At 67.3% G+C, this 110,926-nt stretch carries 109 protein-coding genes and 1 tRNA gene (2 of these 110 cut by a window edge); 62 read left to right on the top strand and 48 right to left on the bottom strand.

The features are described 5' to 3' along the window. A protein-coding gene (gene gltX, locus GGQ97_RS12915) for a glutamate--tRNA ligase (protein WP_209022857.1) crosses the window boundary here: on the bottom strand, positions 1-1,359 show its 5' portion. It extends 72 nt beyond the left edge of the window; the window shows 1,359 of its 1,431 coding nt (coding positions 1-1,359); it begins with the start codon at positions 1,357-1,359; its stop codon lies beyond the left edge, outside the window. Positions 1,360-1,538: 179 nt separating this feature from the next. Between gltX and GGQ97_RS12910 the strand changes: the two genes are divergently transcribed. Beyond that, positions 1,539-3,530, top strand: a complete 1,992-nt coding sequence (locus GGQ97_RS12910) for a ComEC/Rec2 family competence protein (protein WP_168070181.1) — start codon at positions 1,539-1,541, stop codon at positions 3,528-3,530. Here the strand turns inward: GGQ97_RS12910 and GGQ97_RS12905 are convergent. The 14 genes from GGQ97_RS12905 to GGQ97_RS12840 all read right to left on the bottom strand — a co-directional run bounded on the left by GGQ97_RS12905 (position 3,527) and on the right by GGQ97_RS12840 (position 16,332). Next, positions 3,527-3,871: a VOC family protein gene (locus tag GGQ97_RS12905; RefSeq protein ID WP_168070179.1), complete on the bottom strand. Its 345-nt coding sequence runs from the start codon at positions 3,869-3,871 to the stop codon at positions 3,527-3,529. The genes GGQ97_RS12910 and GGQ97_RS12905 overlap by 4 nt on opposite strands. Continuing rightward, positions 3,868-4,566: a cytochrome b/b6 domain-containing protein gene (locus tag GGQ97_RS12900; RefSeq protein WP_168070177.1), complete on the bottom strand. Its 699-nt coding sequence runs from the start codon at positions 4,564-4,566 to the stop codon at positions 3,868-3,870. The genes GGQ97_RS12905 and GGQ97_RS12900 overlap by 4 nt, the downstream gene beginning before the upstream one ends. Further along, positions 4,559-5,110 (bottom strand): c-type cytochrome, encoded by a 552-nt coding sequence (locus tag GGQ97_RS12895; RefSeq protein WP_168070175.1) that lies wholly within the window; start codon positions 5,108-5,110, stop codon positions 4,559-4,561. Before GGQ97_RS12895 ends, GGQ97_RS12900 begins: the two co-directional genes overlap by 8 nt. 54 nt (positions 5,111-5,164) lie before the next feature. Then, positions 5,165-5,620, bottom strand: a complete 456-nt coding sequence (locus GGQ97_RS12890) for a c-type cytochrome (RefSeq protein WP_168070173.1) — start codon at positions 5,618-5,620, stop codon at positions 5,165-5,167. Positions 5,621-5,654: 34 nt separating this feature from the next. After that, positions 5,655-6,557 (bottom strand): 3-hydroxyisobutyrate dehydrogenase, encoded by a 903-nt coding sequence (gene mmsB, locus GGQ97_RS12885; protein ID WP_168070171.1) that lies wholly within the window; start codon positions 6,555-6,557, stop codon positions 5,655-5,657. A gap of 11 nt (positions 6,558-6,568) precedes the next feature. Continuing rightward, positions 6,569-7,345 carry an enoyl-CoA hydratase gene (locus tag GGQ97_RS12880; RefSeq protein WP_168070169.1) on the bottom strand — a complete coding sequence of 259 codons (777 nt, stop codon included), beginning with the start codon at positions 7,343-7,345 and terminating at the stop codon, positions 6,569-6,571. Further along, positions 7,342-8,397 carry a 3-hydroxyisobutyryl-CoA hydrolase gene (locus GGQ97_RS12875; protein WP_168070167.1) on the bottom strand — a complete coding sequence of 352 codons (1,056 nt, stop codon included), beginning with the start codon at positions 8,395-8,397 and terminating at the stop codon, positions 7,342-7,344. The genes GGQ97_RS12880 and GGQ97_RS12875 overlap by 4 nt, the downstream gene beginning before the upstream one ends. Next, on the bottom strand, positions 8,394-9,536 hold the full coding sequence (locus tag GGQ97_RS12870) for an acyl-CoA dehydrogenase family protein (protein WP_168070165.1): 1,143 nt from the start codon (positions 9,534-9,536) through the stop codon (positions 8,394-8,396). The genes GGQ97_RS12875 and GGQ97_RS12870 overlap by 4 nt, the downstream gene beginning before the upstream one ends. A gap of 24 nt (positions 9,537-9,560) precedes the next feature. Continuing rightward, complete coding sequence (locus tag GGQ97_RS14200; protein ID WP_209022856.1) at positions 9,561-10,124, bottom strand: hypothetical protein; 564 nt, start codon at positions 10,122-10,124, stop codon at positions 9,561-9,563. After that, positions 10,114-10,500, bottom strand: a complete 387-nt coding sequence (locus GGQ97_RS12860; RefSeq protein WP_168071054.1) for a RidA family protein — start codon at positions 10,498-10,500, stop codon at positions 10,114-10,116. Before GGQ97_RS12860 ends, GGQ97_RS14200 begins: the two co-directional genes overlap by 11 nt. Further along, positions 10,497-11,723, bottom strand: coding sequence for a hypothetical protein (locus GGQ97_RS12855; RefSeq protein ID WP_168070163.1), 1,227 nt, complete (start codon positions 11,721-11,723; stop codon positions 10,497-10,499). The genes GGQ97_RS12860 and GGQ97_RS12855 overlap by 4 nt, the downstream gene beginning before the upstream one ends. A gap of 110 nt (positions 11,724-11,833) precedes the next feature. Then, on the bottom strand, positions 11,834-12,772 hold the full coding sequence (locus tag GGQ97_RS12850) for a polysaccharide deacetylase family protein (protein ID WP_168070161.1): 939 nt from the start codon (positions 12,770-12,772) through the stop codon (positions 11,834-11,836). Positions 12,773-12,777: 5 nt separating this feature from the next. Next, complete coding sequence (locus GGQ97_RS12845; RefSeq protein WP_168070159.1) at positions 12,778-14,280, bottom strand: CoA-acylating methylmalonate-semialdehyde dehydrogenase; 1,503 nt, start codon at positions 14,278-14,280, stop codon at positions 12,778-12,780. 78 nt (positions 14,281-14,358) lie between these two features. Next, positions 14,359-16,332 (bottom strand): M3 family metallopeptidase, encoded by a 1,974-nt coding sequence (locus tag GGQ97_RS12840; RefSeq protein WP_168070157.1) that lies wholly within the window; start codon positions 16,330-16,332, stop codon positions 14,359-14,361. Between the two features lie 91 nt (positions 16,333-16,423). Between GGQ97_RS12840 and GGQ97_RS12835 the strand changes: the two genes are divergently transcribed. The 6 genes from GGQ97_RS12835 to GGQ97_RS12810 all read left to right on the top strand — a co-directional run bounded on the left by GGQ97_RS12835 (position 16,424) and on the right by GGQ97_RS12810 (position 22,252). Further along, entirely contained in the window at positions 16,424-17,863 is a 1,440-nt protein-coding gene (locus tag GGQ97_RS12835) for a M28 family peptidase (RefSeq protein ID WP_168070155.1), read from the top strand. A 19-nt stretch (positions 17,864-17,882) separates the two neighbouring features. Beyond that, positions 17,883-18,812, top strand: a complete 930-nt coding sequence (locus tag GGQ97_RS12830) for a DMT family transporter (RefSeq protein ID WP_168070153.1) — start codon at positions 17,883-17,885, stop codon at positions 18,810-18,812. A gap of 8 nt (positions 18,813-18,820) precedes the next feature. Next, positions 18,821-21,052, top strand: coding sequence for a ribonuclease R (gene rnr, locus GGQ97_RS12825; protein WP_168070151.1), 2,232 nt, complete (start codon positions 18,821-18,823; stop codon positions 21,050-21,052). Between the two features lie 13 nt (positions 21,053-21,065). Beyond that, positions 21,066-21,620: an NADPH-dependent FMN reductase gene (locus tag GGQ97_RS12820; RefSeq protein WP_168070149.1), complete on the top strand. Its 555-nt coding sequence runs from the start codon at positions 21,066-21,068 to the stop codon at positions 21,618-21,620. Positions 21,621-21,689: 69 nt separating this feature from the next. After that, a complete protein-coding gene (locus GGQ97_RS12815; RefSeq protein WP_168070147.1) occupies positions 21,690-21,866 on the top strand; it encodes a YegP family protein in 177 nt (58 codons plus the stop codon). Between the two features lie 68 nt (positions 21,867-21,934). Further along, on the top strand, positions 21,935-22,252 hold the full coding sequence (locus GGQ97_RS12810; RefSeq protein WP_168070145.1) for a hypothetical protein: 318 nt from the start codon (positions 21,935-21,937) through the stop codon (positions 22,250-22,252). Positions 22,253-22,258: 6 nt separating this feature from the next. Here GGQ97_RS12810 and dcd read toward each other — a convergent pair whose 3' ends face one another. Beyond that, positions 22,259-22,813, bottom strand: coding sequence for a dCTP deaminase (gene dcd / locus GGQ97_RS12805; RefSeq protein WP_168070143.1), 555 nt, complete (start codon positions 22,811-22,813; stop codon positions 22,259-22,261). A 124-nt stretch (positions 22,814-22,937) separates the two neighbouring features. Between dcd and GGQ97_RS12800 the strand changes: the two genes are divergently transcribed. Next, complete coding sequence (locus tag GGQ97_RS12800) at positions 22,938-24,428, top strand: replicative DNA helicase (RefSeq protein WP_168070142.1); 1,491 nt, start codon at positions 22,938-22,940, stop codon at positions 24,426-24,428. 63 nt (positions 24,429-24,491) lie between these two features. Here the strand turns inward: GGQ97_RS12800 and astD are convergent, their stop codons facing one another. After that, on the bottom strand, positions 24,492-25,916 hold the full coding sequence (astD, locus tag GGQ97_RS12795) for a succinylglutamate-semialdehyde dehydrogenase (RefSeq protein WP_168070140.1): 1,425 nt from the start codon (positions 25,914-25,916) through the stop codon (positions 24,492-24,494). Next, positions 25,913-27,304, bottom strand: a complete 1,392-nt coding sequence (locus GGQ97_RS12790) for a protein adenylyltransferase SelO family protein (protein ID WP_168070138.1) — start codon at positions 27,302-27,304, stop codon at positions 25,913-25,915. The genes astD and GGQ97_RS12790 overlap by 4 nt, the downstream gene beginning before the upstream one ends. Before the next feature lie 41 nt (positions 27,305-27,345). Between GGQ97_RS12790 and GGQ97_RS12785 the strand changes: the two genes are divergently transcribed. Beyond that, the gene (locus GGQ97_RS12785; RefSeq protein WP_168070137.1) at positions 27,346-28,209 is read left to right on the top strand and encodes an alpha/beta fold hydrolase; all 864 of its coding nucleotides are present in this window, start codon (positions 27,346-27,348) and stop codon (positions 28,207-28,209) included. A 29-nt stretch (positions 28,210-28,238) separates the two neighbouring features. After that, positions 28,239-28,736, top strand: a complete 498-nt coding sequence (locus GGQ97_RS12780; RefSeq protein ID WP_168070135.1) for a hypothetical protein — start codon at positions 28,239-28,241, stop codon at positions 28,734-28,736. A gap of 37 nt (positions 28,737-28,773) precedes the next feature. Here the strand turns inward: GGQ97_RS12780 and GGQ97_RS12775 are convergent, their stop codons facing one another. Beyond that, positions 28,774-28,962, bottom strand: a complete 189-nt coding sequence (locus tag GGQ97_RS12775) for a hypothetical protein (protein WP_168070133.1) — start codon at positions 28,960-28,962, stop codon at positions 28,774-28,776. Between the two features lie 145 nt (positions 28,963-29,107). Here GGQ97_RS12775 and GGQ97_RS12770 point away from each other — a divergent pair, with 145 nt between their 5' ends. Beyond that, positions 29,108-29,980, top strand: a complete 873-nt coding sequence (locus tag GGQ97_RS12770) for a class I SAM-dependent methyltransferase (RefSeq protein WP_168070132.1) — start codon at positions 29,108-29,110, stop codon at positions 29,978-29,980. Between the two features lie 197 nt (positions 29,981-30,177). After that, the gene (locus GGQ97_RS12765; protein ID WP_168070130.1) at positions 30,178-30,843 is read left to right on the top strand and encodes a hypothetical protein; all 666 of its coding nucleotides are present in this window, start codon (positions 30,178-30,180) and stop codon (positions 30,841-30,843) included. 11 nt (positions 30,844-30,854) lie between these two features. Here the strand turns inward: GGQ97_RS12765 and GGQ97_RS12760 are convergent, their stop codons facing one another. From GGQ97_RS12760 to GGQ97_RS12730, 7 genes are all read right to left on the bottom strand, one after another. Beyond that, entirely contained in the window at positions 30,855-31,496 is a 642-nt protein-coding gene (locus GGQ97_RS12760; RefSeq protein ID WP_168070129.1) for an SCO family protein, read from the bottom strand. Beyond that, positions 31,486-31,938, bottom strand: coding sequence for a copper chaperone PCu(A)C (locus GGQ97_RS12755; RefSeq protein WP_168070127.1), 453 nt, complete (start codon positions 31,936-31,938; stop codon positions 31,486-31,488). Before GGQ97_RS12755 ends, GGQ97_RS12760 begins: the two co-directional genes overlap by 11 nt. 188 nt (positions 31,939-32,126) lie before the next feature. Then, positions 32,127-33,302, bottom strand: a complete 1,176-nt coding sequence (locus GGQ97_RS12750) for an acetyl-CoA C-acetyltransferase (protein WP_168070125.1) — start codon at positions 33,300-33,302, stop codon at positions 32,127-32,129. A 57-nt stretch (positions 33,303-33,359) separates the two neighbouring features. After that, positions 33,360-33,938, bottom strand: a complete 579-nt coding sequence (locus tag GGQ97_RS12745; RefSeq protein WP_168071053.1) for a NifU family protein — start codon at positions 33,936-33,938, stop codon at positions 33,360-33,362. 54 nt (positions 33,939-33,992) lie between these two features. Continuing rightward, positions 33,993-35,510 (bottom strand): flavin-containing monooxygenase, encoded by a 1,518-nt coding sequence (locus tag GGQ97_RS12740; RefSeq protein WP_168070124.1) that lies wholly within the window; start codon positions 35,508-35,510, stop codon positions 33,993-33,995. 63 nt (positions 35,511-35,573) lie between these two features. Then, positions 35,574-35,888 carry an OmpA family protein gene (locus GGQ97_RS12735; protein ID WP_168070122.1) on the bottom strand — a complete coding sequence of 105 codons (315 nt, stop codon included), beginning with the start codon at positions 35,886-35,888 and terminating at the stop codon, positions 35,574-35,576. A 117-nt stretch (positions 35,889-36,005) separates the two neighbouring features. After that, positions 36,006-36,158: a hypothetical protein gene (locus GGQ97_RS12730; protein WP_168070120.1), complete on the bottom strand. Its 153-nt coding sequence runs from the start codon at positions 36,156-36,158 to the stop codon at positions 36,006-36,008. Between the two features lie 212 nt (positions 36,159-36,370). On the opposite strand from GGQ97_RS12730, the gene GGQ97_RS12725 reads away from it, so the two are divergent. The 8 genes from GGQ97_RS12725 to GGQ97_RS12690 all read left to right on the top strand — a co-directional run bounded on the left by GGQ97_RS12725 (position 36,371) and on the right by GGQ97_RS12690 (position 44,773). After that, entirely contained in the window at positions 36,371-36,616 is a 246-nt protein-coding gene (locus tag GGQ97_RS12725; protein ID WP_168067058.1) for a hypothetical protein, read from the top strand. Positions 36,617-36,654: 38 nt separating this feature from the next. Beyond that, positions 36,655-36,978: a hypothetical protein gene (locus GGQ97_RS12720; RefSeq protein ID WP_168070118.1), complete on the top strand. Its 324-nt coding sequence runs from the start codon at positions 36,655-36,657 to the stop codon at positions 36,976-36,978. A gap of 441 nt (positions 36,979-37,419) precedes the next feature. Then, entirely contained in the window at positions 37,420-37,908 is a 489-nt protein-coding gene (gene smpB / locus GGQ97_RS12715; RefSeq protein WP_168070116.1) for an SsrA-binding protein SmpB, read from the top strand. Further along, entirely contained in the window at positions 37,901-38,473 is a 573-nt protein-coding gene (locus GGQ97_RS12710; protein WP_168070108.1) for a DUF2062 domain-containing protein, read from the top strand. The genes smpB and GGQ97_RS12710 overlap by 8 nt, the downstream gene beginning before the upstream one ends. 21 nt (positions 38,474-38,494) lie before the next feature. Beyond that, on the top strand, positions 38,495-40,567 hold the full coding sequence (locus GGQ97_RS12705) for a M13 family metallopeptidase (protein ID WP_168070106.1): 2,073 nt from the start codon (positions 38,495-38,497) through the stop codon (positions 40,565-40,567). Positions 40,568-40,571: 4 nt separating this feature from the next. Next, complete coding sequence (locus tag GGQ97_RS12700; protein WP_168070104.1) at positions 40,572-42,950, top strand: hybrid sensor histidine kinase/response regulator; 2,379 nt, start codon at positions 40,572-40,574, stop codon at positions 42,948-42,950. Positions 42,951-42,991: 41 nt separating this feature from the next. Further along, positions 42,992-43,345: a response regulator gene (locus tag GGQ97_RS12695; protein WP_168070094.1), complete on the top strand. Its 354-nt coding sequence runs from the start codon at positions 42,992-42,994 to the stop codon at positions 43,343-43,345. 96 nt (positions 43,346-43,441) lie between these two features. Then, positions 43,442-44,773, top strand: coding sequence for a L,D-transpeptidase family protein (locus tag GGQ97_RS12690; RefSeq protein ID WP_168070092.1), 1,332 nt, complete (start codon positions 43,442-43,444; stop codon positions 44,771-44,773). A 206-nt stretch (positions 44,774-44,979) separates the two neighbouring features. Here GGQ97_RS12690 and GGQ97_RS14590 read toward each other — a convergent pair whose 3' ends face one another. After that, a complete protein-coding gene (locus GGQ97_RS14590; RefSeq protein ID WP_168070090.1) occupies positions 44,980-45,804 on the bottom strand; it encodes an outer membrane protein in 825 nt (274 codons plus the stop codon). A gap of 338 nt (positions 45,805-46,142) precedes the next feature. Here GGQ97_RS14590 and GGQ97_RS12680 point away from each other — a divergent pair, with 338 nt between their 5' ends. Beyond that, a complete protein-coding gene (locus tag GGQ97_RS12680) occupies positions 46,143-46,754 on the top strand; it encodes a LuxR C-terminal-related transcriptional regulator (RefSeq protein WP_342448535.1) in 612 nt (203 codons plus the stop codon). 185 nt (positions 46,755-46,939) lie between these two features. Here GGQ97_RS12680 and GGQ97_RS12675 read toward each other — a convergent pair whose 3' ends face one another. From GGQ97_RS12675 to GGQ97_RS12665, 3 genes are read right to left on the bottom strand one after another with little or no spacing between them, the layout of a single operon-like run. Next, positions 46,940-48,124, bottom strand: a complete 1,185-nt coding sequence (locus GGQ97_RS12675) for a CCA tRNA nucleotidyltransferase (protein ID WP_425338724.1) — start codon at positions 48,122-48,124, stop codon at positions 46,940-46,942. Next, positions 48,121-48,702, bottom strand: coding sequence for a CoA pyrophosphatase (locus tag GGQ97_RS12670; RefSeq protein ID WP_168070086.1), 582 nt, complete (start codon positions 48,700-48,702; stop codon positions 48,121-48,123). Before GGQ97_RS12670 ends, GGQ97_RS12675 begins: the two co-directional genes overlap by 4 nt. After that, the gene (locus tag GGQ97_RS12665; protein WP_168070084.1) at positions 48,699-49,247 is read right to left on the bottom strand and encodes a DUF1285 domain-containing protein; all 549 of its coding nucleotides are present in this window, start codon (positions 49,245-49,247) and stop codon (positions 48,699-48,701) included. The genes GGQ97_RS12670 and GGQ97_RS12665 overlap by 4 nt, the downstream gene beginning before the upstream one ends. A gap of 59 nt (positions 49,248-49,306) precedes the next feature. On the opposite strand from GGQ97_RS12665, the gene GGQ97_RS12660 reads away from it, so the two are divergent. From GGQ97_RS12660 to GGQ97_RS12625, 8 genes are all read left to right on the top strand, one after another. Continuing rightward, a complete protein-coding gene (locus GGQ97_RS12660) occupies positions 49,307-50,035 on the top strand; it encodes an SDR family oxidoreductase (RefSeq protein WP_168070082.1) in 729 nt (242 codons plus the stop codon). Then, a complete protein-coding gene (locus GGQ97_RS12655; protein ID WP_168070080.1) occupies positions 50,032-50,460 on the top strand; it encodes a dihydroneopterin aldolase in 429 nt (142 codons plus the stop codon). The genes GGQ97_RS12660 and GGQ97_RS12655 overlap by 4 nt, the downstream gene beginning before the upstream one ends. 182 nt (positions 50,461-50,642) lie before the next feature. Continuing rightward, a complete protein-coding gene (locus tag GGQ97_RS12650) occupies positions 50,643-51,323 on the top strand; it encodes an energy transducer TonB (protein ID WP_168070078.1) in 681 nt (226 codons plus the stop codon). A gap of 65 nt (positions 51,324-51,388) precedes the next feature. After that, complete coding sequence (locus tag GGQ97_RS12645; RefSeq protein WP_168071050.1) at positions 51,389-52,237, top strand: MotA/TolQ/ExbB proton channel family protein; 849 nt, start codon at positions 51,389-51,391, stop codon at positions 52,235-52,237. Between the two features lie 97 nt (positions 52,238-52,334). Further along, positions 52,335-52,823, top strand: coding sequence for an ExbD/TolR family protein (locus tag GGQ97_RS12640; protein ID WP_168070077.1), 489 nt, complete (start codon positions 52,335-52,337; stop codon positions 52,821-52,823). Between the two features lie 23 nt (positions 52,824-52,846). Continuing rightward, positions 52,847-53,272 (top strand): ExbD/TolR family protein, encoded by a 426-nt coding sequence (locus tag GGQ97_RS12635; protein WP_168071048.1) that lies wholly within the window; start codon positions 52,847-52,849, stop codon positions 53,270-53,272. Between the two features lie 134 nt (positions 53,273-53,406). Then, positions 53,407-53,931, top strand: a complete 525-nt coding sequence (locus tag GGQ97_RS12630) for a superoxide dismutase family protein (RefSeq protein ID WP_168070075.1) — start codon at positions 53,407-53,409, stop codon at positions 53,929-53,931. Between the two features lie 123 nt (positions 53,932-54,054). Further along, a complete protein-coding gene (locus GGQ97_RS12625; protein WP_168070073.1) occupies positions 54,055-54,378 on the top strand; it encodes a hypothetical protein in 324 nt (107 codons plus the stop codon). An 85-nt stretch (positions 54,379-54,463) separates the two neighbouring features. On the opposite strand, the gene GGQ97_RS12620 is transcribed toward GGQ97_RS12625, so the two are convergent. The 3 genes from GGQ97_RS12620 to GGQ97_RS12610 form a co-directional block, all read right to left on the bottom strand. After that, a complete protein-coding gene (locus tag GGQ97_RS12620) occupies positions 54,464-54,949 on the bottom strand; it encodes an RNA pyrophosphohydrolase (protein ID WP_168070071.1) in 486 nt (161 codons plus the stop codon). A 98-nt stretch (positions 54,950-55,047) separates the two neighbouring features. Continuing rightward, positions 55,048-55,605, bottom strand: coding sequence for a hypothetical protein (locus GGQ97_RS14195; RefSeq protein WP_209022855.1), 558 nt, complete (start codon positions 55,603-55,605; stop codon positions 55,048-55,050). A gap of 50 nt (positions 55,606-55,655) precedes the next feature. Continuing rightward, positions 55,656-56,603 carry an alpha/beta hydrolase gene (locus GGQ97_RS12610; RefSeq protein WP_245197955.1) on the bottom strand — a complete coding sequence of 316 codons (948 nt, stop codon included), beginning with the start codon at positions 56,601-56,603 and terminating at the stop codon, positions 55,656-55,658. Between the two features lie 157 nt (positions 56,604-56,760). Here GGQ97_RS12610 and GGQ97_RS12605 point away from each other — a divergent pair, with 157 nt between their 5' ends. From GGQ97_RS12605 to GGQ97_RS12595, 3 genes are all read left to right on the top strand, one after another. Further along, entirely contained in the window at positions 56,761-57,504 is a 744-nt protein-coding gene (locus tag GGQ97_RS12605; protein ID WP_168070069.1) for a DUF2726 domain-containing protein, read from the top strand. Positions 57,505-57,671: 167 nt separating this feature from the next. After that, positions 57,672-58,475, top strand: a complete 804-nt coding sequence (locus tag GGQ97_RS12600) for a class I SAM-dependent methyltransferase (RefSeq protein ID WP_168070067.1) — start codon at positions 57,672-57,674, stop codon at positions 58,473-58,475. Continuing rightward, positions 58,468-59,223 carry an alpha-ketoglutarate-dependent dioxygenase AlkB gene (locus tag GGQ97_RS12595; RefSeq protein WP_209022854.1) on the top strand — a complete coding sequence of 252 codons (756 nt, stop codon included), beginning with the start codon at positions 58,468-58,470 and terminating at the stop codon, positions 59,221-59,223. The genes GGQ97_RS12600 and GGQ97_RS12595 overlap by 8 nt, the downstream gene beginning before the upstream one ends. A 61-nt stretch (positions 59,224-59,284) precedes the next feature. Here the strand turns inward: GGQ97_RS12595 and uvrA are convergent, their stop codons facing one another. The 6 genes from uvrA to GGQ97_RS12565 form a co-directional block, all read right to left on the bottom strand. Further along, positions 59,285-62,326, bottom strand: a complete 3,042-nt coding sequence (gene uvrA / locus GGQ97_RS12590; protein ID WP_168070065.1) for an excinuclease ABC subunit UvrA — start codon at positions 62,324-62,326, stop codon at positions 59,285-59,287. Positions 62,327-62,442: 116 nt separating this feature from the next. Continuing rightward, the gene (locus GGQ97_RS12585) at positions 62,443-64,446 is read right to left on the bottom strand and encodes a toll/interleukin-1 receptor domain-containing protein (protein ID WP_168070063.1); all 2,004 of its coding nucleotides are present in this window, start codon (positions 64,444-64,446) and stop codon (positions 62,443-62,445) included. A gap of 141 nt (positions 64,447-64,587) precedes the next feature. Further along, a complete protein-coding gene (locus GGQ97_RS12580) occupies positions 64,588-65,133 on the bottom strand; it encodes a PRC-barrel domain-containing protein (protein ID WP_168070062.1) in 546 nt (181 codons plus the stop codon). Between the two features lie 199 nt (positions 65,134-65,332). Then, the gene (lexA, locus tag GGQ97_RS12575; protein ID WP_168070060.1) at positions 65,333-65,989 is read right to left on the bottom strand and encodes a transcriptional repressor LexA; all 657 of its coding nucleotides are present in this window, start codon (positions 65,987-65,989) and stop codon (positions 65,333-65,335) included. A 59-nt stretch (positions 65,990-66,048) separates the two neighbouring features. After that, the gene (locus tag GGQ97_RS12570; protein ID WP_168070058.1) at positions 66,049-66,633 is read right to left on the bottom strand and encodes an anthranilate synthase component II; all 585 of its coding nucleotides are present in this window, start codon (positions 66,631-66,633) and stop codon (positions 66,049-66,051) included. A gap of 34 nt (positions 66,634-66,667) precedes the next feature. Continuing rightward, entirely contained in the window at positions 66,668-68,614 is a 1,947-nt protein-coding gene (locus tag GGQ97_RS12565; protein ID WP_168070056.1) for a peptidylprolyl isomerase, read from the bottom strand. Positions 68,615-68,731: 117 nt separating this feature from the next. Here GGQ97_RS12565 and tpiA point away from each other — a divergent pair, with 117 nt between their 5' ends. The 3 genes from tpiA to GGQ97_RS12550 all read left to right on the top strand — a co-directional run bounded on the left by tpiA (position 68,732) and on the right by GGQ97_RS12550 (position 71,641). Beyond that, positions 68,732-69,475, top strand: a complete 744-nt coding sequence (tpiA, locus tag GGQ97_RS12560; protein ID WP_209022853.1) for a triose-phosphate isomerase — start codon at positions 68,732-68,734, stop codon at positions 69,473-69,475. Positions 69,476-69,546: 71 nt separating this feature from the next. Continuing rightward, positions 69,547-69,912, top strand: a complete 366-nt coding sequence (gene secG, locus GGQ97_RS12555; RefSeq protein WP_168070054.1) for a preprotein translocase subunit SecG — start codon at positions 69,547-69,549, stop codon at positions 69,910-69,912. 97 nt (positions 69,913-70,009) lie between these two features. Next, on the top strand, positions 70,010-71,641 hold the full coding sequence (locus GGQ97_RS12550) for a CTP synthase (protein ID WP_168070052.1): 1,632 nt from the start codon (positions 70,010-70,012) through the stop codon (positions 71,639-71,641). Here GGQ97_RS12550 and GGQ97_RS12545 read toward each other — a convergent pair. Further along, entirely contained in the window at positions 71,638-72,024 is a 387-nt protein-coding gene (locus tag GGQ97_RS12545) for a MerR family transcriptional regulator (RefSeq protein WP_342448534.1), read from the bottom strand. The genes GGQ97_RS12550 and GGQ97_RS12545 overlap by 4 nt on opposite strands. Positions 72,025-72,064: 40 nt before the next feature. Between GGQ97_RS12545 and GGQ97_RS12540 the strand changes: the two genes are divergently transcribed. The 5 genes from GGQ97_RS12540 to trxB all read left to right on the top strand — a co-directional run bounded on the left by GGQ97_RS12540 (position 72,065) and on the right by trxB (position 75,924). After that, positions 72,065-72,817: a MauE/DoxX family redox-associated membrane protein gene (locus tag GGQ97_RS12540; protein ID WP_245197954.1), complete on the top strand. Its 753-nt coding sequence runs from the start codon at positions 72,065-72,067 to the stop codon at positions 72,815-72,817. Positions 72,818-72,821: 4 nt separating this feature from the next. Further along, positions 72,822-73,163: a hypothetical protein gene (locus tag GGQ97_RS12535; protein WP_168070050.1), complete on the top strand. Its 342-nt coding sequence runs from the start codon at positions 72,822-72,824 to the stop codon at positions 73,161-73,163. A gap of 94 nt (positions 73,164-73,257) precedes the next feature. Further along, positions 73,258-74,679, top strand: coding sequence for a hypothetical protein (locus GGQ97_RS12530; RefSeq protein WP_168070048.1), 1,422 nt, complete (start codon positions 73,258-73,260; stop codon positions 74,677-74,679). 40 nt (positions 74,680-74,719) lie between these two features. Continuing rightward, positions 74,720-74,944, top strand: coding sequence for a hypothetical protein (locus GGQ97_RS12525; protein WP_168070046.1), 225 nt, complete (start codon positions 74,720-74,722; stop codon positions 74,942-74,944). Between the two features lie 11 nt (positions 74,945-74,955). Continuing rightward, on the top strand, positions 74,956-75,924 hold the full coding sequence (trxB, locus tag GGQ97_RS12520) for a thioredoxin-disulfide reductase (protein WP_168070045.1): 969 nt from the start codon (positions 74,956-74,958) through the stop codon (positions 75,922-75,924). A 17-nt stretch (positions 75,925-75,941) separates the two neighbouring features. Here the strand turns inward: trxB and GGQ97_RS12515 are convergent, their stop codons facing one another. After that, a complete protein-coding gene (locus GGQ97_RS12515) occupies positions 75,942-76,217 on the bottom strand; it encodes an acyl carrier protein (protein ID WP_168070043.1) in 276 nt (91 codons plus the stop codon). Between the two features lie 64 nt (positions 76,218-76,281). Here GGQ97_RS12515 and GGQ97_RS12510 point away from each other — a divergent pair, with 64 nt between their 5' ends. Continuing rightward, positions 76,282-77,742, top strand: coding sequence for an AMP-binding protein (locus GGQ97_RS12510; protein ID WP_168070041.1), 1,461 nt, complete (start codon positions 76,282-76,284; stop codon positions 77,740-77,742). Next, positions 77,739-78,968, top strand: a complete 1,230-nt coding sequence (locus GGQ97_RS12505) for a pyridoxal-dependent decarboxylase, exosortase A system-associated (RefSeq protein WP_168070039.1) — start codon at positions 77,739-77,741, stop codon at positions 78,966-78,968. Before GGQ97_RS12510 ends, GGQ97_RS12505 begins: the two co-directional genes overlap by 4 nt. Here GGQ97_RS12505 and GGQ97_RS12500 read toward each other — a convergent pair. Next, positions 78,965-79,846, bottom strand: a complete 882-nt coding sequence (locus GGQ97_RS12500; RefSeq protein WP_168070038.1) for an alpha/beta fold hydrolase — start codon at positions 79,844-79,846, stop codon at positions 78,965-78,967. The two genes, GGQ97_RS12505 and GGQ97_RS12500, sit on opposite strands and share 4 nt — an antisense overlap. A gap of 91 nt (positions 79,847-79,937) precedes the next feature. On the opposite strand from GGQ97_RS12500, the gene radA reads away from it, so the two are divergent. The 5 genes from radA to GGQ97_RS12475 are packed head-to-tail and all read left to right on the top strand — an operon-like array spanning position 79,938 to position 85,345. Further along, entirely contained in the window at positions 79,938-81,299 is a 1,362-nt protein-coding gene (radA, locus tag GGQ97_RS12495) for a DNA repair protein RadA (protein WP_168070036.1), read from the top strand. Positions 81,300-81,346: 47 nt separating this feature from the next. Then, the gene (locus GGQ97_RS12490) at positions 81,347-81,859 is read left to right on the top strand and encodes a CvpA family protein (protein WP_168070034.1); all 513 of its coding nucleotides are present in this window, start codon (positions 81,347-81,349) and stop codon (positions 81,857-81,859) included. After that, positions 81,856-83,178, top strand: a complete 1,323-nt coding sequence (gene cysS / locus GGQ97_RS12485; protein ID WP_168070033.1) for a cysteine--tRNA ligase — start codon at positions 81,856-81,858, stop codon at positions 83,176-83,178. The genes GGQ97_RS12490 and cysS overlap by 4 nt, the downstream gene beginning before the upstream one ends. Then, the gene (locus tag GGQ97_RS12480) at positions 83,175-83,609 is read left to right on the top strand and encodes an iron-sulfur cluster assembly scaffold protein (RefSeq protein ID WP_168070031.1); all 435 of its coding nucleotides are present in this window, start codon (positions 83,175-83,177) and stop codon (positions 83,607-83,609) included. Before cysS ends, GGQ97_RS12480 begins: the two co-directional genes overlap by 4 nt. After that, entirely contained in the window at positions 83,606-85,345 is a 1,740-nt protein-coding gene (locus GGQ97_RS12475; RefSeq protein WP_168070029.1) for a monovalent cation:proton antiporter-2 (CPA2) family protein, read from the top strand. Before GGQ97_RS12480 ends, GGQ97_RS12475 begins: the two co-directional genes overlap by 4 nt. Before the next feature lie 9 nt (positions 85,346-85,354). Here GGQ97_RS12475 and aroB read toward each other — a convergent pair whose 3' ends face one another. Beyond that, positions 85,355-86,425 carry a 3-dehydroquinate synthase gene (aroB, locus tag GGQ97_RS12470; RefSeq protein WP_168070028.1) on the bottom strand — a complete coding sequence of 357 codons (1,071 nt, stop codon included), beginning with the start codon at positions 86,423-86,425 and terminating at the stop codon, positions 85,355-85,357. Then, a complete protein-coding gene (locus GGQ97_RS12465; RefSeq protein WP_168070026.1) occupies positions 86,422-86,982 on the bottom strand; it encodes a shikimate kinase in 561 nt (186 codons plus the stop codon). Before GGQ97_RS12465 ends, aroB begins: the two co-directional genes overlap by 4 nt. A gap of 49 nt (positions 86,983-87,031) precedes the next feature. Here GGQ97_RS12465 and GGQ97_RS12460 point away from each other — a divergent pair, with 49 nt between their 5' ends. The 5 genes from GGQ97_RS12460 (at position 87,032) to GGQ97_RS12440 (ending at position 90,956) form a co-directional block, all read left to right on the top strand. Next, on the top strand, positions 87,032-87,187 hold the full coding sequence (locus tag GGQ97_RS12460; RefSeq protein ID WP_168070025.1) for a hypothetical protein: 156 nt from the start codon (positions 87,032-87,034) through the stop codon (positions 87,185-87,187). Beyond that, complete coding sequence (locus tag GGQ97_RS12455; RefSeq protein ID WP_168070023.1) at positions 87,171-88,991, top strand: hypothetical protein; 1,821 nt, start codon at positions 87,171-87,173, stop codon at positions 88,989-88,991. Before GGQ97_RS12460 ends, GGQ97_RS12455 begins: the two co-directional genes overlap by 17 nt. Further along, positions 88,988-89,878 (top strand): tyrosine recombinase, encoded by an 891-nt coding sequence (locus tag GGQ97_RS12450; protein WP_168070022.1) that lies wholly within the window; start codon positions 88,988-88,990, stop codon positions 89,876-89,878. The genes GGQ97_RS12455 and GGQ97_RS12450 overlap by 4 nt, the downstream gene beginning before the upstream one ends. A 12-nt stretch (positions 89,879-89,890) precedes the next feature. Further along, positions 89,891-90,832 carry an acetyl-CoA carboxylase carboxyltransferase subunit alpha gene (locus tag GGQ97_RS12445; protein ID WP_168070020.1) on the top strand — a complete coding sequence of 314 codons (942 nt, stop codon included), beginning with the start codon at positions 89,891-89,893 and terminating at the stop codon, positions 90,830-90,832. A 49-nt stretch (positions 90,833-90,881) separates the two neighbouring features. Next, a tRNA-Val gene (locus GGQ97_RS12440) sits at positions 90,882-90,956 on the top strand. A gap of 80 nt (positions 90,957-91,036) precedes the next feature. Here GGQ97_RS12440 and GGQ97_RS12435 read toward each other — a convergent pair. Then, positions 91,037-92,374, bottom strand: coding sequence for an MFS transporter (locus GGQ97_RS12435; protein ID WP_168070018.1), 1,338 nt, complete (start codon positions 92,372-92,374; stop codon positions 91,037-91,039). A gap of 164 nt (positions 92,375-92,538) precedes the next feature. Between GGQ97_RS12435 and GGQ97_RS12430 the strand changes: the two genes are divergently transcribed. The 8 genes from GGQ97_RS12430 to GGQ97_RS12395 all read left to right on the top strand — a co-directional run bounded on the left by GGQ97_RS12430 (position 92,539) and on the right by GGQ97_RS12395 (position 102,632). Further along, a complete protein-coding gene (locus tag GGQ97_RS12430; protein WP_168070017.1) occupies positions 92,539-93,279 on the top strand; it encodes an alpha/beta fold hydrolase in 741 nt (246 codons plus the stop codon). Then, complete coding sequence (desA, locus tag GGQ97_RS12425) at positions 93,279-94,676, top strand: syringate O-demethylase (protein WP_168070015.1); 1,398 nt, start codon at positions 93,279-93,281, stop codon at positions 94,674-94,676. Before GGQ97_RS12430 ends, desA begins: the two co-directional genes overlap by 1 nt. Positions 94,677-94,690: 14 nt before the next feature. Further along, the gene (locus GGQ97_RS12420; RefSeq protein WP_168070013.1) at positions 94,691-96,112 is read left to right on the top strand and encodes an aldehyde dehydrogenase family protein; all 1,422 of its coding nucleotides are present in this window, start codon (positions 94,691-94,693) and stop codon (positions 96,110-96,112) included. Next, positions 96,112-97,242, top strand: coding sequence for a cobalamin-independent methionine synthase II family protein (locus tag GGQ97_RS12415; RefSeq protein WP_168070011.1), 1,131 nt, complete (start codon positions 96,112-96,114; stop codon positions 97,240-97,242). Before GGQ97_RS12420 ends, GGQ97_RS12415 begins: the two co-directional genes overlap by 1 nt. Beyond that, entirely contained in the window at positions 97,239-98,900 is a 1,662-nt protein-coding gene (mdlC, locus tag GGQ97_RS12410; RefSeq protein ID WP_168070009.1) for a benzoylformate decarboxylase, read from the top strand. Before GGQ97_RS12415 ends, mdlC begins: the two co-directional genes overlap by 4 nt. After that, positions 98,897-101,359, top strand: a complete 2,463-nt coding sequence (locus GGQ97_RS12405; protein ID WP_168070008.1) for a TonB-dependent receptor — start codon at positions 98,897-98,899, stop codon at positions 101,357-101,359. The genes mdlC and GGQ97_RS12405 overlap by 4 nt, the downstream gene beginning before the upstream one ends. An 88-nt stretch (positions 101,360-101,447) precedes the next feature. Continuing rightward, positions 101,448-101,852 carry a nuclear transport factor 2 family protein gene (locus GGQ97_RS12400; RefSeq protein ID WP_168070006.1) on the top strand — a complete coding sequence of 135 codons (405 nt, stop codon included), beginning with the start codon at positions 101,448-101,450 and terminating at the stop codon, positions 101,850-101,852. A 36-nt stretch (positions 101,853-101,888) separates the two neighbouring features. Beyond that, positions 101,889-102,632 (top strand): IclR family transcriptional regulator, encoded by a 744-nt coding sequence (locus tag GGQ97_RS12395; RefSeq protein WP_168070005.1) that lies wholly within the window; start codon positions 101,889-101,891, stop codon positions 102,630-102,632. 14 nt (positions 102,633-102,646) lie between these two features. Here the strand turns inward: GGQ97_RS12395 and GGQ97_RS12390 are convergent, their stop codons facing one another. Then, the gene (locus tag GGQ97_RS12390) at positions 102,647-104,590 is read right to left on the bottom strand and encodes a S9 family peptidase (protein WP_168070003.1); all 1,944 of its coding nucleotides are present in this window, start codon (positions 104,588-104,590) and stop codon (positions 102,647-102,649) included. Positions 104,591-104,687: 97 nt separating this feature from the next. On the opposite strand from GGQ97_RS12390, the gene GGQ97_RS12385 reads away from it, so the two are divergent. Continuing rightward, positions 104,688-105,551: an alpha/beta hydrolase gene (locus tag GGQ97_RS12385; RefSeq protein WP_168070001.1), complete on the top strand. Its 864-nt coding sequence runs from the start codon at positions 104,688-104,690 to the stop codon at positions 105,549-105,551. A gap of 7 nt (positions 105,552-105,558) precedes the next feature. Here GGQ97_RS12385 and GGQ97_RS12380 read toward each other — a convergent pair whose 3' ends face one another. Together GGQ97_RS12380 and GGQ97_RS12375 are read right to left on the bottom strand one after the other, a co-directional pair. Next, positions 105,559-106,701: a DUF1501 domain-containing protein gene (locus GGQ97_RS12380; RefSeq protein ID WP_168069999.1), complete on the bottom strand. Its 1,143-nt coding sequence runs from the start codon at positions 106,699-106,701 to the stop codon at positions 105,559-105,561. A 2-nt stretch (positions 106,702-106,703) separates the two neighbouring features. Next, a complete protein-coding gene (locus tag GGQ97_RS12375) occupies positions 106,704-108,191 on the bottom strand; it encodes a DUF1800 domain-containing protein (protein WP_168069997.1) in 1,488 nt (495 codons plus the stop codon). A 216-nt stretch (positions 108,192-108,407) separates the two neighbouring features. Here GGQ97_RS12375 and GGQ97_RS12370 point away from each other — a divergent pair, with 216 nt between their 5' ends. Beyond that, positions 108,408-110,926: the 5' portion of a TonB-dependent receptor domain-containing protein gene (locus GGQ97_RS12370; protein ID WP_168069995.1), read on the top strand. It continues 676 nt past the right edge of the window; 2,519 of the gene's 3,195 nt are visible here — the first part of the coding sequence; its start codon is at positions 108,408-108,410; the stop codon falls past the right edge of the window.

Below are 110,926 nucleotides of genomic sequence, written 5' to 3'. Positions count from 1 at the left end.
GTCCTGCCCGAGCAATACCAGCACGTCGAAGATGCCGGGACTGGTCGCCCGCCCGGTCAGTGCCGCCCGCAGCGGCTGGGCAAGCTTGCCCAATTTCAAGCCCTCGGCCTCGGCCAGCGCCTTGACCGCGCTTTCGGTGCCGTCGTGGGTCCACTCGCTCACGCCCGACAGCGTTTCGTGGACCCGGCCGAGCAAGGCCCGCGCGTCCCCGTCGAGCAGCGCCGCGGCCTTGTCGTCGAGGCTGAGCGGCCGCGCCACGAACAGGAAGTCGGCGTTCGCGCTGAGCTCGTTCAGATCCCTGGCCCGCGCCTTGAGCTCCGGCATCGCCTGTTCTAGCAGCGCCAGTTGCTCGGCCTCGAGCCCGCCGCGCCGGGCCGCGACCAACACCGCTAGGCGGCTGTCCTCGGCATGGCGGATGTAATGTCCGTTGAGGTTTTCCAGCTTTTTGGTGTCGAACCTGCTCGGCGATTTGCCGACATGGTCGATGTCGAACCACTCCACCGCCTGCTCGCGGCTGATGATCTCGTCGTCGCCGTGGCCCCAGCCGAGCCGCAGCAGGTAGTTGGACAGCGCCTCGGGCAGGATTCCCATTTCGTCGCGATAGGCGTCTACCCCGAGCGCGCCGTGGCGCTTGGAGAGCTTGGCGCCGTCGGCCCCGTGGATCAGCGGGATGTGGCCATAGGTCGGTTCGGGCCAGCCCATCGCGCGCACGATCACCAGCTGGCGGAAGGCATTGTTGAGATGGTCGTCGCCGCGGATGACGTGGGTCACGCCCATGTCATGGTCGTCGACCACCACCGCCAGCATGTAGGTCGGGGTGCCGTCGGAACGCAGCAGGACGAAATCGTCGAGTTCGGCATTCTGGACCACGACCCGGCCCTGCACCATGTCCTCGATCACCGTCTCGCCCTCGCGCGGGGCCTTGAGGCGGACCACGAACGGCGCGTCGGGTGAGGGCGCGTCGGAGCGGTCGCGCCATTCGCTGGTGATCCGGAACGGCTTCTTCTGCGCCTGCGCTTCCTCGCGGCGGCGGGCAAGCTCCTCCTGCGTCAGGTAGCAGCGATAGGCCGCACCGCGCTCGATCAACTGCAACGCCACTTCCGCGTGCCGCGCCTCATATTGCGACTGGAAATGCGGCTCGCCGTCCCCGCTGATGCCGAGCCAGGACAGCCCGTCGAGGATCGCCTCGATCGCTTCGGGGGTGGACCGCGCCCGGTCGGTATCCTCGATCCGAAGCAGGTACTTGCCGCCGTGATGGCGCGCGAACAGCCAGTTGAACAAGGCCGTCCGTGCCCCACCGATGTGGAGAAAGCCGGTCGGGCTTGGCGCAAAGCGCGTGACGATGGTGCTTGCGCTCAAGCGCGCTTTCCTCTTTCCTCGGTTTCGCCGGATCGCATGCCTTCACAAGGGAGGCAGCAATGGACGTGGCCGCTTCCCCGGATAACATACCGGTCCCAGTGCACTGGCAAGCCAGAGCGTTCTTCGCAAGTGCGGAAAACCGCCTTGAGGCCGAACGTTCCCAGCTTGCGCCGTGGGCGGTGGTCGCACTGGGGGGCGGAATTGCCGCCTGGCTGGTGCTTGCCGACCCGCTGGCATGGGCGGCGATGCTGCTTTGCTGCGCCGGGCTGGTCGCCGCCGGACTGGTCGTGCAGGGCCGGACCGGGCAGGTGATCGCCACCGCCGGCGGCTGCCTGGCGCTCGGCTGCGCGCTCATCTGGTGGCGCAGCGGCGAGGTCGCCTCGCCGCGGCTCGACCGCCCGGTGATCGCCGCCGTCCAGGGCAAGGTCCTCAAGGCCGAGCGGCTGGTCGCCCGGGGCAACCTTCGCCTGACGCTTGCACCGACCGATCGCGCCCTTCCGCCGCGCATTCGTGTTTCGCTTCCCTTGGCCGACGCCGAAGCGCTCGGTCCCGCGCTCGGCGTCGGCGCGGAGGTCGGCCTGCGGGCGCGGCTCGCCCCGCCGATGCCGATGGCGCTGCCCGGAACCCACGATTTCGCCCGCGATGCCTGGTTCATGGGACTTGGCGCCACCGGCAAGGCGCTGGGCAAGGTCACGGTGCTGCAGCCCGCGCAGGAAACCGGCCTGGATCGCATCCGCCGCGACCTCGATACCCATATCCGAAGCCAGCTGGGGCCCGGTGCCGGCGGGATCGCGACCGCGCTGGTCACCGGCGACCAGGGTTCCGTGCTGGAAGCCGACGCGGAAGCCATGCGGCGGTCGGGACTTGCCCACCTGCTGTCGGTGAGCGGCCTCCATATCGCCGCGGCGGTCGGCTTCTTTTACCTACTCGTGCTCCGCTCGCTGGCGCTAGTGCCGACCCTGGCGCTGCGCTGGAACCTGGTCGCGATCGGCTTTGCGGCGGGCGCCCTCGCCGGGGTCGCCTATACCGTGCTGACCGGATTGCAGGTGCCGACGGTGCGCAGCTGCATCGCGGCCTTGCTGGTCCTCGCCGGAATCCTGCTCGGGCGCGAAGCGATGAGCATCCGCTTGCTCGCGACCGGGGCGCTGCTGGTCCTGCTGATCCGCCCGGAAGCGATCGCCGGGGCCAGCTTCCAGCTCAGTTTCGCCGCCGTCCTGACGCTGGTCACGCTCTACGGTTCGGCCCGCTTCAAGAAACGGTTCGAACGGCGCGAGGAGGGCCGGGCGGCCGCGATGTTGCGCAGCCTCGGCGCGATGACCGCCACCAGCCTCGCGATCGAGATCGCCCTGACGCCTTTCGCCCTTTACCATTTCCACCGCGCCGGCCTCTACGGCGTGGCGGCCAACCTCGTCGCCATTCCGCTCACCACCTTTGTCATCATGCCGCTGGAAGCGAGCGCGCTGCTGCTCGACAGCGTCGGCCTCGGCGCGCCGCTGTGGGCGCTGACGGGCTGGTCGATCAGCCTCCTGCTCGGTGTCGCGCACACAGTGGCCGATACCCCGGGAGCGAGCGCCATCCTGCCTGCCATGCCGCGAACGGCTTTCGCGCTGATCATCGGCGGCGGCCTCTGGTTCTGCCTGTGGCAGGCGAGTTGGCGGCGATGGGGGCTCGCCCCGATCGCGGTCGGAATCCTCCTGACCCTTGCCGAACCCCTCCCCGACGTACTCGTCACCGGCGACGGCAAGCATCTGGCGGTGATCGACGAGACCGGTACCCCCTGGCTGCTGCGCGACCGGGCAGGGGACTTCGTGCGCGACCTGATGGCGGAGAATGCCGGGTTCGACGGCGACCCGCCGCCGCTCGCCGCTTACGCGAGGGCGCGATGCAGCGCCGACAGCTGTATCGCCGACCTCGGCAGCACCGGGCGGACCCTTCTGGCCCTGCGCTCGACCCAGCGGATCGACTGGCGGGAGCTCACTCGTGCCTGCGCCGCGGCCGACATCGTGGTCGCCGACCGCCGCCTGCCGCGCGCCTGCCGCGCGCGCTGGCTGACGCTCGACGCGCCGCGCCTGCGGCAGACCGGGGGCCTCGCCATCGATGCAGGGAAGGGCAGGGCGGCCAGCGTCGCCGATCGGCTGAAGCGCCTGCCCTGGGCCGGTAGCAGTTCCTAGGCGGTGACCCAGACCGCGATCTCGTTGCCGCCCGGATCGATGAAGTGGAAGCGTCGCCCGCCCGGGAAGGAGAAGATCGGCTTGGCGATATGGCCGCCGGCCTTCGTGACCGCGTCGAACGCCGCGTCGAGATCGTCGACCCGGACCACCGGCAGCGGCGCCGACAGCGCCTCCTCCCGGTCGCCCTGCAGGCCGACGCTGACCGCCCCCAGTTCGGCCGCGCTATAATCGGGGCCGTAGGCGGCAAAGCTCCAGCCGAACGCCTTCTGATAGAAGGCGCGGGTCAGTTCGTGCGCGCTTGCGCTTGGCAGTTCGACATAATCGATCCGGGCACCGCTCATAGTCCAGGCACTCCGTTCGCTATCCACCAGGTCACCGCTGCGGCGATCGCCAGGCTGACGACCAACCGGCCCGCGCCGGCCCTGACCAGGCCTTGGGTGCCCGCGGGATAATCCTTGCTGTCCCCCGTCACCATCGCACTGACGAGATGCCTGCCTTTCCACCGATAGTAGACGATGGCCGCCACGTGCAGGGCGATGAAGGCGAGCAGGATGTTGAACAGGATCTCGTGAACCTCGTGCGCCCATTCGGCGGTATCGAAGCTTACCAGCCGGTTGAGCGGCCCGGTGACGATGCCATCCTCGTCGGACAACGGCAGGCCGAAGGCGACCTGCAGCACGAGCAGGGCGAGCAGCGCGACCACGCTGAGCGCGCCGAGCGGGGTATGCCCGACCCGCGACCAGCCGGCCGGATCACGAAGGTAGGCGGCAACCCTCGACGGGCCCGCCACGAACGATCCGAAACGCGCCGTCGAGCTTCCGAGGACACCCCACAGAAGCCGGAACAGCAACAGGAACAGGATCGTGAGGCCGCTCCTGATATGCCATTCGATCTCGCCATTCTCCGCCGACCACCAGGAAAAGGCGACCAGCAGCGCGATAGTCCAGTGGACCAGGCGGATCGGAAGGTCCCAGACCGGCACCGACGAACGCGGCGCGGCTTGATCCTCCGGGACGCTTGCCGCAGCCTCAGTCATCCTTGGTGCGGAAGCGGTCGTGGCAGGCCGCGCAGGTCTTGCCGAGGTTGGCGTGGGCTTCCTTGATCGCCCCGAAATCACCGCCGCCGGTGGCCGCCTGGAACACCTTGGCGGCTTCGTTAAAGCGGGTCATGCCCTTGTCGAACTCGGCCTTCTGCTGCCAGATCTCGGCCTTGGCTTGTGTCTTCCCGACGTCGGGGCCGGTGCCGAGCGGGAACCAGCCGATCGCCTGCGGGGCGAGGCTCGCGATCGTATCGGCCGAGTTGCGGACCGCGTTCAAATCCTGCTTGTCGATCGCCTGCTTGGCCGCGCGCATCGCCTTGCCGATCTTCTCATAGCCGTCGTGCCGCTCCTTCATCTTGGCCAGCGCGGCCTCGCGCTCGAGCGGGGTATCGGCCGCGGCCATCGCCGTGTTGGTGACCGTTGCGGTGGCTTCGGCGCCGCTGGCGTTGGCGTCGTTCAGCACGGCGTTCGCCTCGTCGCCGCCGCGATTGCAGGCGGACAGTGACAGCAGGGCGGCGGAAATCAGCAGGATCGAACGCATCGGCAACTCCTTGGCTGTTTCAAAGAACCCGGTTCGAGCGATCTGGCTCCGGGCTTAATGCTCTTCGCGATATTGATCGTGACAGGCACCGCAGGTTTGTCCGAGCTTGCCGTGCGCGGCCTTGATCGCGGCAAGGTCGCCGCTCGCCGCCGCCGACTGGAACAGCCTGGCCGCGCTGCCGAGATTCTTCATCTTGGCGTCGAAATCGGCGCGCTGCTGCCAGACCAGCGCCTTGGCATGGGTCTTTCCGGCCTCGGGCCCGCTTCCCACAGGAAACCAGTTCGGCGCGCGGGCGGCGAGGGCGGCGATCTGGTTGGCGGAAGCGCGGGTTGCCGCCACGTCCCCCTTGCCGATCGACTGCTTGGCCGCGCGCATCGCCTTGCCCAGCTGCTCGTAACCGGCGTGCCGCTGCGCGATCATCCTGACGCCCGCCTCACGCGACAGCGGCGCCGCGATGGCGGCCGTCCCCAGGACTGCGGCTGCAACGGACGACAAGATCAGGATGCGCATCGGCAATGTGCTCCGGCTGACAGGACAGCGCAGCCTAGTTCGCTTCGGCAGGCGGCGTCCAGCTGTCGTCGATCATCTTGATCAACGCCGAGAAGTCCTTGGGCCCGCCGCCGCGCTCGACGAAGCGCTGGTAAAGCTCGGCCGCCTCGCCGCCCATCGGCGTGTAGGCGCCCGCGGCCTGCGCCGCTTCCATCGCGAGCAGCAAGTCCTTCAGCATCAGCTGCGCCGCGAACCCGCCGTCATAGCCGCGATCGGCCGGGGTCTCCGGACCGACGCCCGGCACCGGGCAATAGGAGGTCATCGACCAGCTCTGACCGCTCGCCTTGCTGGAGATGTCGAAGAATACCTGCGGGTCGAGGCCGAGCTTCTGCGCCAGCACGAACGCTTCGCAGGTGCCGGCCATGGTCACGCCCAGCAGCATGTTGTTGACGATCTTGGCGGCCTGGCCCGAGCCCGAGCCGCCGGCATGGATCACCGCCTTGCCCATCTGCTCGAGGATCGGCCGCGCGCGCTCGAACCCGGCATCCGTCCCGCCGACCATGAAGGTCAGCGTCCCGCCCTCGGCCGCGGCGATCCCGCCAGAGACGGGCGCATCGACCATTTCATAGCCGGCGGCGCGGGCTTCCTCCTCGACCGTGCGGGCGGTGGCGACGTCGATCGTCGAACAGTCGAGCAGGATCGCGCTGGTCGGCGCCTTGCCGAATACCGCCGAGCGATAGACCTCGGCCACATGCTTGCCGGCAGGAAGCATGGTCACCACCGCCTCGGCGCCCTCGACCGCCGCCGCCGCATCGGCGACCCGGGTCGCGCCCCGCTCTTCGGCCTTGGCCAGTGCCGCCTCGCTGAGGTCGAAGGCGCGAACCTCATGCCCCGCCTTGGCTAGGTTGGCGGCCATCCCGCCGCCCATGTTGCCGAGCCCGATGAACGCGATCCGCATGCTTGACGCTCCTACTTGCCGGTCCACTTGCCCGGGCGCTTCTCGACAAATGCGGCCATGCCTTCCTTCTGGTCCTGCGTCCCGAACAGGCCGTGGAACAGCCGCCGCTCGAACTTCACGCCCTGAGCAAGCGGAAGCTCGAAGGCGGCGTTGACCATTTCCTTGGCGGCGATCGCGGCGAGCGGCGGCATGGCGGCGATCTCGGCAGCGGTCTTGAGCGCTTCCTCCACCAGGCTCGCGGCGGGCACCACGCGGGCGACGAGTCCGGCCTTTTCGGCCTCCTCGGCGCCCATCATCCGGCCGGTCAGGCACATCTCCATCGCCTTGGCCTTGCCCACCGCAGCCGCCAGCCGCTGCGAGCCGCCCATGCCCGGGGTCACGCCGAGCTTGATCTCCGGCTGGCCGAATTTCGCATTATCGCCGGCGATGATGAAGTCGGCCATCATCGCGACTTCGCACCCGCCGCCCAGCGCAAAGCCACTGACCGCCGCGATCCACGGCTTGCGGGTGTCGGTGACCCGCTCCCACCCGGCGAAGAAGTTGGCCGAATACATGTCAGCAAAGCCTTGCGCCTGCATTTCCTTGATGTCGGCCCCGGCGGCGAACGCCTTTTCGCTTCCCGTCAGCACCAGGCAATGCTGGCTGTCGTCGGCATCGTAGGCGGCAAAGGCATCGATCAGTTCGGCCAGCACCTGGCTGTTCAGCGCGTTCAGCGCCTGCGGGCGGTTGAGGCGGACCAGCGTGACGGCGTCGTGCCGCTCGACGAGCAGGGTGGTGTAATCGGTCATGCGATCTCCGGGAACGGCGTCCAGGCTTCCTCGGGCGGAAGCTCGGCGAACAGTTGATCGACGGTTTCGTCCAGCACCGCCTCGGGCACCGCCGGCTTCCAGTCGGGCTTGTTGTCCTTGTCGATCAGCAGCGCGCGGACGCCTTCGACGAAATCGTGGGTGTGCACGACCCGGCAGGCAAGCACATATTCGGCGCGCATCTCATCCTCGAAACTCGCCCGCCCGGCGCCCTCCTTGAGCAGCCGAAGCGAGACCTTGCACGACAACGGGCTCTTGCTGCGCAGCGTCGCCAGCTCGGAGCGCGCCCAGTCGCTGTCCTCGGCTTCCAAGCCAGCGATCACTTCCTCCAGCGTGTCGGGCGCGAACAGGCGCGCGATGTCGGCCATGTTCTGCTCGATCCGCGCGGTTGGCGGGACGCCCGCGAAATTGCCCGCGGCGCCAGCGGCGCGGGCCGGCGCTGCAGCCAGCCGCTCGACCAGGTCGGGCAGGGCCGACTGCGGCACGTAATGAGTGGCAAGGCCGAGATAGCGGCATTCGGCCCCGTCCAGCCGCGCGCCGGTCAGGGCCATGAACTGGCCGACCCGGCTTTCCAGCCGCGACAGATACCAGCCGCCGCCGACGTCCGGGAACAGGCCGATCCCGGTTTCGGGCATGGCAAGCCGAGTGTTCTCGGTCGCGATCCGGACCTGGCAGGGAAGGGCGATGCCGACGCCGCCGCCCATGGTGATCCCGTCCATCAGCGCAATGGTCGGCTTGGGATAGGTGAACAGCAGGTGGTTGAGGCGATATTCGGCGTGGAAGAAGGCGGCGGCCTCGCTCCCGTCGCCCGCACCCGACCTGGCCAGCGCGACCACGTCGCCCCCGGCACAGAAGCCGCGGCCTTCGGCATGGTCGATCAGCACCGCCTGGATCGCGGGATCGTCGCGCCATTCGAGCAGCGCGTCGCTCATCGCCTCGCACATGGCGCGGGTCAGCGCATGGATCGCGCGCGGCCGGTTGAGCCGGATCCGGCCCAGCGCGCCTTGGGTCGTGATCAGGACATCGCTGGTCACTGGCGCAGCATCTCTCGCGCGGTGATCATGCGCATGACCTGGTTGGTCCCTTCGAGGATCGAATGGACCCGAAGGTCGCGCCAGAAGCGCTCGATCGGATAATCCATCAGGTAGCCGTAGCCGCCGTGAAGCTGCAGCGCGCGATCGGCGATGGTCGACCCGGTGTCGGTCGCAAGCCGCTTGGCCATGGCCGCGAAGCGGGTCTTGTCGGGCGCATTGTCGGTGACCTTGGCCGCCGCGAGATAGAGCAGCGCACGGGCGGCCTCCAGCTCGGTTGCCATGTCGGCCAGCATGAACTGGGTGTTCTGGAAGTCGGCGATGGCGGTGCCGAACTGCTTGCGCTCCTTGGTGTAGGCAACCGCCTCGTCAAGGCAGCGCTGACCCCCGCCCAGGCTGCAGGCGCCGATATTGAGCCGTCCGCCGTCGAGGCCCATCATCGCGATGCGGAAGCCTTCGCCCTCGCCGCCGACGCGGTTCTCGACCGGCACCCGGACCTCGTCGAAATTGACCTGCGCGGTGGGCTGGCTGTGCCATCCGAGCTTGCGCTCCTGCGCGCCGAAGCTGACGCCGGGCATGTCCTTTTCGATGACCAGCGCGGTGATCCCCTTGGGACCGTCCTCGCCGGTGCGGACCATGGTGACGTAGATCTCGTTCTCGCCGCCGCCCGAGATGAACGCCTTGGAGCCGCTGACGACATAATGGTCGCCGTCCCGCACCGCGCGGGTCTTGAGCGCCGCCGCGTCCGATCCGCTCGACGGCTCGGTCAGGCAGTAGGAGCCCAAGCGCTCCATCCCGATCATGCTCGGCAGATACTTGTCCTTGACGCCCGCGCTTCCGAAGCGGTCGATCATCCACGCCGCCATGTTGTGGATCGAGATGAACGCGCTGGTCGACGGGCAGCCATAGCTCATCGCTTCGAAGATCAGCGCCGATTCGAGCCGCCCGAGCCCGATCCCGCCGCTCTCCTCCGACACGTAAATCGCGCCGAAACCGAGCTCCGCCGCCTTCTGCACGGTGGCGCGGGGGAAGTGATGCTTCTCGTCCCACTCGGCGGCATTGGGCGTGATTTCGGCGGCAGTGAATTGCCGCGCCAGATCCTGGATCTGGCGCTGGTCGTCGGTGAGGTCGAACTGGGACATGCCGCGCGCGTTAGCGCAGGCGCATCAGGCCGGGCAAGCGGTGTAGGTGAGGTCGACCGGTCCTTCGTCGCCTCCCTTCTCGGTCCGTCGCAACTTGGCCCCGTTGCGCTCGAACGTGACGACCCGCTCCCAGGTCATGCCTTCGCCCGAGAAACCGTAATTGGCGGTGAAGCGGTTGGCCGGGGTCCAGCTGTCGATCCGGTCGAGCGTGCCGCGGCTTTCGTAGAAGGTGAGGCGGCTGTCATTGACCACCATCAGCCCCTTGGCGGCGCTTGCGAACTCCGGCTTGCAATCGTTGGCGGTCAGACCCCAACGGCCGTGGAACCGGGCCGGAATGGAGGTCGGCTTCGCGGCCGGCGCGGCCTCGTTCGCTGCAGAATTGGCGGCTGGTGCGACGCCTTCGTCGATATCGTCGGGGATCGGGCCTTTCTCCGCGCCCTTGGCGACGGGATTGCCGACCCGGCCGGTCGGACCGTCGCCGACCCCGCCTTGCTGGGCGATGACTTCGCCGGTGTCGGCTTTGTCCGCAGCGGGGGTGCAGGCGAGGAGGGGAAGGGCGGCGAGAAGGGGGATGAGGCTAGACTTCATCCCCGACCAACGCCTCGGCTTCGATTTCGACCAACCATTCGGCACGAAGAAGTGCGCTCACGACGACCATGGTCGCCGCGGGCCGCACCCCACCGAAGATTTCGCCATGCACCTGGCCCACCGCATCGGCATCGGCCGGGTCGACGATATACATGCGAGTGCGCACCACATCCGCCGCCGAGCCGCCGAGGTCCTCGACCGCCTTCAGGATGATCGCGAAGCAGCGACGCGCCTGCGCCGCCGCATCACCCGGGGTCGAGCTGCCGTCCGGCTCCACCGGCGCGGTGCCGGAGACGAGTATCCGCTCGCCCACCCGCACCGCCCGGGAAAAGCCGTAGGCCGCCTCGTAGGGCGAGCTGCCTTCCGTCCGCCTCAGCGGCCGCCCTCGGCGCCTTCGGCCTCGACTGCGGCAACGTCCGCGGCGCCCGGCCAGTCGTAGCGGTCCATCGTCACCGACGCGCAGCTGTAGGAAGCGCGATTGCGGATCGAGGCTTCGGTCAGCTTGCCGGCAAGCTCGGGGCGGAGCTTCGCCAGCTCGCCCTGCGCCTGCGCCATGTTGCGGGTCAGCACCATGGTCGAGGTCTTGCTGCCGTCGGCCAGCTGCGCGCCCATCACCGGGGTGGCGTCGGCGAGATAGACATATTCGCCCGCCTTCACGCTGAAGGTCGGGGCGCCGAAGCAATAGCTGCTGGCGGCCGGCGTGTTGGTGCCGACGGTCCAGCCGCCCAGCACGTAATCGCCCGCGGTGACCGGGATCACGCGCAGCTCGTAGCCCGCGCGGCGGTCACCTGCGATGATCGGCACGACGTAGGTCGTGAGGTCGCCCTTCTTCTTCCAGTCGCGCGGCTGGTAGTGGAGGTCGCCCTTGGCGGCGTCGTAGCGGTAGAGCTCGATCCGGCCGAAGCGATCCTTGGCGGCGGGGTTGTTGCGGTTGAACGCGACCACCACCGCGCCCTGGCCCTCGGCAAGCACCGGCATCACGGCCTTGGCCGGGTCCTTGTGCAGCCACAATGTCGCGGGTGAAGCGAGGCCTGCTCCGACCGCGAGCGCCGGATCCTCGAGCGGTGTGAACTTGTCCTTCCGCTCGATCTCGCCGCTGACTTGCGCCGCGCCGACGATGGAGTTGAAATAAGCTTCCTTGGCCTCGTCGGTCATCGCCGCGATCGCCTGCGCCTTGTCCTGCGGCAGCTTCACCATTTGCCAGCCGCGGATCAGCAGGCAGCGCTTGCGATTCTCGCGCCGCGCCGCGCCTTCGGCAATGGCCGCGGCAATGGCGGCGCCAATCCCCCCGCCGATCCCGGCCGCGAGCGGCGAGATGGACGGGTTGTACATCATCGGATTGTAATAGCTGCTCGATCCGCGCGGCAGCTGGCTGCCGCGCGCGATCAGGCGGCATTCCTGCCAGTCGGCATCATATTGCGCGCGCGTCGCGCCCGGCTTGTTGTAGAAGCGATTGTCCTTGAGGTCGCGCGCCGCATCCTTGGCGATCTCCTCGGCGCTGTCGCCGTTCTCGACCTTGGGCTGCGCCGCTGCCGGCGCCGCCTGCAATGCGAAGAACACAGCCACCAGCGCGGCCGACGAACGCAGAAAAACAGTCATCAATCAAACCCCCTTTGGCCGCGTGACGCGCGGCACCCCAGGCGGATGGAGCAAAATCCGGGTTTGACTGTCAACGACAGGATAGCGCCGAAACGATTGTGGAAGCGCGATTATTTCGGCGTGTCGCCTTCGTGCAGCACCCGGGCGCGGAACAGTGGATCGGCGACCTTGGGAGCGACCCGGTCATACCAGCGCGGAGCGGGCAGGCCCTGCTCCCACGCCAGAGCCTCGGTCAGCGTGCCCTGCGTCGACGGGACGTCCGGCTGGCTGGACCCAAGCGGGTCCGCATAAGCCTCGTCGGCGGTGACGATCGTCCAGCCCGCCTCGCGCAGCCCCTTGACCAGATCGGCGATGTACAAGGCGGCAAGGTCGGTTTCGTGCAGCAGAAGAACCTGCGCCGGGGCCCGGCGCAGCACCTTGCGGGCAAGGGCGTCGCTATATTCCGCCGCGCCGACCATCGTCTCGACGTAGAGGGCGCGCAGCGCCTCGCGGTCGACGCGCTTGCCCGCCTTCACCGCGTCGGTCGTCAGTGCTTCCATGTTCCAGTCGGCGCCGTCGGCGGTGACATAGCCGTTGCGCAGCCCTCGCTGGGCGAGCGCCGCACGGACCGCATCGCGCTTGGCTTTGTCGGCGCGGCCTTCGTTAAGGTACGGAAAGCGGAACCACGGGCGGTGGCCGGGCCGCCGCTTTAGCCACTCTTCGGCCTTGTCAATATTGGCGATGTAATCGGTCGCCGGGACGTCGGTCAGCGCCGGATGGCTCCAGCTGTGATTGGCGATGACATGCCCGGCCCGGACATAGGCGGCGATCCTTTGTTCGCCGCCTACCCCGTCATTCTTCCCGAAGTTACCCGGATTCACGAAGAAAGCGGCCTGACGCACCTTCGCCCTGCGGAGACCGGCGATCAGCCGCTTTGCCCGTTCGTCCGGAGTGAAAAACGCCCCGCGCTGCCGGGGCGCGTCGTCGAAGGTGAGGGCGATGCGCTTGTCCGCCGCTGCTGCCGGCGCACCGGTGAGGAGCAGCGCCAGCAGCAGGGGGATCAGGCGCATCCGCCTCACCCCATGGTCGGGATGATGAAGGCGTTGCCGCCGTCGCCGACCCCGCCGTCGGGCCAGCGCGCGGTCACGGTCTTGACCTTGGTCCAGAACTTGACGCCTTCCATCCCGTGCTGGTTGGTGTCGCCGAAGCCAGACCGCTTCCAGCCGCCGAAGGTGTGATAGGCGACCGGCACCGGGATCGGCACGTTGATCCCGACCATTCCGACATTCACCCGTGCCGCGAATTCCCGCGCGGCATGGCCGTTGCGGGTGAAGATGGCGACGCCGTTGCCATATTGATGCTCGCTCGGCAGGCGCACCGCTTCGTTGAAGTCGGCAGCGCGCACGATCTGCAGCACCGGCCCGAAGATTTCTTCCTGATACGAGCGGAAGTGCGGCTTCACATGGTCGAACAGGGTTGGCCCGACGAAATAGCCCTTCTCCGAGCCCTGCAGGCTGAAGCCGCGGCCATCGACCACCAGTTCGCCGCCCTCGTCGGCGCAGGTCTGGATCCACTCCTCGACCCGGTTCTTGTGCGCTTCGTTGACCACCGGGCCGTAATGGGCGTCGGGATCGGTCGACACACCGACCCGCAGCGCCTCGATCGCGGGGATCAGCTTGGCGCGCAGCGCGTCGGCAGTCTTCTCGCCGACCGGCACCACCACCGGCAGCGCCATGCAGCGCTCGCCGGCCGAGCCGAACGCCGCGCCGGTCAGGTCGCTGACCACCTGGTCGAGATCGGCGTCGGGCATGACGATGCCGTGATTCTTGGCCCCGCCGAACGCCTGGACCCGCTTCCCGTTGGCGGTGCCACGCGAGTAGATGTACTGCGCGATGTCGCTCGACCCGACGAAGCTGATCGCCTTGACGTCGGGGTGGTCGAGGACCGCGTCGACCATCTCCTTGTCGCCATGAACGACGTTGAGGATACCATCGGGCAACCCGGCCTCGGTCATCAGTTCGGCGAGGCGCACCGGCACGGTCGGATCGCGCTCGGAGGGCTTGAGGATAAACGCATTGCCGCAGGCGATGGCGACGCCGAACATCCACATCGGGATCATCGCCGGGAAGTTGAACGGGGTGATCCCGACGCAGATGCCAAGCGGCTGGCGCATCGAGTAGACGTCGATCCCCGGCCCCGCGCCCTGCGTATACTCACCCTTCAGCGCGTGCGGGATGCCGCAGGCGAACTCGATCACCTCCAGCCCGCGCTGGATGTCGCCCTTGGCGTCAGCGATCACCTTGCCATGCTCGCTCGAGAGGATTCCGGCGAGCTCGTCCATGTTCTTCTCGACCAGCGCCTTGAAGTTGAACATCACCCGGGCGCGGCGCTGCGGATTGGTCGCGGCCCAGCCGGGGAGCGCGGCGTTGGCGGCGTCGACTGCCTTCTGCAGATCGGTCGCCGAACCGAGGCGGACGGTCGCCTGCACGTCGCCCGCGGACGGGTTGAACACCTCGCCCGAACGGTCCCCGGCCGCAACCGAGGTGCCACCGATGAAATGATCGATCTGACGAAGCATGAGACGCGTCCTGACTAGGGAAGGGGGGTGCCGCTCCCCCTAGCCCCGGTCAGCGCCGCTTGCCAATGCCGGCAAGGCTCAGCGCGCGGCTTTGGCCATCTCTGCCTTATAGGCATTGGTGCTGATCGGCCGCCCGAGGAAATCCTGCACCAGCTCGGCCGCGGGCTTGGTCCCGCCCGGCGCCAACACTAGCCGCCGGTAATCGGAAGCGGTCTTCGGGTTTCGCAGACCTTCTTTGGCGAAGCGGGTGAACAAGTCGTCGGCGATCACCTTGGACCAGCGATAGGTGTAATAGCTCGCGCCATACCCGGCGAGGTGCGGAAAGCTGGCCTGACCCTGCGACCAGCTCGGCTGCGGAATCATGCTGTAGGTGTCGACATATTTGCGATAGGCCGCGCCCAGGTCGGCCGGTGCCGCGCCCTGGTAGAAGCGCAACGCCGCCTCGCTGTAGCCAAGCTGGCCCATGTCTCCCATGCCCATGTTGAAATGACGCGCGCGGTTCATCTGCGCGACCAGTTCCTGCGGGATCGGCTGGCCCGCGTCATTGGTCGCGAACCGCTTCAGCGTGTCGTAATCATAGACCCACTCTTCCAGCATCTGGCTGGGCGCCTCACCGAAATCGGCCTCGGTCGCGATCCCGCTTTGCCCGGCCCAGCGCTGGTTCTGCCCGCCGAAGATGCCGTGCAGCAAGTGACCATATTCGTGCAGGAACGTCTCCACGTCGCCATGCTCCATCAGCCCGTCGGGAGCATTCATCACCAGCGCGATCACCGGCACCTGGCCGGCCATGCCTTGGCGGATCGGCACCACATTGGCATGCTCGTACTTGCCGGGCCGCGGGTGCATGTCGAGGTAGAAGCGGCCGATCAGCTTGCCGCCTTCAAACATCTCATAGGCTTCGGCCTTGGGGTGCCACAGCGCGGTCTGCCACGGCTTGATGTCGACCCCGAAGAGGTCCTCGCTCAGCTGCAGGATCCCGTCGCGCACTTTGGGGTAACTGAAATATTTGCGCGCTTCCTGCCGGTCGAAGCCATAGCTCTGCTTCTGCACGATCGGGGTCAGGTAGCTATTGTCCCACGGGGCGATGGTGGTCGCGCCCGGTTCCGTCTGCCGGAGCACCGCCAGCTTCTTGCCATAATCGCTTTGCGCCGCCGGGCGCGCCGCCGCCGCCATCTCGGCCAGCAGCGCCTCGACCTTGGCCGGCGTGTTGAGCATCCGCGGCTCGAAATCGACGGTCGCGAAATCGGGTCTTCCGATCAGCCTGGCGAAGGCCTGCCGGGCGTTGATCAGGTCGCGCAGCACCGCGTCGTTGGCGGGATAGCCGACCTGCGCATACTCCCGCAGGAACCGCTCGCGCAGCGCGCTGCTCTTGGCATAGGTCATTACCGGCACGAAGTCGGCGCTGTCGGTGCGCAGCGTGATCTTGCCGTCGGCACCCGGCTTGCGCGCCGCGATGAAGTCGGCCGGAAGCCCGTCCAGTTCGGCCGCGGTGACCGTGATCGACCGCTGGTTCTTGGGAATGTTCGCCTGGAAGCTGGTGGTCAGTTCCGAAATGCGGTCGGCCAGCTTGCGCGCCTCGACCCTTTTGTCGGCATCCAGCGCCACGCCCGACAGTTCGAAGGCCTGCAAGGTGCGCTGAAGATAAAAGGCGCTCGGCTTGTCGGCAGGAGCCGGCAGCGCCTTCAGCTTCTCGTAGATCGGGCGTGACAGGGTGACGGCATTGAACTCGGTGCCGACCTTGACCTCGCAATCCTGCGCCGCGCTGCGCGCCGCCTCGTCGACCAGCACTTCGCGATACAGGCCCGCTTCGCCATTGGCGCCGATCAGCACGTTGAGCAGATCGTCGAACTGCTGCAGCGCCGTCGCGCTCGACCCGGGTGCTTCCAGCTTCGTGCGAAGCGCGGCGCTGCGACCGAGCATCTCGTTGCAGCGGGCGGTCACGGCCGCCGCAGTCGGCGCACCTGACAGGATCGGCGGCAGGGTCTGCGCGCCCACCGAACTCGCCACGCCCAGCATCGCACCTGCCGCCAGCAATCGACCCGCTGAATTCATGTTACTGCCCCCAGTAATGAAAGAAGGCAGCCTAGACCGGCCATCGCGAAACACCTAGTCCCTCTGCGACTGCATGATCCGGGAGTATTCGATGCTGAAGCCGCTGGCGCTGACCCTTTCCGCCGCCCTCCTGTCGAGCACCACGACTGCGGCGACTCCCGAACAGCAGATGATGGCGGCGGCGAACAAGGTCAGTGAAGCGCGGCTTCGTGCAGATGTCGCGAAACTGGTCGGCTTCGGCACCCGTCACACCCTCTCCAGCCAGACCGACCCCAGGCGCGGGATCGGCGCTTCGGTGCGCTGGGCCGAGGCGGAGTTGAAGGCGCTCGGCCTCCAGACGCTCCAGACCTGCGACACCGTTACCGGCCGCCGCGTGCCGCAGCCCACCCGGGTCTGCAACGCCGTCGGTATCCAGCGCGGGACCGAGCGTCCCAACGACGTCGTCATCATTACCGGCCACATCGACAGCCGCGTCACCGACGTGATGGACTTCACCAGCGACGCGCCGGGCGCCAACGACGACGGCTCGGGCACCGTCGCCGTGCTCGAAGCGGCACGTGCGCTGCGCGGCGGCAAGTTCGGCGGGACGATCGTCTACGGCGTGCTGTCGGGCGAGGAGCAGGGCCTGCTCGGCGGCAAGATATTGTCCGACTATGCCAAGGCGCAGGGTTGGAACGTCGTCGCCAATCTCAACAACGATATCATCGGCAACAGCTGCGGCTCCGATCGCGTCTGCGACGTCAGGACCGTGCGGGTCTTTTCCGAAGGGCCGCGCTGGCAGGGCCGCGAAGCGCTTGCCGCCTCCCAGCGCAGCCTCGGCGGGGAGAATGACAGCCCCAGCCGCAACATCAGTCGCTTCCTAGACCGGCTGGCCGAACGCCTGCCGCAGATCGGTCTCGACGTCCGCCAGGTGTGGCGCAACGACCGTTTCGGCCGCGGCGGCGATCACACCGAGTTCCTCAATGCCGGTTTCCCGGCCGTCCGCTTCTCGGTCGCGGTCGAGGATTACGATCATCAGCACCAGGACCTGCGCACCGAAAACGGCAGGAAATTCGGCGACACCATCGACGAGATGGACTTTCCCTATCTCGCCAAGGTCACCCGCCTGAACGTCGCGGCGCTGGTCGCCATCGCCAACGCCCCGCCGCCGCCAGCACCGGTCGCGCAGGGTGCGGTCAGCACCGACACCACGGTCAACTGGGCGCCGCTCGCTGGCGTCCCTGCCTACAAGGTGCACTGGCGCCGGACGGACGAGAACAACTGGACCAAGTCGTCGACCGCGGTTTCGGACGTGGTGGTCACGAACGAAGCCCCGCCGGCCGGTGCCTCGGCCAATCCCAACCGCCCGTCCAACACGGCGACCATGGGCCGGGTCGAGGGCGCGCAGAAGCAATCGGTGCTGAAGGGAATCCGCGTCGACGACTGGGTGTTCGGCGTGTCCTCGGTCAGCAAGGATGGCTGGGAAAGCCCCGTCGCCAGCGCGGTCCCGGGCGGCGCGTTCAAGCCCTACGTCGCGCCGGAGACCAAGTGATCGCACCGTCGCCGGGGGCATGACTGCCGAGGAAACCGACCGTCCGGCCACCCAGCGCCCGCTTGCCGGCATCCTGTTGCGGCTGCTGACGGCGCTGCTGCTGGCGCTGATGTTCGCGGGGGTGAAGCTGGCCGGCAACCGCGGCGTCAACGTCGTCGAGAGCCTGTTCTACCGGCAGATCGGCTCGGTCGTCTGCGCCACCGGCCTGGTGCTTGCCGGGCCCGGGCTCGCCTCGCTCCGAACGAAGAGGGTCGGTGCGCATATCGGCCGCATGGCACTTGGCCTGTCCTCGATGGCCATGAACTTCCTCGCCATCCTGCTCCTTCCCTTGGCCGACGCCACCGCCATCGGCTTCACCGTGCCGATCTTCGCGACCATCCTCGCCGCCCTTGTCCTTGGCGAAGCGACTGGGCGCTGGCGGTGGGCCGCGGTGGTCGCGGGCTTTGTCGGTGTCCTGCTGATCATCCATCCCGGCGAAGGCGGCGTACCGCTCAGCGGCGCCGCGGTGGCGCTGGTTGGCGCCGGGATGACCGCCGCCGTCACCATCGTCATCCGCCGCCTCGGCGCGACCGAACGGGCATCGACCACCGTCTTCTGGTTCGCTGCCAGCAGCCTGGTACCGCTCGGTCTGCTGATGCTCCGCTTCGGACAGGCGCACGACGGCACCACCTTCGCCATCCTCGCCGGCATGGCACTTGCTGGTGGTCTTGCTCAGCTGACCCTTACGGCCAGCCTCCGCCTGGCCCCGGTCGCGCTGGTCATGCCGATGGATTACAGCTCCCTGCTCTGGGCGACCCTGCTGGGCGTCTGGCTGTTCGCCGAACTGCCCACCTCCTCGGTCTGGATCGGCGCCCCGGTGATTATCGCCAGCGGACTGGTGATCGTCTGGCGGGAACATCATCTTGCCCGGCGCGCTGCCCTTTCGGCGCAGGCCGCCACTTCCGCCTAAGGACCCGAATGCCCCGCAAACCCGCCCACACCGGCCTCCCTACCCCCAGGCAGATCCTCGACTTCATCGAGAAGTCGGGACAGCCAGCGGGCAAGCGGGAGATTGCCCGCGCCTTTGGCCTCCACGGTCATGACAAGATCGCGCTCAAGGCCCTGCTCAAGGACATGGCCGACGAAGGGCTGATCGACAGCGCGCCCGGCCGCGCCTTCCACAAGGCGGGCGGCGTGCCCCGGGTCACCGTGCTGCGCATCGTCGCGGTCGAGGAGCAGGCGGTCGCGGTACCCGACAATTGGCAGGGGGAAGGGCCGCCGCCCAAGCTGCGCGTCATTGAGAAAGGCCGCCGCTCGGCGCTCGCGCTCAACGACCGCATCCTCGCCCGCACCGAGGAGCGCGGGAACGGGCATGTCGCTCACCTGATGAAGAAGCTACAGCGCTCGGCCGATCTCATCCTCGGCGTCGTCCACGAGGACGAGGCGGGCGCCAAGTGGCTGAAGCCGGTCGACAAGCGCGAACGCCGCCAGCTCCCGCTCTCTGACCTCGGCGAGGCGCAGACCGGCGACCTGGTGCTGGCCGAGCCCTCCGGCCGCCCGCCCCGCATCTCGGCCAAGGTCGACGCCGTGCTCGGCGACCCCTTCGCCCCGCGCAGCTTCAGCCTGATCGCCATCCACAAGCACGGGCTTCCCCACGAATTCCCCGAGGAGACGGTCGAGGAAGCGCGCGAGGTCTCGACCCTACCGCTCGGCTTGGACCGCGAGGACCTGCGCCACCTGCCGATCGTCGCGATCGACCCCGCCGACGCGCGCGACCATGACGACGCCATCTGGGCCAGCCCCCGCGAGGACGGCGGGTGGGACGCCATCGTCGCCATCGCCGACGTCAGCTTCTACGTCCGCCCCGGCTCCGCCCTCGACCGCGAAGCCCGCCGCCGCGGCAACAGCGTCTATTTCCCCGACCGTGTCGTGCCGATGCTCCCGCACGAACTGTCGTCCGACATCTGCTCCCTGAAGGAAGGGCAGGACCGCGCCGCGCTTGCCTGCCACCTCCACGTCGGACCCGACGGCAGCCTCAAGGCGCACCGCTTCACCCGCGCTGTGATCCGAGTCGCCGCCAACATCGCCTACGAAGACGCCCAGCGCGCCATCGACGGGGAGGGCGGGGTCGAGCCCGAACTGCTCGACACCGCGCTCCGTCCGCTGTGGGACTGCTGGGCCGCGCTCTACGCCGCCCGCCAGAAGCGCGAGCCGCTCGAGCTCGACCTGCCCGAACGGCAGGTTGTGCTCGACGAGAAGGGCCGCATCATGTCGGTCGCCCCGCGCGAGCGGCTCGACGCGCACAAGCTGGTCGAGGACTATATGATTGCCGCCAACGTCGCCGCCGCCAAGGCGCTGGAGGCGAAGAAGGCACCGGTCATGTACCGCGTCCACGAAGCCCCCGGCCGCGAGAAGCTGACCGCGCTCAAGGATTATCTCGCCACCTTCGACATGGAATTCGCGCTCGGCCAGGTGATCCGCCCCGCCACCTTCAACCGCATCCTCGAACGGGTCGGCGACGGCGAATCCAAGCCCGAGATCACCGAGCAGATCCTGCGCACCCAGACCCAGGCCCGCTATTCGCCCGATCCGCTCGGCCACTTCGGCCTGGCGCTGCCGTCCTACGCCCACTTCACCTCGCCGATCCGCCGCTACGCCGACCTCCTCGTCCACCGCGCTTTGGTAAGCCACTACAGGCTGGGCGAGGGCGGCCTGCCCGCCGACGACGCCGTTCGCTTCACCGAGATCGGCGAGCTCATCTCCATGCTCGAACGCCGCGCGATGGAGGCCGAGCGCGACACCATCGACCGCTATGTCGCGGCCTATCTCGCCGATCACGTCGGGCAATTGCTCAACTGCCGCATCTCGGGCGTCCAGCCGTTCGGCTTCTTCGCCACGGTCGACGGCCTTGGCGGCGACGGCCTGATCCTCGCCGCCGACCTTGGCCGCGAATATTTCCGGTACGACGAAGCCGCCCGGCAGCTGGTCGGCGACGAAACCGGTGAGACCTATCGCATCGGCCAGCGCCTCCAGCTGCGCCTGACCGAAGCCAATCCGGTCAGCGGCGCGCTTCGCTTCGAGCTTCCCGAGGGCAGTTACGGCCGCCCCGCCGGCGGACCCAGGGAACAACGGCGTGACCGCGTCTTTAAGCCTGCTGGCGGTCGCCGAGGCCGCCCGGCAAACATCCGCCATCAATCCCGCAAGCGCTAGGAACAGCCCACCCATGCCCAAGACCATCGCCGTCCTCCGCGGCAGCCCGCGTGCCGACAGCCTGACCAAGAAGCTTGCCCGGGGCATCGAACTGGCGGTCGGCGACCGGCTGACGTTCAAGGACATCGAGATCCACGACCTGCCGCTCTACAATCCCGATCTCGAGAAGGATGCGGCCCACCCCGCCTGGGACGCCTTCCGCGCCGCGGTTAAGGGTTGCGACGGCCTGCTGTTCGTCAGCCCCGAATGGAACCGCTCGGTCCCCGGCGGCCTCAAGAACGCCATCGACATCGGCTCGCGGCCCTACGGCCAGGGCGTGTTCCAGAAGAAACCCGCCGCGGTCGTCACCCAGTCGACCGGCGGCACCGGCGGCTTCGGCTGCAACCACCACCTGCGCCAGAGCATGGTCCACCTCGACGCCATCGTCCTCGGACAGCCCGAAATGTACGTCGGCAATCTGTCGGCCGACAAGTTCGGCGAGGACGGCAGGGTCAGCGACTCAGGGCTGAAGAAGCTGATCGACGGCTTCGCCGACACCTTTGTCGCCTGGGTCGACAAGCAGGGCTGATCGCCCCTGCCGGCCGTTTCGAAAGCCCTTGATCCATGTTAGCGTCGTCGAAGCTGACGGGAGGTTTCAATGGCTCACAAGTTCGTGATCAAGAAGTCGTCGAACGGCGAATATGTCGCCAGCTTCGAATATAATGGCGAAAAGATTTTCTGGACCGAGACCTACAAGAGCAAATCCTCGGCCCAGAGTGCGATCGACTCGATCAAGAAGAACGGTCCCATGGCCGAGGTTCACGACGCCACCTGACGGGTCGAGCTATTGCGCGGCACTTCGCCAGGCGCCACTCTGCGGGCGCACGACGGGGAGTGGGCAGAATGGCGACGGCGGCAGCGGCGTTGGCGGCACGGGCGCGCCGGGAAATCCAGCACGCCTTCTTCTCGGCCGATGCCGTCCGTCCCGACCGGGCCATCGCCTTCGCGCCCGACAATGGCTTCGAACGGCGCCAGTTCGAGCGGCTGCGGAGCGCAGGCGCGGTGCACGAGGAACAGCCGGGCCGCTACTGGCTCGACCTGCCGGCCTATGACCGGATGCTGCGCCGACATCTTGAGCGTGTGCGTATTTTCTTCGCCATCCTTTTCGCAGCGGGTTTCCTGCTTGTGCTTGCGGGTACCCTCATCCGCCTCACGGCATAGGCGAAATCACAGTCGCGGCAGGGTGACACCCTTCTGCCCCTGATACTTGCCCGCGCGGTCGGCATAGCTGACCTCGCACGGCTCATTGCCCTTCAGGAACAGGAATTGGCACGCCCCCTCGTTGGCGTAGATCTTGGCGGGCAGGGGCGTGGTGTTGCTGAATTCCAGCGTGACATGCCCCTCCCAGCCGGGCTCGAGCGGGGTGACGTTCACGATGATCCCGCACCGCGCATAGGTCGACTTGCCGAGGCAGATCACCAGCACGTCGCGCGGCACCCGGAAATATTCCACCGTCCGCGCCAGCGCGAAGCTGTTGGGCGGGATGATGCAGACATCCGTCTTGCGGTCGACGAAGCTGTTGGCGGCGAAATCCTTGGGGTCGACCACCGCCGAATCGACGTTGGTGAAGATCTTGAACTCGTCCGCCACGCGGGCGTCGTAGCCATAGCTCGACAGGCCGTAGCTGATGCAGCCGTCGCGGCGCTGGGCCTCCACGAACGGCTCGATCATGCCTTGGGTCTGCGCCTGTTCGCGGATCCAGCGGTCGGAAAGGATGCTCATGCAAGCGGGCTTAGCCGTGCGCCCAACGGTTCGTCGATTCCCGCCGCGCGGAAATCCGCGATGCCCACGCTATCCTCGTTATCCACAGCTTGGCGGCCCGTGCGAAAAGCGTAGAGGAACGGTCATGGCCGAAATCCTCCTTCACCCGGGCGCCGGACCTGCCGAGACCCCGGTCCAGCAGCTCCCCCACAACGTCGAGGCCGAAGCGGCGCTGCTAGGCGCGCTGCTGATGGACAACCGGCTGGTCGAGGACGTCCAGTTGAAGCTGCGTGCCGATCATTTCTTCGAGCCGCTCCATGGCCGCATCTACGACGCGATCCTCCGCCTCACCGACCGCAACATGATCGCCAACCCGGTCACGCTGAAACCCTTGTTCGAAGCGGACGAGGCGATGCGGCAGGTCGGCGGGCCGTCCTATCTTGCCCAGCTGACCGGTTCTGGCGCGGCGCTGATCGCGGCGCGCGACTTTGCGGCCCAGATCTACGACCTCGCGCTGCTGCGCAGCCTGGTCGCGGTCGGCCGCGACCTCGTCACCGGGGCGCTCGACACCAGCGAGGACGTCAAGCCGCTCGAGCAGATCGAGCGGGCCGAAACCGAACTCTACAAGGTCGCCGAGCAGGGCGGGGGCGAGGGCAAGGTTAAGACCTTCGCCGACGCCTCCAAAGAAGCGCTGCTGATCGCGGAGGCGGCGCTCAATTCGGGCGGCGCGCTGTCGGGCATCACGACCGGCTTCACCGACGTCAACGCGCGGATGGGCGGCATGCACCGCTCCGACCTCATCATCCTCGCCGGGCGTCCAGGCATGGGCAAGACCTCGCTCGCCACCAATATCGCGTTCAACGCCGCCCGGCGGATGCTGCAGGACAATGCCGACGGCATCACGTCCGAGCGCTCGGCCGGCGCATCGGTCGCCTTCTTCAGCCTCGAAATGTCGGCCGACCAGCTCGCTACCCGCATCCTTGCCGAGCAGAGCAACATCTCCGGCCAGAATATCCGCACCGGGCAGATGAACCTCAACGAGTTCCGGGAATTCGCGCGGGTCGCGGCGGAATTGAACAGCCTTCCGCTCTACATCGACGACACCCCCGGCCTGACCATCGCCGCGCTGCGCGCCCGTGCCCGCCGGCTCAAGCGCCAGAAGAACATCGGCCTGGTGATCGTCGACTACCTCCAGCTCCTGTCGGGTGGCGGCAAGGGCGGCGATTCCAACCGCGTGCAGGAAATTTCGGAGATCAGCCGCGGCCTCAAGAGCCTCGCCAAGGAACTCCACGTCCCCGTGGTCGCCCTGTCCCAGCTCAGCCGTGCGGTCGAACAGCGCGAGGACAAGCGTCCGCAGCTCTCCGACCTTCGCGAATCCGGCTCGATCGAGCAGGACGCCGACATGGTCTGGTTCATCTATCGCGGCGACTATTATCTGATGGCCAAGCAGCCGCCCGACGACCATCCCGACCTGCCTTCATGGCAGGAGGAAATGGCCAAGATCTACGGCACGGCCGAGTTGATCATCGCCAAGCAGCGCCACGGCGCGACCGGCAAGGTGAAGCTCAAGTTCGACGCCCGGATCACCAAATTCTCCGATCTGGTGGAAGAAGGCCACGCGCCCGAATTCCACTAAGCCGCCGCCCGGGGGTGGGCCGCGGGCCGGAAGCGCGTTCCTGCGCTCCGGCCCGCGATGGCCTCAGTCTTCCAGCATGTTGGGGTCGCGCAGGCCTTCGTTGATGGCGGCGCGGGCAATCTCGGCTTCGCTGCTGGTGACGGGATAAGCGCAATAATCGGCCGCATAGGCCGCGCTCGGCCGATGATTGCCGCTGAGGCCGACGCCGCCGAAGGGCGCGTTGGAGGGCGCGCCGTTGGTCGGCTTGTTCCAGTTGATGACCCCGGCCCGGACCTCGCTCCAGAAGCGGTCGAACTGCTGAGGCGATCCGCCGACCAGGCTGGCGGCAAGGCCGAAGCGGGTGTTGTTGGCCTCGGCGATGGCGGCGTCGAAATCGGGCACCCGGACCAGCTGCAGCGCGGGGCCGAACATCTCCTCGTCGGGCCGTCCGGCCACGTCGGTCACGTCGATCAGGGCCGGGGTCAGGAACGGCTGCCTTTCCTGCGGCCGGTCAAGCCGGCGGATCACCCGCCCGCCCTTGATCATCAGGTCGAGGAACTGCGCCTGGACATGATCGGCCGCGGCATTGTCGATCACCGGCCCCATGAAGGGCTGGGGCTGGGCGAACGGCTCACCGACGATCAGCCGGTCCATCAGCTTCAGCATCGCCTTGACCAGGTCGTCGCCGGCCTTGCCCTCGCGCACAATCAGGCGCCGCGCGGCGGTGCAGCGCTGCCCTGCCGACAGATAGGCCGATTGCACCGCGATGGTTGCCGCAGCGGCGGTGTCGCTGGCATCCCACACCACCAGCGGGTTGTTGCCGCCCAGCTCCAGCGCCAGGATCTTGTGGGGCATGTCGGCGAATTGCCGGTGAAGTGCCTGCCCGGCCCGGGCCGAGCCGGTGAACAGCAGTCCGTCGATGCCCTCCTCGCCGGCCAGGGCGCGGCCCTCATCCGGTCCGCCGATCAACAACCGGACCGCGCCTTCCGGCACGCCTGCCTCGTGGTAGAGCTGGACCAGCATCTCGCCCACCGCCGGGGTCTTTTCCGACGGCTTGAACACCACCGTGTTCCCGGCCAGCAGCGCCGGCACGATATGCCCGTTGGGCAAGTGCGCGGGGAAATTATAGGGTCCGAGCACCGCAAGCACCCCGTGCGGTTTGTGCCGCACCGCGATCTTCGACCCCAGCGCCGCTTCCTGCCGCGTGGTACCTGTGCGCTCCATGTAGGCGCTGATCGAAATCTCGACCTTGTTCACGACCGCCCCCACCTCGGTCTTCGCTTCCCACAGGGGCTTGCCCGTTTCGAGCGCGATCAGCCGGGCGAACTCGGCCTCGCGCGCCCGCACCGCATTGGCGAAGCGGCGCAGCGTTTCGGCGCGATAGGTGACCGGCTGCGCGGCCCAGGCAGGGAACGCGTCGCGCGCCGCCGCCACTTCGGCCGCCGCATCGCCGATCTCACCGGACCACAGGGAGTCGCCGGTCGCCGGCGCAAGGGAAATCAATGTCATGCGAGTGGCGAAGAAGCCGAGCCCGCCGCCCCCGTCAAGGCCTCGCCCATCCGCCGTATGGCCGCCACCTTGGCCTCGAACGGCGCCCAGTCGTCGTCGCTGGCAATCGAAGCCCAGATCGCCTCCACCTCGTCGATCAACAGCGAGCAAGGCTCCGGGTCCGACCAGTAGGGATGCGCCCGCGCGCCGCGCCGCTCGCCGATCGCCTCCGCCAAAGCTTGGAACGCCGGGTCGGCATAGGCCTCGCCCCCCGGCCGCTCGCCGCCAAACCAGTCGAAGAAGAAGCGGTCGATGCCAATTGCGCCGGTCCCGAGCGCGGCCACCGCCGTTCGCGCCACCACCCGGTCCTCCTCGGCCCCGGCCGGGGCCAGTCCCAGCCGCCCCACCATTCCCGCCGCCAGCGCCGCGTGGAATTGTCCGGCGAAGCCCTCGAGGATTGCCTGCAGCCCGTCGTGCCCGTCGGTCATCAGCGCAAGGCATCCAGCAAGCTGCGCCAGGTTCCACTGGATCGCCTCCGGCTGCCGGCCGAACGCGTACAGCCCGGCATGATCGAAGTAGGCGGCGGTGAAGGCCGGGTCCCAGCTCGGCGCGAACCGCCACGGCCCGTAATCGAAGCTCTCGCCGGTGATGTTGATGTTGTCGGTGTTAAGCACCCCATGGACGAACCCCGCCACCATGTAGCTCGCCGCCAGCGCCGCGGTCCGCTCCGTCACCAGCGCGAACAGCCGCTCGGCCCCGCCATCGGCCGCCTCGCCATACAGATGCTCGAGGCAATAGCGCACCAGCCGCTCAAGCCCCGCGACATCCTCGCCGAACGCCAGCCGCTGGAAGGTGCCGATGCGGATGTGCCCGTGGCTCAGCCGCGTCAGCACCGCCGAGCGGGTCGGGGAGGGCTCGTCGTTGCGCTCCAGCTCCTCGCCCGTCTCGAACAGCGCGAAGCTGCGGCTGGTGTTCACCCCCAGCGCCTGCAGCATCTCGGTGGCCAGCACCTCGCGCACCCCTCCTTTCAGCGTCAGCCGGCCGTCGCCGAACCGGCTCCACGGCGTCTGCCCCGACCCCTTGGTGCCAAGATCCATCAGCCGCCCGGCCCCGTCGCGGAGCTGCGCGAACAGAAATCCGCGCCCGTCGCCGAGCTCAGGATTATACGATCGGAACTGGTGCCCGTGGTAGCGCAGCGCCAGCGGCGCCTCGAGATTTCCAGGCAGCGGCTCGAACCGGCAGAAGTGCCGCGCCCAGTCGGTCCCCTCCAATCCGACCTCCGCCGCCGCGCGCGTGTTCACGAACCGCGCCGTGCACGCCGGGAAATTCGCTGCGCGCACCGGGTCGTAAAACGTCTCGCCAAGCTCCAGGATGCGCGGATCGGGTCGGTAGGGTTGCACAGGCGTCATCTTGTCCGGATAGAGGCAGGCGATCAGAAAGGGAGCAGCGAGTGGCTCGGTACGAGGACCGGAACTACAACAGCACGGACGGCCTTCGGCTCCATTACCGCGATTATGCGGGGGGAGATCCCGACCAGCCCCCGATCCTGTGCCTTCCGGGCCTGACCCGCAATGCCCGCGATTTCGAGCCGCTGGCCGACCGCTTCGCCGGCGAATGGCGCGTCCTCGCGCTCGACTTCCGCGGTCGCGGCGGAAGCGCGGCCGACCCCGACCCCTCGCGCTACATGCCCGCCACCTATGCCCGCGACGTGATCAAGCTGCTCGACCAGCTCGGGATCGCCGACGCGGTGTTCATCGGCACCTCGCTCGGCGGCCTCGTCACCATGCTGATTGCGGCGATGGAGAATGAGCGCCTCGCCGGCGCCCTTCTCAACGACATCGGGCCGGAAGTCGACCCGAAGGGCATCGAGCGCATTCGCACCTATGTCGGAAAGCCCGTGACCTGGACCAGCTTCGCCGACGCCGCCACGGCGATGATGGCACGGATGGGCGACGTCTACCCGCGCTGGGGCGTGGCCGAATGGGAACGCTTCGCCCGCCGCTGCTGCCGCGAGGAAGGGCCGCAGGTCGTCTACGACTATGACATGCGCATCGCCGAACCCTTTGCCGAGGCCAATGACGCGACCCAGCCCAACCTGTGGCCGTGGCTCGACCATCTCAAGGGCCGCCCGGTGACCATCCTGCGCGGCGCCACCAGCGACCTGTTCTCCGCCGCCACCGCCGAGCGCATGGTCCGCGAGCTGGGCGACGACGCCGAGCTCGTCACGATCGAGGAGGTCGGCCACGCCCCCAGCTTCGACGAACCCGAAAGCATCGCCGCCGTCGAACGCCTGCTGGCGCGGGTCACGGATTAGACCCAAGCTCGGGTGTACCGGAGATGTCGATGACGATGCTGGCGCTGACCCTCATGCTGGCGACTCCGGCCTACACCGTGCCGCCCGGTCTCGCCGGCGTGGCTGGCCTGCAAGGCTGCTGGCGGGTCAGCGGACAGGTGCAGGGCAAGGACTCTCCTTCGATCGCGCGGGGCCAATGGCATCTGGGCCAGCGCTATTTCACGCTCAACCTGCGCGCCCTCGGGTCGGACCCGTATGAAGCGGCGATCACCTATGGCGCGGGCGAGAAGCCCAATGCGATTGGATCGGTCTTCCTGGACACCTTCGGCGGCCTGTACGAACCCTCGCTTGGCCTCGGCGAATTGGAAGCGGGCGGCTTCGTCCAGCGCTACCGCTTCACCGACGCGACCTATCTCAATCGCTTCAGCCGCGTCGGCACCGGCTGGCGCTGGACGATCACCGAACAGACCAGGGACAAGCCCTCGTCCGTCTTCGCGGATTACCACCTGCGCCCGACACCCTGCCGGGGCCTGCGGTTCGACTACTGACGGCGCAGCGGCGAAGGACCGCGCTGCGACGCCGATCCTACCGCACCGCGAGCCACGCGTCGCTGCAGACCAGAATGAGCTCCCGTCTCGCCGCCGGCGTCTTGAGATACTCCTCGACGGCTGCCCGCTCGTCGTCGCCCAGCAGCCGCACGATGGCCGCCACGCTGCGGCATCGGCCCGACCGGGCGAGTTCGAACGCGCGTTCAATGGAAGCGGGCCTTGTCATGAGCGAGCCCTACCGCAGCGCGACGCCTGATGCGAATGTCTGCTCTTGTGCCATTGCGGACATTCGGGTTGATCCGCATCTGCCTTTCCCGGGCGAATTACCCTGCTGGGCAAGGGCGCCATGTCGCGAGGGGAGCGTTTATCGAATGAGTAGGCAGACGGTAAGTCAGCAAACGCTCGAGGCAGCTTGCGACTTTAGCTCCGGAATATCAGGATTGCGCGCGCCGCGGCCGGGTTTTTGGGAATTCAGCAATGGCGACGGCATCTCCTACCCTCCTGGCGGCCACACCAGTCTGGCTCACGTTGAAGAAGCCTCGTATTGGTTCAAACACCGAAACGCGATCATCTCGTCCGTCGTTCAGCAATTTCCACCAGAAGGGATAATCATCGATATTGGTGGAGGAAACGGATATGTTTCCCTCGGCCTCCGCGAGGCTGGCTTCCAAAGTGTTGTCATCGAACCCGGAAGGGCCGGTGCGGAATGCGCCTACGGGCGAGGGTTGCCCGTCCTCATGGCTCCATTCCAGGATCTTGAAATACCTTCAGCATCCGTTGGGGCCGCCGGCCTTTTCGACGTTCTGGAACACATAGAAGACGATGCCGCTGCGCTCGGCCATCTGCGTGCGTCCCTCAAACCCGCAGGGAGAATCTATCTAACGGTGCCCGCATTCAAATGGTTGTGGTCAACAGAAGATGATTACGCGGGCCATTTCCGGCGGTACACTCTGGCCTCTCTGAGCAAGCTGGTTTCGTCCGCAGGCTTTCAGGTTGAGTTCGGGACCTACTTCTTCTCCTCGCTAGTGGCGCCGATATTTGCGCTCCGTTCAATCCCAAGCTGGCTAAGGCTTACGAATGCTGGCAGCCCGTCTTCGGTGGATGCCGATCATAGATTACCATCGGGAACGATTGGCAAAGGATTCTCACGCTCGTTTGCGTGGGAAGCTGATCGAATCTCTGGCCGACGCTCCGTGCCTTTCGGATCAAGCTGTCTCTTGGTTGCCCGTCGTGCGCCAGACTAAGCATTTCAACAAGCTAGGGTATGATGTCCCGACGTAAGCTCTGAAGAGAGCCTATTCTGACCAAGGCAGACATTCCGCTTTCCACCCATTGCAGACATTCGCCGCCAGTAACCTGCAATCAATCCAATCCCGCACATCAATTGCCAACGCGACACACCGAGCATAGCCTCCCGCAACATTCAGTTCGGAGAGTAACCATGCGTATCCATCTTCTTGCCGCGACTGCTCTTGCCGTCGCCATCCCCGCATCGGCCCAGCAACGGCAGGACGATTTGCTGAAGAGCATGGGGATCACGATCGTCGAGCCGATGTCGGCCGAGCAACTCGCCCGGACAAGGCAGGCAGTCGCCGCGGAGATCGCGCGGGCCGGTGCGAGCGGGCTGTTCGAGGACGCCAGCGACGTGAATGGGGGCAAGGCCCGACACCTTCCCTCGGGCCTGAGCTGCCCGCTCGGCAAGAAGGGGCAGCGGATCCTGTATGCGACCGCCACTGCGGCGGCGTGCGAGACCAGCGGCAACGGAAGCCTGTTCCGCGCGTCGGTCGAACGCGCCCCGGCCGACGCGACCCTCGACTGGGCCGAGCAATATGCGCAGGCTGCTGCCGTGAAAGAGCCTGGCTACAAGCCGTGGACCGGCATGCTCCTGACCGCCAGGCCGAAGCGGGGGAGCGACGCCATCGAACACCGCACCCTTCAATTCTCCAGCAAGGCGAGCGGGCGCGCACGCAACGTCCGGGTTCAGACCGGACTGGTGCGTGGCTGGCTGCTGACCGAGCGGAGTGACAGTGCGGCCAATGCCCAGCCCAACCTGATGGCCGATATGCTCAGCGCGACGACCTTCGGCCTCGCCATGCGCACCAGATAGCGCGCGAAGGCCTAGGCGACGATCCGCTTCAGCTTGTCGAGGGCGGGGGCGTCGGCCTCCTCCTGCGCGATGGTCGACACGAACTTGCCGTCGCGCCCGAATAGCAGCACCTGGCTGCCATGGTCGACGGTGTAGCCGCCGGGCGCCGCCTTGTCGGGCACCCGCGCCTGGTAGATGGCGTGGCTCTTGGCCACCGCTGCCACCTGTTCCTCACTTCCGGTCAGGCCGATGATCGGGGTTCCGAACAGCTCGACATAGTCCCCAACGACCTTCGGCGTATCGCGCTTGGGGTCGACCGACACGAACACGATGTCGAACGCCTGGTCACCCTTGCCCAGCTGTCCGCGCAGCTTGGCCAGCTTGCCCAGTGTATTGGGGCACACATCGGGGCAATTGGTGAAGCCGAAGAACATCGCATAGGGGCGCCCGGCAAGCGCCTGCGCGCTGTTGAAGGGCTTCCCGTCGCTGCCGGTCAAGGTGAACGGCGCGCCGATGGTGAAGCCGGGCATGCCGGGGTCGGCCCGGCTGGTGACCGTCGGCCCTTCCGGCCGCACCAGCAACAGCCAAGCGAAGGCGACGGCGGCAAGGCCTACCAGCGACCACAGGACGAGGCGCAGCACCTTCAGCTTCGACGCTGGCGCCTCAGTGGCCATGGTGCGCCCCCGCGGCGGCCGGACCCTGCGCTCCCGGCGGCAGGATCGGCAGGCTCGCCCGTACCAGCCCGGCCTTTTCGAACCGAAGCACGATCGGCAGCCTGGCCCCGGGCTTGAGCGGCGTCTTCAGCCCCGACAGCATGATGTGCAGCCCACTCGGCTTCATCGCGATGCTTCCACCGGCGGCCACCGGCACCGCGCCCGCCGCCCGCATCCGCATCACGCCGCCGCTATTCTGGCTGTCGTGGATCGACACTTGCCCGGCCGCCGGGCTGCTCGCACCCAGCAAGCGATCGGCGGCGCCGCCATTGTGCACGCTGACATAAGCCGCGCTGCTGCTCACTCCGGCGCGGGCCCAGCCGCTGACGTGAAGGGCAGGGGCCTGGGCGCTCGCGGGCGCCGCGACGGCCACGGCCGCCGCAAGAAGGGAAAGGCTTTTCATGGGCAGGCATCTAGGGTCGCCCGAAGGGGCTTGCAATGTAGGACAAGGCACGGTCCTATGAACCCATATGGTTCAAGCCTGCTCCTTGCCGCCGATCTCTCTGCAGGGCGGGGCAGCTCGACCGGGCGAAGCGACCCCCCCCCATGTGACCTTGGTGACCTTTGTGACCTTCGAAGCGGCCCGCCCGGTCAGAGCGCTTCGATGATGGTGACGTTGGCAATGCCGCCGCCTTCGCACATCGTTTGGAGGCCATAGCCGCCGCCCTTCTTGCGTAGGGCGTGGACCAGGGTCGTCATCAACTTGGTCCCGCTTGCGCCCAGCGGATGGCCGAGGCTGATCGCCCCGCCATTGACGTTGAGCCTCTCCGGATCGCCGCCGATCTCGCGCAGCCACGCCAACGGGACGGGCGCGAAGGCTTCGTTGACCTCGTAGAGATCAATGTCCTCGATCTTCCGGCCCGACCGCTCCAGCGCGCGGCGGGTGGCTGGGATCGGTTCGATCAGCATGATCACCGGGTCGCCGGCGGTGACAGTCAGATGGTCGATCCGGGCAAGGGGAGTGAGGCCATGCTCCTTCAGCGCCCGCTCGCTGACCACCATGACGCCGGACGCGCCGTCGCAGATCTGGCTGGCATTGCCGGCGGTGATGACCCCGTCGGGCTTCAGAGTCTTGAGCGCGCCGAGGCCCTCCATCGACGCATCGGCGCGAATGCCCTCGTCACGGACGTGCTGCGTTTCCTTGCCGTCGGCGTCGACGATCGTCAGCGGCACGATCTCCTCGTCGAAATCGCCCCGCCCGGTCGCCGCCGCCCCGCGCCGATGGCTTTCCAGCGCAAAGGCGTCCAGCTCCTTGCGACTCATCTGAAAGTTGCGGGCGATCATCTCGGCCCCGGTGAACTGGCTGAACTCGGTCACGCCGTAGCGGTCCTTGATCGACTGCGGCCACGGACCGATGCCAATCCCCGCCTGCATCGGCAGCATCACCGCAAGCCCCATCGGAACCCGCGTCATGCTCTCGACGCCGGCAGCGATCACCACGTCCTGCGTCCCGCTCATCACCGCCTGGGCGGCGAAGTGGATCGATTGCTGCGAGGAGCCGCACTGGCGGTCGATCGACACCGCCGGCACACTGTCCGGCAGGCTTGAGGCCATCACCATGTTGCGGCCGATGTGGAAGCTCTGTTCGCCGACCTGGCCGACGCAACCGGCAATCACGTCCTCGATCACCGCCGGGTCGATCCCGGCGCGCTCGACCAGCGCGTCGAGCACCTTGGCGCCGAGGTCGGCCGGGTGCCAGTCCTTGAGCGCTCCGCCCTTCTTGCCCCCGGCAGTGCGAGCGGCGGCGACGATATAGGCTGAGGGCATGGACAAGCTCCGGACAGGGAGCCCCTTCCTAGCCACGAAGCGGCAGGAGGTGGAAGCCTAGACCGCTTCCACCGTCTCCACTTCAGGCACGTAATGGCGGATCAGGTTCTCGACCCCGCGCTTCAACGTCACCGCCGAGCTCGGGCAACCGGCGCAGGCGCCCTGCATCGCCAGGAACAGGGTGCCGCTCTTATAGCCGCGATAAACGATGTCGCCCCCATCCTGGGCCACCGCCGGACGGACTCGCGTCTCCAGCAGTTCCTTGATCTGCGCCACGATCTCGGCGTCGGCCGGATCCTCGTCGTAGCTTGCATCCTCGTCGGCGGCGACCTGGATCCCGCCAGCGCTCCCCATCCGGAACAGCGGCGCGCCCGACACGAAATGATCGAGCAGGATCTGAACCACGTCGATTTCGAGCCCGGCCCAGTCGACGTCCGGCGCAGCGGTGACGGACACGAAATCGCGCCCGAAGAAAACGCCCTCCACGTCGCCGGTCGCGAACAGGGCCTCGGCAAGCGGGCTCGCTTCCGCGCTGGCGGCGTCAGGGAAATCGCGGCTGCCCGCTTCCATGACGTCGGTTCCCGGCAGGAACTTGCGGGTCGAAGGGTTGGGCGTGAGTTCGGTGGTGATCAGCATGGCGCCCATGTGGCGCGATTGCCTCCCACCTTCAACCTTCGCCCGAATCGAGGATCAGGTCGCGCCGGCCGAAAGGGTGGGTAAAGGCGGCTGCCGCTCTGCCCGCTCGGAAAAGCGCATCACGCCATCGTCGATCCGGCCGAACCTCAACGCCAGGACGTCGCGCGCGTAATTCTGGTGAAGCTTCCACGGCCCGCGATCACCCTGGACCGGAAGCATCGCTTCGGCGCGCCGCAAGTAGCCCGAGGTGAAGTCGAGAAATCGCACCGCCTGCACCCGCGGATCGGGTTCTGGCACGGCGATCGACTGCCCTTTCGCGGCCAGGCGATTCAGCAGCCGGCACAGGTAGCGGGAAGACAGGTCGGCCTTCAGCGTCCACGACGCATTGGTGTAGCCGAAGCTGTAGCTGAGGTTCGGTATCCCGCCGAACATCATGCCCTTGTAGGTCATCGCGCCGCCCAGCTTGCGCTGCTCGCCGTCGATGCTGAAGGCCGCATCGGCGAGCAGCCTGACCTTGAGGCCGGTGGCCGCCACGATCACGTCGGCCTCGAGGACCTGTCCGCTTTTCAGGAGAACGCCGTCAGTCGTGAGGCGATCGACCTCATCGGTGACCACCGACACCTTGCCCTCGCGGATGCCCTTGAACAGGTCTGAATCAGGCACCAGGCACAGCCGCTGGTCCCATGGATCGTACAACGGATTGAAGTGGGTATCGATGGCGTAGTCGGCCGGTAGTTCCCGGGTCAGGCCCTTGCGAAGAAGTCTTCGGGTGAGGGCCGGCCGCCTCCTCGCAAGCTGATAGAAAGCCTGCTGCAGGAGGACGTTGCGGGTGCGGACAAGGGCGTGGCCGAGGCGGTCGCCAAGCAAGCGGCGAATCCGCCCGGCTGCTTTGTCCACCGAGGGATGGCTGACCATGTAGGTCGGCGAGCGCTGCAGCATGGCGACGTGCTCAGCGCCTTGCCTGGCCAATTCGGGGACGATGGTCACGGCGGTGGCGCCGCTGCCTATCACCACCACCTTGCGACCCGCCAGGTCGAGCCCTTCCGGCCAGAACTGGGCGTGGAAGAAGGCGCCCGTAAAACCGGCCGCCCCCGCGAAGGCGGGACAGTGCGCCTCGTCATAATCGTAATAACCGGTGCCCATGTGCAGCCAGCGGCAGGTCAGGGTCCGAAGTCCATCGGTCGTTTCGAGCGATACCGTCCAGCGCGCCGCCCGGCTGTCGAAATCGGCGGAAACCAGCTTGTGGCCGAACCGGATCTTGTCCCGGATGCCATATTTGTCCGCGACCCGGTTGACGTAGGCGAGGATCGTCGCACCGTCGGCGATCGCCTTGGCCTCGGTCCACGGCTCGAAGCTGTAGCCGAGCGTGTACATGTCGCTGTCGGAGCGCAGTCCGGGATAGCGAAACAGGTCCCAGGTCCCGCCGATCGCACCGCGCGCCTCGACGATCGCATAGCGATGTTGCGGGCAATAGGTCTGCAGATGCCAGGCGGTGCCGATGCCGGACAGCCCCGCGCCGACAACCAAGACGTCGACATCGGTCTCGCAATCACTAGGCGGCGGCGTGGTCATGTGCCTGCTTTGCCCGACACCGGGCCACAGGCAAGCGGCATGTCGCGCTTGTTTCCGGGCGATCTACTCGGGCCGGATATCCACCCGGCGGTTCTGGATCTCGCGGACGCCGTCGGCAGTGGGGATGAACGGCGCCTCTTCGCCCTCGCTCACGACCGTCAGGGCCGAGCGCTGCACCCCGCGGGCGACCAGGGCGTCGGCGACGACCTGCGCGCGCTGAAGCGCGAAGCGGCGATTGACGGCGGGGCTGCCGGGGCGATCGCTATGGCCGGTGATGCGCAGCCTGGAACCGCTCGATGCGGCCGTTGCGGCCTGGTCGAGGACGGGCTCCCATTCACGCCTGATCTCGTGACCGCCACTGTCAAAGAAAATCATCATCGGTGCCGGCACAGCCGCACTCTGGAACGATGCGGCGGTAGCGAGGAGGAGCGTCAACATGGAGTGGACTATGTCAGACCAGCGCGGCTCTTGCCAAGCTGGCCGGATGGAGCGGCCTCAGGCGGCAGCGGCGACGCACTCGGCGGCACGCACCGCAAATTGCTGGGCCAGTTGCGCATGCCATTCGCGCGCGGCGAGGGTGATGGCACGGCTCGCCGCCATCCGTTCCTCGGCCGCCCGGCGGGCATAATAGCGCTGATTAGACTCCATTCTTCCGGCTCCACGACGAAGGACAGGCGGCGCTGTTTCCCAAAAACTGCGCTCCATTGGTGTAGAATCAGTTAATATCCACAGCCGTCCCGCCACGGCACAGGACGTTGCAGATGGGTGACAGGACCGGCCCAAAAGCAGATCGTCGCTGAAACCGAACGACTCGCCGCTCGTTACAGACCTGAACTTAACTTTTGGAGCGAGGGACAGCCATGCTGACTTCGAACATTTCGACGACGCGGAATTTCAATCCCTCGATGCGCGGCTACCATGCCGTCTACCGGGAGAATGCCGTCAATCACTGCCCCGGCTGCGGGCGGACCCACTGGCTGATCGGGCGCATGCTGGCCGAATGCGGATTCTGCGGAACCGCACTGCCCCTGTCGGAAAGCTATTCGCGCAGCGCCGCGGCGCCGCTGTTCCGCCATGGGACGGGAATGCTCAGCCGGGCGGCCTGACCGCTCGCGGCAACCGCCGTTTTCTGCTATAAGGAAGCATGGTCGGAGCCCTGCTTCTGATTGTTGCCACCCTTGGGTCCCCCGGCCCGTTCGTGCTGGTGAACGGGACCGGCGCTTCCATCGAAGAACTTGCGATCCGCCCCGCCAATGGCAGCGCCCCGTGGCGTTCGGTTGGCGGGGTTGCCTTGCCTGCAAGGTCGCGCGTTTCCGTGCCGTCTCCGGGCGGCGACCTGTGCGCCTTCGATCTGCGCGCCCGCCTTGCGGGGTCCGAGATCACCTGGACGTCGGTCAATCTCTGCGATGTGCGGATCGTAACCTTGAACCGTCGAGCGGACGGAACGCTCTGGGTCGATTACGACTGAGCGGGCGGAGCCTCCGCATCGGCGCGGAGGCGAGGGCAGGGGCGCCCGGCGATGTGACGACCTTGTCCTCGCGGCGGGTCGCGTCCAGCAGCTTCGCGCCGGCGACGAAGACCACCCCGCAGCACACTACGAAGAACGTCCATCCGAGCGCCCCAGGGTAGAGGGCGAGATAATATTTGCCGCGCTCGGCCGCGCCCAGGGCAATCGCCCAGGTCACGGCCCACGCTTCCCAGCGCGTCCTGATGACGAACAAGCGACCAGCCCGTCGCGCCCAGTTCTTGGGATCCATAGCCATTGGTTAAGCAACGGCCGTGCCAATGGCCGTGTTCCGCGCTTTTCTCATTAAGGCTGATGGTTATCTGTCAATTAACCCGACTCTTTTGCGGCTGGGTGGCTTCCGCCCGGGGAGTGCAGCGCCTAAGTGCGGTCGGGAAAGCCCCCATGCCCAAATTTGCCCCTCCCTCACCAGAATTCGACAAGCAGAAGGTCGTGGCCGACAACCGCCGCGTCCGCTTCGATTATTTCGTGGAGGAAAGGTTCGAGGCCGGGATCGCGCTGCAGGGCACCGAGGTGAAGGCGCTGCGCAATGGCGAAGGGTCGATCGCGGAAAGCTATGCCACGGTCGAGGGCGAGGAAGTGGTGCTGATCAACAGCCACATCCCCGAATATAAGAACGGCAGTTGGATGAACCACGAGCCGCGCCGCAAGCGCCGGCTGCTGCTCAAGAAGCGCGAGATCGGTCGGCTGATGGGCGCGATCAACCGCCAGGGCCTGACCCTCGTGCCGCTCAGCATCTACTTCAACGGCAAGGGCAAGGCGAAGGTCGAACTGGCGCTGGCCCGCGGCAAGAAGGTTCACGACAAGCGCGAGACGATCAAGGAACGCGACTGGAAGCGTGAGCAGCAGCGGCTGATGAAGTCGAATGGCTGACCGGCCCGGCTTCTTCCGCCGCCTCGCCGACAAGGCCACGCCGAGCCGCGAGGAAGTGCTGGAAAGTCGCTGGCTGAAGCCGTTCGGCACGCGTGTCCGCCAGTCCGATCTGTGGCGTTTCACCCGCCGCTCGGTGCCCCGCGGGGTCGCGGCCGGCCTGTTCATCGGGATCTTCCTGATGGTCCCCGGGCTGCAGATCGTCGGCGCGGCGCTGCTGTGTATTCCGCTTCGCGGCAACATCCCGGTCGCAGCGGCGATGACCTTCCTGTCCAACCCCGCGACGACGCCCTTTTTCCTGATCGCGGCGCTGGCGCTCGGCAACAAGCTCGGCTTCCACGCCGACCTTTCCGCCTTCAACCGCCTTTACGACAGTGGCGCCGGGGCCTCCGAATGGACCGCCTGGCTGCTGTCGGATGCCGCCCCGGCGATGGTCACCGGTCTGTTCTTCATCGCCGTGGCCTGTGCGTTCGTAGGATGGGGAGTGTCGATCGTCGTCTGGCGCTGGTGGGTCGGGGCCAAGTGGCGCAGGCGCGTGCGGCGAGATCTGTTTCGACATACCCACTGATCGAGAAAGCCAAGGACCTCCATGAAGCGACTTCTTCTTGCCCTTGCCGCCACCACTGCGCTTGCCGGCTGCGCGACCACCCCGGCCCCGGTCGACACCGCTGCCGTCGAGCCTGCGCCCGCCGCGCCTGCCGCCGCCACCCCCGCCCAGCCGAAGCCCGAGCTCGGAACCTACGGGTTCGACGCCAAGGGCATGGACACCACCGTCCTCCCCGGCGACAATTTCTATTCCTTTGCGAATGGCACCTGGGCCAAGAACACGCCGATCCCGGCGGACAAGTCCAACTACGGCATGTTCGGCGCGCTCGATGACCTTTCCAAGGAGCGCACCAAGACCCTGATCGAGGAAGCCGCCAAGGATTCGAACAGCCGGATCGGAACTGTCTACGGCAGCTTCATGGACCAGGCCGCGATCGAGGCGAAGGGCCTTGCGCCGATCAAGCCGTGGCTGGACCAGGTCAAGGGACTGTCCAATCGCTCGGCGCTGCCCAGCCTGTATGCCGAGGCCGCCAAGAACGGGGTCGGAACGCCGTTCGCCGCCTATGTCGGCCAGGACGACAAGAACCCGGATTCCTACATCCTCTCGCTCTACCAGAGCGGGCTCGGAATGCCCGACCGCGATTATTACCTGTCGAACGACGCCAAGATTGCCGAAGTCCGCGCCAAATATCTCCAGCACCTCACCAACGTCCTGACGCTGGCCGGTGAGGCCAACGCCGCCACCCGCGCCAAGGCGGTGCTCGCGCACGAAACCGCAATCGCCCGCGTGCACTGGACCCGCGTCGACAGCCGCGACGCGACCAAGACCTATAACAAGCTGACCCTGGCGCAGCTTCGGACCCGTGCCCCCGGCTTCGATTTCGGCCGCATGTTCGGCGAGATCGGCGCTGGTGCGAGCAAGGACCTGCTCGTCGCCCAGCCGTCGGCGATCACCGGCATGGCCCGGATCGTCAGTCGCGCCCCGCTTGGCGTCCTCAAGGACCAGCTGCTCGTCCGTTCGCTCAATGCCTATGCCGCGGTCTTGCCGAGCGCGTTCGACAAGGAGCAGTTCGCTTTCTACGGCACCGCGCTTGGCGGCACGCCGGAACAGGAAGCCCGCTGGAAGCGCGGCGTCGATTTCACCGTCGGCACGCTCCAGGACGACGTCAGCAAGCTGTATGTCGCCCGCTACTTCCCGCCGGAAACCAAGGCCGCGGCGGACGCGCTCGTCAAGAACGTGGTCGAGGCGATGGGCCGCCGGATCGACAACCTCGCCTGGATGGCCCCGGAGACCAAGCAGCGCGCCCGCCTCAAGCTCGCCAATTTCAAGACCAAGATTGGTTATCCCGATCAGTGGCGCGACATGAGCGGGCTCGAGGTCGCGCCGGGCGACGCCTTCGGCAATGCGCTGCGTTCGAACCGCTTCGACGTCGCCTACAACATGAACAAGCTCGGCAAGCCGATCTACCGTTGGGAATGGGGCATGACCCCGATGACGGTGAACGCCTATGCCAATTTCTCGATGAGCGAGATCGTGTTCCCGGCGGCGATCCTGCAGCCGCCCTTCTTCGATCCCAACGCCGACCCGGCAGTCAATTACGGCGGTATCGGCGCGGTGATCGGCCACGAAATCAGCCACCACTTCGATGACCAGGGCTCGAAATATGACGAGAACGGCCGTCTTGCCGACTGGTGGACCCCGGCCGACGTCGCCGCCTTCAAGGCGGCGACCGACAAGCTGGTCGCGCAGTACGACGCTTACGAGGTCTTCCCGGGCGCCAAGGTCAACGGCCGCTTCACGCTGGGCGAGAACATCGGCGATCTGGCCGGCGTGACCGTCGCCTACGACGCTTACCAGCACAGCCTGAATGGCCAGCCGGCGCCGGCCATCGACGGCACCACCGGCGACCAGCGTTTCTATCTCGGCTGGGCGCAGGTCTGGCGGCGCAACTATCGCGAGGCCAATCTTCGCAACCGTCTGCTGACCGATCCGCACAGCCCTTCGGAACAGCGCGTATTCGTGGTCCGCAATTTCGACAGCTGGTACAACGCCTACAACGTACAGGCGGGCCAAAAGCTTTATCTGGCGCCGGAGCAGCGCGTCCGCGTATGGTAGGCTGATGCTCCACGCCAGGCTCGCCGCGATCGATGCTGAACCCGTATCGCGCGGCGAGCCCTGGCTGGTGCCGTTGATCCTTGCCGCGTTGCTCGGCGGCCTTGCCTTGCTGGCGCTGGCGTTTGCCGAGCTGTTGGTGGCCGTAGCGCTTGGGGCTGCTGCGGTTGCTGCCGCCCTGCTTGGATGGGTACGGCGCCGGCCGGCCGACCTGTCCCAAGCAGCCCTGGCGATTGCGCCCGATTTTGCGCTGGTAGCGGCTGGGCTGAACCTTTGCCCCGATCCAGTGGCGTTGACCGATAGCGACGGCGCCCTGCTCAGCCTCAACCGGGCGTACCGTGATCGCTTTCCCGATCTCCCGGCGCCCGCTCACCTTGGGTCCGGCGACGAGGGGCTGGCGGCCCTGTCGGACGCGCGGCTCCATGCCCTGCGCGACGGCGAGAGCATGGCGGTCGACCTGTCTGGCGACAGCGGACCGCTAACCGTCTCCGTCGAGAGGGTGGGACAGGGCCGCGATCTCCTGCTGTGGCGCTTCCCACCCTCGCCACGCTCGCCGCTCGACGTCCTCGTGGCGCGGCTCACCAGCGCGGAAGGGGAGGTGCTGGGCGAGGCCGGCGTGCTTGCCGCAGCGGTCGATGCCGATGGGCAGGTCATCGCCGCCAACCCGTTGTTCTGTCGCCGGGCACAAGCCGCCGCGGGCCCCGGCGTCCGGATGGACAGCCTGCTCGAAGGGGCTGGCGAGGGACGGGTACGGCTTGCTGCCGAGGGCGCAAGCGGTCCGATGCTTCGCCTGCTTCACATTCCGGTCGAACCCGGGTCCGGTGAGCCCGCCGGACTGGCGCTATTGTTCGCGACCGGGGAAACGCCCGGCCTGGCCGAACCGGCAAGCCTCCAGGCGCTGCTCGACCTCCTTCCGCTCGGCCTTGCGCTGGTCGACCGCGATGGCCGGTTCCTGACCAGCAACAAGGCATTCCGCCGGGCCGCTTCGCTCGACGAGGACAAGGCGCTGCCGGCTTTTCCGAGCGACCTGGTGGTGAAGGAAGACAAGGCCGCAGTGGCCGACGCCGTGCGCCGCAACAGCCGCGGCCCGGCGATGTCGGGCGATCTTGCCGTGCGCCTGCCGCACCAGCCGGGCGAGCCGGTCGCGCTGACCATCGCGGGGCTGCGCAATCTCGGCGAGGCGAGCGTCCTCCTCCTGCTCAAGGACAATAGCGAGGAAGCCAAGCTGAAGCGGCAGGTCGCGCAGGCGACCAAGATGCAGGCAGTGGGCCAGCTCGCCGGCGGCGTAGCGCACGACTTCAACAACATCCTAACCGCCATCATCGGCCACTGCGACCTCATGCTGATGCGGCACACGCCGGGCGACAGCGATTACGACGACATCCAGCAGATCAAGTCGAACTCCAACCGCGCAGCGGGCCTCACCCGCCAGCTGCTCGCCTTTTCGCGCCAGCAGACCCTGCGTCCGCAAGTGCTGCAATTGCCCGATGTGGTCAGCGAGGTCAGCCACCTGCTCAAACGCCTGCTGGGCGAGACGGTGGTGCTGCAGGTCAAGCACGGGCGCGAATTGGGAGCGGTGAGGGCCGATCCCGGGCAGCTCGAGCAGGTGATCGTCAACCTCGCGGTCAACGCGCGCGACGCTATGCTGGGGTCCGGCGGCGGCAAGCTGATCATCCAGACCTATGCGGTACGCGCCGACCAGGTCGCCGAGCTCGGGTCCGACATCCTGCCGATCGCGGATTACACCGCGCTCAGCATCTCGGATACCGGCTGCGGCATTCCGCCGTCCGTGCTGGGCAAGATTTTCGAGCCTTTCTTCACCACCAAGGAAGTGGGCAAGGGGACCGGGCTCGGGCTGTCGACCGTCTACGGCATCGTCAAGCAGTCAGGCGGATTCATCTTCGCCGACAGCAAGGTAGGCGAGGGCACCAGCTTCGTCATCTACCTGCCGGTGCACCAGGAAGAGCGCACCGTGGCGGTCCGCGCCGCCGCCCCCGCACCCAAGGTGGAGGAGACGTGGGGAACCGGCGTGGTGTTGCTGGTTGAGGACGAGGCGATGGTCCGCACCGTGGCTGAGCGCGCGCTGACCCGCCAGGGCTATACGGTGCTGACGGCCGCCAACGGCGAGGAAGCGCTCGAGATCGTCGGGCGCGGAGAGGTGATCGACCTGCTCATCACCGACGTCGTCATGCCGATCATGGACGGGCCCACCATGGTCCGCGAAGCACGCCTGACCCGGCCCGAGTTGCCGATCCTTTTCATGTCGGGTTACGCCGAGGAACAGCTGCGCCGCTCGATCGACTTCGACAACGTCGCCTTCCTGCCTAAGCCCTTCTCCGTACAGCAACTTTCCGAAGCCGCCCGGCGGATCCTGGCCGCCCGCTGAAAAGTATTGCCTTACCATTTCGGACCTGCAAAGGCCGGTGCGTGGGTACTGCACACTCCATTCTCGTCGTCGAAGACGAGCCGCTGATCGCCATGATGCTCGAGGACTTCCTCGAGACGCTGGGCCATCGCATTCATGCCAGTTGCGACAATCTCGCCGATGCCATGAAGGCGTGTGAGGAGGGGGGCTTTGATGTCGCCATTCTCGACGTCAACCTGAAGGGCGAGCTGGTCTGGCCGGTTGCCGAAGCGCTGAGCGATCGCGGCGTCCCCTTCGTGATCGCCAGCGGCGGTCATGTCGAGCCGCCGCCCGCGAGCTTTGCCGAAGCGCCCCTGCTCGAGAAGCCTTACACCATCGATCGGATCGGCCCGGTCCTCGAACAGGCTGCCGGTTGAACCGTTAATTCGTTCGATCCGTGCGACTGGTTCACTTGCCCGACAGTCCTGCACCGGTAAAAGGCTGAGGAAACCATCGGTTAACGGGGATCCTCGGTGAACAAGCTCCTGCTTTCAACAACTGTTCTCGCGCTCCTGGCGGTGCCGGGTGTCGCTGACGCCCGCAAAAAGCCTAAGGCCGCGCCCGCCGCTGCTCCGGTGGTGCGGGTCGCGCCGACCGATCCGGTCGAACTCTACTACTTCCAGCATGGCGAGGCGCCGATCTGGCTTCGCAACGATGCGACCCGTTCCGCGGTCGGCCAGCTGTCGTCAGTCCTGCGCCGCTCGAGCATCGACGGCTTTGCGGCTGGTCCGGCCCTTGCAGCCGACGTCGACGCGGCCCTAGCCTCGGCCGCGCCCGGCAATGCCGAAGCGACCCGCCAGGCCGAGGTGCGGATCAGCAAGGCGTGGGTCGCCTACATGCAGTATCTGCGCACCCCGCCCAAGGGCCTGGTCTACGGCTACGAGCTGCTCAAGCCGCAGAGCCGGCCGGACCAGATCCTGCTGACAACCGCTGCCTCTCCCGACCTGCGCGCCGCGATCATCCGCCTGTCGGACGTCAATCCGGTCTATCGCTCGCTGCGTGACGCTGCGCTGGCAAGCGGCGTGACCAGTGCTGACCCGCAATTGCTGTCCAACCTGGAGCGGGCACGCGCGCTTCCCGCCGGGGGCCGTTTCGCCTTGGTGGATGCCGGCAATGCGACCCTCACCATGTACGAGAACGGGCAGGCCGTGGACCGGATGAAGGTCATCGTCGGCACCGGCGAGACGCAGACGCCGATGATCGCCAGCATCATCCATTATGCGGTGCTCAATCCCTATTGGGAGGTGCCGCCGAGCCTGACCAAGAAGATCATCGCGCCGGGCGTGCTGAAGGGCGGCGACGCCTATCTCAAGCGCAATGGCTATGAGGTGATGAGCAACTGGACCAACGATGCGACGGTGGTTCCCGCGGGCGACGTGAAGTGGGCGGCGCTGGCGAAGGATCCGGGCCTGGTGCGGGTCCGGCAGCGGCCGGGGCCGCTGAACAGCCTTGCGGGGATGAAGGTCCCGTTCCCGAGCGGGCAGGACATCTTCCTTCACGACACGCTGGACAAGGCGAAGTTCCTGAAGACCGACCGCCACCTGTCGAACGGCTGCGTGCGGCTGGAGGATGCGCAGCGCTTCTACCGTTGGCTGCACGGCAATAGCCCCGCGCCGACCACCAAGGAGGCTGACGTGCTCGTCAAGCTTCCCCAGGGCGTTCCGATCTACCTGACCTACCTGACTCAGGAACAGGGCGCTGACGGGCGCCTGGCGTCGCGTGGCGACCCTTATGGATGGGATGGGCGTCCTGACCGGCAGCTTGCGGCGGCGACCTACACCAGCCCGACCCGCGGGGCGCCCTGACGCACCCCTGACCGTGACGGCCGGAAATTAGCAAGGGACGGAGTGCCGGACAGGCGCTCCGTCCTTTTGCTTTGCCTGCGCCCATTATCCGGCGCTGATCGAGCGCTGCAGGCACAAAAAAACGGGGCGGAGCCGAAGCTCCACCCCGTTTCTTTGTTCTGCCTTGCTGCAGGAAGCAGGCTCCCGGAGGAGCCTGCCCCTTTCGCTTAGCCGCGAACCGGCTCGACCGGCGGCGGCGGCGGCGGCGGCGGCGGCACCGGGCACGCGTCGGTCGCCAGGATCACCGAACCGTCCGGGCAAGTCTGCGTCGGCGGAGGCGGCGGGGGAGGCGGCGGCGGCGGCGGCGGCGGCGGCGGCGGCGGCGGGGCCACCCCACCGAGGTTGAACGCCAGGCTGGCCATCAGCGAGTGCGAGCGCAGGCGCGACTTGGCGTCGCCCGTAACGGCCGCAACCGGAGCAAAGGTCAGCGTGTCATCGAGATCGTGGTTGAAGAAACGATACTTCAGACCGAAATCGATGTTGTCGCTTACCGGATAGCGAACGCCGGCAAGAACCTGCCAAGCGAAACCGCTGTCGCTGATGCGACGGTTGCTGAGAGTGGCAGTCGACAGGTTGACGCGGGTGCGGGCATAGCCAGCACCGCCGCCAACGAAGCCCTGCCAGCCATCGTCCGCACCGAAGTCAAGGAGCAGGTTGCCCATGACAGACAGCGAGGTCGTACGGCCACCGGCGTCAACGATCGCGCCGTTGATGATGTATTCGTCGTGCTTGGCGCGCTTGTAGGCCACTTCGGCTTCGGCGCGGAGGGCACCGAAGTCATAGCCGGCATTCACGCCGACGTCGTAACCGTACTTGTGATCGCCGATGGCGTAGTCGTCAAATGCGATGCCAGCGCTGTTGGTGACATCGATTGACACGTCTTCGACGAGCAATGCTCCAAGATCGACGCCGACGTAGCCCGCACCATCGCGGGCCATCGCCGGCGAGGTGATGGCAGCCGCTGCGACGGCCGCCAGGAGGTATTTGCGCATGCTTTCCCCTTCTCGCTCGAGAGTTAGTGTTGATGGCGCCCCGAACCTGTAGAGCAGCCGATTAGTTTCGGTCAAGCGAAAGCTGAAAACCCATCTCCCAAGAACTGTGACATCTGTGCAACGGTAACTCGGAGGGGTGGAGGGGCAATATCGCCCGCAAAATACGGATGTGAAACGAAATTTCCTGTTCGTAAACAATCTCGTCGGGTCGTTGGCCCGGGACAAATCATTCGCGGCAGGTTTCGCGGTCGGGGGTGCGTTGCGCTCCATTTTGCAAAGCCCTCGCGTCCTTCCGCGAGGAAGTGTAGTGGTCGTGACGCGGGGAATGCGGAGGAGCAGTGCTGGCTTCGGTGGATGAAGAGCGTCTGGTCGAAACGGTGGGATTCAGTCCCATCGCGACCGTGTTGAGCAACCCGCGCAAGGCGGACAATCCTCTCGAGGTCGCCAATCAGGCCTTCTGCGAGCTCACCGGCTATGCGGAAGGCGAAATCCTCGGCCGTAATTGCCGCTTCCTGTCGGGCGCCGCGACGGAACCCTGGCTGACGGAACGGATCCGCGAAGGCGTCCGCAACCGCAAGTCGGTCCTGGTCGATATCCTCAACTACAAGAAGGACGGCACGCCATTCCGCAATGCGGTGCTGGTGACGCCGCTATTCGACGCCAACGGCGAACTCGCCTGGTTCCTCGGCAGCCAGGTGGAGCTTGGCATGGAGAGCACCGCGGTGTTCAGCGGCCGCCGCGAGCGGGCGATCCTGGCGGTGAACACCCTCCCGCCGCGCCAGCGTCAGGTGCTGGAACTGATCGCCAAGGGCCTGCTCAACAAGCAGATCGCCTGGGAACTCAAAATCAGCGAGAAGACGGTGAAGATGCACCGTGCGCTGCTGATGGAGCGGCTGGGCGTGCCGACCAGCGCCGACCTCATCCGCCTGGCTGTCGAAGCCGGGCTCTAGCAGCCGGCTCCGGCATGGCCCTTGGCCTAGCTAGCGGGCAGGCCCCCGCATGATGCAATGATCGAGGCGTTCCAGGGATCGCGCATTCCCCTTGGGTGACGCTGGAACGGTTCGGGTCGTGCTTGATGGGCGCTCGACGCGAGGTGCCGGCTTGCAGCCCTCCTGTGGCCGGCACCTTTGCCTTGTCAGCCCGCCGATCGACCAAGCGCGTGCTGGACCAGCTGGTCGAGCCGGTCGGCGTCGGGGAAGCCCTCGTTCACCCACTGATCCTCGATAGTCTTCAAGGTGCGCGCGACCGCTGGGCCGGGCGTCAGCCCGCGCGCGATCAGCTGGCCGCCGCCGACCGGCAGGCGCGGCGGCGACCAGCCCTCCAGCGCCGCTGCTGCATCCACCGCGCCGCCGAGCAGCAGCCGGTCCTGCGCTTCGGCAACGCCGATCCGGTAGGCGAGTGCGCGAGGGTGCTCTCCGGCATAGGGGACCGCGGCGGACGCCAAGCGTTTGCGGGCCTTGTTGCTGAGCTTGAGCCGGGCCGCGACTTTCTCGGCAACGAGAGGGTCCTGCGGCAGCAATGCGGCGAAGCGTCGCAGCGGGTCGGGTGCGAGCTTTGCCGTCCGTTCAGCGCCGACCAGCGGTGCCAGCCGCTCGCTTCCGTCGCCGCCGATCTCGGGCAGGACCGGTGCGAGGAGGCCGTGACCGAGCATCAATGCGACGGTCGCGACCGGGTCGGGCAGCGCCAGCAACTTCAGCCACTCGTCGGCGATCCGTTCGCGTGACAGCGCCATGAGGTCGTTGGCCCGGGCCGCGCAGGCGGCAAGTCCGTCCGCGTCGACCTGGCTTCCGAACCGGGCCGTGAAGCGGAAGAAGCGCAGGATGCGGAGGTGATCCTCGGCGATGCGCTGGAGCGGCTCGCCGATAAACCTGACGCGGTGGGCCGCAAGGTCGGGCAGCCCGCCGAAATAATCATGCACCTCACCGGTGGCCGGGTCGAAGTAAAGCGCGTTGATGGTGAAGTCGCGGCGCGCCGCGTCCTCGCGCCAGTCGTCGGTGAAGCCCACCGTCGCGTGGCGCCCGTCGGTGGCGAGGTCCGCGCGCAGGGTCGTGATCTCGAGCGTTTCGCCGGCGCTGACCGCGGTGACGGTGCCATGGGCGATGCCGGTCGGGATGGTTTTGATCCCGGCGGCGCCGCACCGCCGCATCACCTCATAGGGGCTGAGCATCGTCGCGACATCGACGTCGGACACGGCGATCCCGAGCAGGCCGTCGCGCACCGCTCCACCGACCAGCCGGGCCTGCCCTTCGCCAAGTGCGGTGAAGGCCGCCGCGATCCCGGGCCTGGCGACGAGGGCGCGGAGTTCGTGCACGTTGTTCACGCGTCCAGCCGCCGGCGAAGGTTCACGAGCATCGCCGCGGTGGCGCCCCAGATCCGGCGGCCCTCCCATGCAATTTCGTAATAATGGCGCTGAACGCCCTGATATTCGGCTGACATGCGGCGCTGATTGGCGGGGTCGAGAAGAAAGGCAAGCGGTGCCTCGAACATGTCAGCGACCTCCTGTTCGTGCGGGAGCAACGGGAGGTCCGCATCGACCTCGCCCAGGACGGGAACGACGTGATAGCCGGTGATGGTGCGATAAGGGTCCGCCGTGCCCCACAGGGTGACGGCCGAGCGCGGAAGGCCGATTTCCTCCTCCGCCTCGCGCAAGGCGGCCGCGGCGAGGTCGGCGTCCTCCGCATCGACCCTTCCGCCGGGAAAGGCGATCTGGCCGGCATGGGTGCGCATATGTTCGCGCCGGACGGTCAGCAGGACGCCGGGTTCGGGGCGCCGGGTGATCGCCACCAGCACCGCCGCCGGAACCGCATCCCCGCTTGCGCCTTCGAGCAGGTCGCCAGGGAGAAGCGTGGACGGGGCGGGCAGGGCGAGTGCAGCGCGGAGCCGTTCGGCGAGGGTCACGAGAGCGGGAAAGGGAACCGGGCCCCGGCGCTCCACAGGCCGGGCGGATCGGAGGCCAGTGCAAGCTCGGCGAGCTCATACCAGACCGGGCGTTCGAAGCTGGCTTCGATCCCGCCGCGAACGGTCACCAGGGGTAGGCCGTCGACAAATCGCAGGCCATGGTCGGGCCCGAGGATCAGCGCGGTTCCGTCGCTCACCTGAAAGGCGATGCGCCGTCCCTCGCCCTCGCCCTCATGGGTCATGGCGGTGATCCGCAGCGCGGCAAGCTCGACCGCGATGTCGAGCTTCTCGACCGGGGTCACGAGTACGTGCCGGCCATCGGACTCGCGGCGCAGGACCGAGGCGAACAAGCGCACCAGCGCGTCCCGTTCGATCCGCTTGCCGTCGTGGAACCAGCGGCCCTCGCGGTCGATGCGCATCCCGCTGTCGCCGCAATGCGAGGGGTTCCAGCGCTCGACCGGCGGACCGCCACGCGCAGCCGCGGCCGCTGCGATCTCGTCGAGGCTGCGCCCGGCAAGCTCAAGCGGTGGGCGGGTTTCCGGCATCGGCACCGCAGATAGGCCAGCTGTTTGTTTAGGCAAGGGCAGCCGCTAGGACGGCAGGCATGAGCAACGTCGCGATCATCACCGGGGCAGGCAGGCGGGTAGGCCGGATCCTTGCCGAAGGGCTGCTGGCCGAAGGCTGGCAAGTCGTCACGCACGTCCGCAATGCGGAAGACGAGGTCCCGGTGGGAGCGATCCGCGTCGCCGCCGACCTTGCGCAGGGCAAAGCGGCGGCGGAGGCGGTGCTCGCGGCCTGTCCGGCGCCGCCGACTTTGCTGGTTAACAATGCGGCGCGCTTCGCCGCCGACAGCTTTGCCGATTTTTCCCCGGAGGAACTGGGCGCCCATATGGCGGTCAACGTGGCCGCCCCGGCGCTGCTGACGGCCGGTTTTGCCGCGGCGGGCGGGGAAGGGGACCGGCTGGTGGTCAACATCCTCGATGCCAAGCTGGCCGCGCCGAATCCCGATTTCCTGAGCTACACCCTGTCCAAGGCCGCGCTTGCGGCGCTGACCACGCTGAGCGCGCAGGCGCTTGGCGCCGACGGTATCCGGGTCAACGCCATCGCCCCGGCGCTGATGCTGCTGTCGGAAGGGCAGAGCGCGGCCAATTTCGAGGCGACCCACCGGTTCAATCCGCTGAATCGCGGAGTGGAGCCGGCCGACGTCCTGCGCGCCCTCCGATTCCTGGTGGACTCGCCCACGCTCACCGGCGAGACGCTGACCCTCGATGGCGGGCAGCGTTTCTGGCGCTTGCCCCGCGACGTGCAATTCCTGGAGCCGAATAGCCGATGACCGACGTGATCCCGTTCTCCCCGCGCCTCGAGGGCATGGTGCCGCCCCATCTCGCGGTGCGGTCCGCCAAGATCCATCTCGACGGCCTGGCGGTGATGACCGACATCGGTTTTCACGACTTCGAGGTCGGAACGCCGCAGCGGTTGCTGATTTCGGTCGAGGTCTGGCTCGACGAGGTGGCGGCACCCGACGGGGATCTCGCCGTCAACGCGTGGAATTACGATCACCTGCGGCTCGAGGTCGAGCGAATCGCCTCGTCGCGCCGATTCAACCTTCAGGAGACGCTGGTCCGCGAAATCTACGACTGGATCGCTGCGCGGGCTGGAGTGAGTGCGTTGAGGGTGGGAACGAGCAAGCCCGACGTCTATCCGAACGCGCGAGGAGTTGGCGTTGAGATTGCCAGCTTTTCTGGTTCAGCACCGTAACGAGACTTGAGTTAGGTTGAGGAGGCGGAACAATATGATTGCACCGCCATTGAGGCCACATTAAGGAAGCGCGCCGACCGCCGATGATATGTTGATACGTCGGCCCACCAGATCGGGACCGCTTGCCTCTTAGGCGGCTCCGGACCTGGAGGAAGGTCACCCCTGAGGAGAATTGCGGCAGGATGTCTTACGCCAATCGCAGGCAGATGAGCGGGAACAGGACGGTTTCGATCGTCTTTGTGGCCTTGCTGCATGTGCTGCTCGGATATGCGATCATCACCGGCCTCGCGTACAATGTCGTGAAAAAGGCCGCTGAAGATTTGAAGACCTTCGACGTTGAGGAGGAGCCACCACCCCCGCCCGAAGAGCCGCCGCCCCCGCCCGAGCAGCAGGTTGAAGCGCCACCCCCGCCGGTGGTCTCGCCGCCGCCGCTGGTGCGCACCAACACGCCGCCGCCGCCGGTCAGCACGGTGAACGTGGCACCGCCGCCGGTCATCACGCCGACGGCTCCGGTGGCTCCGCCGGCACCGCCTGCTCCGCCGCCCCCGCCGCCACCCGCGGTGAAGGTGCAGCCGGCCAAGGCGCGTGCAAACCTCGCTTCCTACATCACGGATGACGATTATCCGCAGGACGCGATTCGTAACGAGCAGCAGGGCACCACCGGCTTCCGCCTGGACGTCGGACCGGACGGCCGGGTCACCGGTTGCACGGTGACCAGTTCGTCGGGGTCGAGCTCGCTCGACAACACGACCTGCCGACTGCTTCGCAGCCGTGCCCGGTTCACCCCGGCATCGGACAGCAGCGGGGCCAAGACCTCGGACTCCGTCACGGGACGGATTCGGTGGCAGTTGCCCGCAGATTGATCGACCTCGACCTTTAAGCCAACGGTTTCCACTTAAGGATACGCACTATGACTTTCGTCTCTCTGATGGCCGCCGCCGCAGCCGCTCCGGCAGGTGACAACCCCTACGGCCTGATGCAGGCGCTGAACGAGGGTGGTCTGATCTCCTGGGCCACCTTCGTGATCCTGGTCGCGATGTCGATCGGCACGTTCTACATCCTGTTCACCAAGTTCTTCGAACAGCAGAAGATCATCAGCCAGGGCAACAAGGTCCGTTCCAGCTTCTGGAACTCGCCCAACCTGCGCGAAGCCTCGAGCAAGCTCGACGCCAAGAGCGCCTATCGTGCGATCGTCGACGACACGCTCGTCGCCCAGGAGCAGCACGGCAAGCTGACCAACCCGGTCGACCAGCACGACTGGATGGCCAACAGCCTCGCCCGCTCGCAGGGCGGCATCGGCGCCCGTCTCGGTGAAGGCCTCGCCTTCCTCGCGACCGTCGGTTCGACCGCGCCGTTCATCGGTCTGTTCGGTACCGTCGTCGGCATCTACCGCGCGCTGATCAAGATCGGCGCGTCGGGCCAGGCCTCGATCAGCACCGTCGCCGGCCCGGTCGGTGAAGCGCTCATCATGACCGCGCTCGGCCTCGTCGTCGCCGTTCCGGCCGTGCTTGCCTACAACTGGCTGATCCGCCGCAACAAGTCGATCATGGAAGACCTCGCGGCCTTCACCAACGACCTGCACGGCTACGTCATGTCGGAAGGTAAGGTTAAGCCGGCGATCGTCGCTGCCGGGACCACCGCTCCGGTCGCCAAGGGCGCCCAGACCCGTTCGGCCGCTGCTCCGACCCCGGCCGGCACCCAGCCGCTGACCACCGGCCAGACCTCGACCGGCCAGCAGGCCGGCGGCACTGGCACCACCACGGTGGACCGCCGCTAAGCGAAGGTTCATGGGGGCCGGGCATTCTCTCGAGTGCCTGGCCTCCACCTTCGGTAAGCGTGCCAACCTGTTACACTGAAAAGGGAAGTATCATCCCATGGCAATGAGTGTCGGCAAGGAAGACGGCGAAGACGTCCCGATGTCCGACATCAACACCACGCCCCTCGTGGACGTGATGCTGGTGCTCCTGATCATCTTCCTCATCGCGGTTCCGGTCGTGGTGGAAACCGTTCCCATCGCGCTTCCGGCGACTGCCTACGAAGCACGTGAAACCAAGCCGGAGAACGTCGAACTGACGGTTCGTGGTGGCCCTGGCGGCACCTGCGAAGTCTATTGGGGCATGACCCCGATCGACAGCCAGACCCTGCTCGACCGTTCGGTTAAGTCGCTTGAAGACGCCATCGCCAAGGTCGGCGGTGCCGAGAATCTGACCGACGATACCATGCCGGAGGCTCATATCCGCGGTGACGTGGGCACGCCGTACAAGTGCATCGGCGGGACCATCTTCACCATGCAGCGGGCCGGCTTTGCCCGTGTCGGCTTCGTGTCGGAACCGCCCCCCGGCACTGGCGTCACCCGGCTGTAAGAGAAGGAATTCGCCCAATGGCGATGCAGACGACTTCGAATAATTCCGAAGGCGAACCGATGATGGAGATGAATACCACTCCGCTCATCGACGTCATGCTGGTGCTGATCATCATGCTGATCATCACCATCCCGCCGCAGACGCACGCCGTGAAGCTCGATCTCCCGCAGGGCGACAGCCCGCAGCAGGAGATCATCGACCCGGTCAAGAACAAGATCGTGGTGACCGCGGGCAATGCCATCCTCTGGAATGGTGCCCCCGTGAACCAGGTCCAGCTGCGGCAGTATCTCGACATCACGCAGCAGCTCAATCCGATCCCCGAACTGCACCTGCAGCCGGAAGCGGACGCGCGTTACGACCTGGTCGACCAGGTGCTCGTGGTGACCAAGCAGGCCAACGTGTCCAAGATGGGCTTCGTGGGCAATGAGGCTTACGCAAAGGCCTTCTAAGGCCCACGGCCAAGAGGTTCGGGAACCATCCCGAATGATCCTGGGCGGCCTTCCCTACATGGGAGGGCCGCCCTTTTTTCGTGGTCGCGCGTTGGGTGGTGATCGAGATCGCCAAACCCAGGAGCCACTACCCCATGCGCACGCCGACCAGCCTTTGCCTCATCCTTGCCGGAGCCGCCTCGCTCGCCGCCTGCGCAACGCCTGTCGATGCTCCCGCGGGCGCGGTCGCGGTACCGCTTGTCGGCGGCAGCGGCGCGCAGATCGGGACCGTCCGCATGTGGGAGACGCCGGGCGCGGTCAGTTTCCGGATCGAGGGCGACGGGATCGCGGTGGGCCGCAAGGGTCTTCACGTCCACGCCGTCGGGCGCTGCGATGCGCCGGGCTTCACCACGGCCGGTTCGCACTGGAACCCAGCCTCACGCAAGCATGGCCTGGCCAATCCCCAGGGCCCGCACGCCGGGGACCTTCCGAACGTCCCCGTGGCGGCCAACGGCACGCTGCGCGAGACGGTGGTGCTGACCGGCGCAAGCCTGGCCGCGCTGCGCGATGCCGACGGATCTGCGCTGGTCATCCACGCCGGCGAGGATGACAATGTCACCGATCCTTCCGGCAACAGCGGCGATCGCATCGCCTGCGCGGTACTTAGCCCGGCCGGTTGACCCTGGCAGGGCAGGAGGTTCCTAACACGCCTCCTGCCCGATGGCCCGTAGCGGCTTTCATGCAGACGCTTCGTTGACCATGTGGCGACCCTGAGCCGCCGCCCAGTCGACAGGAGTATGATGATGCCGCAGCGCTTTACCGCCACCGAGAACGCCTTTGACAAGGGCATCGAGAAGACCACCCCGAAGCAGGGCGCCAAGCTGGCCGGCGAATGGGCCGAGGCTTTGCGCAAGGCCGATTTCACCGGTTCGAAGGGCCTTGCCGCCGAGCTGGAGCGGCTCGAAAAGCTGCTCGGCGCGGACGAGCCCGACCTCGACAAGATCAAGCCCCTGCTTGAGAAGATCGGCGAGGACACCGCCAAGGCCGCCGATCGCGCCGAGGATCCCAAGGTCGCGGAAAAGGTCCGCAAGCTCGCCGAGGCGATGGGCGCCAAGCAGCCGGCGTGACAGGAAAGGGGAGTGGCGTTGCCGCTCCCCGCTTCTCGCGGGCTTCGGATCGCGGTGTGGCGAAGGCCGCTGGTTCTGGCGTGGGCTAAGGCAGCGGCAGGTCGATGTGCTCGCGGAACTGCTCGACCAGGCAGCGATACAGGTCGCGCTTGAAGGGCACGATGAGGTCGGGAAGCGCCGACGGCTCAACCCACTTCCAGGCATCGAATTCGGGATGCGTGGTGGCGATGTCGATATCGCTCTCCCGGCCGAGGAAGCGGCACAGGAACCAGTCCTGCTCCTGACCCTTCCACTTGCCGCCCCACAGCCTGGGTGCAAGGTCGGCGGGGAGGTCGTAGCGCAGACGTTCGGGATGGTCGGCGATCCGCTCGACCAGATGCGGCGGAATGCCGGTTTCCTCCTCCAGCTCGCGAAGGGCGGTGGCCCAGGGCTCCTCCCCCGGGTCGATCCCGCCCTGCGGCATCTGCCAGGCCTCGTCGGTCCGGTCGATCCGCCGCCCGACCCACACGTTGCGCTCGGCGTTGAGGAGCATGACGCCGACTCCGCGGCGATAAGCATTGGTTTCGGTCATTCCGGATCAATGCGCGGGGCGGCGGATCGACGCAATCCGTTGCTACGGTTGAGACTGGAACGGTGGGCGCGCGAGCCGGGGCCCGCGCGCCCCGGGGCTTAGCGGTTGCGGGTGAGGCGGAGGTTTGTGACCCGGCCGGCGGTGTCGACGGTGCAGACGAAGCGCATGTCGCCCTGCTTGGCGTAGGCCTGGTTGCGGTTGTAGCCGTAGGCGTTGCCGTAGGGCGGCTGGGCGTAGCCGGTCATGCCGCTGTCGATCAGGCCCGTCACGCGCAGGTTGGTGCGGTTGCGGCGCTCGACGGCGGTGATGGCGGTGACGCGGGGCTGGCCGGCGTAGGCCTGCTGCTGCTGGCCGTAGCGGTTCTGGCCGTAGGCGGCCTGGTTGCGGCGCAGGACGTCGTTCTGGGCGGCGGCGGCGCACTGGCCGATGAGCTGCTGGTCGGTGGCGCCATAGTTACGGCCGCCGAGCAGCTGGCCGATGATCCCGCCAAGGCCGCCCTGCTGCTGGGGGTAGGCGCCCTGCGGATAGCCCTGCTGGGGATAACCGTAGCCGGGCTGGCCGGGGTAGGGCTGCGGGGTCTGGCCCGGATAGGGCTGGGCACCGGCGGTGGTGGCGACCGCGCCAAGCGCGGCGGCGAGGAGTGCGATGGATCGCATGGGACTGTTCCTTGGTCTCGACCCGGAGAACGCCGGGGGAGTTCAGGCAGTCAACAAGCGGAAGGGCCAATCAGTCGCATGAATGGGAGATAACGGCGGATCGCGGTGCCAAATCGATGCACCGCCAGGGTCACAAAGGTCCCGAAGGTCACATAGGGGAAGGGTTTGAGTCGTTGTGGCCCGCCGCCGAACCGGACAACCCGGGCGCGGCGGTGGCGCGGGCCGGGCGGGCATGGCGGACCGCCCAGTCGAGCGCGTAGTCGGCGACCTCTTCCCAGCCGGGATCGAGCAGGGTCCAGTGGGTCCGGCCGGGAAAGACCTTGAGTTCGGTCAGCGAGGGCGCCTGACGCTGCTTTTCGTAGATCGCCTGGGTCATGCTGGCATCGGCGATGAGGTCGAGCTCGCCGCCGATCAGCAGCAACGGGGCGCGGTTGGGGGTTGGTCCAGTCGATCGGGGTCTTGTGGACGATCCCGTCCCAATAGACCTTGCCGGGCGTGGGGACGATGTAGCGGTCGTAGAGGGCGTCGGCCTCGCCTTCGGGGATGAGCTGGGCGAAGCGGGTGCGGAAGAAGTGGCGCGACATGGTCTCGGCCTTTTTCCAGCTGCCCCAGTCGAAGAAGACGGGCAGGGCCGAGACGATGGCGTGCGGGCCGAGCCCGACGCCGGGGGTCGGCGCGGGATCGATCGCGACGCCGGCGACGCCGAGGCCGCGGTCGAGCAGGTGCTGGACGAACACCCCGCCGGCCGAATGGCCGATCAGGATGGGCTCCTGCGGGCAGTCGCCGATGATCCGGGCATAATGGTCGAGGATTTCGGCGATGCCGAGGGTGGCGAGCTTGTCGTCGGGGATGTCGCGCAGTTCCTCGGGCGAGCGGTCGTCATAGGGCCAGTCGGGCGCGACCACGGTGAAGCCGCGCCCCTCATACCGCGCCTTCACCGCCTCCCAGCTGCGCGAGTTAAGCCAGGCACCGTGGATGAGGAGGATGGTGTTGGACATGGGGCCGGTACCTTCCTGCTGCGCGAGGGGACAGGGCGAAGCGCCGGGGTATGCGGCGGAGTCGTCGCGAGTAATTTACATGGATTCAGTCCGTGACGGGGCGTTTTTCTCGCTCTGGATCAACTTCTAAATAACTTTGTCGTGGCAGGAGGAGGGCATGAGCAATCCCTACATGGAGATGCTGGTGACGGCCGCAGGCCAAGCCCTACCGCACCTTGTTCCGCTGACAGTCTTTGTCTTCGTCAGTGTGGCGGCCTTTGCCGCGCTCAGTCAGATGTTCGGGACGAACAAGCCCCGGGGTCGCGGCAAGTGGCGGCACAAGGGCGAGTGGAACCAGCGCCCGCGCAAGGGCGCGCCGCCGGGATGGCGCGGGCCGTGGCCGGGTCAGGTCGGCGGGTCCGCCGAGCCGGCGCCGCCGATCCGCGCCAACGTCAACGACGCCGCCGAGCAATTGCGGATCGTCATGGCGTCGGAGTTCAAGCCCAAGCGCCTGCTCAACAAGGGCGAGGAGAAGGTGCTGGCGGCGCTGGAGCCGATCGTCGCGCGGCTGGAGCCCGGCTGGCGGGTGTGGACGCAGGTGAGCCTGGGCGAGGTGCTGGACGGCGGCACGGTCGAGGCGTTCAACACGATCAATGCCAAGCGCGTCGACTTCCTGCTGGTCGACGCCGACCAGCGCCCGCGGCTGGCGATCGAATATCAGGGGCAGGGGCACCACCAGGGCGCGGCGGCCGCCCGCGACGCGGTCAAGAAGGAAGCGCTGCGGCGGGCAGGCGTCGGCTATGGCGAGGTGTTCGCGGGCGACGGGCCGGCGGAACTGGCGCAGGTGGTGGCGCGGGTGATGGCTGGGGCCGGGGTGCAGCAGACGTTTGGGGTGCGGCAGAGAGAAAATTCTGGGAGTTGAACGTAACTCAGAATTGGCTTGGCAAGTGGAATGGCTTGGAAGTCGCCATACAACTGAAGCTTATGCTAGCGCTCGCTGAGCGTGCACCTTAAGCTCGGATTTCCAAATAACGCGAAAAGTGCTTTGATGAGTTGTGCCGTGTCGAATTTCAGTGAAGTGAGATGCTTGTGGCTTCCAAGTATTTAGATTTGAGTGCTGATCGGATTAAGGTCCTGCGCAGTGCTGATCCAGCCATCAAAGTCATCGCTGGACAAAGCACTCCAATATCTTTCACGTGGATGCGAGGAGCCTTTAAGAGGGATCACGACATCAAGGAAAGTCTTGACTGGGGAAAGGCTATCTTGTCTGATGTAGATCAGCTGGATCAGTATCTATATACTTATGGAAAGATGGTTTGCTCCCAGTGGCAGGAGTTTACTGCCAACTTAACGTTCAAGCCTGAGCCGCTACGCGTAGTCGATTATGGTTGCGGACAGGGCTTAGCTGGCATTCTGCTTTCGGATAAATTTGGCAGCGAATTCCGTAAGAGCGTTAAGGAAGTGTTACTGGTTGAGCCCTCTCCCGAAGCACTTATTCGAGCTGAAGCTGTCTATCAGAACCTTTTTAGTAAGGCCGAGATTACCTGCCTGAGTAAAAAGCTCGGTGATCTTGAGAAAAGTGATTTCGAAGCTTCGGATAGCAAGACACTGCATCTCTTCTCAAATATTTTAGACATAACTGGGTTTGAGCTTGGTGCTCTCTTCAGTGCTTTGCTGACGGAGGGTGAGCATATTGTACTCGCAGTGAGCCATAATCGGGAGTTCGCTGGAGGCGCCGGGCGGCTACGAGGTATCAAGGATGAGCTCGATAAAGCCAAGTATCGCTCGTGGATCGACGTCAAAGAATCCGATATAAGAGAATTCACGTGCGGTGATGGAGGGAAGTTCCCTGCCATTGGCTGGAACGCATTTCTGGGGATCAATCGTGGATGATCTGTTTCCTCCCTCTAATCTCCTCTCGCGGTGCATCGATATCGCTCCTCAGGCTCGAGTAAAAGTCGAGAGCGCGCCAGAGATTGGGGGAGAGCGGATCCTTCTTGAGGGTGGCGAGCTGCTGTTCTCGGAGCACTTTTTCTCCGACAAAGTTTGTAAGAGGATGATTGAGTACCTACAAGAAAGCAGGAATTTTCAATGGAAAGTTGTGGACTGGGCGCAAGTACCTGCAGACCAACTAAAGGAAGTAGAATTTGAAAACGTAAACTGGAAGCAGGACTACATAAAGTTCTTCGGGAAGACGCACCCCTTACCACGCTTAACAGCGTGGTACGGGGATAAGGGAGCATCATACGCCTACTCGGGCATTCGCTCTGACCCCAATCCGTGGAACGACGGACTACTATATCTCAAAGCACGTCTAGAAGCTGCTCTCGACGTAACTTTCAATAGTGTACTGCTAAATTGGTACAGGGATGGCAGTGACAGCCTTAATTGGCATGCGGATGATGAACCGGAACTCGGAACTTGTCCCACCATAGCATCTGTTAGTTTTGGTGAAACTCGCCAGTTTCTATTTAAACCTAAGAATGCCTCCAAGACTCAGCTATCGTTTGATTTGTTGCCGGGCAGTCTTGTAGTGATGAAGGGTGAGACTCAGCAGAACTGGGTACACAGCGTTCCGAAGCGCAAGGGCGTCAAAGGTTCTCGTTTTAATCTTACCTTCAGAAACATAAGGGTTGTGTGAGTAGCCTTCTGCCTAAGGGCAAATACCTTCGCTAAGCCACTCTCGCTTTGAACGCGGAGAACTACTCCACCCCCTCGACCACCTTCTTCCGCCGCCCGCGCCTAGGCGCCTCCGCCAACGCAACCCCCAACCCCGGCGCCGCAGCCTCCGCCGCACCCCCAAGCCCCTGCGTCGAACCATCCGCTCGCTCAAGTAGCGGCTTGAGATAGTGGCCGGTGTACGACCGCTCCTCCTTCACCACCTGCTCGGGAGTGCCGACGGCGACGATCTCGCCGCCCTTTACGCCGCCTTCGGGGCCCAGGTCGATGATCCAGTCGGCGGTCTTGATGACGTCGAGGTTGTGTTCGATCACGACCACGGTGTTGCCCTGCTCGACCAAGGCGTGGAGAACCTCCAACAGCTTGCGGACGTCCTCGAAATGGAGGCCGGTGGTGGGCTCGTCGAGGATGTAGAGGGTGTTGCCAGTGGCGCGGCGCGACAATTCCTTGGCGAGCTTGACCCGCTGCGCCTCGCCGCCTGACAGGGTGGTCGCCTGCTGGCCGACCTTGATGTAGCCGAGGCCGACTTCGGCCAGCATCGCCATCTTGTCACGGATGCCGGGGACGGCCTTGAAGAACTCCACCGCGTCCTCGACCGTCATGTCGAGCACTTCGGCGATGCTCTTGCCCTTGTGGAGGACTTCCAGCGTCTCGCGATTGTAGCGCTTGCCGTGGCAGACGTCGCAGGTGACGTAGACGTCGGGGAGGAAGTGCATCTCGATCTTGAGCAGGCCGTCGCCGGTGCACGCCTCGCAGCGGCCGCCCTTGACGTTGAAGGAGAAGCGCCCGGGCTTGTAGCCGCGTTCCTGCGATTCCGGGAGGCCGGCGAACCAGTCGCGGATCTGGGTAAAGGCGCCGGTGTAGGTGGCGGGGTTGGAGCGCGGGGTGCGGCCGATCGGCGACTGGTCGATGTCGATGACCTTGTCGAGCTGGTCGAGGCCGGTGACCTTGTCGTGCTTGCCGGCGAGGATTCGGGCGCCGTTCAAGTGGCGCGCGGCGGCGGCGTAGAGGGTGTCGATGGTGAAGCTCGACTTGCCCGAGCCGGAGACGCCGGTGATGCAGGTGAAGGTGCCGAGCGGGATCGACGCGGTGACGCCGGTGAGGTTGTTCTCGCGCGCGTTGTGGACGGTGAGCTTCTTGCCCGAGCCCTTGCGGCGTTTGGCCGGGAGCGGGATCGAGCGACGGCCGGAGAGATAGTCAGCGGTTAGGCTGCCCTCCTGCTTCATCAGGTCCTCGAGGCTGCCCGAGTGGAGCACTTCGCCGCCGTGGACGCCCGCGCCCGGCCCCATGTCGATGACATGGTCGGCGGCGCGGATGGCGTCTTCGTCATGCTCGACGACCAGCACGGTGTTGCCGAGCGATTTCAGGCGCTGGAGGGTCTCGAGGAGGCGGTCGTTGTCCTTCTGGTGAAGGCCGATCGAGGGCTCGTCGAGGACGTAGAGGACGCCGCTGAGGCCGCTGCCGATCTGGCTGGCGAGGCGGATGCGCTGGCTTTCGCCGCCCGACAGAGTGCCGCTGGTGCGGTCGAGGTGGAGGTAGTCGAGCCCGACATTGTGGAGGAAGCCGAGCCGCTCGTTGATCTCCTTGAGGATCGCGCGGGCGATTTCCTGGTGCTGGGGCGTAAGCTTGGGCTCGAGCGCGCCGAACCAGGCGTAGGCGTCGGCGACGCTGCGGCGGACGGCGATCGAGATGTCTTCGCCCGCGATCTTCACCGCGCGGGCTTCGGGCTTGAGGCGGGCGCCGTGGCAGGTCTCGCAGGCGTGGGCGGCCTGGTAGCGGCTGAGCTCCTCCTTCATCCACGCGGACTCGGTCTGGAGTAGGCGGCGGTTCAGGTTGCCGATGACGCCTTCGAACGCCTTCTTGACCTCATAGCTCTTGCGGCCGTCGACGAAGCGCAGGGTGATGGCCTTGCCGCCGGTGCCGTGGAGGATGGCGTGCTGATTGTCGGGGCCGAGGTCCTTCCACGGGGTCTGGAGGTCGAAGCCGTAATGCTTCGCCAAGCTGCCGAGCACCTGCATGTAATAAGGCGAGGGGGGCTGGCTCTTGGCCCACGGCACGACCGCGCCCTTGGCAAGGGAAAGGTCGTGGTTGGGGACGACCAGGTCCTCGTCGAACTCCATCCGCTCACCCAGGCCGTCGCAGGCGGGGCAAGCACCTTGCGGAGCGTTGAAGGAGAACAGGCGCGGCTCGATCTCGGCGATGGTGAAGCCGGAGACCGGGCAGGCGAATTTCTCGGAAAAGGTGATCCGGCCCGGAGGGGCGTTGGAAGCGAGGACTGCACGGGTGGCGGCCTTTTCCAGCGCTTCGGCGACGCCGGTCCGTTCGGTCCCGGCGGGTTCGGGCGTCGGGTCGGCGGGATCGAGGTAGGCGAGGCCGTCGGCCAGCTTCAGCGCGGTTTCGAAGCTGTCGGCGAGGCGGGTCTGGATGCCGTCGCGCACGACGATGCGGTCGACCACCACTTCGAGGTCATGCTTGTACTTCTTGTCGAGGGAAGGGGCCTGGTCGATCTCGTAGAACGTGCCGTCGATGCGGACGCGGGTGAAGCCGGCCTTCTGCCATTCCAGCAGTTCCTTGCGATACTCGCCCTTGCGGCCGCGGACGACGGGAGCGAGGAGATAGTGACGGCTGCCTTCGGGCAGGGTCATCACCCGGTCGATCATCTGGCTGACCTGCTGGGCCTGGATCGGAAGTCCGGTGGCAGGCGAATAAGGGATGCCGACCCGAGCCCACAAAAGGCGCATGTAATCGTAGATCTCGGTCACGGTGGCGACCGTCGAGCGCGGGTTGCGGCTGGTGGTCTTCTGCTCGATCGAGATGGCGGGCGAGAGGCCGTCGATATGCTCGACATCGGGCTTCTGCATCATCTCGAGAAATTGGCGGGCGTAGGCCGACAGCGATTCGACGTAGCGGCGCTGGCCCTCGGCATAGATGGTGTCGAAGGCGAGGGAGGATTTGCCCGAGCCCGACAGGCCCGTGATCACGGTCAGCTGGTCGCGCGGGATCGAGACGTCCACGCCCTTGAGGTTATGTTCGCGCGCGCCCTTGACGGTGATGTGAGTCAGCATGGAGGGATTTTGTTCCGTTTTCGTTCTGGAGGCAAGCGCCGAGCGCGAGCAAGCGAGCGAAATGGGAACGAGGGGCCCTCAAGGCAAGGCGGGCGGAGGGCCCGCCGGAGCCTCGGTCAGATCATGCCGCAGAAGGGCGGCGTCTGCGCAGACTTGCAGACGTCGGGCTTTGTCCCGCTGTTCTTCCAATAGTCCATTAGCCCGAGTTGCCGGGCGAGCGCGGGGAAGCCGGGATCGCGGAGGGCAGGCGCCATGACCGGCGTGAACAGCCAGGCCCGTCCGGAAGGGTCCTTGTTCTTCAGGACGGAAGTGCCGACCTGGCGGAGCGCGGCGGGGTAGTCACCGAGTGCCGCAAGATAGCGGACCTTTATGTCGTCCAGCGGCTGGGGAAGCGTGGCGATGGCCGATGCGGCCTCTCGCCGCGCCGCCGCATCCTTGCCCTGCAAGGCGAGGATCGCTTTTTCGAGGGCGGGCATGACATTCGGCGGGACCGGCTGGGTCGTTGTGCGAACGGTCTGGAGGGCCTTGGTATAATCACCCGTCATCGGCGCCAGATAGATGTCGATCTGATCGGAGAGCATCTTCGGCTTGGGAACGAGGTCGAGGGCGGCATCGACATGCTCCTTCACCTCTGAATCGCGGCGGCCGACCTGCGAGAGGAGGTCGGCGTAGGAGAGCTGCGAACTCATGTTGAGCGACAGCACGTCCACCGCGCGCTGGAATTCGAGCAGCGCGTAGTCGATGCGCCCGGTTTCGGCGAGCAGATTGCCGTAGAAATGATGTTCGCAGCCGCAGGCGAGGGGTCGGGCCTCGAGCGCCTGCTTGAGCAACTTCTCACGGCCGACGAGGTCGTTGGTGCCGATCAGATAGCTCTTGTAGGCATAGGCCTCGCTGTTCTTGGGATCGAGGTCGATCGCGCGGTTCGCGGCGTCGAGCGCTTCCTTGTTGAAGGCGTCGCGCTGCGGACCATCGGGCAGGCGCATTGCCGCGACCGCTCCGGCGATGGTGATCATCGACCAGCCGGCGGAGAAGTCGGGGGTCAGCGCGACGGCCTTGCGCGCGAAATTCAGCGCCTTGGAGGGCTCTCCGCCCTCGACCTCGAATTCGTTGCAGGCGCTCATCAGGTTGGTTAGCGTCGCGTCGGGCAGCGCCCTGGGATAGGTCGAGGTGGCGTACAGGCCGCAGCGAACGACGTTAGTGGCGGCGACCGCGGCGAGGCGGGGCACGTGATTGGCCTGTGCCTGATCGTAGATGAAGCTCGCCGACCAAAGATTGGCGCCGGTCCGCTCGTTGACGAGGCGGGTGATGACCTTGATTTTGTCGCCTTCGTGGCGGACCGACCCGCCAATCGCATAGGCCGGCGCAGTGCCGGCGGGCGGCGCTGCGGCGGTGGAGGCGCTGACCACGCCGTCCTCGCCGAACGCAGCGCCGACTTCGTCCTTCATCGCGCCCGTCATTCCCGCGCCGAGGTCGGACGAGAGCTGTTCGAAGCCGGTCAGACGAACCGCGAGCGATTGCGAGGCGGCCGCCTCGGTGCGGGTGAAGTGCCAGCCCAGTCCGCCGGCAAGCGCAAGGAAACCGGCGGCACCGGCTGCAACGAGGCCGAGCCGCTTCCTGCTGCCGTTGGCATCCCGCCCGGCGTCATGGAGCGGCAGGGGCGTGGTGGAAGGGGAGTGGTGGGCAGGCTTACCGCCCAATCGCGCGACCCGGGCGACCAGCGCGTCGATCGAGCGGTCCCAGCCGGCGAAGGCGTCGATCCATTGGCGGGTGGAGAGTTCGTAGGCGAAGGCATCGCTCGGCTCGACATCCTCGATCCGCAGCGCGAGCAAGGGGATGCCGAAACGACTGACCAGCGACAGCTCTTTCTTGATCTCGTTGCTGTTGTTGGCGGCTTCGGAGAAGACCAGCACGAGCGCCCGCGCGCCCCGAATGGCGTGGACGATGGCCTCCTGGTAGTTCTCGCCTGGCTCGACGTCGCGGCAGGAGATCCAGCATGACACGCCGCGCCGCTCCATCGCCTCGCAAATGGCGAGCGCCTTGTCGCGATCAGCAGTGGCGTAGCTGATGAAGACCGACCGCTCGCCGGCTTCGGCAGCCGGGCCGAGCTCCGCTTGTTCCATGCTGACGCCACCCCTCACCGTTCGACCGAGGGTGAACGCGGGCAAGCGCAAAATCAATGGGCGTCAATGCCCGGCGGCAAGGTCTCGATGCGGCGGCGTCAGGGGGCGGCCGCGCTTGATGCCGCCACCCCCCTTCGCGGCCTAGCGCCGGATGCGGCCCTCGCGGTCGAGGTTGCGGGCCTCGGTGCGGGTGCGGCTGCGATTCTCGATGGTGAAAGCGACGTCTTCGGAGGTGAAGTCGACGCGGTAGCCGCCGCGGCGCTCGTCGTAGCGGAGTTCTTCCCAGCGAACGGGCACAACCTCTTCGTCGAGGCCGAGGAAACCGGTTGCGTGGCTGAGGACGGCGTAGCGCACCTCGCCGCGGACCTTGTCGATCATCAGCGCCTTGACGGTGCCGAGACGCCGGTCGTCGCGGCCGTAGACGGGCGTGCCCTCAACCTTGCTGGAAGCGATGAGGTCGCTGGTCTCGTCATACGGAACGCCGCGTCGGGCGCGATGGTCGTCGTCGCGCGCAATGCGCGGGCTGTCGCGGCGCCCGTCGCGGTCGCCGTCGTAGCGGGACGGGCCACGATCGTCGCGGCCACCCCGGAAGAAGCCGCGGCCACGCGGGCGTTCACGGTCGCGGTCAAGGCGGTCATCGAAGGCGCCGTCGCGGCGGTCATCGTCGGGATAGCGGTCGTAGGCCATTGCGGGTTCCTCCTGCTGCACAGTGCAGAAGGATAAAGCGGGACGGGGGCAGGGCGTTCCGCGGGCCACCCGCCTCATCCGGCGGATTGGCGCAGGCGTGCGCCACGACTGGCCATTAACGACGCCAGGCCGGTACGAATGGGTCGGGCGACCTCCGGCCTGTCGCGACCTGCGCGCAAGCTGGACGTTGTTCGACGGCTCAGTGGTAGCGGCGGATCAGGCCGGCGAGCTTGCCCTGGATCTTGACCCGGCGGGGGTCGTAGCGCTGCGCTTCGTGGGCGCGGTTGGCCGGATCGAGACGGACCATCTGCCCTTCGCGGCGGAAGGTCTTCAGCGTCGCTTCGGCATCGTCGATCAGGGCGACCACAATCTCCCCCTCACGCGCGACGTCGACCTTGCGGATCAGCACATAATCGCCGTCGAGAATGCCCTCGTCGACCATCGAATCCCCCGACACTTCCAGCGCATAATGCTCGCCCGGGCCGAGCAGGGCCGCTGGGACGGGGAAACTGTCCTGACCCTGCAGCGCCTCGATCGGGGTGCCGGCGGCGATGCGGCCGGCCATCATCAGGTCAATGGTGTCGTTGGCAGCGACCACCGGACGCGGCTGCGGCGCCGCAGGGGCGGGAGTCGAGCCTTGCGTCTCTGGCAGGCGAACCACCTCCAGCGCGCGGGCGCGGTTGGGCAGGCGGCGAATGAACTGCCGCTCCTCCAGCGCGGAGATCAGGCGGTGGACCCCCGACTTGCTCTTGAGGTCGAGTGCCTCGCGCATCTCGTCGAAACTGGGGCTGACGCCCGACGCCTTGAGCTGCTGGTCGATGTAGGTGAGCAGTTCGCGTTGTTTGACGGTGAGCATGGTTCACGAGGCCCTGTAGTGAACAGACGGAGAACGAGTAAGGAACGGATACAGGGGTGTCAAGCGGGACGGTGCGAGAGCCGAAGAAAGTTGGCGATGAGGTGCAGGCCATGCTCGCTGGCGATGCTCTCGGGGTGGAACTGCACGCCGTGGACTGGAGCGCTGGCATGGGCGAGCGCTTGGATGGTCCCGTCGCTGCCATGGGCCGTCGCGCGAAGCGTCGGCGGCAGGTCCGCAGCGACCAGGCTGTGATAGCGGGTCATGGTCAGCGGCGTGGGGAGGCCGGCGAACAGGCCGTCGCCGCCGTGGGCGATGGCGTCGGTCTTGCCATGCATCGGGGCTGCGCGGACGATCGCGGCGCCGGAAGCAAGCGCGATCGCCTGGTGGCCGAGGCAGACGCCGAGCAACGGCCGGCGTGCGGCGATGCAGGCGGCGGCGAGTGCGACCGAGACGCCGGCGTCGGCGGGATGGCCGGGGCCGGGGCTGATCAGTACGGCGCCCTCGTGCGCCATCGCGTCGGAAACCGTGATCGCATCGGCCTGGGCGACGGTCACCTCGGCCCCGAGCTGGCGGCAATAATCGACCAGCGTGAAGGTGAAGCTGTCGTGATTGTCGACGACGAGGAGACGTCGCGCGTCGCTCATCGCGCGCTGCCCGCTGTTTTCGCCCGTGACGGCCTTATTCCGCGCTGCCGCCCCCGCCGAGAATGCGGTTGCGGGCGGCCTGGATCGCCTCGGCGTTGCGGGTCACCTTGAGCTCGCGCTGGGCGGCGGCGAGCCACTGCAGGGCAAGCTCCTGGCCAGCGCTGCGCTGGAGGCTTGTGACTTCGCCGGCGATCAGCTGCGGATTGGAGGCGGCGTTGCCGGGCACGACCTTGTCGAGCTGGACGAGGTAGATGCCCGACGGTCCCGCAGCGCGCTGCGCCTTGCCGGGCGCAAGGCTGAACAGAATGCGCAGCGGCGGCGGCACTTCCTGTCCCTGCTGGGCGAATTGGGCGAGCGCGCCGCGGCGAAGCTCCACCGCTTCGGGCGGGCGGACCCCGGCGACCCCGGCCTCGGCGACGGCGGCGGCGAGGGACTTGCCGCCCTGCACGGCCGCAAGGATGCGGGTGGCAGCGGCATTGGCCTGGTCCTGCGCGCGCTTGGCGGCGAAGTCGGCGCTGACCTGCGCCTGGATGCGGGCGAGCGGCGCGGGCGCGGCGGGGACGACTTCCGCCACGTCGACCAGCACGAAGCCGGCCTCGTTCGGGAGCGGCTCGACCACGGGGTCGTCGTCGGCCCCAATGTCGAAGCTGGCGCCGGGGACCGCGGTGAGATCGGCGGGAAGCTTGAAGTCGGGCTGGTCGAACGAGGCGCCGGCGCGGGTCAGCGCAGGGGTGGCGAGCACCGGCAGCTTGTTCTCGGCAGCGACCTCTTCGAAGGTGCGGCCATCGGCGAGGCTGTCCTCGACCTTGCCGACGAGGTCCGCGAGCGCGTTCTTGGCTTTCTCGGCGGTAAGCTGGGTCGCGATCTCGGCGCGCGCATCGGCGAGGCTACGGCCTGCGCCGGCCTGGATGCTCTCGACCTTGATGACGTCGAAACCGGTCGAGGACTGGACCGGGCCGATCACCGCGCCCGACGGCGCGGAGAAGACCTGGGCGGCAACCGCTTCGCCGGCGGTGGCGCCGAGCTGGGCGCGGGTCTGCGGGCCGACGCTGACATCCGAGGCGGAGAAGCCGGCAGGCGCGGCGGCGGCGGCGAAGGTGCCACCGGCCTTGGCGCGCGCGGCGATGGCGGCGACTGCGGCCTGGTCGGGCAGGGTCGCCCGGCTCAGCACGCGCCGCTCGACCCCGCCGTAAGTGGCCTGGTTGTCCTGGTAATATTTGGCGATCTCGGCATCGGTGGCCGCAACGGTTCCGAGCTGTGCCGGAGTGATCCGCGCCATTCGGAAGCTGCGCCGCTCGGGCACCGTGTAGCGGGCGAGGTTCTGGCGGTAGAAGGTCGAAACCTCGGCCGCGGTCGGGGCCGGACCGTTGGCAAAGGCGGCGAAGGGCAGCAGCCCGAGGCTGCCGCTGCGCTGTTCGAGCAGGATGTCGGCGTAAGGGCGCGCCAGGCCCTGCGCGATGCGGACGTTGGCGGCGACGGGCGCGATCACCAGGCGCTGAAGCAGGCTCGTCTCGATCTCGCGGCGCAGCTGGGCATCGGTGATGCGCTCCTGCTGGAGGAAGGTCTGGTAGGAGGCTTCGCTGAAGCGCCCGTCGAGCCCGCGTACGCCCGGCAGCTTGACGATCTCGGCGTCGACCAGCTTCTTGGACACCACGAAGCCATGCTTCTGGGCATAGGCCCACAAGGTCCGCTCCTGGATCAGCGCCTCGACGATGGCGTCGAACTCGGGCGCCAGATCGGCATAGGTCGCCTGCGGGTTCTGCTGGCGCAGGATGGCGAGCCGCCGCTGCATGGCGGTGTCGAGCTCGTTGGCGGTCAGCTCGACCTTGCCGACCTTGGCCAGCGTGGTCTGGGGCAGCGACCCGCCCTGGCTGAGGTTGCTGATGTCGGCGATCGCGAAGCTCGCCAGGATGAGCAGCAGGAACAGGATCAGGATGCCGGTCCCGAGCTTGGACTTGGACAGGCGGCGAAAGCTTTTCATGGGTCGGCTGTGATCCTGTGGAACGGTTGCACGGCGCTTTAGGGGCGGCGCCGCCTTCCTTCAAGCAGACGGCCTTGCTAGGCGGCCGGTTGAGCGGAACTGAACGGAAAGCTGGGCATGACGAAGCTGATCGCGGGCAACTGGAAGATGCATGGCACGTCGGCCGACCTGGGCGAGGTGCGGGCGATCGCGGCGCGGTCGGCGGAGCTTGGCGGGCGGGTTGAGGTGGCCCTGTGCGTGCCCGCGACTTTGATCCACCGCGCGGCCGAGACGGTGCCGGGCTTCGCGATCGGGGCGCAGGATATGCATCACAAGGAAAAGGGCGCGCACACCGGCGACCTGTGCGCGTCCATGCTTCACGACGCCGGCGCGGGCCTGGTGATCGTCGGCCACAGCGAGCGGCGCGAAGCACATCGCGAGTCGGATGCCGACGTTCGTGCCAAGGCCGAGGCCGGTCTGGCCACCGGCCTGCGAGTCATCGTTTGCGTCGGCGAAAGCCTGGCCGAACGCGAAGCGGGCAGGGCGGTGGCGACCGTGTCGGGACAGGTCGATGCCTCGCTTCCCCAAGGCGATATCGACCATGGTCGGCTGGCGGTCGCCTATGAGCCGATCTGGGCGATCGGTACCGGCCGCGTCGCGGGCACCGACGATATCGAGGAAATGCACGCCGCCATCCGCCAGCGGCTGGTCGCGGCCTATGGGCAGGCGGGGGCGGGCGTCCGGATCCTCTACGGCGGGTCGGTCAAGCCCGACAATGCGGGCGAGATCTTCGCCGTGCCGGAGGTTGGCGGGGCTCTCGTCGGTGGGGCCAGCCTCAAGGCAGCGGACTTCCTGCCGATCGTCGAGGCGGCAGCAGCCTGAGGGCTGGCGATTGAACTTCGCGGCCGTCGCCGCTAAGTGCCCAGCCGAACATATTTTACCCGAAAGTCGTCATGCTCTTCACCTTCCTCCTCATCGTCCAGACCATTGTCGCGGTTGCCTTGTGCACCGTGATCCTGCTGCAGCGTTCCGAAGGCGGCGGACTTGGCGTGGGCGGCTCGTCGGCAGGGTTCATGACGGCGCGCGGCGCGGCCGATTTCCTGAGCCGGGCGACGTCCTGGCTGGGCGGCGCGTTCATCATCCTGTGCATCGCGCTCGCGGCGATTGCCGGCACCCGCAACAACGGCCAGTCGATCGACGCCTCGATTGCCAATACGCCGATCCAGACCGCGCCGGTCCAGCAGGGCCCGGTGACGACCGCTCCGGTCACGGCCCCGGCCGCTCCGGCCGACAATGGCGCGGTGCCGCTGGCCCAGTAAGCGCCGGCTTTCGTCAGTCGGGGAGCGTCAGCCGCGCGACGAGCGGGTGAGATTCTCCTTGCCCCTGTCCCCACCTCACCCCTAAGGCCACTCTCCCATGGCGCGGTTTGTTTTCGTTACCGGCGGCGTGGTCTCCAGCCTCGGCAAAGGTCTCCTCTCGGCTAGTCTTGCAGCATGTCTGCAGGCGCGCGGCTACAAGTGCCGCATCCGCAAGTTCGACCCCTATCTGAACGTCGATCCGGGGACGATGAGCCCCTATCAGCACGGTGAGGTCTACGTCACCGACGACGGGGCGGAAACCGACCTCGACCTTGGCCACTACGAGCGCTTCACCGGCGTGTCGGCGCGCCAGTCGGACAACGTCACCACCGGCCGCATCTACCGCGACATCATCGCCCGCGAGCGGCGCGGCGATTACCTCGGCGCGACGGTGCAGGTGATCCCGCACGTCACCAACGCGATCAAGGAATTCGCGCTGGCCGACACCGACGGTCTCGACTTCGTGATCTGCGAAATCGGCGGAACGGTCGGCGATATCGAGAGCCTGCCCTACATCGAGGCGCTACGGCAGCTGAGGAACGACCTTGGCCGCGGTCAGACGGTCAGCGTCCACACCACGCTGGTGCCGTGGATCAAGGTCGCGGGAGAGCTCAAGACCAAGCCGACCCAGCACAGCGTGCGCGAGATCGCCAGCCTCGGGGTTCAGCCCGACGTGTTGCTGTGCCGCTGCGAGATGCCGATCCCGGAGGCCGAGCGGGCCAAGATCGCGCAATTCTGCAACGTGCCCAAGAGCGCGGTGATCGAGGCGCTGGACGCGCGATCGATCTACGACGTGCCGCTGCAATATCATCGCGAAGGCCTCGACGACGAGGTGCTGAAGGCGTTCGGCCTGCCGACCGAGCCGCGCCCGGACTTGTCGCGCTGGGAAGGGGTGATGGACGCGGTCGATCATCCCGAGGGCGAGGTGACGATCGGCGTTGTCGGCAAATATGTCGGCCTGCCCGACGCCTACAAGAGCCTGCGCGAGGCATTGATCCACGGCGGCATCGCCAACCGGGTCAAGGTCAACATCAAGTGGGTCGACGCCGAACTGTTCGAGAAGCCCGACGGCGACACGATCAGCGAGCTTGAACCGATGCACGCAATCCTGGTGCCGGGCGGCTTCGGCGAGCGCGGGACCGAGGGCAAGATCGCCTCGGTCCGCTTCGCCAAGGAGCGCAAGGTGCCGTTCTTCGGCATCTGCCTTGGCATGCAGATGGCCTGCATCGAGGGGGCCAGGGCGGCTGGGATCGAAGGAGCGAGCTCGACCGAGTTCGGCGATACGCCCGAGCCGGTGGTCGGCATGATCACCGAGTGGATGAGCGAAGAAGGCCTGCAGGAGCGCCGCGCCGGGGGCGACCTTGGCGGGACCATGCGGCTTGGCGCCTATGAGGCGACGCTGGGTGGCAACAGCCATGTCGCAGCGATCTACGGCAAGACCCAGATCAGCGAGCGCCACCGTCATCGCTACGAGGTCAATGCCCATTACAAGGCCGATCTCGAGAAGAGCGGGCTGGTGTTCAGCGGCATGTCGCCCGATGGCCGCCTGCCCGAGATCGTCGAGCGGCCGGATCATCCGTGGTTCGTGGGGGTCCAGTTCCACCCCGAATACAAGAGCCGCCCGTTCGACCCGCATCCACTGTTCGCAAGCTTCATCGCAGCGGCGCTGAAGCAGAGCAGGTTGGTCTAGGCCTCGAAGGCTTCGAGGATCGGGCAGGGGCCGTCAGACCCGCTGCCGCATTCGCCGGCCAGGCGAACCAGCGCCGAGCGCGATTGCTGAAGCTGCCGGATCTGCACATCGAGCGCGGCGATGCGCTGTTCGGCCAACGCCCGGATCGACGGACGGTCGGCGACCGGATCGAAGGCCAGCAGCCGTGCGATCTCCTCGAGCGTGAAGCCCGACGCCTGCGCTGACCGGATGAAGCGGAGCCGCTGGACGTCCGCGTCGCCGTAGCGGCGGATCGCCCCGGTGCTCGGTGGAACGACGAGCAAGCCTCTGCGCTGATAATAGCGGACGGTCTCGACCCCGACACCAGCGGCCTTGGCGAGACGGGCGATTGTCAGATTGGCCACGATTGACTCTGTACCATGGTACGGAAGCTATAGGAAGGCGATGAATAGCGAATCAAGCCCGCTCCGACCCCGCGCCACCCTGGTCCGGATGGTCATGCCCGATCACATTTGCCCGTTCGGGCTGAAGGCGCTGCATCTGCTGAAGAGCCGCGGCTACGAGGTCGAGGACCGGCATCTCACGACGCATGAGGAGACCGACGCCTTCAAGGCGGAGATGGGCGTGAAGACGACCCCGCAAGTGTTCATCGATGGCCAGCGGATCGGCGGGCACGACGACCTGCGCCGCTTCCTGGGCTTGCGCGTCGCCGAACCGGGGGAGACGAGCTACCGCCCAGTTGCGGCGCTGTTCGGGATGACCGCGGCGATGGCGCTGGCGCTCAGTGTCGCGATGTTCGGGACGCCGCTGACCGTGATGGCGGGCGAATGGTTCATCGCGCTGTCGATGTGCGTGCTGGCGCTGCTCAAGCTGCAGGACATCGCCAAATTCTCGTCGATGTTCCTCAATTACGACCTGCTGGCGCGGCGGTGGGTACCCTATGCCAGCCTCTACCCGTGGCTGGAGGGCTTGGCCGGCGTCCTGATGCTGAGCGGAGCGGCGATGTGGCTGTCGGTGCCGATCGCACTCGCCATCGGCGGGATCGGCGCGGTGTCGGTGTTCAAGGCGGTGTACATCGACCGTCGTGAGCTGAAATGCGCTTGCGTCGGCGGGTCCTCGAACGTGCCGCTGGGCTTCGTCTCGCTGACCGAGAATGTGATGATGGTGGCGATGGCGTTGTGGATGCTGGCCAAGTGACCGCTTGCGCGCGCGCGATGCGTCGCCCATTTGCGCGGTGATGCGGCTGCTGCTCGCCTTGTTCGCCCTCATGGCGCTGGCCTTGGCGCCCCTCGGCATGCCGGCCGAGGCACGGGCGATTGACGATCATTGCACCGAGATGGCCGGTATGGACCATCACGGCCAGAAGCCCGATCCCTCGACCGCTCAGCCGGCGAAGAGCTGTTGCACCGCCATGCCGGCGGCGCTGCCCGAAGCCGAGGCGGTAATGCCCGTGCCCGTCCTGCATGCGCCCGCCGAGACCAAGGTGCTGGCGCTACAGAACGGACTCCGCCGTGAGGTCGAAGTCCCGCCGCCGCGGGCCTGATCCCCATTTTTGAGAGCTGGCCTGCTGAAGTGCGGGCCATGACCCATGGCAGCGGGCGCCACCGTGCGCGACCGCCGATCAGGATTTCCACGTGATGACCAAGACTTTCCTTCTGGGGGCGAGCAGCCTGTTGACGCTGCTTGTCGCCACCCCCGCTGCAGCACAGCATGCCGAGCACCAGGGGCATGCCATGCCGATGCCGGCACCTGCGCCTGCACCCGAACCCGTGAAGCCAACGGCAACCACGCCCGACCCCCACGCCGGGCACGACATGACTGCGATGCCCGCGGCCGACCCGCACGCCGGGCACGACATGGAGCCGATGGATGACGGCAGCCATGACGAGATGACGGGCGCGCTCGGTTCCTATTCGATGGGCCGCGAATCGTCGGGCACCTCTTGGCAGCCCGATTCGGCCGAGCATCGCGGCCTGATGACCATGGCCGGCGACTGGATGCTGATGGGGCATGCCGACCTGTTCGGGGTGTACAGCAAGCAGGGCAGCCGCCGCGGTGACGACAAGTTGTTCGGTGCGGGCATGATCATGGGCATGGCCCGTCGCCCGGTCGGCGGGGGCACGCTTCAGCTGCGCGCCGGGTTCAGTCCCGACCCCCTGATGGGCAAGAGCGGCTATCCCTTGCTGCTGGCGAGCGGCGAAACCGCCGATGGGGTGAACCGCCTGATCGACCGCCAGCACCCGCATGATTCCGTGATGGAATTGTCGGCCAGCATCTCGCAGCCGATCGGGGCCGACAGCAGCGTCTTCCTCTATGGCGGCCTTCCGGGTGAGCCGGCATTCGGGCCGGGCGCCTTCATGCACCGCGAATCGATCATGGATTCGCCCGAAGCGCCGATCAGCCACCATTGGCTCGATTCGCAGCATATCAGCTTCGGGGTGCTGACCGGCGGGCTGGTGCTCGACCGGGTCAAGCTGGAGGTATCGCGCTTCAACGGACGCGAGCCCGACCAGTATCGCTGGAACATCGAAACGGCGCCGCTCGATTCGACTGCCGTCAGGGTGAGCGTCAATCCGACCCGCGATCTGGCGCTGCAGGCGAGCTGGGCCCGGCTCAAGGATCCCGAACAGCTCGAGCCGGGGGTCAACCAGACGCGGCTGTCGGCGAGCGGGATCTACGCGACCGACCTGGCGAACGGATGGCGCTCGGCCTCAACCGTGGCCTGGGGGCGCAAGAGCGCCGAGGGGCATGATTATGACGCGTTCGTCGCCGAGACGTCGCTCAAGAAAGGGCTATGGACCCTGTTCGGGCGCGGCGAAATCACCGAGAACAGCGAGCTGTTGCCGATCGACCATGAAGACGAGGAGCATCACGGCGAGGCGTTCACCGTCGGCAAGGTGTCGGCGGGCGCGATCCGCGATTTCCAGATCGCGCCGCAACTGAAATTGGGCGTCGGCGGGCTGGTCGCGGTGAACTTCGTGCCGCAGGGCCTGCGCGCCGAATATGGCAAAGCGCGCCCACTCGGCGGCATGGCGTTCGTGCGGCTGAAGATCGGCTAGTCCGCTTTCGCGGGCGCTCGGCCCCTGCTAGGTGGCGGGGATGATTCACCTCATCCTCGCCGCCGCGCTGGCCGCCGCTCCCGCGCCTGTCGCCGCCCCCGCCCAGGACCATGCCGACCACCACAAGGGCATGGAAGCCGAGTGCAAGATGGACTGCTGCAAGGGCGACAAGCCCATGCCCTGCTGCGAGAAGATGAAGGCCGCGAAGAAAACCGCCGATGCGCCCGCGGCCGAGGGCCATGGCGCCCACGAGCATGATCACTAAGTAGGCAACCCATGAGCGAGACCATCCACAGCCGCCTGATCGTCCTGGGTTCCGGCCCGGCCGGCCTGACCGCTGCCATCTATGCCGCCCGCGCCGGCCTCCAGCCGATCGTCATCCAGGGCATCCAGCCCGGCGGCCAGCTGACGACGACCACCGACGTCGAGAATTATCCCGGCTTCCGTGACGTCATCCAGGGCCCCTGGCTGATGGAGGAGATGCAGGCGCAGGCCGAGCATGTCGGCACCCGGATGCTGTGGGACCATATCGAGCGGGTCGAGCTGAACGGCCGCCCGTTCCGGCTGATCGGCGACAGCGGCACCACCTATCTCGCCGACACGCTGGTGATCGCGACCGGCGCGCAGGCCAAGTGGCTGGGCTTGCCGAGCGAGGAGCGAATGAAGGGCAAGGGCGCCAGCGCCTGCGCGACCTGCGACGGTTTCTTCTACCGCGGCAAGAAGGTCGCGGTGATCGGCGGCGGCAACACCGCGGTCGAGGAAGCGCTGTACCTCACCAATCACAGCGATGACGTGACCCTGATCCACCGCCGCGACAGCTTCCGGGCGGAGAAGATCCTCCAGGACCGGCTGTTCGCGCACAAGTCGGTGAAGGTGATCTGGAACAGCGAAGTCGACGAGTTCCTTTCGGGCGGCGAGCCCGAGGCGTTGACGGGCCTCAGGCTCAAAAACCGGGTGACCGGCGAGCTGAGCGAGATCGAGGTCGATGGCGCGTTCGTCGCGATCGGCCACAAGCCGGCGACGGAGCTGTTCGGCGGCCAGCTCGACCTCGACGAGGACGGCTATCTGGCGGTCGAGACGGGGTCGACCCGCACCAACATCCCCGGCGTGTTCGCGTGCGGGGACGTGATGGACAAGACCTATCGCCAGGCGGTGACGGCGGCCGGGACGGGTTGCATGGCCGCGCTCGACGCCGAGCGATTCCTGGCGGCCGAGGAATTTGCGGAGTTGCAGGCGGCCGAATAGGCGCCTGCGGCTGCGGCTTAGGCCAGCCGCTCGACGAAGGCCTTGAGCGATCCGAAGGTGGCGAAATCCTCCGCCTCGACGTCGCTATCCTCGATCAGCACCGAGAAACGCTCCTCGATCCCGGTCAGGAGGTTTGCGACCGCCATCGAGTCGAACTCGGGCAGGGCGCCGAACAATTCGGTGTGTCCGTCAAAACCGGCGACACGGCTTTCGGACAGCCCAAGGGTCTCGGCCAGCAAGCGGCGGAGGGCGGGGTCGACGTCGGCCGACGGGATCTGAGGCTTGGCGGCCATGGTGGCGGGGCGTCTAGGGGAGGGCTGGCCAAGGCGCAAGTTAGGCGGCATTCGGCAAGGCACGATGCGCCCCGATCCGACGCCCTTTCCGCTCGATCACCTGCCCCGGCGCGGTGGCGTCGAAGCGACCGCGCTGACGGTGGGCGGCGAGACGCTTAGCTATGCGGCACTGGAGGAAGCGGTCGGGCGAATAGCCGACCGGCTTCTCGCGCTCGGCCTCGTGCGGGGGGACCGGGTGGCAAGCTGGTGCGGCAAGACCCGGATCGCCTGCCTGATGCCGCTTGCAGCAGCGCGGGCCGGACTGGTCCACGTACCGATCAACCCCGTGCTGCGCCGCGCCCAGGCCGAGCATATCCTCGGCGATAGCGGTGCACGGCTGCTGGTCGCCAATCGCGCGCGGCTGGAAACGCTGGAGCAGCGGCCCGGACTGACCGTGGCGCTGGAGGAATGGACCGACGGGGATGGCGCGCTCCCCCCCTCGCAGGCCGACCCGGGCGACCTCACGGCGCTGCTCTACACCTCCGGTTCGACCGGGCGCCCCAAGGGCGTGATGCTGAGCCATGCCAACCTGTGGCTCGGCGCGGTGAGCGTGGCGCATTATCTGGGGCTTTCGGCGAGCGACCGGACGCTGTGCGTGCTGCCGCTGGCGTTCGATTACGGGCAGAACCAGCTGCTTTCGACCTGGGCGGCGGGGGGCGAGGCCATCGCCTTCGATTATCTCCTCCCGCGCGACGTGGTCCGTGCGGTGGAGCGTACCCAAGCCACCGTGCTGGCCGGCGTGCCGCCTCTGTGGGCGCAGCTGGCGGAACAGGCGTGGGGCGAGGCGGGGGCAAGCCTGCGTACGCTGACCAATTCGGGCGGGCACATGCCCGAACCGCTGGTGCGAAAACTGCGCGCGCTGTTTCCGCAGGCGCGGCTGCATCTGATGTATGGGCTGACCGAAGCCTTCCGCTCGGCCAGCCTCGATCCCGCGCTGGTCGACGCGCATCCCGATTCGGTGGGGAGCGCCATCCCGTTCGCCGAGCTTTCGGTGCGCCGCGCGGACGGCGGCGAGGCGGCGGCAGGCGAGGAGGGGGAGCTGGTTCACGCCGGGCCGCTGGTCGCGCAGGGCTATTGGCAGGACCCCGAGCGCAGCGCGCAGCGCTTTCGCGGCGGCGCCGTCTGGTCGGGCGACCGGGTGGTGATCGGGGCCGACGGCCTGCTCCGGATCAAGGGCCGTGACGATGCGATGATCAAGGTGTCGGGACATCGCGTTTCTCCCAGCGAAATCGAAGAAGCCGCGCTTGCGAGCGGGGCGGTGGAGGATGGCGCCGCCTTCGGGGTCAAGGACGAGCGGCTGGGACAGCGGATCGTGCTGGTGGCGGTGGCGCGGGGCGAGGGGGCCGAGGAGCGGTTGCAGCGCTGGTTCGCCGCCGAACTTCCGGCGCACCTACGCCCCAGTGAGGTGCGCTGGGTGGAGGCGCTGCCCTTGTCGCCCAACGGCAAGATCGACCGCGCCGCGCTCAGCGCGGAGGTGAGCGCATGAAGGCGATGGGGCCGATCCCGACCGGATTCGCGGCCAGTGCGGACGGTTCGCTGCTGATTGGCGGCACGGAAGGCTTGCGGCTGATCGGCGAGCATGGGGCGCCCTTGTTCGTCTACGACCGGTCGGTGATCGACCGGCAAGTGGCGCGCTTCCGCTCGGCCTTTGCCGGCGTCGACCTGCACTACGCGGTCAAGGCCAACCCCCATCCTGCGCTGCTCGCGCACATGGGCACGCTGGTCGACGGCTTCGATCTCGCGTCGGCGGGGGAATTGGCGACGGTAGAGGCGGCGGGGCTGCTTCGGCCCGGACTGCCGGTCAGCTTCGCCGGGCCGGGCAAAGGCAATCCTGACCTGACCGACGCGCTCGACTGCGGAGTGTGCGTCCATGTCGAGAGCGATGGAGAGCTCGATCGATTGCTGTCGGTCGCCCGGGTGATCGGGAAGCAGCCCTCGGTGGGCGTGCGGGTCAATCCGCCCTTCGGCCTAAAGGGGTCGGGCATGAAGATGGGCGGGCTGGCGAGCCAGTTCGGGGTGGATCATGAGGCGGTGCCGGCGCTGGTGCGGCGGATCGTCGAGGCGGGTGCAGAGTGGCGCGGCCTGCACGTCTATGCCGGGTCGCAGTCGCTGTCGGCCGAGGCGGTGATCGAGATGCAGCGGGCGACCGTTGCACTGGCGGGCGACATTGCGGCCGAGGTCGGGCTGACACCGCCCGAGGTCAATCTCGGCGGCGGGTTCGGCATTCCCTATTTTTCGGGCGACAAGCCGCTCGACATCGACGCGGTCGGCGAGGCGCTGGCGGAGACGCTGGCGGCGCGGCCGGCGGTCCTGCGGGATACGAGGTTCGTGATCGAACTGGGCCGCTGGCTGGTCGGGGAATGCGGGGTCTATCTGACCCGCGTCGTCGACCGGAAGGTGAGCCGCGGCAAGACCTTCCTGGTGGTCGATGGCGGGCTCCACCACATGCTCGCCGCGAGCGGCAATTTCGGGCAGCTGTTGCGACGCAACTATCCGGTGGCGGTGGCCAACCGCTTCGGGGACGAGCCCGAGGAAGAGGTGACGATCGTGGGTTGCCTGTGCACCCCGCTCGACCTCCTGGCCGACGAGGTCATGCTCCCACGCGCAGAGGTTGGCGACGTGATCGCCATCTTCTGCGCCGGGGCTTACGGCCTCACCGCGAGCCCCCAGGCTTTCCTCAGCCAGGGGGCCGCGCGGGAGGTACTGGTCTAGTTGGCGAGCGGGATCGCGCTGCCGCCGGTGTCGGCGCTGGTGCCCCGGCCTTCGCGAGTCAGGAACTCGACCACGTCCTTGCAGAAGCGCTCCTTGTCGGTCTCGAAGATGCCGTGCGGGCTTCCGTCATATTCGATCAAGGTTGCGTGAGGGATCAGCTCCTTGGTCTTGCGGCCGGTGCCCTCGATCGGGACGTTGGCGTCGCTGGTCCCGTGGAGGATCAGCGTCGGAATGCCGTCGAAGGCGGGAAGGTCGGGACGGAAATCGGTCCCGGCCCAGGCCGCCGCCGCCGCATAGGTCGGGCGAGCGCCGGCCATCATCGCCTGCTGGAAGCCCGAATCGAGCACCGCCTCGCTGACCGGGCGCGACAGCACGCCCCAGCCGTAGAATTGCTGCAGGAAGGTCTTCATGAAGCCGGCGCGGTCTTCCTTCATCTGCTTGGTGATGTCGTCGAGCTTCGACTGCGGCACGCCATCGGGCCAGTCCTCGCTCTGCACGACCTTGGGCACGACCGAGCTGGCGAACACCGCCGCGCTGACCCGGCCACGGCCCTGCTTCGAGGTGAAGCGGGCGACTTCGCCGCCGCCCATCGAGAAGCCGACCAGCGCGACCGGCTGGTTGATGCCCGCATCCTCGAGAATCGCCGCGACGTCGTCGGCGAAGGTGTCATAGTCGTAGCCGTTCCACGGCTGGTCCGAACGTCCGAAGCCGCGGCGATCGGGAATGATGCAGCGCTTGCCGGCTTCGACCAGCTTGACCGCAAGGTCGTCGAAGGTGTCGCCGGTCAGCGGCCAGCCATGCAGCAGGACGACGGGATCACCCTGGCCCCAGTCCTTGTAGTAAAGCATCGTGCCGTCTTTGGCCTTGGCATAGGTCATCGGTGAACTCCGTCTGGATTGTGTGCAGGGTTAACGGTTCAGGCGGCTTCCCGTTGCCGTGGGCGCGGCGCTTCTTTAGGCGAGTGGAGCAATGGCCAAGCTCAAAGCCCGTTACGTCTGCCAGGCCTGCGGGTCGGTCCACTCGCGCTGGCAGGGACAGTGCCCCGATTGCGCGGAATGGAACACGCTTTCCCAGGAAAGCGCGGCGCCGACGGTGTTCAGCCAGAAGCACGACCTGTCGACCGGGGGGCGGGCGGTCGAACTGGTCGGGCTCGACGCCGAAGTTGCGCTGCCGGTGCGGATTTCGACCGGCATTGCCGAGTTCGACCGGGCGGTCGGCGGCGGGATCGTGCCGGGATCGGCGATGCTGCTGGCCGGTGATCCGGGGATCGGCAAGTCGACACTCTTGCTGCAGGTAGCGGCCTCGGTCGCCAAGGCCGGCAAGGGCGCGGTCTACGTGTCGGGCGAGGAAGCGGTCGACCAGGTCCGGCTGCGGGCGCTTCGGCTGGGGCTGGGCGCGGCACCGGTGAAGCTGGCAAGCGTCACCAGCGTGCGCGACATCCTGACGACCCTGCAGGGCGAGAGCCCGCCCGCGCTGCTGGTGATCGACAGCGTCCAGACCATGCATTCCGACCTGATCGAGGGCGCGCCGGGGACGGTGTCGCAGGTCCGGGCGAGCGCGCAGGAGCTGATCCGCTTTGCCAAGGAGCGCGGCACGGCGCTGATCCTGGTCGGCCACGTCACCAAGGACGGCAGCATCGCGGGGCCCCGCGTGCTCGAGCATATGGTCGATGCGGTGCTCGGTTTCGAGGGCGAGCGCAGCCACCAGTATCGCATCCTGCGCGCAGTCAAGAACCGCTTCGGCGGAACCGACGAGATCGGGGTGTTCGCGATGGAAGGCGCGGGGCTGGCCGAGGTGCCGAACCCGAGCGCGCTGTTTCTGACCCGCCGCGACGATCCGGTCAGCGGCACCGCCATCTTCCCGGCGCTGGAAGGCACGCGGCCGGTGCTGGTCGAGATCCAGGCGCTGACGGTGCGGCTGGCGAGCGGGGCGACCCCGCGGCGTTCGGCGGTCGGATGGGACAGCTCGCGGCTGGCGATGCTGCTGGCGGTGCTGGAAGCGCGCTGCGGCGTCAGCTTCGCGACCGCCGAAGTGTATCTGAACGTCGCGGGCGGCTATAAATTGCAGGACCCCGCCGCCGATCTCGCGGTTGCGGCGGCGCTGGTATCGGCGCTGAGCGAGCGCCCGGTTCCGGCCGAGGCGGTGGTGATGGGCGAGGTCGCGCTGTCGGGCGAGGTGCGGCAGGCGGCGCATACCCAGTTGCGGCTCAAGGAAGCGGCCAAGCTCGGCTTCGAGGAAGCGTGGGTGCCAGGCGGGGTCGAGGCCAAGGGAATCAAGGTCGCCCGCTTTTCCCAATTGCGCGGCCTGGTCGAGAAGGTCACGGGGCGGTGATGCGCCTCTAGCGCCACCCGTCACTCTCCCTTATCCCGCACTGCACCATGACCGCGCTCGACATCTTCGTTCTCCTGGCGCTCGGCGGCGGCGCGCTGGTCGGGTTCGTGCGCGGCTTCGTGCAGGAAGCGCTGGTGCTGGCGGCCTGGGCCGCGGGGCTGGTCGCGCTGATCCTGTTCCACGCGCCGGTGGCGGAATATGTCAGCGGGACGACTAAGGGACCGACCGGGGCCGCGGCGCTGGCCTTCGTGATCCTGTTCCTGCCGGCCTATGTCGGGATGCGCCTGCTTGCTCACCGCCTCGGCCGCCAGGCCCGCGCCTCGCGGCTGATGCCGCTCGACCGGCTGCTCGGCGGCGGGTTCGGGATGCTCAAGGGACTGGTCGGCGCGACCCTGTTCTTCCTGCTCGCCAATCTCGGCACCGACCTTGTCTACGGTGCGCGGGCCGAGCGGCCCGAATGGATGCGCGACAGCCGCACCTACCCCCTGCTCGACGCCAGCGGCCGCGCCCTACTCGCCACCTGGAACGAGACCCGCCTCAAGCGAATGAACCAGAAATGATCCGCTTCCACGACACCGCAGCCCGCGAAAAACGCGAATTCCAGCCCGCCGACCCGGGCCGCATCACCATGTATGTGTGCGGACCGACGGTCTACGGCCGCGCCCATATCGGCAACGCACGCCCGGCGGTGGTGTTCGACACGCTCGCGCGGCTGCTGCGGCACACCTACGGCGAGGACAGCCTGGTCTATGCCCGCAACATCACCGACGTCGACGACAAGATCATCGAGGCGGCTGCCGCCGAGGGTGTCGACACCGCGGTGATCACCGAACGGTTCGAGCAGCATTACCTGAACGACATGCGCGCGCTGGGGGTCCGCGATCCCGACATCGCTCCGCACGCCACCGCCGAGATCGTGCCGATGGTGGCGATGATCGCGACCCTGATCGAGCGCGGCCACGCTTATTCGGCGCAGGGCCATGTCCTGTTCGATGTCGCCAGCGATCCCGATTATGGCGCGCTGTCGAAGCGCGACCGAGAGGCGATGCTGGCGGGTGCGCGGGTCGAGGTCGCGCCCTACAAAAGGGCGCCAGGCGACTTCGTGCTGTGGAAGCCGAGCGCGGACGGCGTGATCGGTTGGGACAGTCCGTGGGGCCGTGGTCGGCCGGGCTGGCATATCGAGTGCTCGGCGATGATCCGTCGCCATCTGGGCGAGACGATCGACATCCATGCCGGCGGCATCGACCTCGTCTTCCCGCACCACGAGAACGAAGCCGCGCAGTCGCGCTGCGCCCACGGCGGCGCGCCCCTGGCACGCACCTGGCTGCACAACGGCTTCGTCGATTTCGGTGCCGAGAAGATGAGCAAGAGCCTCGGCAATGTGGTGACGCCGGAGGAACTGTTCGCTGCGGGCCACAAGGGCGACGTGCTGCGGCTGGCGCTGCTCAGTGCGCATTACCGGTCGCCGCTGCCGTGGACCGAAAGCCTGATTGCGCAAAGCCGAGCTACGCTGGACGGCCTGTATCGCAAGGCGCGTGAGGCGGAGGCCGGGGAGGTCGACGGCGGCGTGCTGGACGCGCTGAGCGACGACATCAACACCCCGCTGGCGATTTCGCGGCTGGGCCAGATCGAGGATTCCGCGACGCTCAAGGCCAGCGCGAATTTGCTCGGCCTGCTCGGCGAAAGTGCGACCCGCTGGTTTCAGGGCGGTGAGGCCGACGAGGGCCTCGAAACCCGCATCCAGTCGCAGATCGAGGCCCGGATCGCCGCTAAGAAGGCGCGCGACTTCGCCGCCGCCGACCGAATCCGCGATGCGCTGAAGGCAGAGGGTATCCTGCTCGAGGACGGACCGCAGGGCACGACCTGGCGGAGGGCATGATCCGCGAGGCGCCCTACACGCTCGATATCCTTCGGCTGGCGGCTTCGCTGTCGGTGGACGGGACGCTGGAGGGGGCCACTCATCGTGCTGAGGCGCGCTCGACTACTTGCGGTTCGACCATCCGCACCGAGCTCGGCGTCGCCGACGGCCGGATCGCAGCGATTGCCCAGAAGGTCACCGCCTGCGCCTACGGCCAGGCCAGCGCCGCGCTGGTACAGGGCTGGGCGCCGGGACGGCTGCGGGCCGAGGTGATCGTGATGCGCGCGGCGCTCAAGGCCTGGCTCGAGAGCCGGGGCGAGGTACCGGGCGACTTTGCCGTGCTTGCGCCGGTGCAGGGCCGGGCCGGGCGGCACGGCGCGGTGCTGCTTCCGTTCGACGCCTTGCTGAAAGCGCTGGAAGCCGACCCGGCGGAGGCCAGGGCCGAAGGATGATCGACTACCTCACCTGGCTGACCATCCTGCTCGGCGCGGCCCTGCTGTTCGTCGGGCTGTTCCGTCGCCTCGGGCTCGGCGCCACCCTGGGCTACATCGTCGGCGGCGTGGTGGTCGGGCCGTCGGTGCTGAACGTCTCGGGCGACGCGGAGGCGATCAACCAGGTCAGCGAGATCGGCATCGCGCTGCTGCTGTTCATCGTCGGGTTGGAGCTTCAGCCTTCGCGCCTGTGGCGGATGAAGCGGGAGATCTTCGGGCTTGGCCTCGCCCAACTGCTGGTGGCGGGCACCGCGCTGGCCTTGCTGGTCAAGCTGGCGCTCGGCCTGGCGTGGGGGCCGGCGGCGGCGATCGGGCTTGCGCTCGGGCTATCCTCGACCGCGCAGGTGCTGCCGATGCTGCGCTCGACCGGCGAGCTCAACAGCCCGCATGGCGAGCGCGCCTTCTCGATCCTGCTGCTGCAGGACCTGGCACTGATCCCGCTGATCACCCTGGTCGCGGCGCTGAGCGTCGGCGGCGAACCCGATGCGCCATCGGGGCTGGAGATGACCGGCCTGACGGTCGCCGCGGTGATCGGGCTGGTGCTTGCCGGGCGCTATCTCGTCGCGCCGCTGTTCCGGCTGATCGGCCGGCTGGGCGAACGCGAATTGTTCATCGTCGCCGGGCTGACCACTGTGATCGGCGCCGCGGCGATCATGCATGCGCTTCACCTGTCGGTCGCGCTGGGCGCCTTCGTCGCGGGCGTGATGCTGGCCGAGAGCCCGTACCGCCACGAGCTGGAGAGCGACATCGAGCCGTTCCGCTCCATCCTGCTCGGCCTGTTCTTCATGTCGGTGGGCATGCTGCTCGACCTGCGGGTGATCGCGGGCGAGCCGCTGCTGGTGCTCGGGCTGGCCGCCGCGGTGATCCTGCTCAAGGCGGCTGCGCTCTACCCGATCGCCCGCGCCTTCGGGAGCCTGCCGGGAAGGGCGGCGACCCTGTCGCTGCTACTCAGCCAGGCGGGCGAATTCGGTTTCGTGCTATTTGCCAGCGCCGCGTCGGGCCGGCTGATCAGCACCGAGCAGGCAAGTCTGCTGGGCGCGGTGGTGACCGCCTCGATGGTCGCGACCCCGTTCCTGATGCGCTTCATCGGCTGGCTTCAGGCCAATCAGCCGGAGAAACATGTCGACCTGCCGGGCCCGGAATTCAGCCCGGAAACCAATGCGATCGTGGTCGGCTACGGCCGCTTCGGACAGACCGTGGCGCAAATGCTGATGGCCAAGCGGATTCCGGTCACCATCATCGACGTCAAGGCCGAGCAGATCGAGCTTGCCGGGCAGTTCGGGACCAAGGTCTATTACGGCGACGGATCGCGCATCGACCTGCTCCGCATCGCCGGCGCGGAAGGGGCGGAGGGCATCTACTTCTGCCACGACGACCCGGCCTTCTCGCGCGAGCAGCTCCAACTAATCGTCGACGCCTTCCCCAAGGCGGCGGTGATGGTGCGGGTGTTCGATCGCCGCCACGCGATGGCGCTGGAGGGGCTCGACGTGCAGCTGTTGCAGCGCGAAGTGTTCGACAGCGCGGTGGCGATGGGCCGGGCGGCGCTGCGCAGCCTGGGCATTGCCGAACGCGAGGCGGCCCGCGTCGAAGGGGAATATCGCGAGCGCGACCTGGAGCGGCTACGGGTGCAGACCGCCAGCGGCGACCTCAAGACGGGGATGGAGCAGAGCTTCACCCACCGGCCGCTGGAGGATTGAGCCCCGGGCTCAGGCGGCGGTGGCGAGGAACTCCGCCAGCACGTCCTCGGCCACCCCTTCGCTGAGGAAGGCGTCGCCGATCCCGCGGCTCAGTACCAGCCGCACCGCGCCGCCCTCGTTCTTCTTGTCCGCCCGCATCAGCGGCAGCAGCGCGGCGCGGTCGACGCCTGTCTCGGCGATGGTGACCGGCAGGCCGACCGACTGCAGGTGGGCTCGGACCCGGGTCGCATCGTCATGAGCGCACAGGCCGAGCGCGGCCGACAGGTCGAACGCCAGCACCATCCCGATCCCCACCGCCTCGCCGTGGAGCAAGGTGCCGAGCCCGGCCGCGCTTTCCAGCGCATGGCCGAAGGTATGGCCGAAATTCAGCAATGCCCGCGCCCCGTTGCGGTCGGTGACGTCGGCCTCGACCGTCCGGGCCTTGGCGGCGACGCTCTGCCACACCGCTTCCTCGCGATATTCGCGCTGGCCGCCGAGCAGGGCGGCGCCATGGCCTTCGAGCCATTCGAACAGGGTTTCGTGGCGGATCAGGCCATATTTCACGACCTCGGCATAACCGCCGCGCAACTGACGCGGGTCGAGCGAATCGAGCAGGGAGACGTCGGCGATGACCAGCTTCGGCTGATGGAACATGCCGACCAAATTCTTCTGGCCGAGCGCGTCGATCGCGGTCTTGCCGCCGACCGCGCTGTCGGCCTGAGCGAGCAACGTCGTCGGCAGCTGGACGATCGGCAGGCCGCGCTTGAACAGGCCCGCGGCAAGCCCGGCGAGATCGCCCACCGACCCGCCGCCGAACGCCGCGATTGCCGCCGACCGGTCGAGGTTACGCTCGGTGAAGGCGGCGATCAGCTCCATCAGGTGCGGCCAGTCCTTGGCCTCCTCGCCCTCGGGCACCAAAATCGGATCGCACGGCAGAAGCGCTTCGAGCCGGGGCCCGTGAAGACTCCACACCTTGGGCTCGGTGACCACCACCAGCGGCTTGCCCGCGGCGAGCGCGACCAGCCGGCTGCGGCAATCCTCGAGCCGCCCGACCAGCACGTCGTAGCGCTGGTCGCCGGCTTCCACGGTCAGGTTCTTCACGTCTTCTCCCCGAGGTGCTGGTCGATGGCGGCGACGATCCGTTCCACCACCTCCCCATGCGCGCTGCCGTCGCTGGTGACACGGATATGCGCCTCCGAATAGGCCGGGCGGCGTTCGGCATCGAGGCGGGCAAGCGTCTCGGCCCGGCTGCCATTGGTCAGCATCGGGCGGGTTTCGGGCCGGCGGGCGGTCCGCTCGGTAAGCAACCTGACCGGCGCATCGAGCCAGACGGTGATGCACTTGGCGTTGAGCAGCGCGCGGGTGCCGTCGTTGACGAACGCGCCGCCGCCGGTGGCGATCACCCGCACCGGACCCTCGGCAAGCCGGGCGACCACCCGTCGCTCCCCGTCGCGGAAGTCGCGTTCGCCGAAGCGCTGGAACACCTCTCCGGCGCTGAGCCCGGCCGCATCCTCGATCTCGGTGTCGCTGTCGACGAACGGCAGGCCGAGCCGGCGGGCGAGGCGGCGGCCTACCGTGGACTTGCCCGCACCCATCAGCCCGACCAGCACGATCGAGCGGTCCAGCTTGCCATCGAAGGGGAGGGGGCGGCGAGACATTTCCGTTGGGGCTATACAGCGTGGGCATCAGTCGGCAAAAGCCCGCCTCATGGCGATACGACGCAAGCCTCCGCACCCCGCGCGCGGGCTCATCATCTGGTTGATCCTGCTTGCCATCCTGGCGGCGTTCGCCGTCTGGGTGGCCGGCAGCGTGGAGGAGGTGCCGACCGCTCCGATCGAGGTGGACGTTGCCCGCCCGGCGTAACCGCCTGCTGCGGACCGCCGCCCTCGGCCTGGTAGCGATCCCGGCGCTGGCGCTGGCCCAGCAGAGCCTGCTTCCGCCGACCTTCAACGACACCGCGCCGCCGCCCGAGCAGGCCAACAGCCAGTCCAATACGCAAGCGCCGGACAGCAGCGCGAGCGAGGCTGGCCGGCCCGCGCGCACCGCCCCTGCCGAGGGCTCGGCGGTGGTCGAGAGCGAAAGCCTGAGCCCCGAGGAGCTGGCCGAACTGCCGGCGCCGCTGCCCCCGGTCGAAATTCCCGACGCCTCGCGCCGCGATCCGCGCCGGGTCGGCGCGATCGACCCGGCCCAATGGGGCCTTGGCGACACGCCGTGGGGTAGTGCCAACGGCGGCTTCCTGTCCGGGCTGATGCGCCGGCTCGATACCCCGCTGCCCAGCCGCTGGCTTCACATCGCGCTGCGCAATGCGCTCCTTGCGCGGAGCGACGCGCCGCCCGAGGTCCATCCGGTCGACTGGGTCGCCGAGCGCGCTTGGTTGCTGCTGCGGATGGGCGAGGCGGATGCTGCGGCGATGCTGGTGGCCGGTGTCGACGTGTCCGATTTCACCCCCAAGATGACGCAGGTGGCGGTGCAGAGCGCGCTGGCCTCGGCCGACCCGGGCGCGCTGTGTCCCCTGCGCGGGAATATGGCCAAGGTCGAAAGCAAGGTGCTGGCACTGACCGATGCGATGTGCGCGGGGCTGGCCGGGGAGGCGAGCAGCGCCGCGACCCGGATCGAGCAGGCCCGCCGCCGTGGTCCGGTGACCGGGATCGACCATGTGCTGGCCGACAAGGTGGTCGGCGCCGGAGCCGACACCGGCCGCGCCGCGACGGTGGAATGGGACAAGGTCGAATCGCTGACCGCCTGGCGCTTCGGCCTGTCCGCGGCGACCGGGTTGGTCCCGCCCGCGACCCTGCTGGGGCGTGCGCCGGCGCGGGTCCGCGCATGGCAGGCCCGCGCGCCGATGCTGAGCGCGGAGCAGCGGCTTCCCTCGGCCCGGATCGCCACCGGTCTCGGGGTATTCTCCTCGGCCGCGCTCGGCGACCTGTACGCCACCATCTACGACGCGACCGACCCGTCGGACCTTGCCGAAACCGATTCGTGGCAATTGCGCCTCGCCTTTGCGGCGCGTGAAGAAAGCGAGCGGCTGGCCGCGATGCGCCGGCTGTGGGGTGAGGGCGAGGGCGCGCTTGAGCGGCTTGCAGGCGAGGCCCTGCTGTCCCTGGCGGCGAGCCGGGTGCGGCCTTCGCCCGCGATGGAGGCCGATGCGCCCAAGCTGATCGCCTCTTTGCTGGCGGGCGGCAACGAGCAGGCCGCCGCCCGCTGGGCCCCCGTGCTCGGCGATATCGGCAACGAAGCCGCGGCCGAGCAGGCGTGGGCGCTGCTCGCGCTCGGCACCACCGCCGAAGTCGACCTGTCGGCAAGCCGGGTCGAGGATTTCATCGATGCCGACACAAGTGCGGACAAGTCGCGCTCCAAGCTGCTGGTGGCGGGCCTGGCCGGACTTGGCCGGATCGATTCGGAAACTGCTACCGCGCTCAACCGAAGCTACGGCCTCGGCCTTGGCCGGACCAGCAACTGGACCCGCTGGATGACCGAGGCCGGGACGCGCCGCCAATCGGGCAGCACCCTGCTGCTGGCGGCGATCGGGATGCAGGCGACCAGCCCCGAGCGCATTCCCTCCGCACACCTGTTCCAGGCGTTGAAGGCGATGCGCTCCGCCGGGCTTGAACCGCAGGCGCGCCTGATCGCGGCCGAGATGATCGCCAGGACCGTCCCGACACGGTGAGGGCGGAGGACCGCGCGCTGGTCGATCGCTTCGCCGACGCCTTGGCCGCCGAGCGCGGCGCTGCGCGCAACACCCTGCTCGCCTATCGCAGCGACCTGGCCGCGGCGGCCGAAGTGATGGGCGGCCTCGGCGATGCGGGGGCCAACGAGATCGGCCGCCTCGCAGGCGCCTGGGCCGAGCTCAGCCCGGCGACGCTTGCCCGCCGCTCCGCCGCGCTGCGCCGCTTCTACGGTTTCCTGGTCGACGAGGGCCTGCGCGGGGACGACCCCTCGGCCGCCTTGCCCCGGCCGCGGACGGTGCGCCCGCTGCCGCGTATCCTCGAGCGGCACGAGGTGGACGCGATGTTCACCGAAACGGAGGCACGGGCGGCAAGCGGGGAGCCGCTGCGCCTGCGCAACCTCGCCTTGCTGGAACTGCTCTACGGGTCGGGGCTGCGCGCGACCGAGCTGGTCAGCCTTCCGGGCGCTGCGCTGGCCCGGCCCGAGCCGTTCCTGATCCTCGCCGGCAAGGGCGGCAAGGAGCGGCTGGTCCCCATTTCCGACCGCGCCCGCGAGGCCGTCGCACGGTGGCGCGAAACTCAACCCAAGGGCGGCGCATGGCTGTTTCCGGGCGGAACCAGGCACATCAGCCGGGTGCGGTTGTTCCAGCTGGTCCGGGCGATGGCGGCCGAAGCAGGGATCGCGCCCGAGCGGGTCAGCCCGCACGTCCTGCGCCATGCCTTTGCGACGCACCTGCTGGCCGGCGGCGCCGACCTGCGTGTTCTCCAGGCCCTGCTCGGTCACGCCGACATCGCCACCACGCAGATTTACACCCATGTCGATGCCGGGCGGCTGGTGGAGCTGGTCAACCGGGTCCATCCGCTTGCCAAGCATGGCCGTCCGGCCTAGCCACCCGCCGCTATGCTGACCTTTCTCGACTTCGAAAAACCGATCGCCGAACTCGATTCCCGAGTGGCGGAGCTCAAGGATACGGCGCGCGGCGGCGACCTCGACATCGACCATGAGATCGAGCGGCTCGAGGCCAAGAGCCAGCGGATGCTCAAGGAAACCTATTCGCGGCTGACCCCGTGGCAGAAGACCCAGGTCGCACGCCACCCGGAGCGGCCGCACTTCCGCGATTACGTCGCGGGCCTGACCGACGAGTTCATGCCGCTGGCGGGCGACCGCGCGTTCGCCGACGACCAGGCGATCCTGGGCGGCCTAGCCCGGATCGACGGCCGCAAGGTGATGCTGATCGGCCATGAGAAAGGCTCGGACACCACCAGCCGCCTCAAGCATAATTTCGGGATGGCCAAGCCCGAGGGCTATCGCAAGGCGATCCGGCTGATGGATCTCGCCGACCGCTTTGGCCTCCCGGTGGTCAGCTTGGTCGATACGCCGGGTGCCTTCCCAGGCGTCCAGGCCGAGGAGCGCGGCCAGGCCGAGGCCATCGCCCGCTCGACCGAGCGCGGCCTGTCGCTGGGCGTGCCCTCGATTGCGGCGGTGGTGGGCGAGGGCGGATCGGGCGGCGCGATCGCGATTGCTGCCGCCAGCCGCGTCCTGATGCTCGAGCATGCGGTCTATTCGGTAATCAGTCCCGAGGGCTGCGCGTCGATCCTGTGGCGCACTGCCGACAAGGCGGCCGAAGCGGCCGAAGCGATGAAGATCACCGCCGCCGACCTCCTGTCGCTCAAGGTCATCGACCGGATCGTCCCCGAGCCGCTGGGCGGCGCCCACCGCGCCCCGGCGGAGGCCATCGCCAACCTCAAGCAGGCGATCCTCGAGGAGCTCGACGCGCTGGGCGGCAAGACCGCCGACCAGCTTCGCCACGCCCGCCGCGAGAAATTCCTCGCAATTGCGTGACGAACGCCTTGCGCCCTTCACAAGGGGTGGCTAGAGGCGCGTGCAGCGTGGGCGTGTAGCTCAGTGGTAGAGCACTGTGTTGACATCGCAGGGGTCGCAAGTTCAATCCTTGCCACGCCCACCATTTAAAAAGCCTCGGAAAACCAAGCGGTTTTCCGAGGCTTTTTCTTTGTAGTGGCCGGAGAGCGTAAGCCGGCCCTTCCGCTAGGCTTTCTTGGCAGCAGTGCCGGGTGACCGGGGCAGGAAGGCGAGGATCAGTGCTGCGCCGAGGGCGGCCGTGCCGATAATCGCGATCGCGAGTGGAATGCGCAGTCCCGCGGCGATGAGGAAGCCTCCGACCAAGGGCCCGACGATCGCACCGGCCCGACCGACGCCGATCGCCAAGCCCGTCCCGGTGACTCGCAGTTCGGGCGGAAAGGCGCGGGCGAGCAGGGCGTAGAGGCCGACGATGCCGCCGAACACGCAGGCCCCGGCAACGAAGGCCGTCGCCTGGAGGGCGACGAGGCTCGAGAACATCCCGAACACCACAAAGGTCACGGTGGTGCCGATCATCGACAGGATCACCAGCCGGACGAGCCCGAAGCGAGGCGCCGCCCAGCCCAGCGCCGAGCCGCCGATCACGCCGCCAAGGCTCATCAGCGCCGAGGTGCGGATGGCGTCCGGGGTGGTGAAGCCGAGGTCGCTCATCAGCTTGGGAAGCCAGCCGGAGAAGAAATAGAAGGTGACGATGTGGAGGAAGTAGGCCGCGACCAGCATCAGCGAGAGCTTGCGGAAGCGCGACCCGAGCAGCTCCTGGAAGCTGCCCCCGCGCGCCTTGTCCGACGGCGGGGCGAGGCGTCCGTCAAGGCGCGGGTGACCCATTCGGTCCAGCAGGTCATCGATCTGCGCTTGCGCTTCGGGCGTGCCGAGCCGCGACAGGAATTCGAGCGATTCCGGGAGTTTGAACCATACGATCGGAATAAAGGCCGCGGTCGCGATGGCGCCGACCACGAACACGGACTGCCAGCCGTAAGGCTCCACCAGGTCGGCAACCGCGAAGCCGCCGATCAGGCCGCCGATGGGGTAGCCGATGGTCATCACCGCGACGGAAAAATCGCGCCGGCGTTCGTTGGCGAACTCGGCCGCGACGGCGTTGATGGTCGCGACCATGCCGCCGATGCCGAGCCCGGTGACGACGCGCCAGAAGCAAAGGCTCACCAAGCCCGTCGCAGTTGCGGTGAGTGCCATTCCGCCGGCCATCAGCGCCAGGCAGAGAAGAATAAGTGGGCGGCGGCCGTGACGATCGCCGAACGGCGCGATGAACAGCGAGCCGAGCGCCATTCCGACCAGGCCGGAGGAAAGTGCGACACCCAATTGCGCCGGGCCGATTCCCCAATCCTTGGCGATCCCCGGTGCGGCGAAAGTGATCGCCAGCACGTCGAAGCCATCAAGGGCGTTGAGCGCCACCGAGATCGCGACCGCGAGGACCTGCAACCGACTCATCGGCCGGTCGGCGAGCATGGCGGCAAGCGGCGACGTGCCCGCGCTGGTCGTCGTGGTCATCCTGCGAAATCCCCCTCGTTGAAACCTTTGAGCGATTCTGACCGGCCGCTGTCCGCCAACAGGCAGCAAGAAACTGGTTGTCTGTCCATGCCCACTTTTCCGCTTGCCAAGCCGCAAGATTCGTCGTCAGTTATTCATGTACTCGAAAAATTCGGAAGGGTGAAATGCTGCCGATCAATTCGAAGGAGGGTTCGGCGGCACGACTGCTCTTCCTTCCCGGGTTGATGTGCGACTCTCGCATCTTCGCGGCGCAGACGGGCCGCTTCCCCGGTTCCGTCGCGGTGCATGGCTATGGCCTGCTGCGGACGATCACCGACATGGCAAGGCGGGCGCTGGAGACCGTCTCCGGCCGCTTGTCGCTGGTCGGCCATTCGATGGGGGCGCGGGTCGCGATCGAGGCGTTCCGGCTGGCACCGGAGCGGATCGAGCGCATCGCCCTGCTCAGCACCGGCATACACCCGCCCCGCCCGGGCGAGGCGGAGGCGCGGCATGCCTTGCGCGACGTCGGGCGGGCGCAGGGTGTCGAGGCACTGGTCGATCAATGGTTGCCGCCGATGCTGGCGCCCGGGCGACGGCAGGACGAGGCGGTCATGGCGCCGCTGCGGACGATGTGCCGGGAGGTCGGAGTCGAGGTCTTCGCCGCACAGGTGGAGGCGTTGCTCGACCGGCCGCTGGTCGAACCGGTCCTTCCGCAGATCACCTGCCCGACCCTGATAGCGGTGGGCAGCGAGGATCGCTGGAGCCCGCCCGCGCAACACGAGGAAATCGCCGCGGCACTGCCGCACGCGCAACTGCGGGTCATCGCGGGTGCCGGACACATGCTGCCGGCCGAAGCACCCGAACAACTCAACGCCACCATCGCCGAATGGCTATCGTGGCCAACGCACGCCCAAGGAGTGTCCTAGTGTCCGAACCGAACCTGCAATCCGTGCTGGACGCCAGCGGTGACATCGTCGAGCTGCTTCGCAACCAGCAGAGCGGCCCCAACGCCTATCCGGGCGTGCCGGCGGAATATTCGAACTGGCGCAACGAACAGCAGGGCTGGGCCAAGACCTGCGTGCTGTTCAACCAATCCTACCACATGGTCGACCTGGAGGTCAGCGGGCCGGACGCCTTTGCCATGCTGAACCATCTCGGCATCAACAGCTTCAAAAACTTCGTCCCCAACCGCGCCAAGCAGTTCGTTCCGGTCACGCCCGACGGCTATGTCATCGGCGACGTGATCCTCTTCTACCTCGAGGAGAACCGCTTCAACCTCGTCGGCCGTGCGCCGGTCATCGAGTGGGTCGAATATCACGCCCAGACGGGTGACTGGAACGTCACCGTCGAACGCGACGAGCGCACCGCCGTCCGGCCGGACCCCGAAAACCGCAAGTCCTATCGCTTCCAGTTGCAGGGGCCGACCGCCATGCAGACGCTGGAAAAGGCGATGGGGCAGACCCCGCCCGACCTCAAATTCTTCCACATGACCACCATCCAGATCGCGGGCTGCGAGGTTCGCGCCCTGCGCCACGGCATGGCGGGGCAGCCGGGCTACGAGCTGTTCGGACCGTGGGCGGAGGGCGAGACGGTGCGCCAGGCGCTGATCGCCGCCGGCAAGGACTTCGGCCTGCAGCTGGTCGGCGGGCGTTGCTATTCGTCGAACACGCTGGAGTCGGGCTGGATCCCGTCGCCGCTTCCGGCGATCTACACCGGCGAGGCGCTTCGGCCCTATCGCGAGTGGCTGGGCGCCAATTCCTACGAAGCCAAGGCGTCGATCGGCGGAAGCTTCGTGCCCGACAGCGTCGAAGGCTATTATCTGACGCCGTGGGACCTGGGCTACGGATTGTTCGTCAAGTTCGACCACGACTTCATCGGCCGTGAGGCGCTGGAAGCGATGGCCGACAAGCCGCACCGGAAGAAGGTCACGCTCGCCCTCGACAATGAGGATGTGATGCGCGTGATGAGCTCTGCGCTGCAGAAAGGCGACCGCGCCAAATTTATGGAATTCCCCTCGGCGGTTTATGCGATGCACCCGTTCGATCAGGTGTTGATCGACGGGAAGCTGGTCGGGCTGTCGACCTGGATCGGCTACAGCTCGAACGAAGGGCGCATGCTGACCCTCGCCATGCTCGACGCCGACCATGCCGAGCCGGGAACGCAGGTCACCCTGCTGTGGGGTGAGCCCGACGGCGGCACCCGCAAGCCGACGGTCGAGCGCCACGTCCAGACCGAAATCCGCGCGACGGTGGCCTCCGTGCCCTACTCCGAAGTGGCGCGCGACAGCTACGCTGACAGCTGGCGGACCCGGCAGCCGGCCTGAACGAAAGTAGCAAGATGACCGACCGCCAGTTCAGCCTGCTCATCGACGGCCAGCCCCACTCGGGCGCGGGATCGTTCGACGTCGTCAATCCAGCGACGGGCGAGCCCTTCGCCCGCTGCCCGAAGGCCGACGAAGCGCTGCTGAATCAGGCGGTCGCCGCGGCCAGGGCGGCCTTTCCGGCATGGGCGGCGCGGCCCGCGCCGGAACGGGCGGCGCTGGTGGAGCGGCTGGCCGACGGGATCGAGGCACGCGCGGGCGAGCTCGCCGGCCTGCTCACCGCCGAGCAGGGCAAGCCGCTCGACCAGGCGATGTATGAAGTGATGGGCGCGACCTTCGTCCTGCGCGCCTTTGCGGCGATGCGGGTCGAGGACAAGGTGCTGCGCGACGAAGGCGGCAACCAGGTGATCGAGCATCGCACGCCACTGGGCGTGGTCGCCGCGATCATGCCGTGGAATTTCCCGATCATCCTGTTGATGAACAAGCTCGGCCCCGCGCTGGTCACCGGCAATACGATGGTCGCCAAACCCGCGCCGACCACCCCGCTGACGACCCTTGCGATCGGCGAGATCGCCCGCGACATCCTGCCGCCCGGCGTGCTCAACATCATCTGCGACGAGAATGACCTGGGCGCGGCGCTGACTAGCCACTCTGACGTCGCCAAGGTCGCCTTCACCGGCTCCACCGCGACGGGCATCAAGGTCATGCAGAGCGGCGCCGCGGGGCTGAAGCGGATGACGCTGGAGCTGGGCGGCAACGATGCCGCGATCGTCCTCGACGACGTCGATCCGGTCGAGGCCGCGCGCAAGATCTATGGCGGGGCGATGGCCAATGCCGGGCAGATCTGCGTCGCAATCAAGCGCGCCTACGTGCCCGCCCAAATGTACGACGCGTTCTGCGACGAACTTGCGCGGCTGGCGCGCGACGCCGTGGTCGACGACGGTGACAAGCAGGGCGCGCAGATCGGCCCGGTCCAGAACCGCATGCAGTTCGACAAGATCAGGGCGCTGCTCGACCACGCCCGCGCCAATGGCACCATCCTCGCTGGCGGGACGCCGCTCGACCGGCCCGGCTATTTCATTCCGCCGACCATCGTCCGTGACCTCGACGACGACGCGCCGCTTGTTCGCGAAGAGCAGTTCGGGCCGGTCCTCCCGGTGATGCGCTACGATAACATCGAGGAAGTGATCGCCCGCGCCAACGATAGCGAGCATGGGCTCGGCGGATCGGTGTGGGGCCGCGACCTCTCGCGGGCGACGGCGGTCGCGCGGCAGGTCAACAGCGGCACGGTGTGGGTCAACCAGTATCTCGCGATCGACGCCAACATCCCGTTCCGCGGCGCCAAGATGTCGGGCATCGGCAGCGAACTCGGAGAGGCGGGCCTGCACGAATATACCCAGGCGCACGTAATCAACGCCGTCGCGTTCGAGGCTGGTTGATGGCGACGATCGCTACCACCCATGTCGGAAGCCTGCCGCGGGGCGATACGCTGACCCCCTTGCTCCTCGCGCGGGACGCCGGGGAGCCGTACGATGCGCAGGCCTTCGACCGCGTCGTGCAGGCTGCGGTCGACGAAGCGGTGGCGGCGCAGGTCGCGGCCGGGGTGACGATCGTCAGCGACGGCGAACTCGGCAAGGTCGGCTATTCCACTTACATGATCGAGCGCTTGAGCGGCTTCGGCGGCCACGTCGAGCGCAAGCCCGCGCTCGATCTCGCGCCGCTTCCCGACCTGCGCACGCGGCTGGCTGCGATCATGGGGACGCAGGAATTCACCCGCGCCGCCTGCATCGGTCCGGTTGCGCTGGTCGACCTGCAGCCGCTGCACGACGACATCCGCCGCTTCCGCTCCGCGCTGGAGCGTTTCGGCCAGGGCAGCCGCGCCTTCCTCAACTCCGCCTCGCCGGGCCTGATCACCGCGTTCCAGCCCAATGCCTTTTACGCGACCCACGAGGAATATCTTGCGGCCCTGGTCGACGCGATGCGCCCGGAATATGAGGCGATCGTGGCGGCGGGGATGGAGCTGCAGCTCGACTGTCCCGACCTCGCGATGTCGCGCCACACCGGCTACCAGGACATGGACGAAGCCGAATTCCTCCGCACGGTCGAGGCCAACGTCGAGGCGCTCAACGCCGCCACCGCCGGCATCGCGCCCGAAGCGATGCGGATGCACATCTGCTGGGGCAATTACGAAGGGCCGCACGACCATGACATTCCGGTGGCGCGGATCATGGACATCATCCTCAGGGCGCGGCCCGCGACCATCCTGTTCGAAGCGGCCAACCCACGGCACGAGCATGAATGGACGGTCTGGCGGGACGCGAAGATTCCCGACCACAAGATCCTCGCGCCAGGTTTGATCGACACCTGCTCCAACTATGTCGAGCACCCCGAGCTGATCGCCCAGCGCCTGACGCGATTCATCGGCATGGTCGGCGTGGAGCGCGTCGTCGCCAGCACCGATTGCGGGTTCGGGACCTTCGCGGGCTACGGCAAGATCGATCCCGCCGTCACCTGGAAGAAGCTGCGCGCGCTGCGCGAGGGCGCCGACCTGGCGGCAGCCGCGCAATGAGCCTCGACGGCCTCCAGATCGGTCGACCCGCCGAGACGTTTGGGACCACCGTGCGCGGAGCGGTGATGGAGCTTTTGCAGCAGCTCGGCCTGACCACCATCTTCGGCAATCCGGGCTCGACCGAGCTGCCGATGTTCCGCGATCTGCCCGACTGTTTCCGCTACGTCCTGGGCCTCCAGGAATCGGTCGTCGTCGCAATGGCCGACGGCTTTGCGCAGGCGAGCGGCGGCGCGGCGCTGGTCAATCTGCACAGCTCGGCCGGTGTCGGCCATGCGATGGGCAATCTGTTCACGGCCTTCCGCAACGGCACGCCATTGGTCATTACCGCCGGCCAGCAAGCCCGCTCGATGCTGCCTTACGCCCCGTTTCTCCACGCTGAACGCGCCACCGAACTGCCGCGGCCGTTCGTCAAATGGGCGGTTGAGCCGGCCCGGGCACAGGATGTCCCGCAGGCGATTGCGCAGGCCTATCAGGTCGCCATGCAGGCCCCGCGCGGACCGACCTTCGTCTCGATCCCGATCGACGACTGGGAACAGCCCGCCCGGCCGGTGGCGGTGACTCGAGTCAGTACCCGCGCGGCCCCGGACCCTGCCGCGCTGGCGGAGGCGGCGGCAACGATCGCCAAGGCATCCAGGGTCGCGATCGTGGCTGGCACCGGGGTTGCCGCCAATGGCGCGCGTGACGGCCTGCTCGCATTGGTCGAGCGGCTTGGTGCCGCGGTGTGGATCGCCCCGATGGCGGCCCGCAATCCCTTTCCCGAGGACCACCCGCTGTTCTGCGGTTTCCTTCCTGCATCGCGAGAGGCGATCGTGCAGCGGTTGGCCGACGCCGACTGCATCTTGGTGCTGGGCGCGCCGGTGTTCACCTATCATGTCGAGGGCAGCGGACCGTTCGTCCCGCCCGGCGCCGCGCTGATCCAGATCGGCGACGATCCGGCGCAAGCCGCGCGGGTGCCACAGGGGCAGGGGATCGTCGCCGACCTGGCGCTCGCCCTCCCGGCGCTGGCGGACCTGGTCCCCGTGCGCTCGCGGGAAGCCGCTCCCAGCCGCGGTCAGGCCGCCGCGCCCACTGCAAGCATGTTGACCGACGCCCTCCTGATGGCCCGGCTGGCGGCGCTTCGTCCGGCGGGGATAGCGATCATCGAGGAAGCGCCGAGCACGCGCGGGCCGATGCACGACCATCTGCCGATGCTTGCCGGCGACGAATTCCATACCTGCGCCAGTGGCGGTCTTGGCCACGGCTTGCCGGCGGCGATCGGGGTCGCGCTGGCGCGTCCGGGCGAGCCGGTGCTGTGCCTTTTGGGCGATGGATCGGCGATGTACGCCATCCAGGGAATATGGTGTGCAGCCCACTATGCAGCCGACGTCCGCTTCGTCATCGTCAACAACGGGGGGTATGCGGCGCTCGACCAATTCGGTGCGCTGTTCGGACTGAAGGCGGTGGGCAGCAAGATGCCCGGTCTCGATTTCGTCGCCCTGGCCGAAGCGCAGGGCGTGCCAGGTGAATGCGTTTCCGACCCCAGTGATCTCGACCGTGCACTGACTGCGTTGTTTGCGGGTGCTGGGCCGAGACTGCTTGAGGTCATTGTGACGCGCGAGGGTGGCGACCCTCACGCGGACGATCACGCGCTTGAGGAACATAGGGGAGAAGCGTTATGAAGATCATGATCGGCACCTTGGCGGCTTTGCTCGCCTCCACCGGCGCGTGGGCCCAGACCACCGAGCCGACCGCGCCGCAGCCCGCCCCGGCGCCCGCCACCACCGAGGAAGCGACCACTGGCGAGGCGGCTCCGGCCGACATCATCGTCACCGCCTCGCGGCGGTCGCAGTCGATCCAGGACGTCTCGATCGCCGTCACCGCGGTCGGGTCCGACCGGCTGGTCGGCAACCAGGTCAACAATCTTCAGGACCTGCAGACCATCGTCCCGGCGGTGAACTTCGGCAGCGACTTCAACCAGGCCAAGATCTTCATCCGCGGCGTCGGCGCCAACACCTCGACCACCGGCAGCTCGACCGGCGTCGCGCTGCACGTCGACGGCGCTTACGTCGCCCGCGCCGAAGCCCAGCTGACCTCGTTGTTCGACGTCGAGCGCGTGGAAGTGCTGCGCGGCCCCCAGGGCACGCTCTACGGCCGCAACGCGGTCGGCGGATCGATCAACATCATCACCGCCAAGCCAACCCGCGACTTCGACGGCTATGCGCGGCTTTCCTACGGCAACTACAACGCACTCGTCGGCGAGCTGGCGATCGGCGGACCGATCGCGCCGGGCATCCAGTTCCGCGTCGCGGGCAAGACCGAGAATCGCGACGGCTTCGGCGAGAATCCGGTGTCGGGCAAGGATGTCGACGACCTCAATCGGCGGATGATCCGCGGCCAGCTCAAGTTCGACATCGCGCCCGATGTCGACCTGCTGCTGAGCAGCGAATATTTTCGCCAGGACGACAGTTCGGGCGCGGTCCACTATCTGCGCGCCAGCTTCCCCGGCGTCGCCCGGCTCGCGCCCTTGGGCGTCGGCGGTTACGCCACTAATCCGCGCGACCTCGCCAGCGAGGACCAGCCCGGTACCAGCAGCAAGTCGCTGGCCTTTACCGGCACCTTGCGGGTCGGCCTGACCGACCAATTGTCGCTCACCAACATCGCCAATTACCGCGAGTTCAAGTCGTCGCTGTTCCAGGACCTCGACCTGTCCGCGGTGCAGAACGGCTTCACGGTCAACGGCCAGCCGAGCACGATCCAGGAGCGGCGGATCGACAGCAAGCAATATTCGAACGAGCTGCAGTTCACCTACGCCACCCGCTTCCTGAACGCGGTGGTCGGCGCTTATTACTTCAACGAGCGCCAGCGTCCGATCGACAGTGTCGGCTTCCGCCGCCGCTCGGGCCTGCCCAATACGCCGGCGATCCTGGCGCGCGACGGCATCCCGCTCGACCTCGCCTATCAGCTTTGCGGCTATGAACCGGGCTCGACCACCGGCGGCACTGCCGCCGTGACGCCCAAGCGGGTGTGCACCCGCTCGAACCTCGGGACCGAGGCTTACGCGCTGTTCGGCCAGGCGGTGGTCGACTTCGGCCTGTTCAACGAGGGCATGGCTGGGATCAGCCTGAAGCTGGGCGGCCGCTTCAGCCATGAGAAGGTCACGTCCGAGAACCCCGGCATCGTTATCCGCTACAATGCGGCGGCGCCGAACGGTGCGCTGCCGACGCTCAACCCGACCGCTGCCGGTACGCACCGTGAGCGGACGTTCAAGGACTTCACGCCCGAAGTCGGCCTGCAGTGGGAGCCTTCGCGCGACCTGCTGGTCTATTACACCTATTCGGAAGGCTTCAAGGCGGGCTCGGGCGAGAACGCCTCCGGCTCGACCACCATCGTCGATCCGGAGACGGTCAAGAACCACGAGGTCGGCGTGAAGGCGTCGCTGATGGATCGTCGCCTGACCGTCAACGTGGCGGGCTATAGCTACAAGCTCGACGGACTGCAGCTGAACAAGACCATCAGCGGCGGCCCGACCGGGTACACGACCATCTTCCAGAATGCCGCGCGGACCTCGGCCAAGGGTGTCGAGCTGGAAGTGTTCGCTCGGCCGGTCGATACTTTGCGCTTCTCGGGCGGGCTGTCCTACACCGACAGCAAGTTCAAGGATTACGTCACGATCGATCCGCTCAATCCGGCCAACGTCTCGGGCGGAACGCCCTACAATGCGGTAACCAATCCCGATCCCACGGCATTCGGCGCGCCCGGCGGCGGCAATCTCCAGCTCGCCGGCAACCGCACGCGCAACACGCCGAAGTGGGCGTGGAACGTGCACGGCGAGGCCGACCTGCCGTTCGCCATGCCGGACAGCGGGAAGCTGACCCTGCAGGGTGACGTGTCGCACAAGAGCCGCGTCTACTTCTCCGAATTTGAACGTGAGATCGAAAGCGCGCGGGCCTATACCTTTGTCGATGCGGCGCTCGGTTACTCGAGCGGCGACGGGCACATCCGGGCGCAGCTGTGGGTCAAGAACCTGTTCGACGTCGATCGGGCCTCGTCGACCTTCGCGCTTGCGACCGGTCGGCTGATCGGCGTCACCTACCTGCCGCCGCGTACCTTCGGCGCCAGCATCGGGTACAGCTTCTGAAGAGGGGCAGGACGACGATGACGCTTGCCGCGGGGCCGGATCGCAAGTCCGGCCCGACAGCACCCCGGCAGATGGTAATGGACCCGGCATGACCACACTGTCTGACGCCGCGCGGGCGGAGATCGAACGCCAGTGCGCCCGCCTCGTGCATGTCTACGCCAATGCGAACGATGCGGGCGACTGGCAGGCGGTGGCCGGGCTCTATGCGGCCGATGGTGTGATGTTTCGCCCGACCGCTCCCGACGAGCCGCTGACGGGGCGCGACGTGATCCTCGCCTCGCTTCGGGCACGACCGGCGCGGACGACCCGGCACGTCTGTGCGAACGTCGTCATCGACGTCGCGAGCGAGACCCTTGCCACCGGCGAGAGTGCGATGCTTCTGTTCACCGGCGCGCCCCAGCCGCTGGTCGGTTCCTACCGCGACCGCTTCGTGCTGACCGAAGAAGGCTGGCGCTTTGCGGAACGGCGCGGCTCGCTGCTATTCGGTCCATGAACGAGGCGGCGGCAGGGCAGGGGAGCTTGCGGTTGAATGAGTAGGGAGGGCGGTTCCGCGTCGGTCAAATCCGCGACCCGCACGCTCGACATCCTGGAATATGTCGTGTCGCGGGGGCGGCCCCTGGTCGCGCAGGAACTCGCCGAGGCGCTGGGCATACCGGTTAGCAGCCTGTCCTACCTGCTCACCACCTTGGTCGATCGCGACTATTTGAGCCGTGAAGGACGGCACTATCGCGCCGGCGAGGGTCTCAGCAGGCTCCAGGCGCGCTCGCCCGAACTCGCGCTTTCGCTGGCCGTCGCGCCGCTGGTGCGGACCATGCGGGTCGAGCTGAACGAAACCAGCTCGTTCTTCGTCAGGCGGGACTGGGACGTAGAGGCGCTGGTTACCGAATCCAGCGAGCATGCCCTGCGTTACGCCGTTCAGAAGGGGGCGAGGGCGCCGCTCCACGCCTTTTCCGCCGGCAAGGCCCTGCTTGCGGCCATGGAGGACGACGAGCTCGACCGCTATTTTCGCGAAACCAAGCGGGAGCGCTTCACCCCGATGACGATGGTGGACCAGGCGAGCTTGCGGCGGGAAATCGACGACATCCGGGCAAGCGGCTTTGCCCGGACCAGCCAGGAACATACCCTGGGCATTCAGGGCTTCGGGCGTGCCGCCTCGATCGACGGGGTCGTCGTCGGTGCATTCAGCGTTGCCGTTCCCGTCGCGCGCCTGGACGCTCAGGTCGAACGCGATATCCTGGACCTACTGGCCCGCACCACGGCGCAGATGGCCTGACGCTCGCCTGCCGGTCAGGGCGTCGCTGCCTGCTGTCCGGCGCTGGACGTCAGGCCGAAGCGCTCCTCGAGGAATCTCGCGATCCGACGATAGCCATGGACCCGGTTGGCCAATCGCGAAATGCCGTGGCCCTCGTCCGGAAAGCGCAGGTAGATGACCTGGCTGCCATTGGCCCGGATGCCCTGAACAAGCCGATCGCTTTCCGTAACCGGGTCCCGCGGGTCGTTGGCGCCATGCATCACCAGCATCGGCGTCTTGATCTTGGCGACATTGTTGATGGGCGACAGGCTAGCGAAGAAGGCGCGTACCTTGGGATCGGCGATGTCGCCAAACTCCAGCTTGTCGGAGGCCTTGAGGGCCGGGCTTGCCCCTTCCAGCGCAGATACCCAGTCGGACACGCCGACGATCGAGACGCCGGCCACGAACATGTCCGGATAAGTGCCGAGCGCCTGGTTGGTAAGGTACCCACCGTAGGATCCGCCCCCGACGGCCATGCGGCTCCCGTCGACCTTGCCCGAGGCCTTCAGCCAGCGCACGGCGTCGGCCAGGTCCCCGACCTCGTCGGCTTTCTTCTGGCGGTCGTTGAGGGCCTCGAAGGCCTTACCCTGCCCGGTCGAGCCACGGTAATTGAAGTCCAGCACCGCAATCCCGCGCGATACGTAATATTGCACATCGGCGGCGAAGCCCGGGGTCGCATAGGCGCTCGGACCGCCATGGATGCGCATGAAGACAGGTGGCTTGCTCCCTGCAGCGGACGCAGCCGGCATGTACAGAAGGCCGGTCAGCGGGGCCCCGTCGCGGGCCGCGAACCGGACCGCTTCGGGCGTGACCATCTTCGACAGGTCGAGGCCCGGAGCATCGGTCGGCACCAGCGTCCGAAGGCCCGCCCCGGCGAGATCCCAGGCCATCACCTGGCCCGCCGTGGTGGGGCTGTTGGCGGAAATCAGCAGCACTGGGCGGTCGGCGGCGAAGCGGACCCCCAGCGTGCCTGACGGCAGGCCCGGCACGGTCAGATCGTTCCCGGTGGAAAGGTCGCGGGCGTGGAGCCGGCTGAACCCCGTCTCGATCGTGGTCCAGACGAGATAGCGACCGTCCGGGCTCAGCGCGACCTGACCGATGTCGAACCCCGGACGCGCCACGGTACGCAGCTTCCTGGTGGCGAGGTCGTAATAGGCGATCTCGTGATGGTCCGACGACTGGTTGGTCGACAGGTAGAAGCCCTGCCCGTTGGGGGCCCATTCGACCGAGCTGAACTCGGCGATGTCCTTCGGACGGAATACGGGAGTAAGCGTGCCGCTGGCGACGTTCAGCAAGTGCAGGTCGTTACCACCGCCGCGCGTCTCGCTGACCGCCAGGAGGTCGCCGCCCGGTTGCCAGGCGACGGCGTAGAAGCCGCCGCGAGCCTCATAGACCCGCCGGCTTCGTCCGGTCGCGACGTCGGTCACGTAGATGTCGAAGTCGGTGCCGTTCCGCTCCGTCGAGGAATAAGCGATCCGGCGGCCATCGCGGCTCCAGGTGCCGAAGGTGCGAAAGGCCGGGGACTTTTCCACGATCGTGCGTTCGGCCGTTCCGTTGGCCGAAAGCAGGTGCATGCCCACGCGCTCGTCACCGTCGGTGTCGGCCCCATAGAGCCATTGGCCCGCGGGTCCGGGCTCCAGCCAGTCGACCCCCGACCCGTAGGTAAGCTGATCGGGAAAACCGCCGCTGACCGGCATGGTCCAGATCTGAGGTGATCCGGTGACGTCGCTGATCCACGCGACACGCGACCCGTCGGCGGACAGGACCGCGTCGCGCGGGCTGCGCACCAGCAGGAAGCGGGCAATGTCCGGCTTGCCGTCCTGCGCGGAGGCAAGGGATACCGGTTCGGCCTTCACCACATCCTCGGGGCGATAGGTCTGCGCCGACACTGCGGCTGGCGCAGCGCCGGCCAGCATCAAGGAAAGAAGAATTGCCCGCATCGTTGCCCCCCGGAGTTTGGGAAAGACTGACAGGTGCGGAATGGCGAGTCGAGGGACCGCAATGCGTCCGCTTGCCCCCCGTCACCGTTACTCACCCATGAAAATAAGCATTCTATCGGCCTTGTGCCTGGCGCTGGCCGCCTGCTCGCCGCCCAGCCTGTTGAGCTCGGTCAATGGCCTCGTGCCCGGGGACAATGGCGCGCGGCGGGTGGCCGAAGGGATCGTCTTCGCGCCTGCGCAGGGCCTTAAGCTCGACGTCTGGTCGCCGCGCCCGAGTGCGCGCAAGCTGCCGGTGGTCGTCTTTCTCTATGGCGGCGGCTGGGTCGACGGATCGCGCGGCGGCTATGCCTTTGCAGGGTCGGGCTATGCGGGGCAGGGGTTCGTCACCGTCGTCCCTGATTATCGCCTCGTGCCGGCGGTGCGCTTCCCGGCCTTCCTCGAAGATGGCGCTCGCGCGGTGAAATGGACCCGCGACAATATCGCGCGCTACGGCGGCGATCCCGACCGGATTGCGCTCGCCGGCCATTCTGCGGGTGCCTACAACGGAGCGATGCTCGCGCTCGACGGCCATTATCTTCGCGAAGCGGGGGTTCCCGCAGGAACGATCAAGGCGGCAGCGCTGCTGTCAGGACCTTATGATTTCCTGCCCTTCACCGAGCAGCGTGGCCGCGATGCGCTGGGCGCTTGGCCCCGGCCCGCCGAAACGCAGCCGATCAATTTCGTCACCCGCTCGGCCCCGCCGATGCTGCTCGCGACCGGGAGCGACGACCGCATCGTCAATCCGCGCAACAGCCAGGCGCTGGCCGGGAAACTCGAGCAAGCTGGCGTGCCGGTGGAGCTGAAGATCTACCCGAGTAAGAGCCATGTCGACCTCGCCAAGTCCCTGTCACGCCCGTTCCGCACGACCACCCCCGCCCTCGCGGATAGCGCCGCTTTCCTCCACCGGACCATGGGCCGGTAAGCGCCGCTCAGCTGAGGACCAGCTTCTGCCGCAAGGGCGCCGAACCGGTATCGGGGAACAGCATCTGCGCCATGCGCGCGGGATCCTGGCCAAAATGCTGGCCGAGCGCCGTCGCGATGAGCGCGTCGAGGTTGATCGTCGGCTTGAGGTCGCGCGCCTCGTAGAGGGCGGTCGGGGCCAGGCCCGGCCAGTCGGCGACGACCTTGCCGCCAGCAACCGCGCCGCCCAGCAGGAAGGCGGTGGAGCCGGTGCCGTGGTCGGTCCCGCCCGTCCCGTTCTCGCGCGCGGTGCGGCCGAACTCGGTGGCGACCAGCACCAGGGTGTTGTTCCAATCCTCGCCAAGCCCGTCGCGAAAGGCGGCGAGCACCGCGTCGAGCCCGGTGAGTTGCGCATTGAGGCGGCCCCGCTGCGCGGTGTGGGTGTCCCACCCGTCAGTCTCCACCATCCCGATCCGCGCCCCGCCGGGACCCTTCATCATCCGCGCTGCAAGCGCACCGGCAGCGACGGCGCCTCTGCCGGTGGCGAGATCGCCGGCCTTGGTCCGCGCCTGCAGTGCCTCGTTCCACAAGGGCCCAAGCTGCGCGTCATTGGCGTAAAGGTCGCCGACCCGGATCATCAGGTCCTCGCCCGCCGCCGGGAGGTTGGACGGGGCGTAGGAGGCGACCCGCGCCGAACCGCGCAGCGCGGGCGGAACGGTCGGTGCAAAGGCAATCGCCTGCGGATTGTCGGGCATGGTCCGGACCAGCCGGTTCATCCAGCCGTCCCGCATCCGGTAGGGCAGGGCGCCGCCCGTCTCCAGCACATTCTGTCCGTCGAAGTGCGATCGGTCGCGATAGGGGGAGGCGACCGCGTGGACCAGCAACGCCTGCTTGGCCGCGGTCATCGCCGCGACCTGCTTGAGCGCGGGGTGGAGCGTGAACATGGCGTCGAGCTTCGTCCCGTTGGCGGCCTCGGCGCCCAGTTGCGGACGCAGCCCGGCGAAACCCGGATCCCCCGTCGGGGCAAGGATTGCCAGGCCATCGGCGGCGCCGCGCTGGATCACGAACAGGAACCGGCGATCGGTCGCAGCCGCGGCAAAGGCCAGGTGCGGAGCGAAGGTGACGGCGGCGATCCCGCTCGCACCGGTGGCGAGGAAGCTCCGGCGATCCATGATTACCTCCTGAGGAATTCGGGCGAGACCAGCAGCAGCGCGAGGCCGGTGGCCGGGCTTTCGGCGCGGCTGATCGCGGTGGCGGTGGCGTTGCTGAGGCGTGCGCCCAGCACCCCCGGGGCAAGCGCTCGGGCATCGACGCCCTGGCCCGCGGCGGTGGCGAAACGCCCGGCCGCCTCGACCCGGCGGACGAGCGCATCGGGGCCTGCCCAGCTGGCGGCGATATCGTCGAAGCCCGCCGGCGACGCCGGCCGCCACACCGGCATGCCCAGCTCCTGAAGCAGTCCGACGGCGCGCTGGGCGGGCGGCGCGGGCAGGTCGAGGGCGCGCAGGCTGGCGATGGTCCATTCCCACGGGTTGCGAAACTTGGGCCGGTCGGCCTGCCACGCCTCGGGCGCTTCGATCAGCGCGCGGTAGACCGTCGGCAGATCGCCCCGGCTGGTCAGGAACGCCCGCTCGACCCGCGCCACCGCCGCAGGCGGGGGATCGTCGGCGATGAAATGGCGGGCAAGCTTGGTCGCGACGTGCCGGGCGGTCGCCGGATGGACCGCAAGGTCGCGCAGCACCGCGCGCGCCTGTCCCTCGCCGTCCTCGCCATAGCGCTTGCTCAATATGGTCCGGGCGCCGGGCTCGTGCAGCGCTTCGGCGAAGGTGAAGTCCCCGCTCTGGCCGGAAAGCCGACGCTGCATCGGGCCGCGCCCGATCCCGGCCACCGTCCAGCCGGTCAGCGCCCTGGCGAATTCGGTCACGTCGGACTGGCTGTAGCCGGTACGCACGCCAAGCGTATGCAGCTCCAGGATTTCGCGCGCTAGATTCTCGTTGAGCCCGACGTCGCGGCCGCGCAAACCGGCGCGTTCGCCGGCAAGGCTGTTGGGCCCGACCGATTGCGCCTGGTCGAGGTAGAGCAGCATCGCGGGATGCCGTTCAACGGCGAATAGCAGGTCGGCAAAGCTTCCCGTCAGGTTGGGACGGATCGCTTCGAGCTCGAGCAGCCCGGCATAACCGACCGTGGTCATCTTGGTCGCGCCAACGGCGAAATGATTGGCCCAGAAATGCGCCATCCGCTCGAGGAACGGGGTGGGGGTGGTAAGCGCCGCGCCGACCCGCGCATCGACCGCGCGCAGATAGAGTTCGCGCTGATCTCTGCGGGCAGCGGCCAGTTCGGGCGGACGCGCAGCGCGGCGGGCGGCTCCGGCGGGGTTGGCTGCGGGCGCGGGCGCCATCATGCTCGCCGGGGCGAGCGACGCCATCGTGCCGCCAGCCGGCATCGCCGCAGGCATGTCCATCCGGTTCTGCCGCGCATCGCGCCGTTCCTCGCGATAGGCGATCAGCGCCTCCGCCGCTTCCGAGCGGGTCGGCACATCGTCCAGCCCGGCGAGCCGTTGCCCGAGCTGTGCCTCGACCCATTCGCGGCCATCGCCGGTTTCCGCCGGCTGGCCGCCGCGCGGTCCCAGGCCGAACCGGTTCTGGGCAAACAGCAGGTCGCGCATCGTCCTCGCTCCACGAGCCATCAAGGACGCCGGTGTCCGCCCGTCCGGGTGAACCACCGGTGACTGGAAGCCACGTCAGACGCCGCCTCGCCGTGACATAAAGGCGACAGGTTGCGGTTAGTTTGCCCCTGAACCGCGGCTTAACCTTGCAAAGGCCGTGCCTGCTGCTCCAGCACTGAAGGCTGAGTCCGAGCGTCTGGAAAGGGCAGATTTCACATGACAAACTCGAAGCGTTTTACGGCACTCAGCCTGCGGTCATTGCTGCTTGCGGGGGCCACCTTCGGGTTCAGCTCGATCGCCGCGGCGCAAACTGCGCCGACGCCACCCCAGGATCCGGTCGAGGAACAAGCCGCCGCCGGCGAGACGCAGCCCGAGAATGCCGACGTCACCACGCAGCAGGAAGGCGCCACCACGCCGACCCCCGACGATGGCGAAATCGTCGTTACCGGCTCGCGCATCCGGCGCGATGAATTCACCAGCTCCGACCCGATCCAGATCATCAACACCGAGCTCGCGGCCAAGGAAGGCAAGACCGATCTTGCCACCACCCTGCAAAGCTCACCGATCGCCGCCGGCTCGACCCAGATCACCTCCGCGCTGTCGTCGAACTTCGTCACCAACGGCGGCCCGGGCTCGCAGCTGCTCGATCTTCGTGGCCTTGGCCCGAACCGTACCCTGGTGCTTCTGAACGGCCGTCGCGCCGGTCCCGCGGGTACCCGCGGTGGCGTGTCCAGCTTCGACTTAAACGTCCTTCCGCAAAGCCTGGTGCAGAGCGTCGAGATCCTCAAGACCGGCGCGTCGTCGGTCTATGGTTCGGACGCGGTCGCGGGCGTGGTCAACCTCCTGACCAAGCGTGACAGCGACGGCCTCCAGCTCGACTTCAATGCCTCGCCGACCGAGGAAAGCGGCGGAGAGCAATATCGCGTCAGCGCCCTGTGGGGCAAGGATTTCGGCCGCGCGTACATCACGGTCGCCGGCGACTACTTCAAGCAGAACGAGCTTGCCCGCGGCCAGCGCGACTTCCTCGGCTGCCCCGAAGCCTACACCTTCCGGACCGATGGGTCGCGCGCCGATCTGATCGATCCCCGCGACGGCAAGTACAAGTGCGAGGATCTGCGCTGGGGTCACGTGTGGACCTACAACCTGATCGACAACCTGTACCTCGATGGTCCGGGCGGCCCGAACACCGGACCGAACACCTCGCTCGCGGGCGGGACGGTCCTGATCCAGTATCAGTATCCGGGCGAGAACCTCGGCATTCCGGCCTTCGGTGCGCCGGCCTATGAAGGCGACATCCGCACCCCCGCCGGCTGGTTCCCGACCGGCTACGACACCCGCAGCCTCGCGGTCCAGAACAGCTATCACCCGTTCGTCCTCGAACAGACGATCGTTCCCAAGACCGAGCGCATGACCGGCTACCTGGCGGCGGGCGTCGACATCACCGACAGCATCGAGCTGTTCACCGAATTCCTGGCCAACCGCCGCAAGACCTACCAGAACGGTTGGCGGCAGTTCTGGAACTTCGGCTACACCGGCGACCTCTACGGAACCGGCACGCCGGCGACCATCTGGGCCGACGGCTGGGAAGGCGTGAACTTCCTGTCGCCGACCGGGATCACCAACCTCAGCGACAACAGCCAGACGGTCGATTACTATCGCGGCGTCGGCGGCCTGAAGGGCGAACTCGGTTTCCTCTCCGGCTGGCGGTTCGACAGCTACGTCCAGTACAGTCGCTCGAACGGCAAGTATCGCTCGCAGCAGATCCTTCAGGACGTTTACGACAGCGGCTATTTCCAGACGGCCTCGTGCGTCGGCACGATCCTGCCGGTCTCGAAGAAGCAGTGCATCGACCTTCCCTGGACCGATCCCTTCTTCCTGCGCGGTGAACTGACCCCGCAGCAGGCCGACTTCCTGACCGACTGGGAAACGGGCAAGACCCGCTACGATCAGCTGAACGGCGAATTCTCGCTGTCGGGCACGCTGATCAAGCTGCCCTATGGCGACCTTGGAATGGCGCTCGGCGCCTCGGCCCGGCGCGACAAGATCGTCGACACCCCGGGCGAGATCACCCAGGCCGGCAACGCCTGGGGCGCTTCGACCAGCGGCATCACGGCCGGTCAGTCGATCACCAAGGAAGCCTTCGGTGAAATCAACGTGCCGATCCTTCGCAACCTTCCGTTCGCGCGCGATCTGACGCTGAACGCCGCCGCGCGCGTCACCAGCGTCACGGCCAAGCGCCGCAGCGACGGTGTCGAGGACAGCGACAACGGGAACTGGACCTACAAGCTGGGCGGCAACTATGCGCCGACCAACTGGCTGCGGTTCCGGGCCACCTACGGCACTTCCTACCGTGCGCCGGCGCTGTTCGAGCAATTCCTCGCCAACGAAACCAGCTTCATCAACGTTGGCCGTCTCGATCCCTGCACCAATTATGATGCCAACTTCATTGCCGGCAACATCACGCAGCGGGTCCGCGACAATTGCGCCAGCCAGGGCATTCCGGGCAATTTCAGCGGCGGCGCGATCACCGCGACGGTGCGCTCGCAGGGCGGTCTTGGGCTGCTCGAGGCCGAAACCTCCAAGGCGAAGACGGCCAGTGTCATCCTGACCCCTCGCTTCGGCGGCTTCCTGTCCGAAACCCGGTTCAACTTCGCGGTCGATTACTTCAGCATCGAAGTGAACGGCCAGATCTCGCAGCTTGGCGCGGGCAACATCGTCTCGGGTTGCTACAACAG

The sequence above is a fragment of the Sphingomonas kaistensis genome, from assembly GCF_011927725.1.
Lineage (GTDB): Bacteria > Pseudomonadota > Alphaproteobacteria > Sphingomonadales > Sphingomonadaceae > Sphingomicrobium > Sphingomicrobium kaistense.
The sequence above is the reverse complement of the archived record's forward strand: the minus strand, read 5'-3'. Positions and strand labels throughout refer to the sequence as shown.

Excerpts from the sequence above, each read along its gene's own strand:
- GGQ97_RS12895 (WP_168070175.1), bottom strand. The coding sequence starts at position 5,110 with ATGCGTTCGATCCTGCTGATTTCCGCCGCCCTGCTGTCACTGTCCGCC.
- GGQ97_RS12705 (WP_168070106.1), top strand. The coding sequence starts at position 38,495 with ATGAAGCGACTTCTTCTTGCCCTTGCCGCCACCACTGCGCTTGCCGGC.
- GGQ97_RS12750 (WP_168070125.1), bottom strand. The coding sequence starts at position 33,302 with ATGCCCTCAGCCTATATCGTCGCCGCCGCTCGCACTGCCGGGGGCAAG.
- GGQ97_RS12390 (WP_168070003.1), bottom strand. The coding sequence starts at position 104,590 with ATGCGGGCAATTCTTCTTTCCTTGATGCTGGCCGGCGCTGCGCCAGCC.
- GGQ97_RS12735 (WP_168070122.1), bottom strand. The coding sequence starts at position 35,888 with ATGATGATTTTCTTTGACAGTGGCGGTCACGAGATCAGGCGTGAATGG.
- GGQ97_RS14590 (WP_168070090.1), bottom strand. The coding sequence starts at position 45,804 with ATGCGCAAATACCTCCTGGCGGCCGTCGCAGCGGCTGCCATCACCTCG.
- GGQ97_RS12605 (WP_168070069.1), top strand. The coding sequence starts at position 56,761 with ATGAGCAATCCCTACATGGAGATGCTGGTGACGGCCGCAGGCCAAGCC.
- GGQ97_RS12900 (WP_168070177.1), bottom strand. The coding sequence starts at position 4,566 with ATGACTGAGGCTGCGGCAAGCGTCCCGGAGGATCAAGCCGCGCCGCGT.
- GGQ97_RS12830 (WP_168070153.1), top strand. The coding sequence starts at position 17,883 with ATGACTGCCGAGGAAACCGACCGTCCGGCCACCCAGCGCCCGCTTGCC.
- GGQ97_RS12850 (WP_168070161.1), bottom strand. The coding sequence starts at position 12,772 with ATGCGCCTGATCCCCCTGCTGCTGGCGCTGCTCCTCACCGGTGCGCCG.
- GGQ97_RS12510 (WP_168070041.1), top strand. The coding sequence starts at position 76,282 with ATGCGCCCCGATCCGACGCCCTTTCCGCTCGATCACCTGCCCCGGCGC.
- GGQ97_RS12505 (WP_168070039.1), top strand. The coding sequence starts at position 77,739 with ATGAAGGCGATGGGGCCGATCCCGACCGGATTCGCGGCCAGTGCGGAC.
- GGQ97_RS12445 (WP_168070020.1), top strand. The coding sequence starts at position 89,891 with ATGCTGACCTTTCTCGACTTCGAAAAACCGATCGCCGAACTCGATTCC.
- GGQ97_RS12645 (WP_168071050.1), top strand. The coding sequence starts at position 51,389 with ATGGCCGCCGCCGCAGCCGCTCCGGCAGGTGACAACCCCTACGGCCTG.
- astD (WP_168070140.1), bottom strand. The coding sequence starts at position 25,916 with ATGACATTGATTTCCCTTGCGCCGGCGACCGGCGACTCCCTGTGGTCC.
- GGQ97_RS12570 (WP_168070058.1), bottom strand. The coding sequence starts at position 66,633 with ATGAGCGACGCGCGACGTCTCCTCGTCGTCGACAATCACGACAGCTTC.
- GGQ97_RS12870 (WP_168070165.1), bottom strand. The coding sequence starts at position 9,536 with ATGTCCCAGTTCGACCTCACCGACGACCAGCGCCAGATCCAGGATCTG.
- dcd (WP_168070143.1), bottom strand. The coding sequence starts at position 22,813 with ATGAGCATCCTTTCCGACCGCTGGATCCGCGAACAGGCGCAGACCCAA.
- GGQ97_RS12660 (WP_168070082.1), top strand. The coding sequence starts at position 49,307 with ATGAGCAACGTCGCGATCATCACCGGGGCAGGCAGGCGGGTAGGCCGG.
- GGQ97_RS12800 (WP_168070142.1), top strand. The coding sequence starts at position 22,938 with ATGGCCGAAATCCTCCTTCACCCGGGCGCCGGACCTGCCGAGACCCCG.
- GGQ97_RS12430 (WP_168070017.1), top strand. The coding sequence starts at position 92,539 with ATGCTGCCGATCAATTCGAAGGAGGGTTCGGCGGCACGACTGCTCTTC.
- GGQ97_RS12730 (WP_168070120.1), bottom strand. The coding sequence starts at position 36,158 with ATGGAGTCTAATCAGCGCTATTATGCCCGCCGGGCGGCCGAGGAACGG.
- GGQ97_RS12630 (WP_168070075.1), top strand. The coding sequence starts at position 53,407 with ATGCGCACGCCGACCAGCCTTTGCCTCATCCTTGCCGGAGCCGCCTCG.
- GGQ97_RS12655 (WP_168070080.1), top strand. The coding sequence starts at position 50,032 with ATGACCGACGTGATCCCGTTCTCCCCGCGCCTCGAGGGCATGGTGCCG.
- GGQ97_RS12405 (WP_168070008.1), top strand. The coding sequence starts at position 98,897 with ATGAAGATCATGATCGGCACCTTGGCGGCTTTGCTCGCCTCCACCGGC.
- GGQ97_RS12745 (WP_168071053.1), bottom strand. The coding sequence starts at position 33,938 with ATGCTGATCACCACCGAACTCACGCCCAACCCTTCGACCCGCAAGTTC.
- GGQ97_RS12775 (WP_168070133.1), bottom strand. The coding sequence starts at position 28,962 with ATGACAAGGCCCGCTTCCATTGAACGCGCGTTCGAACTCGCCCGGTCG.
- GGQ97_RS12840 (WP_168070157.1), bottom strand. The coding sequence starts at position 16,332 with ATGAATTCAGCGGGTCGATTGCTGGCGGCAGGTGCGATGCTGGGCGTG.
- GGQ97_RS12760 (WP_168070129.1), bottom strand. The coding sequence starts at position 31,496 with ATGGCCACTGAGGCGCCAGCGTCGAAGCTGAAGGTGCTGCGCCTCGTC.
- GGQ97_RS12415 (WP_168070011.1), top strand. The coding sequence starts at position 96,112 with ATGGCGACGATCGCTACCACCCATGTCGGAAGCCTGCCGCGGGGCGAT.
- GGQ97_RS14195 (WP_209022855.1), bottom strand. The coding sequence starts at position 55,605 with ATGCGATCCATCGCACTCCTCGCCGCCGCGCTTGGCGCGGTCGCCACC.
- mdlC (WP_168070009.1), top strand. The coding sequence starts at position 97,239 with ATGAGCCTCGACGGCCTCCAGATCGGTCGACCCGCCGAGACGTTTGGG.
- GGQ97_RS12755 (WP_168070127.1), bottom strand. The coding sequence starts at position 31,938 with ATGAAAAGCCTTTCCCTTCTTGCGGCGGCCGTGGCCGTCGCGGCGCCC.
- GGQ97_RS12610 (WP_245197955.1), bottom strand. The coding sequence starts at position 56,603 with ATGTCCAACACCATCCTCCTCATCCACGGTGCCTGGCTTAACTCGCGC.
- GGQ97_RS12620 (WP_168070071.1), bottom strand. The coding sequence starts at position 54,949 with ATGACCGAAACCAATGCTTATCGCCGCGGAGTCGGCGTCATGCTCCTC.
- GGQ97_RS12380 (WP_168069999.1), bottom strand. The coding sequence starts at position 106,701 with ATGGATCGCCGGAGCTTCCTCGCCACCGGTGCGAGCGGGATCGCCGCC.
- GGQ97_RS14200 (WP_209022856.1), bottom strand. The coding sequence starts at position 10,124 with ATGAAGTCTAGCCTCATCCCCCTTCTCGCCGCCCTTCCCCTCCTCGCC.
- GGQ97_RS12500 (WP_168070038.1), bottom strand. The coding sequence starts at position 79,846 with ATGACCTATGCCAAGGCCAAAGACGGCACGATGCTTTACTACAAGGAC.
- GGQ97_RS12635 (WP_168071048.1), top strand. The coding sequence starts at position 52,847 with ATGCAGACGACTTCGAATAATTCCGAAGGCGAACCGATGATGGAGATG.
- GGQ97_RS12465 (WP_168070026.1), bottom strand. The coding sequence starts at position 86,982 with ATGTCTCGCCGCCCCCTCCCCTTCGATGGCAAGCTGGACCGCTCGATC.
- GGQ97_RS12725 (WP_168067058.1), top strand. The coding sequence starts at position 36,371 with ATGCTGACTTCGAACATTTCGACGACGCGGAATTTCAATCCCTCGATG.
- GGQ97_RS12525 (WP_168070046.1), top strand. The coding sequence starts at position 74,720 with ATGATTCACCTCATCCTCGCCGCCGCGCTGGCCGCCGCTCCCGCGCCT.
- GGQ97_RS12460 (WP_168070025.1), top strand. The coding sequence starts at position 87,032 with ATGGCGATACGACGCAAGCCTCCGCACCCCGCGCGCGGGCTCATCATC.
- cysS (WP_168070033.1), top strand. The coding sequence starts at position 81,856 with ATGATCCGCTTCCACGACACCGCAGCCCGCGAAAAACGCGAATTCCAG.
- GGQ97_RS12400 (WP_168070006.1), top strand. The coding sequence starts at position 101,448 with ATGACCACACTGTCTGACGCCGCGCGGGCGGAGATCGAACGCCAGTGC.
- trxB (WP_168070045.1), top strand. The coding sequence starts at position 74,956 with ATGAGCGAGACCATCCACAGCCGCCTGATCGTCCTGGGTTCCGGCCCG.
- secG (WP_168070054.1), top strand. The coding sequence starts at position 69,547 with ATGCTCTTCACCTTCCTCCTCATCGTCCAGACCATTGTCGCGGTTGCC.
- GGQ97_RS12435 (WP_168070018.1), bottom strand. The coding sequence starts at position 92,374 with ATGACCACGACGACCAGCGCGGGCACGTCGCCGCTTGCCGCCATGCTC.
- rnr (WP_168070151.1), top strand. The coding sequence starts at position 18,821 with ATGCCCCGCAAACCCGCCCACACCGGCCTCCCTACCCCCAGGCAGATC.
- GGQ97_RS12820 (WP_168070149.1), top strand. The coding sequence starts at position 21,066 with ATGCCCAAGACCATCGCCGTCCTCCGCGGCAGCCCGCGTGCCGACAGC.
- GGQ97_RS12815 (WP_168070147.1), top strand. The coding sequence starts at position 21,690 with ATGGCTCACAAGTTCGTGATCAAGAAGTCGTCGAACGGCGAATATGTC.
- GGQ97_RS12585 (WP_168070063.1), bottom strand. The coding sequence starts at position 64,446 with ATGGAACAAGCGGAGCTCGGCCCGGCTGCCGAAGCCGGCGAGCGGTCG.
- lexA (WP_168070060.1), bottom strand. The coding sequence starts at position 65,989 with ATGCTCACCGTCAAACAACGCGAACTGCTCACCTACATCGACCAGCAG.
- GGQ97_RS12765 (WP_168070130.1), top strand. The coding sequence starts at position 30,178 with ATGCGTATCCATCTTCTTGCCGCGACTGCTCTTGCCGTCGCCATCCCC.
- GGQ97_RS12710 (WP_168070108.1), top strand. The coding sequence starts at position 37,901 with ATGGCTGACCGGCCCGGCTTCTTCCGCCGCCTCGCCGACAAGGCCACG.
- GGQ97_RS12845 (WP_168070159.1), bottom strand. The coding sequence starts at position 14,280 with ATGCTTCGTCAGATCGATCATTTCATCGGTGGCACCTCGGTTGCGGCC.
- GGQ97_RS12475 (WP_168070029.1), top strand. The coding sequence starts at position 83,606 with ATGATCGACTACCTCACCTGGCTGACCATCCTGCTCGGCGCGGCCCTG.
- GGQ97_RS12790 (WP_168070138.1), bottom strand. The coding sequence starts at position 27,304 with ATGACGCCTGTGCAACCCTACCGACCCGATCCGCGCATCCTGGAGCTT.
- GGQ97_RS12640 (WP_168070077.1), top strand. The coding sequence starts at position 52,335 with ATGGCAATGAGTGTCGGCAAGGAAGACGGCGAAGACGTCCCGATGTCC.
- tpiA (WP_209022853.1), top strand. The coding sequence starts at position 68,732 with ATGACGAAGCTGATCGCGGGCAACTGGAAGATGCATGGCACGTCGGCC.
- GGQ97_RS12515 (WP_168070043.1), bottom strand. The coding sequence starts at position 76,217 with ATGGCCGCCAAGCCTCAGATCCCGTCGGCCGACGTCGACCCCGCCCTC.
- GGQ97_RS12385 (WP_168070001.1), top strand. The coding sequence starts at position 104,688 with ATGAAAATAAGCATTCTATCGGCCTTGTGCCTGGCGCTGGCCGCCTGC.
- GGQ97_RS12770 (WP_168070132.1), top strand. The coding sequence starts at position 29,108 with ATGAGTAGGCAGACGGTAAGTCAGCAAACGCTCGAGGCAGCTTGCGAC.
- GGQ97_RS12700 (WP_168070104.1), top strand. The coding sequence starts at position 40,572 with ATGCTCCACGCCAGGCTCGCCGCGATCGATGCTGAACCCGTATCGCGC.
- GGQ97_RS12880 (WP_168070169.1), bottom strand. The coding sequence starts at position 7,345 with ATGACCGATTACACCACCCTGCTCGTCGAGCGGCACGACGCCGTCACG.
- GGQ97_RS12550 (WP_168070052.1), top strand. The coding sequence starts at position 70,010 with ATGGCGCGGTTTGTTTTCGTTACCGGCGGCGTGGTCTCCAGCCTCGGC.
- GGQ97_RS12780 (WP_168070135.1), top strand. The coding sequence starts at position 28,239 with ATGACGATGCTGGCGCTGACCCTCATGCTGGCGACTCCGGCCTACACC.
- GGQ97_RS12565 (WP_168070056.1), bottom strand. The coding sequence starts at position 68,614 with ATGAAAAGCTTTCGCCGCCTGTCCAAGTCCAAGCTCGGGACCGGCATC.
- GGQ97_RS12650 (WP_168070078.1), top strand. The coding sequence starts at position 50,643 with ATGTCTTACGCCAATCGCAGGCAGATGAGCGGGAACAGGACGGTTTCG.
- GGQ97_RS12890 (WP_168070173.1), bottom strand. The coding sequence starts at position 5,620 with ATGCGCATCCTGATCTTGTCGTCCGTTGCAGCCGCAGTCCTGGGGACG.
- GGQ97_RS12665 (WP_168070084.1), bottom strand. The coding sequence starts at position 49,247 with ATGCCGGAAACCCGCCCACCGCTTGAGCTTGCCGGGCGCAGCCTCGAC.
- GGQ97_RS12810 (WP_168070145.1), top strand. The coding sequence starts at position 21,935 with ATGGCGACGGCGGCAGCGGCGTTGGCGGCACGGGCGCGCCGGGAAATC.
- GGQ97_RS12480 (WP_168070031.1), top strand. The coding sequence starts at position 83,175 with ATGATCCGCGAGGCGCCCTACACGCTCGATATCCTTCGGCTGGCGGCT.
- GGQ97_RS12740 (WP_168070124.1), bottom strand. The coding sequence starts at position 35,510 with ATGACCACGCCGCCGCCTAGTGATTGCGAGACCGATGTCGACGTCTTG.
- GGQ97_RS12490 (WP_168070034.1), top strand. The coding sequence starts at position 81,347 with ATGACCGCGCTCGACATCTTCGTTCTCCTGGCGCTCGGCGGCGGCGCG.
- radA (WP_168070036.1), top strand. The coding sequence starts at position 79,938 with ATGGCCAAGCTCAAAGCCCGTTACGTCTGCCAGGCCTGCGGGTCGGTC.
- GGQ97_RS12625 (WP_168070073.1), top strand. The coding sequence starts at position 54,055 with ATGCCGCAGCGCTTTACCGCCACCGAGAACGCCTTTGACAAGGGCATC.
- GGQ97_RS12580 (WP_168070062.1), bottom strand. The coding sequence starts at position 65,133 with ATGGCCTACGACCGCTATCCCGACGATGACCGCCGCGACGGCGCCTTC.
- GGQ97_RS12540 (WP_245197954.1), top strand. The coding sequence starts at position 72,065 with ATGAATAGCGAATCAAGCCCGCTCCGACCCCGCGCCACCCTGGTCCGG.
- smpB (WP_168070116.1), top strand. The coding sequence starts at position 37,420 with ATGCCCAAATTTGCCCCTCCCTCACCAGAATTCGACAAGCAGAAGGTC.
- GGQ97_RS12855 (WP_168070163.1), bottom strand. The coding sequence starts at position 11,723 with ATGACTGTTTTTCTGCGTTCGTCGGCCGCGCTGGTGGCTGTGTTCTTC.
- mmsB (WP_168070171.1), bottom strand. The coding sequence starts at position 6,557 with ATGCGGATCGCGTTCATCGGGCTCGGCAACATGGGCGGCGGGATGGCC.
- uvrA (WP_168070065.1), bottom strand. The coding sequence starts at position 62,326 with ATGCTGACTCACATCACCGTCAAGGGCGCGCGCGAACATAACCTCAAG.
- GGQ97_RS12720 (WP_168070118.1), top strand. The coding sequence starts at position 36,655 with ATGGTCGGAGCCCTGCTTCTGATTGTTGCCACCCTTGGGTCCCCCGGC.
- GGQ97_RS12420 (WP_168070013.1), top strand. The coding sequence starts at position 94,691 with ATGACCGACCGCCAGTTCAGCCTGCTCATCGACGGCCAGCCCCACTCG.
- GGQ97_RS12905 (WP_168070179.1), bottom strand. The coding sequence starts at position 3,871 with ATGAGCGGTGCCCGGATCGATTATGTCGAACTGCCAAGCGCAAGCGCG.
- GGQ97_RS12835 (WP_168070155.1), top strand. The coding sequence starts at position 16,424 with ATGCTGAAGCCGCTGGCGCTGACCCTTTCCGCCGCCCTCCTGTCGAGC.
- GGQ97_RS12375 (WP_168069997.1), bottom strand. The coding sequence starts at position 108,191 with ATGCGCGACCTGCTGTTTGCCCAGAACCGGTTCGGCCTGGGACCGCGC.
- GGQ97_RS12530 (WP_168070048.1), top strand. The coding sequence starts at position 73,258 with ATGACCAAGACTTTCCTTCTGGGGGCGAGCAGCCTGTTGACGCTGCTT.
- GGQ97_RS12395 (WP_168070005.1), top strand. The coding sequence starts at position 101,889 with ATGAGTAGGGAGGGCGGTTCCGCGTCGGTCAAATCCGCGACCCGCACG.